Source organism: Paracoccus aerius, from assembly GCF_014656455.1.
In the GTDB taxonomy this organism is placed as follows: domain Bacteria; phylum Pseudomonadota; class Alphaproteobacteria; order Rhodobacterales; family Rhodobacteraceae; genus Paracoccus; species Paracoccus aerius.
The window spans coordinates 1-100,273 of sequence record NZ_BNCL01000014.1; the positions used below are offsets into that span (position 1 = coordinate 1).

The window sequence follows — 100,273 nt, forward strand, 5'->3', positions numbered from 1 at the left end:
CGCTTTGGGGAAAGGTTCACATGGCTCAATTCTCAGTGGAAATTACGCGCCTATCCGGCTCAGTTCTGGGTGGAAATCAACATGCGGAAACGCAGGAACCATGACGCGGGCCTCAAGGCGCGCGTGGCGCTTGAGGCTTTGAAGGGCGAGCGCAACCATGTCGACCGACAAGCAGACCAGCTGGGGACGGACTCAGGGCCGAAGGAACGTGGCTGGCGGCCAGGATCACGAGGTCCGCTACGAGGCCGAGAAGATGGATGTCTCTAAGGATGAGGTGCGAGACGCCGTGAAGTCAGAAGGCAACAGCCGCGAGAAGGTCGAGAGGAAGCTGGAGGCAAGAACTGAGCATGTCCGCTCCGAAGACGATCAGCCCTGTGTCCTTCAAGGAAACAATCAGCAGCTACCGCACCGTGAACACGGTAGACGCAATGGGCCGTGCGCTGATGGAGCAATGCGACCCGAACGACCCGGCCTACCGGAAGGCTGCTGCTTCCCTCATCGCTTTCCAGGAGGGCGATGCGGAGGCGGAGCAGGCGCGGGCCGACTCGTGGAAGCGCTGTCCAGGGCCGGTGTCTTCGTCCGGGAAGGCTGATCGTTTTGAGTCAGCCAGGCTGCAGGACCGGGCACCACCCTGCGGTCGCAACCTGGCTGACCCAGTTTTTATGACCGGATGCCGGGCCGCTTAGAAGCTGTCGTTTCGGGCACGTGCCGGATAAAAAGGCCGCACCAGGGTTCCTTTTCAGGGACACCCTGGTGCGCTAGCCGCAGATCGTTTCGCTTCGGGACAGTCAGCCGAGCGGGCAGAACTCGGAAACCACACACAAAAGCCGCTCGGCTGATATGTGCTTTATGTGCACGTTTAATACATTGGTAAACTTGTCGTTTTGGGCAATTCGTTCACGGTGCGCGGTCTCCAAACGGACAGGCAGACAGGCCTACTCTTCTGATCTTGCTGATCCCTCTCCTGGGGATTGAACCCGCGTGAGCGTATTCACCAAGACATTTCCGATCTTGTCGGCGTTGTTGCAGAAATCACCGTTGATGCAGGGTTACACATTACCCCGCTGACCTCATGCCACGCGCTTGATTTCGGCGGTGCCGAACTGTTCAACGCGCTCCGAGACATTTGCGGAATGTTCACGCCCGCTGAGTGCTGGAACTACTTTCAGGCAGCTGGCTATGTCGCAGGTTAATCCCGAAAAGCTTTAGTGGACCCTTTGCCGGAGACGACGCTCTTCGATCTTGGCGGCTTGCAGGAGGCGCTGGAAGAAGCACTTGGCGTTCGGGTTGATGTGAATACCCCGATGGACCTGCCTCCGCATATCCGTGCCGAAGTCCTTCGGCAGGCCGTCCCGGTTTGAAGCCTAGCTCTCCCCCTCCCCGGGCCGCCGTCTGACAACCGCGTCGAGCCCAGCCAAGGCCGCATCCAGGTTCTCCATGATGCGGTTCAGCCTGTCCTCGTCGAATTGCTCCTGGAGAGATCCGGATCGGCGCACAGCCTCGAGACTGACCGCGGCCTTCTCCTGTGGCGCGGCTCGCGGCATCTCGCGACGACTTGGCGCCGATGGCCTCATCTGCGATGCAAGCGAGGGCAAGGCCCAGAACCGCGCTGACCGCCTGACGGTTATGTTCATGAGGCAACTAGCTTCCACCAGCTCCTCGATCAGAACGAGCGACGTCCTGCGGCTGACTCCGATCTGTTCACAGACCATGGCCGAATTCACGACAGGTTGCTTCTTCAGAAGGGCGACTAGGTCGCCCATGCGGGAGCGGCCGCTGACATTCGCGGCCACCTTGTCCAGGCGCGCCAGCTCATGACGGAGCGTGCCGAGGTGGCCAAGGTCTTGGGAGAGAGCGCGGCACGAAGCATCGAGGAAGCCCTCGACATTGGACAAGGGCGACCAGATGCGCAGGCCGTTCCGCCCCAGTGCCATTGAGGGGGCAAGCACCCAGCTGGCCGAAGCCGGCATGAGGAGCGATGCCTGGGCATCACCATCCTCCTTCGGCGGCGCCGAAGGCACGGGTGAAAACCCGATCAGGTGCCGGGCCGCGCCTTCGACTGCCATGAAGACGACCCGCTCTGCCACCGGGCTTTCCCGCCGCGACCTGAAGGCGTAGACGGCCGCCGCACGCCATCCGGCAAGGATGGGGACGTGAGCCCACCGCCGCCCTTCCTCAACGATCAGGGACAACTCCTTGTCGTCGAGCCGGTCCGTCTCGTCCTTGGCGCGGCCGACCGGCATGGCGGCGGCCTCGATCCTGCGCATCGCCTCGACGGGCGCGTTGAAGATGTTGCCGGGCCGCTTGATTACGGACAGCAGCTTCAGAGCCATCTCCGTTGTCCGCGATTCCTCCTCGATCGCCAGGTTGCTGGTCAGGCGCATGACCATGCCGGTGGTGGAGATCCTTTCCCCCTCGAGGCCCACGGAGGCCGACGCTTCTTGGAGTGCCGTCTCGGTCCTCCAGAGCCGTGCAAGATCAGGATCGGCAAGGAGGATGCCGTCGATGCGTCCGGCCGCAACCTCGCAACGGAGAAGTAGGGCACCGGCATCCATCTGTATCTCCTTCGATATTTGCCCCGATGTTATGGTAAGGCGCTTCTAACGACACTTGTATACGTAAATCAATTGAGCAACGAGCTCCTTGTTCTTGGACTTGCTGACTTGAAGAGCGGCAGGGCGAGTCCAATGGAGGGTCCCGAACCCGCTTACACTTCCCTGCCCTTCTGGCACTGACAATTGGTGATCAGGCGAACTTAGACAGCATCCCAAGTAGGTTCCTGCAAACGACCGTTTCCTCATATGATTCATTTTTGTTTCCGTCTCGAAGACTTGCCCCACCGGCGGCTAAGAAGACAGAGGGAATGAGTTGAGGCCGCCCTACCCGTCGCCGTGGTCAGGTAAGCGGCTATTCCGGCAACTCAAGGCCGGACATGTCTTCAGGAGGCGCTGCCAGGGGGCGCCATTTCAGGTAGAGAACCAGGACCGCCGCGATCGCCTGCCACAAGTAGTGAAACAGTGGGAAACCAGAAACAGCGTGTAGATCAGGCGGAAGGTCAGTTTGAGCCCAAAGCCGCCTTTCGACCCTCCTTGATCCCGTAAGAGGGTCGGCGTATCTGCGGCAGTGTCCAACAGGAGATTGATGCACAGAGGCTTCGATTGAACTGCGCGTAGCGGCATCGTCCGGCACATCGAGTGCCGGCCCTTTTTGCGTGATTTCTATGGAGTTCTCATGGAGAACCAAGACGTGGTGATCCGTCCGTTTGACACGGCGACGGACACCGAAAAGCTGTCAGCCATCTGGCTTGAAGCATCCCTGAAGGCGCATCCGTTTATCGGTGAACTCAGGCTTCTGGAGCAGCGCCAGCTGATCGAAGGAGAATATCTTCCAAAAGCAGAAACATGGGTTGCATGTCATTCGGGTGAGGCTGTCGGCTTCATCAGCCTGCTGGGCAGCTTTGTCGGCGGGATATTCATCGCCCCAACGCACCAAGGCCGGGGTGTCGGCCGCACGCTGATCGCGCATGCTCTTGAACTGAAGGGCGAGCTTTCGCTGGAGGTCTATATCGAAAACGAACAGGCTGTCCGCTTCTATGCGTCGCTTGGCTTTAAGGAGTTGTCACGGCGCGATGTGGATGATTTCGGCTATCCCTACCAAAACGCAGCTCTGCATTTAAAATGCCTGAGCTGAAGACCGGGCGAGACCTGTCTTGTCCGGTCACACCCGCAGCTCCAATTTTCGGAACGAGCGGCTGCTTGGTCCGCGTCGCTGCTGTCCTGCGCCAAGGTGGCGGCGTCGTGGAGAGCCTTAAGCGGCCATTGCTTTTGTGACGTTTAGCGCCAGCTGGTCGGCCAACCGCCGCGCTGCATCCCAACGCCCACGCCAATCATCGGCAACTTCGCCGAGGTAAGCCCGCCGCGCATGTGCCAGCGTCAGGGCATTGTCTTTGGTGAGGCTCGGAATTGCCCACATCGCCGCTTCATCCTTGCTCACGAACGCGCCGCTGCTGGCGGTGCGCCACATCCTTGCAAGTGTCAGCAGGACATTCCGAGTGTCGTCCTGCAAACCATTCAACAAGGATGGGAGAAGCTCGCGCATGGCGGCCCGGACAGCTGTTTCAGAAACTTCTGGCAATAGAATATTCTTGTCAGGTCCGAACAGGGTTCGGGCCTCCTGTCGAGCCTGAGCAAGAACCAGTGTGAATTCCGGGTCCTCTGTTGGCATTGGCATCTCGCCTGCCTCAAAAGCGTCCCGCAACCACTCGCCATAGACGAACTCGGCCCGTGTGGGGAACTGGTGGCCGGCAAGGTCATGCCGTGTAAAAACCACCAACTCCAAACAGCACGGTGCACCAGGCACTGGCGGGTGGCAGCCGGAAAGTTGGAGCAGCGACGAAAGAAGTGCGGCTCGCTCGTTGCCGACAAGGCCGCGATCCACAACGGCCAGCAGATCGATATCACTCTGGGGCCGCAGCCCACCCGAAATCGCCGATCCGTGCAGATAGATCGCAAGAAGGCTGTCCCCGAGTATGTTGCACAGGTCTGCCAACCCCGCTGATACCTGTTCAATGTTTTCCGGCAGAGACTGCATCTCACCTCGCTTTCGGCAGGACGTCTATCATGTGACCGGCAGCTTCGTTCGCAAAACTGCGTTTTAGGGCCTAGGCTGCATCAACGCAGAGAGCTCAATGCGGACGCTGGAATTTTTTCCGGTGCATGTCACACCGGCCTTTCCCACTTCGTCATATGGGTGTCAGCTTCAAAAGGAGATAGCGATGACACCCCGCATGACTGATCACTTCAAACGCATTGGCGGTGCCTTTCAGGGGCTGGTGACCTTCGAGACCGAGTTGCTGAAGGGGCCGCTGGAGCATTCCTTGCTGCACCTGGTTAAGTTGCGGGCCAGCCAGATCAATGGTTGTGCCTTCTGCATCCAGATCCATGCCGCAGATGCCCTGAAGAATGGCGAAACCCATCTCCGTCTTCACATGGTTGCGGGCTGGCATGACAGCACGCTCTTCACGCCGCGCGAGCGCGCCGCACTGGCCTGGACCGAGGCGCTGACGCTTGTGGCCGAGACCCATGCCTCGGATGATGTCTGGGAGGAAGTCTCTACCGTCTTCGATAAGGATGAGGTAGCTTTCCTGACCTTCGCCATCGGTGCGATCAATTTGTGGAACCGGACCCAGATTGCTTTTCGGGCGATGCACAGCCTTGAGCTACCTGTCGAGCGGGCTCATGCTGCCTGATGACGCGACGGATATCTTCGAGATGCAGCGGCGCCTGTTGCTGCGTCTTGCCTATCGGATGCTTGGCTCTCACGCAGAAGCTGAGGACGCGGTGCAAGAGGCTTGGGTGCGCTGGCAGGGCATCGAGCACTCATCCATCAGGGAGCCTGCCGCATGGCTGAGGCAGGTCGTCACACGTCTTTGCCTCGACCATATGAAATCAGCGCGCAGCCGTCGCGAGATCTATCCTGGTCCCTGGTTGCCCGAGCCCCTCATTGAGGAGGAGAGCGATGACCTGCGCCCGGACAATCTCACACTCACGTTGATGATGGCCCTCGAGCGTCTGTCACCGCTGGAACGGGCAGCCTTCCTCTTGCATGACGTCTTTGGCCAGTCACTTGATGAAGTCGCCGAGGCGATCGACCGCTCTCCCGCAGCAGCACGGCAACTGGCGGTCCGCGCACGGGCGCATGTTCATGTCGATCGCCCGCGCTACGCGGTGCCGCGCGAGGCCGGCGAAAAGTTGGCCCAGGCTTTCTTCGACGCCTGCAAGACCGGGGATGCCACTGCTCTCTCCAGCCTACTGGCGGAAGGCGCGACGCTGCACTCCGATGGCGGGGGCAACATCTACAATGTGCTGAACATCATAGAGGGGGCTGCAAAGCTGATGCGGATGTTTCAAAGCCTGTCGCGCAAGAGGGGAGATGAAATGGAATATCTGCACTTCGCCATGATCGATGGCCTGCCGGGATTCGTCTGGCGCATCGGAGGCGAACTTCAAACTACTGCTCTGGACGTGGCCGCCGGGCAGATTACCAGCATCTACGTTACCCGGAATCCTGAAAAGCTGACCAGGGTGAGGTTGAACTAGCGAACGGCAGCTAGGTCCCGCAAAGCCGCCACTGGCACATCAGAAGTGATTGACAGACACTCCTCCAATAGAGAGGGCCCGCGTCCTGCGGGCCTTCTCTCAAACGAATGTGGCGCGATCAGATTTCGTCGCCAAGCTTGCCCTTAATGGTGCCAGAAACATCCTGGGCAGTGCCCTTGGCTTTCTGGGCTTCGCCTTCCGCTTCAAGGCGAGGATTGTTCGTAGCTTCGCCAATGCCGTCCTTGATGCTGCCTGCGATCTTGTTGCCTGCAGCTTTCGCCTTGTCGGTCAGTTCACCCATAGGGAGGTCCTTTCTTTTGACGTTCGAGAATTAACGCTTCCGCACAGGAGCAGTTTCGTCACGTGCCCGTCATCTCGCTGTATCAGCTTTGTGTTTCGCAAGCTGAGCGCTGCCCGGGACGAGACCTCCTTTCCCCAAGTTCGAACCACGGCCCACATCTGGCTGCCGCTGGTGCGCCGGCACCGGTCCGGAATGGCCTGGGACGACCTGACCCGGCATCTAGGCAGCCGCACCAGGCAGCCTTGGACGCTCGAGCGGATGAAGCGCGCCGCCCGTCGTCATGTCCGCGACGGGCTTTTGCTAACCACCGTGCTGGACCGCGCCCCGCGCCGCACGGCGGACGACCGGCTGCTGGCGATCATCGCCGGAATGCGCCATGCCGATCCCGACCTGACGCTGGAGGGTATTGCCCGGCAGCTGGAGGACATGGGCGAACGCACCCTGCGCGGCCGTGCGAGCTTTTATCCGTCGTCCGTGCAGTCGCTGCTGTTGCGAGCCGAGCGGCTAGGCCTGATCACTGCCTGAACCCCCTACTGGCTCAATCCGCCTGTTACGGGGGACGGGCTTGGGGCCTGCTCGATGAGTTTGCATCCCAGGAACCGGATCATCAGGATCGCGTTCGGGCGAGCGCTCTGGAGGATGAGGACGATGATGAAGATTGCCATTGTTGGCACGGGTCCTACTGGCATCTACTGCCTCCAGCAGCTTCTGGCCACCGGACGACAACTGGCGGTCACCCTGTTCGAGAAGGGCAAAAAGGCCGGCATCGGCATGCCCTATTCCCCTGAGCATGCGGGCAAGTTCATGTTGGCCAACATCGCCAGCATCGAGATCCCGCCGGTGGTGGAACCTTACCTGGACTGGCTGCAGGCCCAGCCCGAAGCGCGCCTGGTTTCCTTTGGACTGGAGCCCGAGGATCTCGACGATCGCCAGTTCACGCCCCGGCTTCTTCTGGGCGAGTATTATCGCGCTCAGCTCCTGGCGCTTGTGGAAAGGGCTCGGGAAGGGGGGCATCAGATCGACATCCAGGAAAGCACCGAGGTGCTGGACATCCTGCCGCACCAGGAGGTGCTTCAGGTGAAGACCGCCAAGGGGTGGCACGGTCCTTTTGATCGGGTGATCCTGGCCACGGGACATGATTTTCCGGACGAAGACGAGGCCACCCGCAGCTATTACCCCAGTCCCTGGTCGGGTCTGATCGAAGCCTCCATCCCCGCAGTGCCGGTCGGCATCATGGGCACCTCGCTCAGTTCGATCGACGCCGCCATAGCGGTGGCAAACCAGCATAGACGTTTCCGCCGAAGGGGTGACGACCTATGCTTCGACATCGCGCCTGACACCGGCCTGCACATCACCCTCATGTCACGCTCGGGCATCCTGCCGGAAGCAGACTTCTATTGTCCCATCCCCTACCATCCGCTGGCGGTCCTGACCGACGAGGCCGTGGCACGCTGTGCATCGGGATCCTGCCCGCTCGACACGGTCTTCGATCTTGTCCGAGCCGAGCTTCTTCATGCCGATCCGGCCTTCGCGCTGCGGATCGGCCTGGCGGGACTGGACGCCGACAGCTTCGCGCCCGCCTATTTCGCGACAAGGGAGGCCGCCGATCCTTTCCGGTGGGCGCGCAAGAACCTCGAGGAGGTAGAGCGGAACAAGGCGGACAAGGTCACTGTTCCCTGGCGCTACGCCCTGCTGCGGATGCACGAGAAGGTCGAAGCCATTGTCTCGGAACTTCCCGAGGCTGATCGCGAGCGGTTCGATGCGGGCCTCAAGAAGGTGTTTGTCGACAACTATGCCGCTGTGCCATCCGAATCCATCCGCCGGCTGCTGGCCCTTCGCGACGCCGGTGTCCTGTCAGTGCTGGCGCTTGGGGAGGATTACGACCTGAAGCGCGAACCCTCGCGGACCCGGATCAAGACGCAAACGGATGAGCATGTGTTCGAAGTCTTCATCGATGCACGTGGCCAGAAGGTGTTAACCAGCAACGACATGCCTTTCCCGTCTCTCCGCGAGGCGTTGCTGCAGGCAGGCCAAGAGGTTCCCGAGGTGGCCGAGGATTACAGCCTGATCGACGTGCCGGGCTATGCCGGGCGGTTGACCCTGGCCTCGATCCCCTATCTCATGCACGACCGGCCCTTCGTGCAGGGGATCACGGCCTGCCACGACATTGCCGCAGCGATTGCAGTGGGTGCGGCAAAAGGCAGGCGACGGCGGCTGGCGGCAGCGTGAAAGGCACTCGCCGGTCCCCAAGGCCTGGCATTGTTCTCAACCGCAGACCATTAGGCCAAACGGCCTTTGAGGTCCTACTTCTGCTGTTCAGCGCAGGCCTTCATGAACGCCAGAATATCAGTCGCCCGCGGCGGGTGGAGAGGTGCATCGTGGTCGGCCGCCCAGTCGAAGAGGGACGTCGTCTTCGAGGTGCCATAGCCCATCGACCATGTGGGAAAGCTGCGGGTTGCCACCTGCTGCCGGTCCAGGACCTCGACATCGCCGTGCCTGTTGTCTGACCGGATCCTGTCGAAGGCCTTTAGGACTTCAGCCTCCGGACCCTCCAGCCACTGGTAGTAGATGTCGCTTTCCCGATGCAGGAAGCCGGTCAAACCGGCTGCGCCATTCTTGGCCCGCGATGTAGCAAGAATAGCTCGCTCGGCAGCCCCTCCCTTCGGCGTAAGTGCCTCACTTCGATAAAGGATTGCCATGTATCTCATCCGCATGAGGTCACCGGCATTTTTGTGCAAGTCAAGTAACATGTGAATTGCCGGAACTCCGGCCAGTCCGCAGTCCTTTGGCTCATGAACAAAAAGGATCAGGCGAAATGGACCGGCACAGCCCTTATGCCCTTGTGGCAGACGATGACGCGCTCATCCGGATGGACGCCTGCGAGATCCTGAAGGAGGCAGGCTTTCGCTGCCACGACGCCGCAACCGCTGAGCAGGCTGTAGAGCTTCTCGGCAGGTTTGGTCAGAACATCCAACTGCTCTTCACGGACGTGAGCATGCCGCCCGGCACGATGACCGGCTTTGAGCTGGCGCGCCGCTGTGCACAGAACTGGCCGCATATCGGCATTCTTGTGGCCTCGGCCGGACCTCCGCGCGGTCCTGGGGACATGCCGGACGGTGCCCTCTTCATCAGCAAGCCCTTTACACCCGATGTCGTTCGGGAGCACCTGCTGAAGATCTTGCCCGAAGGACAGCGGCCGGAGCCGCTTGAGAACGGAGCGGACTAACCCCTGCCCGCTGAAGGAGCGCGTCGTGCGCCATATCGATCATGTCGTGGTTGCTGTCCGGGATCTGGACGGGGCCGCCGATCTTTACGCCCGGTTGGGCTTTCAGGTCGGGCCACGCAACCGCCATCCCTGGGGGACCGAGAACCGGATCATCCAGTTCCGGCAGTCATTCATCGAGCTGATCACGGCTCCCACGGATGCAGACATTCCGCCCCACGCCTCGGGCCACTTCAGCTTCGGCGCCTTTGTGGGTGATTACCTGCAGCGGCGCGAAGGACTGGCCATGCTGGTGCTGAGCAGCGCCGATGCCGCAGCCGATGCCGCGCGCGTCGCGCAAGAGGGCATCGGGGACTTCGCCCCTTTCCGGTTCGAGCGGACCGGCAGGCGCCCCGATGGCAGCGCCACGCATGTCGCCTTCAGCCTGGCCTTTGCCGTGGACACCCAGGCGCCCGACCTTGGCTTCTTCACCTGCCAGCAGCATTTCCCCGAGGCTTTCTGGAACGAGGCGTTGCAACGCCATCCGAACAGCGCAACCGCCATCACGGGCGTCACCATCGCCGCGCCGCATCCGCAAGATCACGCTGGCTTTCTTTCGGCCTTCACTGGATCGCCGACGACGGATCCGATGCAGGTTTCCCTGGCCGGGGGCGCAATCACCGTGCGCCCGGGCACAGCGCCGACCTTTGTCGGCTTCGACGTCCAGGTGCCGGACCTGGAAGCCGTGGCGCGAAGACTTCGCGCCTCAGGCATTGCGTTTACCCAGCAGGCAGAAGAAGTGGCTGTTGAAGCCAAGGTTCTTCATGGTGTCAGACTGTCTTTTGCCTGCCAGCCAACCTTCGCAAACGTGACCTCGACAAAGGATGCAGTCTGACCCTTTCGCGTAGCGTCGATGTCTCAGCCATCGGATGGTAAATCCGCACCAAAGCCCCCTCAGACGCGATCACACTCCATGGCCGGGGCTGAAAAGGAAAGCCCGGCGCAGGAACGCCGGGCATCAGAGAAGGGAGAGAAGAAGAAAATTGTGACCGCATCCGCCGGCCACTGGGCTTCGGAGTGATGAACGCGTGGCCGTGGTCGCGGTTCCGCTGCAAAACCCAGCGGCTCTGTCGGCACGCAGGATTGCCGCAGTGCGGCCAGCCTTCAGGTGCATGAGGTCGATCACCAGGATCCGGACCTTCTGTTCGCCTTGAGCCCGCGCCAGGAGCATTCATGCAAATACGACCTGCGGCTCGAAAAATAACTCTCCTTGGAAAAACAGAAATACCACTCCAGGCGCTTCAGGCACGGTACAATCATGAGTTGTAAAGATATGGTTGCCTTACCGCTAGGATATGGTTAGCCTTTATGTTGACCACGGCAAGAACCGAAGACCCGCTCTGCCAGGCGGGTCTTTCTTGTTTACAGGACGGCCCGCGCGACGCGGATCATCTGAAGCAGCTCATAGTTCCTGTCGTTCAGCCGCACGACCTGTCCGTTCACAACGGCATAGTTCTCATCGTCGCCAGCTGCGGCAGACGATAGACGCTGGCCAGTTCATCCTGGGTCAGGGCTGCTGTTGAGACGATCGGCCCTCTTGTCGCAAGTTCGGGCACCTGTGCCATCTGGTTCACCAAAAGCAGCGTGTCGTCATCCTTCTGGTCGAGCAGTGTCTTTTATGCCACCTGCGGCTTTATTAAAGGGGACGGCGTGATGCCCACGATCACGGGCGTGCGCTTCTTTTGTTCCGGATGACCCTCGGGTCTCAGACCTGGAATAAGCATCAAGAGCCATCACAACAGCTTCGTAAGCACCCATCAGTGTGGCGAGGCAGTCACGCTTAGGCAGACGTCATATTACCTTCGCCAAGATGGTGACGATCCGGCTGATGTCGATTGGCTTTTGCAGCGTGACAGTGCTTGCGAAACGCTCTGGTGTCGCAGTCTCATCATATCCGGTGGTGAACACGAACGGGACACCCTGCTCCATCAAAAGATCGGCGGCTGGAAATGCCGTTTCGCCACCCAGGTTAATGTCTAGGACCGCGGCGTCGATTGATGGCTCTGACCGGATCATCTCAAGGGCGTCACCCAGCCTGGCCACAGGTCCCAGCACAATTGCTCCCAGTTCCTGAAGCATCCTCTGCAGCACCATAGCCGGCAGATATTCATCTTCAACGACGAGGATACGGTGATTGCTCAATGTCTGCTCAGTCAAGTTCAGAGTTCTCTTTTTTTGTGGCCGAGACCGGCAGTGAGATCGTGCAATGCACTCCGTCCGGCGTGAAAGTGTAAGTGGTTTTGGCCCGAAGCTGATAAGGCAGGGCCTGCTCGATGAGCTCTCTTCCCTGTCCGGCCTTGAGTGATGGCGTGCCGGCTGAGGTCATATCGACGCCGCTCTCGCGCCAGTCGATATGCAGCCACGGCCTGCCCCCTGGCCCCTCTGGCTCAAGCGACCAACTAATGGAGAGCCGTCCATTCGGCCCCCCAAGGGCGCCGTACTTTACGGCATTTGTGGCGAGCTCGTGCAGCCCCATGGCAAGTGTCTGAACCGTCGTGGACCGCAACCGGATCCCAGTCGGCCCGTTCAGAGTGATGTAGTCCCCCCTGCCCCCCATAGCCGCCAGTTCCGTCTGGATCAGCTCGTCAAACGTGACGCGGTCCAGATCACTCAGCCGCGACAGCAAGCCTTGAACCCGGGCCAGTGCTTCAAGGCGGCTCTGGAACCGTGCCTTGAAGTGTTTGAGATCAGTGCTGCTGTTGGCGGTCATATCGCACAGTGACAGAATGACCGTCATCAGATTGCGGGTGCGATGATGTAGTTCACCGATCAGCATCTCCTGAAGTGTGGCAGACTGCCGCCACTCCGTGATGTCGGAAAACAATACAGCCACACGATTGCGCTGTCGGTCCAGGCTGAAGATGTTGAGGTCGAAAACGCGCTCCAGTGTTTCCTCTGTTTCCTCGACCCGCAGCGGCTCGCCGGTATCCAGAGCCTGGCCGTAAAGCTGCGTCCAGCGGGGATTGGGCGTGCTCAGCAACTCGGTTGAGGTCTTGCCCACCGGATAAGGCACCGATGTGTGCCGCATGAACGCCGGATTGACCTCGATGAAGCGAAAATCCGACCAGGTCCCGTCCGGACCCTTAAGCACCTCGACCACCGCATAGGCCTGGTCCATCGACTCAAACAAACCGCGATAGCGGCGCTCGCTGTCGCGCAGCGCATCATCAACCTCTTTGCGTTTGGTGATGTCGCGCCAGAATATCGCCACGCCGCCATCGGGGGTCGGATAAACCCGCAGGTCCAGCCATAAGGCTTTGCCACGAAACCCGGCATGCCGGTGCTCCAGCGAACTGGGTTTCCGCTCACCCATAACCTGCCTGAGCAACTCGCCGACAGGGTCCTGCTGCGTTTCCGGAAAGACCTCCCAATGCGATCGGCCCACCAACTCCCTTCTGTTGCGGCCGACAAGCCGAAGGGTCTCCCTGTTGACATCAAGAATGGTAAAGTCAGGCCCCAGGTGGACAAAACCCTCATTCATGGCATTCAGCACATTGCGCAGCCGCTCCTCGCTGTCGTGGAGGGCGCGTTCCATCTTTCGCCGCTCGGTCAGATCCGCCGTTACACCGAGAAGGCTTTGGGGTGCGCCATCCAGATCGCACAGAACGGTCAGGCTGCTGCTGCCCCAGACGACCGCACCGTCTGGCCGGCGGTAACGCTTGTCCAGAAACACAGGCTGCCTAGTCGCAATAGCCTTCGCCATGGCCTCAAAACTTCGCGCCACATCTTCCGGATGTGTCACCTCCTGCACAGTGGCCGCAAGCACCTCATCCTGAGAGCGGTCGAGAATGCGGCACAACTCGGTATTTGCACGCAGAAATCCCCCGTTCAGGTCAACTTCGGATAATCCTACCGGGGCACTAGAAAAGAGAGCCGCCAAACGCGCGTCGCTTTCCTGCAGGCGGGCCTCTGCTTCCCGGCTTTGCGTCACGTCCTGACCGATCTTCAGATAGCCTGTGACGCGGCCTTCCGCATCACGCAGGGCCCGCACCGAGCCATCGATGAAGACACGCGATCCATCCTTGCGCAGATGCCAGCGAACATCCGGAGCGAAGCCCTTGTCACGGGCCTCCTCGATCTCCCGAACATCCACTCCGGCCTCGCGATCCTCAGACGTGAACAGCATCGAGGCAGACTTCCCAATCGCCTCTGCCGCGCTCCAGCCGAAGATCTGGGCCGCACCCGGGAGCCAGTCGGTGATGCAGTTATCCCGGTCGGTGATAAAGATGGCGTAGTTGGACGCAGCCTCAACGGTGAGACGGAACTGCTCCCTGCTCGAGCGCAACTCGGAGAGATTGAGGATGCGATCCACAACGGGACCCAGGATGGTGGCAAAGGTGCGCAGGAACTCGACCTCATCCCCCTCAAAATCCCTTGGCTCGCTGGCATCGATCTGTAGAAGGCCGTATACCCGTCCGCCCGGCAGGAAGATCGGCACATGAGCAAAGGCCCGGATGCCTGCTTCCTTCATGAAGGCAGGAAGCTCAAACCGCTTGTCCTGGCTGACATCCGTGCGGATGACGGGAGTTCGTTCGCTAAGAGAAAAGCTTTCAGATGAGTGTTTTCCAAGAGCGATCCTAGTTCTGCCGACAATGTCGGGGCCCCACCCAAACCCGGCTCGAACCAGAAGCGTGTTGCCGGCCTTCTCGACCTCCAGCACCTTGGCCCGCCGGGTTTCCATTACATCCGCCACCAGCCTGCAGGCTTCGGCGAGAAACTCGTCCAGATCCTCAGACTGAAGAGCGAATTCACCGATATCCGCAAGGACTCTCTGCCGGCGCAGCAGCATGCTATCCTGCTTGCTCGTCATCGCGGCTTCCTCCCTTCGAGAAACAGAAGGCTCCCCAAAGGAATAATGCTGCCAGCAGGTGATGGTTCGCCAGCTTGAATGCACAGGACCCTCTCGCCTTCGGCTTGAGGTTTAAGCTCAACTGCCAGGCGCTGCCAGGCCGCTGGAGGACATGCGCGAAAGCATCCCCCGCGCCAGAACGAAATGGTATCCGCCTTCCGTGCGGTCGCTGATGCTGCGGGCCGAGCGGCTAGGCCTGATCACGGCTTAGCCGCCCTGCTGGGTGAAGCCGACCAATATGGCGCGGCAGGTTCTGGCCCATAGGGCTGTTGATTTCAAACAGGTCCAGAAGCTTGGTTGTTGCGCTCATCAGGGGTTCCTCCCGGTCCAGACTGCGCCAGCCATCGGCGGCGGATCAAGGCCCGGTGGACCCGGCCTGCCATTACCAAGTGCCCACATGTTTCGGTCCTTCCCCGCTCTTCCCGCAACCATCCTACTCGGTGCCCTGCCCTTCTCGGCAGGTGCCCAGACGGTATCCGACACGGCTCACTCTGTTGCTTCATGCCAGAAAGTCAGGGCACTTGCCTCCGTCAGGACTTCTAATGGGCGGAGAAACCGTGTCGGCCGTGTTAGTTGAATATCGCCGCCATGGCTTCCGATACGCATCTAATTTTCTGGCTATTCAAGCGCTATGACTGGCGTCTCACATCGGCTTTGTGTGTGTCCATGTACGCAATTTCATGAAAGGACGCAAAAAGGGATTGCCGGAATCGTGATCGCGTGGCACTCACTGTCTTAACGCTCTATTGGGCGTAACTGAGATCCTGACCGTTAATAGCCCTCAGAGACTGCAAGAGAGACGACAGTGAATAAACAGGCACCTGTAAAGGCGAAACGCACCCCTGTCGGTATCGGCAGTATAAGCAGGTATGCGGACGCCCTCGCAAGGTCTCTCGACGAAGAGATGCGCAAGGCCTATCAACCGACCGAACGAAAGTCCCTGAGGCGCTTCAACGTAAGTGAGGTGGCCGAGCTCACGGGCATCAGCCCGTCGAACTTCCGGGTTCGTCACAAGGATGGATCCTTTCCGGAAGTGGAACTCGACAAGCGAGGCCACCGCACCTACTCGGCGGAGGATATCGACCAAATCCGGAACATTATGTTCCGAACGGGAAAAAACCCGGACCTTTATCGCCCCGGTCGCAAGGAAGGGGACGAGATGCAGATCGTCAGCATCGTCAACTTCAAGGGCGGCAGTTCGAAGACCACGACGACGATCCATCTCGCCCAGCGATACGCCCTGCGCGGCTACCGAGTTTTAGCGCTAGACATGGATCCCCAGGGATCGCTTTCTACATTCTTCGGCTACCGTCCGGAACTGGACTTTGAGGACGAGGGCGCCCTCACGATCTACGACGCATTGCGTTATGAAGAACCTGGGGGATTGCGACGAGCGCCCCTGAAAGATGTCATCCGCAAGACCTACTTCAAGAACCTCGACATGTGCCCCGCCAGCCTAATGCTGTCGGAATATGAAACGGAAACGGCCAACGCCCTCAGCCGTGCCGCCAGCGGCAAGGGCAGTGACTCAATCTTCGCCGTTCGGCTCGCCGAGGCGCTCCAGGGCGTGAGGGACGACTACGACCTCGTTCTTATCGACTGTCCGCCGCAACTGGGCTTCACGACCCTGACGTCTCTCACTGCCTCTACGGGTCTCATCGTAACAGTTGTCCCCGGCATGCTGGATGTGGCCTCGATGAGTCAGTTCCTGAAGCTCGCTTCCGAGACGATGGACGTGATCGGCAAGGCGACGCACCAGGAACAGCAGTGGGACTTCGTCAAATTTCTTATTACCCGTTATGAGCCCTCTGACGGCCCTCAGACCCAGATGGCAAGCTTTCTGCGCCACATCCTAGGCAAGCAGGTGCTCATCAACCCAATGCTCAAGTCCACAGCGATCAGTGATGCAGGCATGACCCAGCAGACGATCTACGAAGTGGATCCGAAGCAGCTCGTAAAAGGAACCCTTGACCGGGCACTGAACAGCATGAATGCGGCCGCCGCCGAAATCGAGGCGGTCATCCAGGAAGCATGGGGACGAGAATGGCACGTAAACTCTTCGGAATGATTGAGGCCGGCGCTCGGGGCCTGGTAGATGAAGAGGAAGTCGCGGAGGAGCAGCCCGCGCCAAATGGAAACACCGCTCCCAACCGGATGCTCTCAACAACGCGGCTCTCCGATGGCTTGATGAGCCTTCAGGCGAACTCGATCCGCGATCTAGACCCGTCGGCCATTATCCAATCGGGCACGCGCGACCGCATCGACATCAAGGCTGATGGGATAAAGGAACTGGCGAAGTCCATCGTGGAACATGGGCAACATGTTCCGGTGCTAGTGAGGCCCCTCCCCGGCGAAATTGACCGTTACGAGATCGTCTACGGGCGCCGCCGTCTTGCCGCCATCCGCCTCATTGGAGGCGGCATGACCGTCAAGGCTATTGTCCGTAAGATGGGCGATGAGGAGGCGGTTGTTGCGCAGGGACACGAGAACAACCTGCGCCTTGACCCCTCTCATATCGAGAAAGCTCTGTTTGCTGCCGAGTTGCGCCAGAAGAAGTTCTCGAACGACGTCATCATGGAAGCACTCAATGTTGACCGCTTCGCGATTTCGAAGATGGTCAAGCTCATCGAGGACATCCCCGAGGAGCTCATCGAGCTCATTGGTCCTGCTCATGACATAGGCCGCCGGCCCTGGCGGGAGTTGGGAGACCTTGTGGCTTCTGGAAAAATTGACGCGGTTACCACAGCTCGACAGGCTTTGGAGAAAGGGAGCAAAGAAATCTCCAGTTCTGAGCGCTTCCGCCTCGTTTATGATGGACTGCGAAAAGAACTTTATGCCCCGTCGCAGACTAGTAATGCTGCGCTGCAGCAATTGGTCCATGGACCAACTCGGAGGATGGTGGGCGAAAGAGGGCCCGGCCCTGCCTTGGAGTTCAAGGCTGGCAGCCGAGCACTGTCCCTGAGCTTCAGGACTAAAGCCAATCCGGAATTCGGCAGCTGGTTGGAACGGAATATAGATAAGGTTGTATCCGATCTCCACGAGCGCTGGATGCGCGAGGGCAAAGAGTAATGACCTCCTAACCCTCATCCCGTCAACATCAAGAGCAAGGAGCACATCTGAAGAACGGATAAAAAAGAGCCCCCCGAAGTCATCCCCCGGAGAGCCCTGATTAGTGTGTTGCACCACTTATCTAACAGCTCCCCAGCATCGCGTCAATACCGGCCCACTGGGCTGACCAATACATTGTTGCTTGTTGCGAGTCTGTGACGAGGCAACGGGATGACCTTGCGTGGCTTCCGGCCTTCGCGTGAATTGGACATGAAGCAAGAAATGCAAGTACCCCGGGTGTTGGGCCGCGGGCCAAATGCGCTCGTCCTGCCGGCAGACATGAGCCGGCTGTGGATGGCTCATCGCTGTGTCTCGGATGCCAAAAAGCGCTATGGCCTCAGTAATGGCGCCATCTCGACACTCCGTGCTCTGATCAGCTTCCTTCGAGAGGGCGGCGAGATGATCGTGTATGCTGCCAATGCCACCATCTGCAAACGCGCTGACAACCAGTCTGAACGGAACCTCCGAAGGCACCTTGCCCAACTGGTAGAGGCGGGGCTGATTGTGAGACGGGACAGTCCGAACGGCAAGCGTTACGTGATCCAGCATCCAGATGGACCCGTGGAAGCCTTCGGCTTAGATCTCTCACCCCTTATGCGGCGGTCGAAGGAACTCGGTCAGGCTGCGGCCGAGGTCAACCGCGAGTCTGCTCTGGTGAAGTTCATGCGCAAGCGACTGTCGTCCCTCCTCTACCGTGCAGAGCAGGCCGGCCATGTTGACCTTGTCGACGAGTACCGCCCCGCACGGCGGCGGCGCTTGTCCTCAGAGGCTCTAAGTTCGATCTGTGACAAGCTGCAGGACGTCTTAGATACGGAGCTGGCCCGTTCTGAGTTTGTCAGACCCGACGCATCGGAGGGGATTCCGGCCGCCATTGACGGTCATTATGTCCGCCACAAGATCAATACTGAATATAAAGAAAAAGATCCTGATGCTGTGAGCAACGTCACATCTCAGACGCTCACGGAGGCGGAGCTGCTGCAGAAGATACAGGATAGATGCCCCGAGGCGCTTTCCTTTGCGGTTCGAAGACCATCGAGCTTGTGGGAAATCGAAGAGCATGCGCTCACCCTAGCAGCCTGGTGTGGGATCAGCAGTGAATTACTGAACGCCGCCATAGCCAAAGCAGGACGGTTCAAAGTCTCTGTGGCAGTCTTGGGCCTCTTCGGAAGGAGGAGCAGCATCAGGAACCTGCCAGCTTACTTCAACAGCCTCTTCATCGGCAAACGAGCATCCGGGTTTCAACCATTCACACTTCTTACATAAGAGTCGTTGACCAGAATATGGCCCGCGGACCAAGTCTAAATACCATGAGCATCCGGAGGATCATAAGCCGACCACCATGTCAGGCCGCATCCCTGAGTGGAGTACAACGTGATCTGCCTTAGCGTCCAAGCATTGCAAGTTGTTCAGATGTCACCTGGAATTTCACCACCGGGGAGTGCGCCGCGGTGATGAATTCATCGTTGTGGTACCGCAGGCATGGCATGGGGGTCATACGCAGAACGGCTGGCGATCGGACACAAGATTGTTGCATGAGAAACCGTTTGGAGTTTGAGGCTTTGGACGACCATATCTGATCATCCATGCGTTGAACGCGATGACGATGAGGGACTAGAGGACCTGACGGTGCCAAGAAGAACACCTACGCGTCCGGATGAACGTGGCCGACTAATCTGCGGGCTTGCTCAGGAAGAGGGGCACGGCGCGATTGTACCGATTAGCAGCAAATCGATGTCGCTATAGCCTGTAAGCGTTACTGCAGCCAACTTCATCGTCGGTCCTAGGGGGGCGGTTTAAAATGAGACTGGCGGGCGCACAATTGGTCCATGGACCAACTCTCCGGATCCACTTGTTGATAGTTTTGGCAAAATGAGCAGTCTAGCATCATCTTGGAGCAGCCTTTGTGATCAGAGCTACAAGGGTTGCCAAGCGCTAGCTGACTCCGGGCGCGCGTCGAGTCAATCGCTCAATTCCTTGGCCTAGGCGACGCTCTCTGCTGTGGTCCAAAGACCAGCTTTCCGTAGCGGCGTTCAAATCTCCCATGACTGATAAGTCCTACTTCATGTGAAAGTAATCTATATAATAGAACTTGTAGGTTGTTGCACGTGCCAAAAGCTTCGGATTCCATGGCTCGACGCGGCGCGCTATGGTTCAGTTTCCGGCGACGAGGTTGAACAGCAAACTAGATCCGCCGGATGACCCTACGTAGTCACACTGCTTGCAGTGAGCGAACTAACTGCTCGATCAAAAAACTTCACGCGCAACATGACCGCTGCAATGGGGCGTCGGGATGTCGGGTAATGCTCAAAAATTCGCACAGGTTGTGACTCCATAGGCCTACCACGCGGAGCACCGCCGTCAAATTTTGACGGTTAGTCCTCGCGTATATTAGGAACGAGTATCAAGCGTTAAAAGTGTGCTGTTGGTCCATGGACCAACTTCACCGCGCATTGCCAATATTCTTGGCCTCATGAGCGAAATACGAGTAGGTTTTTATGTGGAAACAGTCGTTTGAAGAGGTTTGTCGATGCGAGCGGGCTCTGGGGCTGCTGCTATCTTGCTGTCCTGTTCACGGCGAGGTCGGCTGCAGGACCGGTCTGAAGAAGAGCGCAGAGAGACATCCTCTCCAAGGCTGCCAGCGGGTTCAAAGCATAACAATGTAATCCGCACTTAGTATAGTGACCGCGGCTACACAGTAAACATGCGTTGTAATCTAAGATAACATTCGGTCGCAGATGGCTTGGGCGGTTTCCGCAACAAGGGCACGGGCCTTCTCTGCGGAGAGGTCTGCCACGTCGAACAGCACAATCATCGCTTCGGCCCCTGTTGCCATGCCAAGCGCTGCGGCGATGGAGCGCGCCTGTTCCGGGCTGATGCCCTTGTCGCCTTCCAGCGCGCGCATGAAGGCCTGGATGCGGCGGGCTCCTCGGCGCGGCATCCTGCCGTCCTGCGATTGCGCGACCGCCTGCAGGTTCAGGCCGAGATAGGTGCGGAACGCTGCCTCGTTCGCCACGGCCAGGTCAAAGAAGTAGAGGCTGATCGCCACCAGCTTGTCACGCAGGGTTGCGGCATCCCTTGTGATCTCCTCATAGGAGGCCGCCTTCAGATGCAGACCCGCTTCGGCCGCAAGCAGCGCGGGATCAGAAAAATAGCGATAGGCGGAAGCCTTCGAGATGCCTGCCTCGCGTGCCGCCGCCGTGACGGTCAGCACCTCGCCGCGCATCAGGATGGTGCGCGCGCCATCCAGCAGGGCCGCGCGTGTTCTGTTCCTTTGATCTTGCCGCTGCGTCATCGTTACCTCGTGAGACAAATGTCTTGCCGGAATCGTTGACCCTCTTATAAGACGGAAGTCTCATGAGTGACAATTATTGCAAGGAACATCGCATGACACAGGCGCGGACGTATGAAGCAATGGGGATCCTGTTCAGGTTCCACGCTTTCCCTGGCGACACGATGGGCAAGTTCTGCTTGGTCGAAGCGGTGGTGCCGCCGGGCCTGGGCGCGCCTCCCAACCACCATGCCGGAGAGACCGGGGCCTTTTACGTGCTGGACGGCGAGATCGCGTTCACCTTGGACGGAGAGACGCGGCATGTTCGGGCGGGGGGCTTTGTCTCGGTTCCCGATGGGGCGGTGCATTCCTTTCAGGCTGCCGGCGAGACGCCCGCGCGCATCCTGATCATCAACGCACCGGGCCACATGCACGAGGCGTTCTTTACCCGTACCGGCAGGCCGGTTGCCGACACGACCACGTCCCCGCAACCTCTGGATGGGCGGCCGGATGTGGCTCGCATCTTCGCTGTCGCGACCGACGTCGGCATGGTTCTTCTGCCGCCAGCGGATGCGGCACACTGAGGGGGCCGGCTGGAGAAGGGCAGCGGGGTGTGGGGCTGGGAAATCCGTCTTTCACAAGACGCGTCGTGATGACTGCCGGATTGGATGGCCGTAAGCTCCACGGAATGCCTTGCTCAGCGCCGAGGCATTGGCATAACCGCAGCGCAGCGCGATCTCGCGAAGGCTCAGGTCGGTGCTGATCGCCAGTTCCTGCGCCCGCGCCAGTCGCAGCATCTGGAAATAGCGTCCCGGCGGCATTCCTGCCTCGGCGCGGAACAATCGTTCAAGATTGCTAAGCGACAGCCCGGATCGCGCAGCGATGCGGGGAAGGGGCAGCGGCGTTTCGATCATCTCGACCATCAGGTCGATCACCTGGTGCAACCGCGCTGATCCCTTGCCGGCCAGCAGGAGCTTTCTGTCGGCACTCGCACCCGCCGTTCTGCCATCCCGCGAATGATCGGCATCGTGCAGGAACATGGATGAGACGATGAAGGCACTGGCCTTGCCAAACAGATCAGCGATCAAGGCCAGGGTCAGGTCCAGGGCCGCGGATGCGCCGCCGCAGGACCAGACCCGGCCCTGCATGACATGGGTGACGGGATCCACCTGCACATCAGGGAAGGCTTCGGCAAACTCCGGTATCAATGACCAGTGGATCGTGGCCCGATGTCCCCCAAGCAGACCTGCCGCAGCCAGCAGCCAGGACCCGGTGTCAGCACCCACGATGAGCCGACTTTGTCGCGCCAGCGTCAGAAGTCTGCGCAAACCGGGACTGCTGGCGTGATCGCGAAAGCCATAGCCCGCCACCACGATCAAGAGATCGAAGGGCCCGCTTGCGCCCTCGTCGGGTGCCACCAGAAGCCCGCTGGAGGAACGGAGCGGACGGTCATCCACGGTCAGAACGTGCCAGCTCACATCCGCCTGCCCTTGGTCGCGAACAGCGCGCCACGGTTCGAGAAGACAGGACAGGACCATGTTCGAGAACCCTTCGAACAGCAGGAAAGCAACGCGCATGGCAGAGTCTGACGCAATCGGACAATCAGGTGAATGAATAGGACAATCTGGCCTCGCGGTGAAGCTCTAGCCTTTGTCCCGCTGAATGTCTGGAGTCTGCGATGCCGCTTGCCATGAACAAGGACGTCTTCATCACCTGCGCGGTCACGGGATCGGGCGCCACCCAGGACCGCTCGCCCCATGTGCCGCGCAGCCCCCGCCAGATTGCCGAAAGCGCCATTGCGGCGGCCAAGGCCGGGGCGGCGGTGGTCCATTGCCATGTGCGCGATCCCGACACAGGCAAGCCGTCGCGCCGGCTTGATCTTTACCGCGAGGTCACGGACCGCATCCGCGATGCCGAGGTGGACGTGGTCCTGAACCTGACTGCCGGCATGGGGGGCGACATCATCTTCGGCAGTACCGAGGCGCCGTTTCCGGTAAACGCGGGAGGCACCGACATGGTCGGCGCGACCGAGCGCATGGCCCATGTCGCGGAATGCCTGCCCGAGATCTGCACCCTGGATTGCGGCACGATGAACTTTGCCGAGGCCGATTATGTCATGACCAACACACCCGGCATGTTGCGGGCCATGGGCGGCATGATGACTGCCTTGGGGGTGAAGCCTGAAATCGAAGCCTTTGACACCGGCCACCTGTGGTTTGCCAAGGAACTGGTCCGCGAAGGCACCTTGGCAAGCCCGGCACTTGTGCAGCTTTGCATGGGGGTGCCCTGGGGCGCGCCGAACGATCTCAACACCTTCATGGCCATGGTGAATGCGGTTCCCGACGACTGGTGCTGGTCGGCCTTTAGCCTGGGACGCGACCAGATGCCCTATGTCGCGGCGGCGATCCTTGCCGGGGGCAACGTCCGCGTCGGGCTGGAAGACAATCTGTGGCTGGGCAAGGGCCAGCTTGCCACCAACGCCCAGCTTGTCGAGCGGGCCGCCACGATCATCGAGAACATGGGCGCGCGCGTCATCGGCGCGCAAGCCGTGCGCGACAAACTGGGGCTGGTCAAGCGCGCGCCGAATGGGATGGTGGCATGAGCAAGGCGGCAATTATTGGCGGCGGTGTCATCGGCGGTGGCTGGGCTGCACGCTTTCTGCTCAATGGCTGGGATGTCGCGGTCTTCGACCCTGACCCCCAGGCCGAACGCAAGATCGGAGAGGTGCTGTCGAATGCCCGCCGGGCCCTTCCCGCGCTCTACGACCGGGCGCTGCCCCCTGAAGGCCGCCTGACTTTTCACGCCGACATGACCGAGGCTGTCGCCGGCGCCGATTGGATCCAGGAGAGCGTTCCCGAGACCCTCGCCCTGAAGCACCGCATCCTGCCCACGATCCAAGCCGCGGCCAGCCCGGATGCGGTCATCGGGTCCTCGACATCGGGGTTCAAGCCGTCGGAACTGAACGGACCCGGCACACGGGCCATCGTCGCCCATCCCTTCAATCCGGTCTATTTGTTGCCGCTGGTGGAGCTGGTGGGTGATCCGGCCACCTGCGCCCGCGCGGCCGAGATCCTGCGCGGCATCGGCATGTATCCCTTGATCGTCCGCAAGGAAATCGACGCTCATATTGCTGACCGCCTGCTGGAAGCCATCTGGCGAGAGGCATTGTGGCTGGTCAAGGACGGCATCGCCACAACCGAGGAGATCGACGAGTCGATCCGCATGGGCTTTGGTATCCGCTGGGCGCAGATGGGCCTGTTCGAGACCTATCGCATCGCCGGCGGCGAGGCGGGGATGGCGCATTTCATGGCGCAGTTCGGTCCTGCCTTGTCATGGCCCTGGACCAGGCTGATGGACGTTCCCGAATTCAACGACGAGCTGGTCGATCTGATTGCAGACCAGTCGGATGCGCAGTCCGGGCACCTGTCCATCCGTGAACTGGAGCGGTTGCGCGACGACAACGTGGTCGGCATGATCCGCGCCCTGAAACGTACCAGCAGCGGCGCAGGCGGTGTGGTATGCGCGCATGAGGAGCGCCTGGCTGCGCCGAGCGAGCGGGACGGCCTTCCGATCACTGCGATGCGCCAGGTTCCGGTCAGTTGGACCGACTACAATAGCCACATGAACGAAACCCATTACCTTGAAGCCGCGTCGCAGGCGACCGACAGGTTCATGGAGATGATTGGTGCGGACGCTGCCTATATTGCCTCGGGCCGCAGCTACTTCACGGTCGAGAACCACATCCGCTACCTGGATGAGGTTCATGCGGGCGACCGGCTGACCATCACCACGCAGGTTCTGGCAGGGCAAGGCAAGCGGCTGCATCTGTTCCACCGCCTGTGGCGTGGCGACGACACGCTGGCCGCCACGGTCGAGACGATGCTGCTGCATACGGACCTGTCCACCCGCCGGACCAGCGAACCGGATGCGGCAGTGTCGGAACGCTTGGCTGGCTGGGTAGCCTCCCATGCAGGACGGGCGGCTGATGGAGCCGGCCGTTTTGTCGGGCAGCCCGCCGGTATGTGAACCTAGCATGGTCGGGTTGCCAAAACGGTTGTCTGCGGAGTGGTGACGGAGTGGATCGTACCGGAACCATCTTCAGGCAGTCCAGCCAGCCCTTGGCGGTCACGATTCTGGTCCTGCCTGACGCCTCGCTGATGAGCATGGCAGCCACGCTTGACCCGATGCGGGCGGCGAACCGGATTTCAGGCCAGCTGCCCTATCGCTGGAAGGTCGTGTCGATGGACGGCCAGCCCGTCAGGACCAGCTGCGGACTTGCCTTGCAGGTGGATGACCGTTTCGATCAGCAGGCCGGCTGCGACATCCTGATCGTCGTCGCGGCTTTCAACGTCACGCGCCATGCGTCGTCGGGCGTGCTGGCCGCCGTGCGGCAGGCGGCGCGGCGCGCCCGCATGGTTGGCGGGGTCGAGGCGGGCAGCTGGGTGCTGGCAATGGCCGGGTTGCTGGACCATCGCAAGGCGACGACCCATTGGGAGGATCTGGAGGATTTCGCGGCCCGGTTCCCGCAGGTCCAGGTAATCCCCGATCGCTGGGTCGTGGACGGCCCCGCCTTCACCACGGGGGGCGCGGCGCCCGCGCTTGACTTCATGCTTGCGCTGATCCGCGCACGGCAAGGCATCAGTGCGGCGCTGAACGTGGCAAGCCTTTATGTCTATGACGAGGTGCACCTGCCCTCAGATGCACAACCACTCGTGTCACTAGGCCGCAGCAGCAGCCTTGACCAGCGTGTCGCGCAATCAATCCGGATCATGGAGCAGCACCTCGACAGCCCCTTGGCGATCCGCGACGTGGCGGCCCAGGTCCAATGCTCGACCCGAACGCTGGAGGTGCTGTTCCGCGATCTCGTCCAGTCCTCGCCTGCGGCCTATTACCTGTCGCTGCGGCTTCAGGCCGCGCGGCGGCTCGTGGCCGACACCGGCCTGCCCATGGCGGACATCGCCGTGCGGACAGGGTTTTCGTCCATTGCCTCGCTATCGCGCGCGTTCCGGCGGCGGTTCGGGCAGTCGCCCTCCGCCGCCCGACGGGGATCAAAGATCTAGTTCGGCCTTGACGGCATCCAGCCCCGGCTGGCCATCAACAGTTGTCACGTTCTGAAGCCAGCCATCCAGCACGGCAGTGTTTTCCTTTATCCAGCGAGTGGCCGCGTCGCGCGGATCCATTCCCTCGTCGAGGATATAGGACATCATCACATCCTCGGCCTCGACGGTGAAGGCCAGGTTCGCCAGGAAGGCACCAAGGTTCGGGCATTCGGCGGACAGTCCCTTGCGGGTGTTCGTCAGGACGGTCGCCGCACCGTCCTTGGGGCCGAACAGGTCGTTGCCATCGGTCAGGTATTCGATGTCATAGCGCACGTTCATCGGATGCGGACGCCAGCCGAAGAATAGGATATCGCTGTCCGATCCGATCGCACGTTCGACCTGCGCCAGCATTCCCTGCTCGCTGGACTCGACCAGCTCGAAATCGCCCAGGTCGAAGCTGTTGTCGCTGATCATCTTCAGGATCGTCGTGTTGGCGCTGCTGCCCGCCTCGATGCCGTAAATCTGGCCACCCAGCTGGTCCTTGAACCTGGCGATGTCGGCATAAGTCTTTAGCCCGGCTTCATAGGTCTTGGTTGGCACGGCGAACCCGATCAGCGCATCTTCCAAATTGGCGCGCACGACCTCGATGTCGCCCGCTTGGACCAGCGGCTTCTGGATCGGCTCCTGCAGGGGCATCCAGTTGCCCAGGAAGATGTCGGTGTCGCCCTGCTTGAGCGATTCAAAGGTCACTGCAACCGACAGGATCTGGACCTCGGGTTCGTATCCCAAGGCTTCCAGCACGATCGCCGTGGCCGAGGTTGTTGCGGTGATGTCGGTCCAGCCCACGTCCGAAAAGCTGGGGGCACGGCATTCGTCCGGTTCAGCGGCATGTGCCGGCGGCAGGATGGCAAAGGATGCGAGAAATGTGGCGGCGATCTTGCGCTTCATGGTTATCCCTCCGTTGCTGGTGCGGTCGAGAACAGAACTGCTTCCCGATTTGGCTGTGCAGAAAGGATAGGCTGTCGGAATATGGGCAGTTAGCAAAATGCGCAGGTTTCTTCTCAAATCGCGCAAGGCAACATCAAAGATGTGCCTTTGTCCAATCCCCTCAGGCGTCCGATTGCAGCCGAGGCTGTCATCTAATCGCATGTTCTGTGGCAAGGTCTTTCTTCGCCGCGGGACATCGTTTGCCGGGAGCAGTGTCATCTCCGCGGTCGGCAAGGGCCGTTGCATGGATCAAACTCCCTGAAAGATTGCTGCCGCTGGTGAGGATACCGGCCGACAGCATGGAGCCGATACTCCGCAAAGATCGACAATATTCAGACACTAGTTGACAACTGTTTAAACTAGAAGGATTGATGCGCTTGCGAGCAATGCTGGAGGAGCAACTCGCAAATGGGGGAATGCCTGACGACCATCGTGGTTGCCGCCTGCTATTTGGTTTGGCGGGCCCGCAGATCGTCATTCGTTCCGCGCAGGAGAGGGCAGGAGCATGCAAAGGTTCATCAACAATCCGGATGATATCGTCGACGAGACAGTTGCCGGGTTCGTCCGTGCACATCGCAACATGGTCCGCCTGTCTCCCGATAACCCCCGCGTCGTCATTTCGACTGCGGCACCGCAGCCGGGGCGGGTAGGCATCGTGACTGGCGGTGGTTCGGGCCACGAGCCTGCCTTCATCGGCTATACGGGCCATAGCCTGGTTGATGCCGTCGCGGTGGGTGAGCTTTTCTCCTCTCCGACAGCAAAGAGCTTTGCCGATGCGATCCGCGCGGCCGACGGCGGCGCGGGTGTCGCGGTGCTGTACGGTAATTATGCCGGGGACAACATGAATGTCCGTATGGCGAAAGAATTGGTGGCGCCGGACGGGATCGAGGTCGCCACGGTTGTGGCCAATGACGATGTCTGCTCGGCCCCCGCGTCCGAACGCGAAAAGCGGCGCGGCGTGGCGGGCGAGATATTCATGTGGAAGATCGGCGGAGCAAGAGCCGCACAGGGTGGGTCACTGTCCGAAGTCGTGGCGGCGGCGCAGAAGGCGGTCGATGCTTGCCGCTCAGTCGGGGTGGGGCTTGCGCCCTGCACGCTTCCGGCGGTCGGCCATGCCAACTTCGCCATCGAGGCGGGCATGATGGAGGTCGGGATCGGCCACCATGGTGAACCGGGCGTACGTGTGGAGCCGCTGAAGACCGCCGATGACGTCGCCGATGACATGCTGCAGATCGTGCTGGATGATCACGACCTGCCAGCGGGGGCCGAAGTGGCTGTCTTGCTGTCCGGCCTCGGTGCAACGCCGGTGAACGAGCTTTATGTCCTTTATGACCGCGTCGAAAGCCAGCTTGATGCCAAAGGGGTTCATGTCCACAAGGCATTCGTCGGCAACTATTTCACTTCGCTGGAAATGGTCGGCGCAACGCTGACCGTGATGGCGCTGGATGCCGAACTCAAGGCGCTTCTCGACCACCCTGCCGAGGCGCCGGGGATGACAACCGGCCATGTCGCGCCCCCAGCGAATGCGGGCGCAGCGCACAGCCGCCATGCAAAGGCCGACCACGGGCAGGAAAGCGTCGCCACGAAGAACGTCGCGATCGCTGGGCCGTCCGTTTCCGTCGCTGGGTCCGGCGCGATCGTGCGCGAACTGGCCGAAGTGATCGTTGCGAACAAGGCGCATCTGTCGGAAATCGACGGGCTGATCGGAGATGGCGACCATGGCATCAACATGGCCAAGGGCTTTGGCCGTGCGGCCCAGAGGATCGCGGAAAGAGACCTTTCGCTGGATCAGACATTGCGGATCCTTTCCGATGTCCTGATGGGTGAGATCGGAGGCTCGATGGGGCCGCTCTATGGCTTCATGTTCGCGGGTATGGCGCAAGAGGTTGCGGGCCGTCCCGCCATTGATGCGGCGGGTTTCTCGGCAATGATGAATGCGGCGCTGGCAGGTGTACGGCGCACCGGGTCAGCACAGGTCGGTGACAAGACCCTGATCGACTGCCTTGTCCCGGCGGTCGCGGCCTTCGATGCCGCCGCGCGTGATGCAGGCTTTGCCGCGGCGTTGGAGGAGATGAGCGAAGCGGCTTTGAAGGGCCGCGACAGCACCGTCGATCTGGTTGCTAAGGTTGGTCGCGCAAGCCGGCTAGGCGAACGCTCGCGCGGGGTGCCCGACGCAGGCGCGACCTCTTGCTGTCTAATCCTGACAACGCTTGCCGCATCGTTCCGGAAGCGACTGGCCTGACATGGACGGCCTGGACGCCCACCAATTGACAGCGTTGTTTCGCCTGATGTCGTTGCGGATCGACGAGGCGCGGCACATGCTCGGACAGCTGGATGGCGCGATCGGGGACGCCGACCATGGCAATTCAATGGCCGAGGGGTTTGCCGCCGTGGTCCGTGCGTCAGTCCAAGCTTCCTCTCGGGGTGCGGGAGCCGGCGACCTCTTTGCCATCGCCGCTGACAGCTTTCTGGAGGCCGTCGGGGCAACCACCGGGCCGCTTTACGCAAGTGCCTTTCTGTCCGCCGGCCAAAGGTATCGCGGCATGCAGAGCCTGCGCGCGGCTGACATACCCGGTCTGATCCCAGCCTTCGCCAGCGGCATTGCGGCGAGGGGCAAGGCAAGCGCGGGCGACAAGACCATGCTGGACGTCTGGGGCCCGGCGGCACGTGCCGTGGTCGATGCACAGGCGGCGGGTTCGGCTCCTTTGGCCGTACTCGATGTCGCTCTGGAGGCTGCGGAAGAGGGTCGCGAGGCCACCCGGGCTATGACTGCTACCGTTGGCCGCGCCTCCCGGCTCGGCCAGCGTAGCCTGGGCCATGTGGATCCGGGCGCCGCATCTGCTGTCATCATCATTGCTGCGCTGCGTGACGGACTTGCTGTGCATCTGGGGCAGGGGGCCGGCTGATGGCTACAAGGGGCGAGTCCGGTGTTCTTGCGGAAATGCCGATGCCGTTCGGTGATGACGCCCTTTTGTGGGCGGCATGGCTGTATTACGAGGACGGGCTGACCCAAGGCGAGATCGCCGGGAAAATGGGCCTGTCGCGTGCGTCGGTGAACGCTTGGCTGGCCGAGGCGCGTAGTCGTGGGATCGTCAACATCCAGATACAGCCCGAGCGCTTTCGGTCGGTTTCGATCGCGCGTGCGCTGAAGGATCAGTTCGGGCTTCAAGACTGTCTGGTAATTCCGTCCGAGGGGGAGGGCGGATCGCTAACCGATCGACTGGGCCGGGCAGCGGCGCAGGTATTGAAGCGGCTGGTCAGGTCGGGCGACACCCTGGCGGTGACATGGGGACGCACCGTGCTTGCGGCGGCTGAGGCGCTTGATCATCGCGGGCTTGCCGACATTCGCGTCGTGCAGGCGACCGGATCGACAACGGCTCGAATCCCCTGGACACCCGAAGCCTGCGCCTCGCGACTGGCATCCGCGCTTGGCGCGCGATGGATTCCGCTTTCTGTCCCCGCGATCGTGTCGTCCCCCAAGATGCGCGACCTGCTGTTGGGCGAACCGGTCCTGTCTGAACAGATCGAGGTGCTGCGCGAGGCGAACCGTATCGTCATGGGTATTTCGTCCATGCGACCGGAAAGCACGATCCACACATCCGGGTTCTTGGACGGGATCGATCGTCACGCCCATTACCAGGACGCGGCAGGCAGTCTAACGGGTCGCTTCATATCTGCGCGCGGCGCAGCGGTTGTCGGGCCGCTGGACCACTGCACCATCGGTCTTGATCTTAGCCAGTTGCTGACAATCCCGCAAAAGATCGCGGTGGCGGGTGGCATCGACAAGGTGGCGGCGATCCTTGCCGCCTTGCGCGGAGGCTATGTTGATGTCCTGGTCACAGATGCCGTGACCGCGCGCGGCGTATTGACGGCAGATGGCTGGCAGGAACAGCCGCGCCGTTTCGAAGCCCTGCCGGAGACTGGCGAAACTCTGCCGCGCAGCACCGGCAAGAAGTTGATGAATGCCGTAAAGGATCTGGTGGACGAATCTTTGGCCGGGGCACTGGTGGCGCACGAGGCGCTGATCGCTCCGGTCCCCGGCACGGGCCGCGCAGTCATGTCCCGTGCAGGCCCGCGTCCCGGCAAGGTCGGCATCGTGATAGGTGGAGGGGCGGGGCATGAGCCAGGCTTCTGGGGGTATGTCGGCAAGGGCCTGGCCGATGCCGCCGTTGTTGGCAATATCTTCGCGGCGCCGCCGCCCGGCCCCATCCTTGCCGCGAGCCGGGCGGTGAATGGTGGCGCAGGGCTGCTCTATATCTACGGCAATTTCTCCGGCGACCTTATGAACTTCAGTATGGCACGCGAGATGGTTGAGGCCGCGGGCATCCCGGTGCGCCAGATCGTGACCAACGACGACATTGCATCGTCGCCGCCCGACAACCGAGGCGCGCGCAGGGGCGTGGCGGGCAACGTGTTCGTCTTTCGCATCGCCGGGGCGGCGGCTGATCTGGGCGCGTCTCTGGACGCCTGCGAAGCCGTCACACGGCGTGCGGCGCAGCGAACCTACACAATGGGCCTGGCGCTGGAACCCGCGCGTCTTCCTGATACGCGGCGCCCCAGTTTCGATCTGGATGCAGACCAGATGGAGATTGGCGTGGGGGTACACGGAGAACCCGGTGTAGAACAAAGGCCGCTGGCTAGTGCGGACGATGCCGCCGATCTGCTGCTGGACCGTATCCTCGCCGAAATGGCGCCCGCGAGGGGCGACCGGGTTGCGGTGCTTGTGAACTCGCTTGGTGGCACGCCTGCGATGGAACTTTATATCCTGACCCGCCGTATCCGCCAGCGTCTCAAGGCGCACGGCATTGGCGTGCATCGCACATTGGTCGGCCCGTTCTATACGTCAATGGACATGCAAGGCGTGTCATTATCGATGATTCATCTGGATGACGAACTTGCCGCCCTTCTGGACCATCCCTGTCAGGCCCCGGCGCTGACGGTCACAGGACAGCCGACATGATGGGCATCGGAACAAAGTACGGCGCATGTCCATCCGGCCTGCTGTTGACTTTTGTCACACATAAGTGTCGAAATACAAAAAGAACGGCGACGGTAGTGGAAGCAGCGTCCCGAAAACCGTTCGAGGGGGAGAGACATGCCGCATATTGCTGATCGCCAGTCGGTGTTTCTGGCGCTGATCAACGTGATCGTGCTTGTCGCCGGCGCCTTGCTGGCAGGATCGAACTTCGTCGACAGCTATAACCTGCAGATCATGGCAGCGCAGGTGCCGGAGCTTGGCTTGCTGGCTCTTGGCGTGACGCTGGCGATGATCTCGGGGAATGGCGGCATCGACCTGTCAGGGATCGCCCTTGCCAATCTTGCGGGGATCACCGCCTTTCTGATCGCGCGCCAGATCCTGGTGCCGGCGGATGCACCGATGACCTTTGCATGGACCTTCGCGGCCCTTGCACTTTGCGTCGGGGTCATCGGCGGACTGCTGAACGGCTTGATGATCGCCTTTGCCGGATTGACGCCGTTGATCGCGACGCTTGGCACGCAGTTGCTGTTCACCGGGATTTCGGTCTGGCTGACGAACGGGTCCTCTGTCAGCCTCGGCTATATCCAGCCGCTGGACGATTTCGGCAACCTGCCTGTGCTGGGTGTGCCGTTGTGCTTTACGCTGTTCCTGCTGGTCGCGGGGCTGGTCGGCTATGTGCTGCGGTGCACGCCTTTCGGGGTCAAGCTGACGCTGCTGGGATCGAACGCGAAGGCAGCGCGCTATGGCGGCATTCCGGCACGTCGGATGATCGTCACCACCTACACGATCGCGGGCATTCTTGCTTCAATTGCAGGGATCGTGATCGCCTCGCGCAATGCCTCGGTCAAGTGGGACTACGGAAGCTCGTATGTCCTGATTGCCATCCTTATTGCAGTGCTGGGTGGCGTGAAGCCCGAGGGCGGTTATGGTCGCGTCCTGTCCGTGCTGCTGGCTGCGACGGCGCTGCAGATCCTGTCGAGCCTGTTCAACTTTCTCGGCATCTCAAACTTCTTCCGCGACCTGGCCTGGGGGGTGCTGCTGCTGGCGCTGCTGGCATCGGCGCGGATCGACCTGTCGCTCTGGCTCAGGCCGGCGCGATGACGGATGTGCCGTCTGTCGCGCAGGGCAGGCAGTGCGGCACCAAGTGACAACGCCCCTGAAAACGGGAGGAGGAACCCGATGAAGATATTTGCAAAACTGGCGGGAAGCGTCGTTCTTGCAGGGTCCATGGCCGCCACGGCAGTCATGGCACAGGACGATCAGTCCATTACCACAGTGGTGAAGATCACAGGCGAGGGCTGGTTCGTGCGCATGGACGAGGGCGTGAAGGCCTTTGATACCGAGCACGACGACGTCACCGCCGTTCAGGTCGGTCCGGCCCAGGCCGATGCCGCTCAGCAGGCCCGGATCATCGAGGATCTGGTGGCCAAGGGCGTGTCGGCGGTCGCGGTCGTGCCGATGGATCCTTCGGCGCTGGAAGGTGTGCTGCGTCGCGCGCAGCAGCGCGGCATCAAGGTCATCGCGCACGAGGGCGACTCCATCGTCAACGCCGATGCTGACATTGAGGCCTTTGACAACGCAGCCTTCGGCCGCAGGATCAACGACGGTCTGGCCGAATGCATGGGCGGCGAGGGCAAGTGGACCAGTTTCGTCGGTTCGCTGGGCAGCCTAACGCACAACATCTGGGCTGATGCCGGGGCCGAAAGCGCAGCCGCCAATCATCCGGGGATGGAACTGGTGGCCGCGAAGAACGAGTCCTTCAACGACGCCAACAAGGCCTATGAGAAAGCCAAGGAAATCCTGCGCGCACATCCCGACATCAAGGGGTTCCAAGGCTCCTCCGCCATCGACGTGATCGGCATCGGTCGCGCGGTCGAGGAAGCCGGCCTTGTCGGCAAGGTCTGCGTCTTCGGCCTTGGCCTGCCCAAGGACACCGGCCCCTACCTGGAATCGGGCGCGGTCAACCGGATTTACTTCTGGGATCCGAAGGATGCGGGCTATGTGATGAACGTCGTGTCGAAAAAGATCCTCGACGGCGAGGAAATCACCGATGGCATGGACCTCGGGGTGCCCGGCTACAACAGCGTCAAGGTCAGCCAGGGACCCGGCAAGGGGATCATCATCCAAGGCGAGGCCTGGGTCGATGTCGGCAAGGACGAATACAAGAACTATCCGTTCTGAGCCCCTGCTGTCTTGACACATCAAAGCAAGGGCGGGCCCCACAGCCTGCCTTTGCCGCCACCGAAGCTACAGGATTCGCATGATGCAGTTTCAGCCTGACGCGGCGGGCACCTGGTCCATGTCTGCGCCCTTTCTTGAGGTCCGCAATGTCCGCAAGTCCTTTGGCGGCGTGCAGGCCCTGAAGGATGTCAGCCTGACCCTGCAGGCGGGTCAGATCTATCACCTGATGGGCGAGAACGGTTGCGGGAAGTCCACCCTGATCAAGATCATCTCGGGGGCGCAGCCCGCGACCTCCGGCCAGATCCTGATCGATGGCGCGCCGACCGGTCCGCTGGCGGGCGATCTTGGTGCGATCGGCGCGCTGGAGGCAGGGATCGAGACGGTTTACCAGGACTTGTCGCTGCTGCCGAACCTGTCCGTCGCAGAAAATGTCGCGCTGACCGGACAGTTGGTCGAGGCTGGCGGCAAGCTGGCGCGGCCTCTGCGCCGGGCTGCGCTGCATGACACGGCCGCGAGGGCACTGGCGCAGGTTCACCTGCCGACCAGCCGTGCCTTTCTGGGGCGCCGCACCGATACGCTGCCGCTTGCCACACGCCAGTTGGTTGCCATCGCTCGTGCCATCGCAGCCGAGGCGCGGCTGGTCATCATGGACGAACCGACGACGTCATTGACCCGGCAAGAGGTCGAGAACCTGCTTGCGGTCGTGCGCCGCCTTCTGGATCAGGGCGTCACTGTCCTGTTCGTCACCCACAAGCTGGACGAAGTGAAGTCACTGGGCGGCCATGCCATCATCATGCGGGACGGCCAGAAGGTGGCCGAGCGCGAAGTCGCGACGACCCCGAAATCCGAGATCAGCCAGCTGATGACCGGGCGCGAGATCTCCGAGGCGCGCTATCGCACCGAGCCGAAGATCGGCGATGTGATGCTGGACATCCAGAACCTGACGCAGCCCGCGTCGTTTCATGACCTTTCCCTGACGCTGCGCAAGGGGGAAATCCTGGGCGTTACCGGCCTGCTGGATTCGGGTCGCAACGAACTGGCTTTGGCCCTGTCGGGCGTGGTCCCGGCGCATTCGGGCACCATGCAGCTTGAAGGCCGCATCATCGATCTGAAATCGCCAGCGGACGCGATCCGCGAGGGGATCGGCTATGTCCCCGAGGATCGCCTGACGGAAGGGCTGTTTCTGGAAAAGACAATCCAGGACAATGTCACGCTTCCTGTTCTGGACCGGCTGAGGAACGCATTTGGCATGATCAGCGGCAGGCGTGCGCGGGCCCTTGCGCGCGAACAGATCGCCGATCTGCAGGTCGTTGCACCGAATGTCCAGGCGCCCGTGCAGTCGCTGTCGGGTGGCAACCAGCAGCGGGTGTTGATCGGACGCTGGCTGACGATCAACCCTCGTCTGCTGATCCTGCACGGGCCCACTGTCGGCGTTGATGTTGGCTCGAAGGACACGATCTTCCGCATCATTCAGAGGCTTGCCGACGAGGGGATGGGGGTCATCATCATCTCGGACGATCTGCCCGAGCTTTTGCAGAATTGCGACCGGATCCTTGTCATGCGTCAGGGCGCCATCATCGCCACCCATGACGCCGCCACCGTATCCGAGGACGAGATCTACCAGACCATGGCGGGCGGCGCGGCCGTGCCAGCCACAGGCAAGGATGCAACCCCATGACCGAGACAACGATTGCACCGGAGGCCCGTGGCCCGGCAGGCCGGATTTGGGACCTGATGGGGCAGCGCCCCGAACTGTTCACGCTGGCGCTGATTGTCGTTACCGCAATTGCGGTTGCGATCGCAAATCCCGAATTTGTCGCGATGAACAACCTGTTCGACATCCTGAGGGCATCGGTTGTGCGAGGGATCTTCGCGATGGGCGTGCTGGTCGTGCTGGCTGCGGGGGGCATCGACGTGTCCTTCACCGCCATCGCGGCCTTCGTCATGTATGTGCTGACGATGCTTGTTCACAATGTGCTTCCCGGCATGCCCTTGTGGATCATCATGCCGCTTGCGGCGGCAGGTGGTGCGGCATTCGGGGTGCTGAACGGTCTCCTGATCCATGCCCTGCGTGCGCCCTCGCTGATCGTGACTATCGGTACGCAATACATCATCCGGTCGTTCCTGCTGACCTTCGTGGGCACCGCGCTGTTCATGAACCTGCCAGCCTCCATGGAGGCATTCGGCAAGGCATCGCTGTTCAGTTGGCAGGGCACGAACGGGGTTGTGTCCGCTCTTCCCGCGACGGTGCTTGTGCTGGTTGTCGTGGCCCTTGCCACATGGTTCATCCTGGAACGCACACTGCTTGGCCGGGCCATCTTCGCATCGGGCGGCAATCCAGGCATCGCCGAAAGGCTGGGCTTCAATCTGTTCCAGATCCGGCTCTTCGTCTTTGGCTGGGCCGGATTGCTGGCGGGGATCGCGGGCATCGTGCATGTCGCCTCGAACCGGCTTGCCAATCCCTTCGACCTTGCCGGGATGGAGCTGGAGATCATCGCGGCAGTCGTCCTTGGTGGCGCGCGCATCACGGGCGGATCGGGTACGGTCCTCGGCACGCTTCTGGGGGTGCTGCTGATCACGCTGGTCAGCAACGTGCTGGTCTTCGTCGGTATCCCCAGCACCCTGCAGCGGGCAATCGTCGGCATCTTCATCCTGATCGCCGGAACCATCTTCGCGCTACGCCAGCGCGCCTGACACATCCTTGGGAGAGGACAGCATGACCCACGACGTTTCCGTCATCGGTCTTTATATTCTTGACGTATTGGGCCGTCCTGTCGACGCGATCCCGCAAGGCGGCAATGTCGACTTCATCGATGAAATCCGACTGACTGTTGCGGGTACTGCGGGTGGCACGGTGGTGGACCTAGCCAAGCTGGGCCTGAACTGCCTTGCCGTCGGCGCCGTGGGCGACGATGAGAAGGCGGATTTTGTTCTCGCAACGCTGCAGCGGTTCGGCGTAGACACGGCACAGATGCAGCGGCTGGCGGGCGTGCCCACCTCGGCCACGATCCTGAATGTCCGTCGCAACGGAGACCGGCCTGCGCTGCATCAACGCGGCGCGTCAGACCACTTTGATGTTCTGCCCGAGACGTTGGACACCGTGCTTGCCCCCGCCATTATCCACTTGGGCGGCACCGGCTTGCTGGCAAAGCTGGACGGCGCCCCAAGCGCCCGGTTGCTGGCCGAGGCCAAGCGCCGGGGTCGCACGACCACCTTCGACCTGCTGGGTGCGAACGAAGGCACGATCGACCTGCTGTCACCGTTGTTTGCGCATATCGACTATTTCATGCCCTCCATAGACGAGGCGATGGTGATCTCGAAGACTGGCAGCGTTGAGGAAGCGGGGCGTTTCTTCCTGGATCGCGGGGTTCGGCAATGCGTCTTCACGCTAGGAGGAGACGGGGTCTGCTTCATGGATCGCAACGGCGAAACGGTCAGGCAGCCGGCATTTCAGATCGACGTCGTGGACACGACCGGTTGCGGGGATGCTTTCGATGCAGGGTTCATTACCGCACTGCATCACCGGATGGACCTGAAAACCGCGCTGAATTTCGCCCAGGCGGCCGCCGCGTTGGTGGCGACGGGCCTTGGCTCCGATGCGGGGATCCGCTCATTCCAGGACACGATTAATTTCATGAACACCGCCAAGGTCAAGGCCTAGCGGACGGGATCAATCCAGCAGCGCCGTCGCCGTGTCCATGTCGGTGACCAGATGGGTCGCATAGCCGCCCTTCAGTGCGGCGCGCAAAGCAGCGACCTTGGTCGGGCCGCCCGCAACGCAAAGGCGGCGCGGAATGGCGCGAAGTTCGTCCAGTTCGATTCCCATCATCTGCCAGTCCAGATCGCGCCGAACCTGTTCCCCCTCGGCGTTCAGGAAGCGGCAGATCAGGACAGCCTCGGCGCCGTCGTCGACATAGGCATCAATTTCCGCCTGGCTGGCGATGTTCGCAACCCGCATGGTGCTTTCCGGACCGAGGCCGCCGAGCCCGAAGACGATCGTCTGCGCATTGCGGATCAGGTCGAACTGGTGTTGCAGCGCCGGTTCGCGCTTCAGCGCCGCGCAGAGTGCGGCAGAGGAAAGAACCGCAGGCGCATGCAGGTTCATGCTGACCGCACCAAGGTTGCGCGCCATGATCGCGCTGCACAATTCAGCCGAAAATTCGGGCTTGCCCATAGCGGCGCCGGTGACCTGAACCACTGTAACGTCGTCCACCCGATGCGTGATGGCGTCGGCTACCGCCAGAACGGTCTTGCCCCAGGATACGCACAGCGTTTCGCCGGGGTTCACCAAGCGCTCAAGCTGGCGTGCGCCAGCCGCGCCCAGTGCCGTCAGGTGTTGCGTCGCGTCGGCATTCGGCGGCAGTGGCACAACCAGAGCCTCGGCCAAACCAAACTTCGTGGCGAGAGCGCGCGACAGGCTGGATCTGGCGACCACACCCGCATCCATCGTGATCAGCACCGCACCGCGTTCACGCGCTTCTTGCAGGTAGTTCACAACGCTCGCCCGCGAAACGCCAAGCATCGCGGCGATCTCGCTCTGGTTCAGCCGGTCCTCGTAATACAGCCAGGCGGCCCAAACCACGATGTCGTCAAACTCAGCCGGTACCTCGGCGCGACTCTTCTGGGGCTGAGCAGTTGATGGCATGGGTATCGGCCTCGCTGATAATGCTCTGCGTGATGTCGTGCTCATTGTCATGGACAGAAGTGACATCCAAGTCTCGCGAACAAGACCGATTGACTAATGACACATGTGCGTGTCATTTGACAACAACTTGAAGTTCCGGGAGGAGAGATCGGATGCAATCCCTTTGGTCAGACGCCGAGTACGAACGCACTGTAGAGGCGTATGTAGACGCGGGGGTAAACCGGGACGTTGCAATCCGTACCTGGACCACGCGCTTGCTGGGCCGGGTGCCGCAACTGGTGCTGCATGGGGGCGGCAATACCTCGGTCAAGACTACGCTGAATGACCATGACGGCACGTCGGTCGAGGTTCTGTGCGTCAAGGGATCCGGCTGGGATATGGGCCAGATCGAACCCGCTGGCCTGCCCGCCCTGCGCCTCGAGCCTCTGAGGGCCATGGTGAACTATGAAACCCTGTCCGATGATGACATGGTCATGCTCCAGCGCCGTCTGCTCCTCGACCCGGCCTCACCCAATCCCTCGGTCGAGGCAATCCTGCACGCCATCCTCCCCTTCCGCCATGTCGATCACACGCATGCGAACGCCGTGGTGGCGCTGACCAATCAGCCGCGCGGCGAGACTATCGTCCGCGAGTTGTTCCCGGAGTTCATCATCGTTCCCTATGTCATGCCGGGCTTCGATCTGTCGAAGGCGTGCCTGCGCGCCTATCAGGCGCGGCCCGATGCGCCGGGCATGATCCTGCTGAAGCACGGCATCTTTACTTGGTCGGACGATCCACGCACCTCCTACGAGGCGATGATCGAGGCCATCACCCGCGCCGAAAACCGCATCGCGCAGGGAAACCCGAAGCCGTTCGGCACGGCGACACCGCCGGATGGTCTTGCCACCGCAGCGCAGGTCGCGCCGATACTTCGCGGCGCCATCGCCCGGCCCGGCCGGGATGAAGGCAAGCCGCAGCGCCTTGTCCTCGAACACCGCACCGGCGGTGACATCCTCGATTTCTGCGCCGCACCCAATGTCGAAGACCTGGTCCGGCGCGGCAATGCGACGCCCGAGCATGTAATCCATATCAAGCGCTGTGGAGTGGCGCTGCCGGTGCCGAAGGCCGGCGATCTGGACGGCTGGGCCGCACTGGTGCGCGACAAGGTTTCCGCCTACGTCGCCGACTACGAGGCTTATTTCCAACGTAACAACGAACGCGTCGGTGGCGGCAAGACCATGCTGGACCCGATGCCACGCGTTTTCTACGTCGAAGGAGTTGGCGTCTTTGCGGCAGGACCTACTCGCAAGGCTTCGCTGGTCGCTGCGGATGTTGCAGAGGCGACGATCGAGGTCATTCGGGGCGCCGAAGGCATCGACCGCTTCGAAGCGCTGTCGGAGGAAGACCTGTTTGATATCGAATACTGGTCGCTGGAGCAGGCCAAGCTGAAGAAGGCCGCCGAAAAGCCGCTGACCCGGCAGGTCGCGGTCGTCACAGGCGGGGCAGGGGGTCTCGGGCTGGCGATTGCGCAAGCCCTGCATGCCGACGGTGCCGAGGTGGCGCTGATCGACATTGACGGTGATGCTGCCGTGGATCAGGCCAGCCGGCTCGGCGGCATTGGCATCGGCTGCGACCTCACAGATGCGGTGGCGGTGGACCGCGCGCTTGACCAAGTCGCGGCGACATTCGGTGGCATCGACATCCTGGTTTCGAACGCGGGTGCGGCATGGCAGGGGGCGCTGTTGGAGGTCTCGGAGAAGGACTTCCGCGCGGCATTCGAGTTGAACTTCTGGGCGCACCATCATGTCGCCCGCGCGGCGGTGCGGGTGATGAAGGCTCAGGGAACTGGTGGCGCGCTGCTGTTCAATGTTTCAAAGCAGGCAGTAAACCCTGGCCCGGACTTCGGCCCCTATGGCACGTCGAAGGCGGCATTGATGGCCCTGATGCGGCAATATGCTGTGGAGCATGCAGCGGACAGCATCACCTCGAACGCCGTCAACCCCGACCGGATCCGCACTGGGTTGATGACAGACCAAATGGTCGAGGAACGCGCCCGCGCCCGTGGCGTCTCGCCTGAAGTCTATATGCGCGGCAATCTGCTGCATCGTGAGGTCACCGCCGACGATGTGGCGCAGGCGGCGCTGGCGCTGATCAAGTCTCGCGCATCGACCGGTGCGGTTCTGACCGTCGACGGTGGCAACACTGCCGCAATGCTGCGATAAGGCGGGTGTTGCTAGGCTCCAGATGGGGTATTCGGAACATTGCAGGTTCTTCTCTGGTCATTCCATAAAACCCGTTAAGTTCACGGATGCAGATGGCGGCTGCAAGATTGACTGGATATTCAGGGATAGGAACTGACGGAAGGTTCGAGCTCGAAGCAACCTATCAAGAGCCTGCCGCCTTCGCGCATAGTGCGTATCTCTGCACATCCAGCCAAAAGCGCCGCTGCCATATCGGGCAGGGCAGCCTCTGGCAAAAAACGTTGCCTCAATACCCCAAGGCGCAACCGTCTTTGCGCTGGTCCGAGCCGCCCGTAAGCAGCCCCGACGACAGGTCGCGACGGATGGCTTGGGCACCACCGATGCCGACTGGCACGCGGGCAACCTGGTGACCACGCGCTGCCAGATCCCGCGCAGCGGCCTCGGGGACGCCATCCTCGATCTGCAGCACCCCAAGCGCGATGTCGGCAAAGCTGCGCGGCGTATCGATGGCCTGTTGCACATCCATGCCGTAGTCGACGATGTTGCTGACCACATGCCCGTGCCCTGCCGCTTGATAGGCGCCTCCCATTACGCCGAAGGGCATGGTGTATTGCCCCGGCAGTTCCAGGAAGCCAGGGATCAGGGTGTGCAGGGGACGCTTGCCACCGCGCAATTCGTTCAGATGGCCCGGCAGCAGCGAGAAGCCGGCACCCCGGTTCTGAAGGCTGATGCCGAAGCGCCGCGACGCCAAGCCTGATCCGAAGGGATAAAAGATCGAGTAAATCAACGAGACCGCCAGCCCTTTTTCGTCACTGACGCAGATATAGACGGTATCGCGGTGCAGTGCTTCGATCCTTGCCTCGATCCAAGTGCAGGCGTGTTTCATGTCGATCTCGTCGGCCAGACGATCGACGCTGGCGTCCGACAACATCGTGTTCAGGTCGATCTCGTCGCCATCGGGATCGCCGACAAAGCGGTTGCGCGCGGCATAGGCAAGGCGCGTCGCTTCGGCATGCAGGTGGATCCGGTCGGGGCCGACCGGGTCCAGCCTGGCCAGATCGAAGCGCGACAGGATCTTGGTCAGCAGCAGGGCAGTGGCGCCCTGCCCATTGGGCGGCAGTTCGATCAGATCATGGTCTCGATAACGGGTGCGCAGCGGATCGATGAATGTGGCCTCCGTCCGTGCAAAATCCTCCATTGTATGCAGGCCACCCGCCTTGCGCAGGGTGTCGACGATGTCCTGGGCGATGGCGCCCTGGTAGAAGGCATCCGCCCCCTCCGCCGCGATAAGGCGCAGCGCCTCCGCCTGCCCGGCAGAGGAAAAGACGTCCCCAGGACGATAATTCTGGCCGCCCCTTAGGAAATGGCGACGTCCTTCGCCCCAAAGGCGATGGCCGAAGCGCCCCCAGTCAAGGGCAGAGCGATGGCAGACCGGAACGCCGTTTTCGGCCGCTGCGATCGCCGGCGCCAGAACCGTTGCCAGATCGCGCGTGCCGAAGTGCCGCAGCAGCCGCTCGAAGGCGTCGACCGCGCCAGGAACCGCCACCGAATGGGCAGACTCCAGCGGAACGGCTTCATATCCTTGACCACGCAGCATCTCGGCATGTAGTGCAGCCGGCGCACGGCCTGATCCGTTCAGCCCGTGAATGCGACCGCTGCCCGGCTCGCGCACCATTGCGAACACGTCGCCGCCAAGGCCGGTCATCGCCGGCTCACAAAAGCCCAGCACCACCGCCCCGGCGACCGCAGCATCGACGGCATTGCCACCCTCGCGGATGATCGTCAACGCCGCCTGCGCCGCCAGCGGATGAGAGGTTGCGCACATGGCGTTCATGGCAAAAGCAGCCGAACGGCCGGTGCCCTGGTAGAAGCCCATCAAAACTCTCGCTTCATTATTGCCGGATTACCAAACCCGTTCTGGTGATTTCGTGGGAGGCAAGGCTAGGGCCAAAGCGTCATCTGGCTGTCCAGCCTGTCATTGCCTGGTTTTACAACGTCCTTCATGGGGCAGGCATCCATCGCCCTGGATGTCGCGATTGCTGCAGCCGGCCGTCCATGAGCCTGATCGAAATTTGGGTAAGGCCCGCATCTACCCCGTCTGATCGATGCGAGAGGCATCCAGGGGATAGGTAGACAGCCGGGCGGTACGGCTCGCAATGATCCCATCGAGCCAACCCACTGCCATATCTGGAACCGAAGCCAGCAGCTTGTCGGTATAAGGCTCATGCGGTAGTGAAAAGACCACCTCTTTCGCACCCCGATCGACAATCCGGCCATGCTGCATCACTACGACCTGATCGGCAATTGCACGCACGACTTCGATGTCATGCGTGATGAAAAGATATGAAACACCGAGCCGTTTCTGGAGGCTGATCAGCATTCGCAGCACCTCGGCCTGAACCACCTTGTCAAGAGCCGAGGTAATCTCGTCACAGACGATCAGCTCCGGCTCCGCCGCCAAGGCGCGGGCAATGGCAACCCGCTGCTTCTGGCCACCCGACAGCTGACCCGGCATGCGGTCGGCATGGGCCTCGTTCAACTCCACCATCTTCAGCAGCTCGATCAGCCGTTTCTCGCGGGCAGACCCACGAAGGCCGTGATAAAGACTTAGCGGGCGTCCGACGATCTTGCGCACGGTCTGACGCGGGTTCAGTGCAGTATCGGCGGACTGGTAGATGATTTGGATGCGGCGCAGCAGGTCGACCTTGCGATGGCGCAGCTTCTCGGGCAGCGGCGTGCCATCAAAGACAACCTTGCCCTTCGAGGGTTCTTTCAGCCCGGTAATCACCCTGCCCAGAGTAGATTTTCCTGAACCTGATTCCCCGACAAGTGCCACAGTCTCGCCGCGACCTACCGCGAGATTGATATCCTTCAGCACATCGAAATTGCCGTAACGGGCGGAAAGCCCTTCGATCGACAACAACGGCCTGACGCCTGTCTCATACCTGCCAGAGGCACTGACCGGCATCTCATGCACTGCCCAAAGGCTTTGCGTATAGGCATGCTGCGGGCTGTCCATGATCGCGGCGATGGACGCTTCTTCGACCACTTCCCCATAACGCAGTACGGCAACACGATGCGCAATTTGCGCCACTACTGCAAGATCATGGGTAATGTAGATGGCGGCTACGCCAAATTCCTCGATGACCTTGCGGATCGAAATCAGGACCTCAACCTGGGTGGTGACATCTAGAGCAGTTGTTGGCTCATCGAACACGATCAGCGCCGGATTGCAGATCATCGCCATCGCGACCATTGCGCGTTGCAATTGTCCACCCGAGACCTGATGCGGATAGCGTGCGCCAAAGTTCTGTGGGTCTGGTAATTGTAGGGCAGTGAAAAGGTCTATGGCGCGCCTTTCTGCCGCCTCACGGGAGAGGCCACCGCGATCCACTGCTACCATGGTGATCTGGTCCATCAGCCGGTGAGCCGGATTGAAGGCCGCCTGTGCGCTCTGAGCGACATAGGCGACCTGCGTGCCGCGCATCTTTCGGCGTTCCTCCTCCGGGATGGACAACAACTCAGTTCCAATAAGGCGAACCGAACCGCCATTCGTCCGGGCGCCGGGACGGAGATAACCAAGTGCCGCAAGGCCGACTGTTGATTTTCCCGCACCAGATTCGCCAACCAGCCCCAACACCTCACCTCGGCGGATGCTGAGGCTGATACCCCGCACAATCTGGGTCCAGCCTTCGTTAGATTTTGCCTCGATCTTGAGGTCGGTAATTTCTACCACCGGAATGGAGGCGTTCTGGATGCGGGTCACGGGTGTCAGCCCTCCTCATTCAGGCCGCTCACGCGATTCAGCAGCCAATCAACGACAAAATTCACCGCGATCGCGAGGAAGGCGATAGCTACAGCGGGGATCAACGGCGTGATATCTCCCATATTGATCAGTGCCGCATTGTCTCGAACCATCGACCCCCATTCCGCCATTGGCGGTTGGATGCCGACACCCAGGAACGAAAGCGCTGCGATTGAGAGAAAGATGAAACAAAATCGCATGCCCAACTCGGATAAGAGCAGGGGCAGGATATTCGGAAAGACCTCGTTCACCGAAATCCAGAGCAGATTTTCCCCGCGCCCCTTTGCAGCCTCGACAAAATCGAGGCTGGTGACGTTCAGGGCTGCAGCGCGCGAAATGCGAAAGAAGCGCGTCGAGGTCAGAACCGCGATGATCATGATCAGATTGGGAATGGACGAGCCGAAGATCGACAGGATCATCAAGATGAAGATGAGGTCGGGAACCGACATAAGCGCATCGACAAAGCGGGAAATGATCTGATCGATGATGCCGCCGACCAGTGCGGAGAAGACCCCCAGCAGACAGCCGATCCCAAAAGACAAGATAGTTGTCACCAACGCGATCGAAATCGAGTTGCGTGCGCCGAAAATCAGCCGTGACAGAAAATCCCTGCCCAGTTGGTCGGTGCCAAGAAGGTGCTGGGAGCTCCAGGCATCGAAGGGAATGCGGGAGACCACCTCGGCTTCGCCATAGGGTGCGATCCAGGGAGCGAAGATCGCGACGAAGGCATAAAGCGCCACGAACACCATGCCTAGTCTTGCCGTGAAAGGGGCTGAGCAAATCAGCCGATAAGTGCGCGCCAATGGGCCGGAGGGCGCAGGACGGGTGTCGATGCTTTGTTCCATGGGTTCCGTCTCAGCGTGGGTGCAGAAGGCGCGGGTTGCTGATGATCGAGATAACGTCCGCAATCAGATTGAAACCGATATAGGCGGCGGCGAAGATCAGTGCGCAGGCTTGGATTACGGGCACGTCGCGGTTTCTGACGGCGTCGATCATTGCTTGCCCCACTCCGGGATAAACAAAGACCACTTCGATCACCACGACCCCGGAGATCAGATAGGCGAGGTTCAGAGCCACGACGCTGGCAATTGGGCCAATAGCATTCGGTAGTGCCTGCCGCATCACCACACGGCCTTCGGATTCACCCTGCAGTCGCGCCATTTCGACGTAAGGGCTGGACATGACCGACAGGATTGCGGCGCGGGTATTCCTGACCATATGTGCGAGGATCACGAGAAGCAGGGTCAGGATTGGCAGCACCATGCGATAGAGTTGTTCGCCCAGATCCATGCTGCTCCGGATCCCTGCCATTGAGGGGAACCACTGAAGCTTTACTGCAAAGACCATCATCACGATATAGGCGACGAGAAACTCTGGCAGTGAGATGGAGGCCAGCGTTGAAGTCGACAGAAACTTGTCGATAAAACGGCCGCGGAACCGCGCGCAGACAATGCCAAGCACGATGGCCAATGGTACAGCGATCAGCGCCGTGATCGATGCGAGCGTGATCGTGTTCAAAAGCCGCGGCCCCAGAACCGTCATCACTGGCCGACCCGCAAAGGATGTTCCGAGGTCGCCGGTTGCAGCCGCCCCGAGCCATGCGAAGTAGCGCCAGATTGCCGGCTGGTTCAGCCCAAGCTTTTCCTCCATCGCGGCGACTGCCTCTGGCGTCGCATTCTGCCCAAGAATGGCCGAAGCATAGCTTCCTGGCAGCAGGCTTACAGAAAAGAAGATCACCAGAGAGACGATAAGAAGGCTGAGAAGCCCCAAACCGACCCGACTGACCGCCATGGACAATATCGGATGGGAGATTTTGTTCATACTCGACTGTTTCCGGTAAGGTATAGCTCAGTGGGCACCAGCTGAGAGACCGTCGGTGCGCCGCGCCTCATATATCGTTTCGCCACCAGCGCTCGGCGCAACGGTGATTGTCGGCGGGCATGATGCCCCCAGTCTCACCATGGCCGATGGCTCTGGTCATTGCTATCCGCCAAGACATGAAGGCAATTGTAATCACACCACCATCATCATGAAGGATTTGCTGCATCTCCGCATATTGTGCTGCCCGCTGAGCCTTGTCGGCTTCCACGCGCGCAAGAGCGTACAACTCATCGAAGCGCGCATTGCGAAAGCCCGAGTTGTTCCAAGGTGCATCTGAGGTGTAAGACGTCGAAAACATCCAGTCGAGCGTTACCCGCCCATACCAGTCTGTGGCGTTGAACGGCTTTACGAGCCAGACATTGTCCCAATATCCGTCGTCGGCTTCCTGGATGACATTGACTGTAATGCCAGCCTTTGCGGCATGCTCCCGGAACAGGACCGCCGCCTCGATTGCGCCAGGGAAAGCGGAGTCTGCAACGGAGAGATCGACCACCAGCCCTTCAATACCGGCCTCTGCCAGAAGCGCACGAGCGGCCTCCGGATCATACCGATGCTCCGGAGGCGTTTCTGTCCAGAAAGGCATGATTCTTGCCACCGGGTTGTCATTTCCGATCTCGGCCTCGCCAAGGAAGACTTTGGTGATGATGTCCTCGCGGTCGATGGCCAGCTTCAGCGCTTTGCGCACTGCTGGATTATCAAAGGGGGCAGTCTGGCAATTCATGTCGAAGGTCAAGTGCCGCAGACTGGGCGTACGATGGACGACCAGATCGGGATCGCGCTCAATCATGCTCACATTGCGGATATCGACGTCCTCGATCACATCGACTTCGCCAGTCAGCAGCGCATTCAGCCGAGCACTGCGGTCAGGGATCGAGATGAACTCGACTTCATCAAAGTGGGGCAGGCCAGGTTTGTGATAATCTGGATTGCGAAGAAGACGGACCGCAATACCAGGTTCAAAATTCTCCAATCGAAAAGCGCCGGTACCGATACCGCTTTCCCAATCGATACCGCCGCCTTCTTTGGCTGGAAAAACTGAGAGATGGTAATCTGACAGAAGGTATGGAAAATCGGCGTTTCCTTGCGAAAGGGTAACGATCAGCTTGTCGTCGCCGTCTGTGACAATATCGCTGATCTGCCTGACGATTGACAACGCGCCCGAGGTGCTGTTCTCGCCCATATGATGCAAAAGGGATTGGCGGGCATCTTCTGGCGTAAAAGGCCGACCATCATGAAATTTTACGCCTTTGCGCAGCATAAAGGTCCAGCGCGTCGCGCCCTCATCTGCTTTCCAGCTTTCTGCCAGATCGCCAACGAGTGTCCCATCCGGCAACAGCTCAACCAAGTTGTTGAAGAGCGCTCCGTTGAAAGCCGCACCGCACATCACCGTCGCCCAACTGCCTGGCTCCAATGTATCCTGCTGCGAACCGTCATTCATACCGTAGCGCAGCCGCCCTCCTCGTTTTGGGCCGTCTGCTGCCCTGATTGATGTGGGCAAGAAAATAGCACTTGCAAAAAGCGCTGCACCCCCGAGCAAAGCCCTCCGCGTTGGCGTGAAGCCACTCTTACGTTTTGTCTGCTCGAGTATTGGATATCCTAGATAGCGCATACCGTCTCCTCCCCCTAGATGGACAGTGGTTCAAGATGCTCAGTATGATCGTGCCCGGAAGTCGTGTTCTGGAAGGAGGGAGTAGGTTGCACGCCCTCCTTGTGCCGACCAAGCAATCCACATCAATCCTTGATCCACCAACGTTCGCACATGCGCATGTTGTCGAGCGGCATCAGTCCGCCCACCTCGCCAAAGCCCACCCGGTTAGCAACCGCATTGCGCCAGTCGACAAAGGCTACTGTGATGATGTTGCCATCGTCGCGCAGGATCTCCTGCATCTCGACATAGTAGGCAGTCCGCTTGGCTTCGTCGGTCTCGGCACGGGCAAGTTGGTGCAACTCATCGAAACGCGCATTTGACCAGCCAGAATTCCAAGGCGCGCCTGTCGTGTAGCTGGTCGAGAACAGCCAGTCGACCGTGGCACGACCGAAATAGTCGACAGCGCAGAAGGGCTTCTTGAGCCAGACATTTTCCCAGTACCCGTCCGCGGCCTCACGAACGATGTTGATGTTTATGCCCGCTCTTGCAGCATGTTCCTGATAGAGGGTCGCGGCATCGATCGCGCCGAAGAAAGCATTTTCGGCGACAGAAAGATCGACGTTGACCGAGTTCAGCCCTGCCTTCGCCAGATGCTCTTTAGCCTTATCGATGCTATGCTCCCGCGCCGGCATCTCGTGATAAAACTTCTGGATCGGGGCGACGGGATTGTCATTGCCCTGAGTTCCTTCGCCCAGGAAGACCTTGTCGATCACATCGCTCCGGTCCAACGCATATTTCAGCGCAAGACGCACATCGGGATTGTCGAATGGGGCAACGCGGGTATCCATATCAAACGTGAAGTGACGCAGGCTTGGGATGCGCTGCACCGCGAAATCGGCACTGCGCTCGACCATGGGGACGTTGCGGATGTCAAGATCCTGGATGAAGTCAACCTCGCCTGTCAGCAGAGCATTCAGGCGCGCGGACGAGTCGACGATGTTGATGAACTCCACCTCGTCAAGATAGGGCTTGTTGTTCTTGTGGTAGTTCGGGTTTCGCGTCAGGCGCGTGGCGATGCCGGGCTCGAAGCTCTCCAGTGTGAAGGAGCCAGTTCCGCTGGCGGACTCCATGTCGATACCGCCACCCTGAAGTGCTGGGTAGATGGACAGGTGATAATCCGACAGAAGGTAGGGCAGATCAGCATTCCCCTCCGTCAAAGTGATCACAACGGTATCGGCGCTTGGGGCATCGATTTTTTCAATTTGCTGGACGATAGCGCGGGCGCCCGAAGTGGAATCCGGCTTCATGTGATGTTCAAGGGATTGGCGAACATCCTCTGCATCGAGGTCCTTGCCATTGTGGAAGGTTACACCCGGGCGCAGCTTGAAATGCCAGACTTTAGCGCCAGGTTCGACCTCCCAGCTTTCGGCAAGATCGCCAGCGACCGAGCCATCGGGCATGATCTCAACAAGGTTGTTATAGACGCCCCCGTTGAAAGAGGCTCCGGTCCAACTGGTCGACCAGGTGCCCGGGTCGAGACTGTCGTTTTGCGAGGCGTTGTGAAGCCCGAGCCGAAGGAGCCCGCCCGACTTCGGCTCAAGAGCCTGGCCAGGAGCGGCGCCGGGGATGCCTGCGACTGCGCCTGCTGCGAGAAGCGCGGAACTGCGCGCAAGAAACTCGCGACGCGACAATTGTCCACGCCGTAGACGCGTAACCAGATCGTCTATCTGGCGGTGGTGTAATTTACTCATGTGAGACCCTGTCAGATTCGATTGTTGTCGGTACTTTGGCAGGTTCCTCGCTGTCTGGCGCAGCTTACGGACCCCGTTTAGGCGGCATGGATTTGACAATACCCCGAAACGAAAACCTGTCAACAAACTGATTGACCAATCAATCGGACAGTGGTCTTGATGCCCTATGAATCTCGAAGCATGCAGGGGCCTCGAAACATGAGCGATACCTGCCTTTGCTATCTCAGCGCCGCTGAACTTGTCCGGCTATACCGCAGCCGGAAAATATCGCCTGTTGAAGTAGTTACCGACTGCTTATCGCGGATTTCAGCCGGTGCGAACAGCCTGAATGCAGTCTGTTTCACATATGCCGACGAAGCACTGGAAGCTTCACGCGCCTCAGAGGCGAGATACATGTCGCCCGCACAGAATTTGGGCATCCTTGATGGCGTTCCCACAGCGCTCAAGGACGAGAATATGATGATGGGAAAGGTCACCACTTATGGCTCGCTGCTTTATGCCAACCATGTTGCGTCCAAGAACGCTCCAGTAGTGCAGCGACTGATGGATTCAGGAGCGATCATTCACGCAAAGACGACTACGCCAGAGTTTTCCTGCGCGCCTTTCTGCCACTCCAGGCAGTGGGGCGTGACGCGCAATCCCTGGAACCGGGACTACACGCCAGGGGGCTCTTCGGGAGGCGCGGGAGCCGCGCTCGCCGCCGGGCTAGCGCATCTTGCCACGGGATCTGATATCGGCGGCTCAATCCGGATCCCGGCATCCGCATCAGGTGTGGTTGGTTTCAAGCCACCTTACGGTCGCGTACCTTCGACGCCGCCGTTCAACCTTGACCATTATAACCATCCCGGCCCGATGGCACGAACGGTCGAAGACTGTCTCTTAATGCAGAATGTCTTGGCAGGACCGCATCCGGAGGATATCGCTTCGCTGAAGCCGAAACTGGAGTTGCGTGTTGACCGTACCGGCATCAAGAGCTGGAGAATCGCCTGCTCGCTGGATTTCGGGTTCATGGAGGTGGATCCTGCAGTACAGGCGAATACGTTGGCAGCGCTCGAAGTCTTCCGCTCGCTTGGAGCCGAAGTAACCGAAGTGGCACTCCCCTGGTCCTGGGAGGTCTATGATGCCGCCGCGACTCACCATAAGACCTTGTTCGGTGCTTGGCTCGCCGAGTATCTTGACGATCGCGAAAGCCAGATGACCTCCTATGCCGCGCACTTTGCCCGTGCATCTTTGGGCGTTACGACCCGCGATTATCTTGCCAGCCTCAATGTCGAAGGCCGGATTTGGTCGCATTTTGGCCCAATGATGGAAGGGTTCGACCTTTTCATTTGCCCCACCCTTGCCATCCCGGCTGTCCCGGCGGAGTTCGACATGCGGGACCCGTTGCAGATCAATGGTCGCGACATTGACCCCTATCTTGGCTGGACGATGGCCTGGCCCTTCAACATGCTTAGCCGATGCCCGGTGCTGTCGGTACCTTCGGGCCACGCGCCAAATGGAGTTCCCACCGGCATCCAACTCGTTGGCCGCAGCTTCGAGGACCAGTCGGTGTTCACCGCAGGTCTTGCCTATGAGGCGGCTGTTGGCGGTTGGTATGGCCGCCCTGAAACCCGTCCTTCCCTCTCGTTCTGAGGCCCTGCTGATGAAAACGATCTTCTCTGCCGAACACGTGCTGCAAGATGTCAAAAGCGAGTTCTATGGCGGCAAATGGGTTGATGCATTTGAAATACCTCGCCGCGCCGAATTGGTTCTGGCTGAGGTAAAGCGTGCAGGTCTTGGCCCAGTGATTGCTCAGGACAGCTTTGGCCTTGCTCCTGTTCTGGCCGTGCACGATGCTGCTTTTGTCCACTTTCTCGAGGGTGCATGGGAGGCCTGGAAGGCTGAGGCGGGCACGATCCCCGCCTATCCGAATATCTGGCCACCACGCAGGTCGCGCATGATCCCTACTGTACGGCCCGGTGCGGAACTTGGTCGTTATGTCGTGGATATGAGCAGTCCAATCCTCGAGGGCACCTGGAACGCCGTCCGCGCTGCAGTCGATTGTGCGCTGACCGGGGCGAAGCTAATTAATCAGGGAGAAACTGCGGCATTTGCGCTCTGCCGTCCGCCGGGCCATCACGCCGGACGGGACTATTTCGGCGGTTACTGTTTCCTCAACAACGCGGCCATTGCCGCGCAGTATTTCCGCGATCAAGGCGCATCGCGCGTTGCCGTGTTGGATATTGACTACCACCACGGCAATGGCACGCAGGATATCTTTTACGACCGGGGCGATGTTCTGACGGTGTCCATCCACGGTGATCCGGTGCAGGAGTATCCCTACTACATCGGCTTTGCGGATGAGATCGGCGAAGGTGCCGGGCAGAGGACCAACCTCAATCTGCCACTACCGTGGGGATCGGATTACTCTGTCTGGAACGCGGCACTGGATCAGGCGCTAGAGCGGATCCGCGCTTTCGCGCCCGATCGGCTGGTCGTCTCTCTGGGCGTCGATACGTTCAAGGATGATCCGATCTCGCATTTTCGGTTGAAGGAGCAGGACTATGCACAAATTGGCGCGCGGATCGCAACGGTCGGGGTGCCGGTGCTGTTCGTGATGGAAGGTGGCTATGCAATCGAGGCAATCGGAGTCAACGCGGTCAATGTACTGAGAGGTTTTGAAGCCGCGCCGACCCAAATAGCCTGGACCCCTTAGGACCAAGCTTTGTCAGAGTTTCTCAATGCGTCAGAAATCATCGGGAAAGAGTAGGCGCATATAGGCTAAACAAGCGTCGCGGCCGCGCTCTCGTCCGGCATCAACTGTGACTGGCAAAAGAAGGTTTTCGATCCAAAGACCGGAAATCATCGCATTAAGCGTGACTGCAATTTGTTCCGCCTGCACATCTTTCCCCCGCAATGCTGCAAGTTCGGCCACATCCGCCGTTAGTGCCGCGTTGTAGTGCACCCGGAGCGCGGCGCAACGTTTGCGAAAGCTCGGCACCCTCGAAGCCTCAGCCCAGAAGGCCAGCCAGAGCGCAATGGAATCCTGACCTGCTGCCTTGCGGCTGAAGTCGGTATCGATCATATGGCGGATCCGTTCAGCCGGACCGCGGTCTGACACGTTCAGCCGAGTCAGAAAAGCTTCATACTCGGCCGCAGAATAATCAAGCGCGGCGAAGATGATGCCTTCTTTCGATTGGAAGTGAAACGCCACCACGCCGTAGGAACATTCAGCCTCTGCAGCGATGGAATTCATGGTAACCCCGGTAAGCCCACGTTTCGAGATCACCTTAACCGCAGCTTTCAGCAGCGAACGGCGCCGGTCGACCACCTGATCTTCGCGGGACTTCGGAAGAGGGGCGGCGTTACTGCGCGGTGATCTTGGTTTCCGATCGGTCATTTAAACTCTGGTCACTTCACGGCAGGACAAGACAACCGGCATAAGGCGCGGAAGGGTAAAGTCAAGTTTCACCGGTTCCTAAACCGAGAAGCCGGGCGGCATTATCATGCAGCCAGAGACGACGTGTTGCCGCATCAAGGCCCAGGCTGTCGAGTTCATCCAGCGCAGTGTCCACCGGCATCATTGGAAAGGCCGATCCGAAGATGATTTTTTCCTTCAGAATAGTGCGGCCATACTGCAGCAGCGGCTCATAGCCGGAATGTGCCTTTGCAAGCAGCTTGGGCCGGACTGCCAGTACCCCCACATAAAGGTTTGGATGCCGCCAAGCGACGCCGATTAGTTCTTGCACCCAAGGCCAGCCAGGGGGCGAAGCGACGGCGCGGAGCTCTGGGTAGCGGACCATGACATTGTCCAGGTATTCAGGCCGCCCGATTGCCATCGGCGTATGGGTCGAAAAATTGATGCCACAGTGGATATTGACTGGCACGCCCAGCTCAAGGGCTTTTTCATAAAGCGGGAATAGACGCTCATCGTCAGGACGCAGTTTCAGCTCGAAACATTGCAGGTTGAGACCTCGAAGACCCAGATTGCGCACTGCATGATCGAACTGGTGGACTGCATCCTCCTGCCAGGGATCGACACCTGCAAAACCAATAAAGCGCGAACCATGAACACGGATGAAGTCCGCCACAGCTTCGTTGGGGACCTTGAAGCCGAACGTCGTGGTCATATCGCGTGCCTTCAGCACGACATGGCGTGCACCCAGACGGTCATAGGTTTGAAGCCAGTTCTGCAGCCCCTGTGCTGCGTCAGATGCCGCCGTCCGGCTTTCACTTGCCCTGTAGACGCGACGGTAATTCTGCAGATGCGGCGCAGTTGGTGAGAAATCCGCATGCGGCGGACGGCTGGAGAAATCGATCAGCATCGGTTCAGTTCCATCTCCGTCGGTCTTCAAGGATGACTTTCGCGGCATTGTGACCCGGAACGCCGGTCACACCACCACCCGGGTGCACCGACGCAGAGGCTTGGTAGAGTCCTTGGATCGGGCTGCGGTAATCGGCAAATTGCGGTGAGTGGCGGCGAAAGAACATCTGATCGGCACTGATCTCGCCATGATGGACATGACCGTTCGGCAGATCAAAGATGCGCTCCAGATCAAGCGGGGTCAGCACCTGGCGGTGCAGGATCATGTCTTCGATATTTGGAAATTGAGTCTTGAGAACCCGCAGGACCCGCTCCCACAGTTCTTCTCGGCGGGAGTCCCAATTGCCTTTGGCGAGGGTATAGGGCGCATGGCCGCCAAAGACATTCATGATGTGATGGCCTGCAGGCGCCAGCGTCGGATCGACCATCGATGGCACCTTCACGATCAGGAACGGTTCGTCCGCCATTTCGCCGCCCTGAGCCTGATGCCAGGCGCGCTCCATATAGGCAACAGTAGGCGCGATGGTCATCTGCGGCACAATACTGCCTTCAGGGTTGGTCTGACCGAAAACCGGCGCACTAGGTAGCGAGGAAAGCGCGAGATTGACCCGGAACACCGTGCTTTCACAGCGAATATTTCGGACGTCGCGGTTGAACTCTTCGGGGAGCATGGTGGTGTCGAGCAACTTCGTGAAGATCGTCCGCGCGGTCGCATTGCCGATTACGATCTTCGAGCGGATTTCTTCGCCACCCTCCAACCGTACGCCCGCGGCGCGGCCATTTTCAACGAGGATCTTCTCTACGGGGCAGGAGGTGCGCACTTCCATTCCATGCGCCTCTCCCGAGCGACGGATCGCCTCGGAAATCGAACCCATGCCGCCTTTCATGAAGCCGGCAGGCCCGGCCGCAGTTGATCCGTCGCGCACGATGCCGCGTGCCAACATATAGGCGGAACCCGGCGTTTTCAGGCTTGAATTGGCGCCGCCGCCGCCCGCGAAGAAACCCAGCACCAGTTTGATATCGTCAGACGAGAACCAGCGTGAGAGATAATCGTAAGCGCTCATCGTCAGAAGATTGTAGATGTCGTAGAACTGCGGTCCAATCTTGCGGAAGCGCCAGACAAACCCAGCAAGCCTTTTAAGATCACTGATCTTGCTGCTGGCCGGGTTGACGGGTATCTCCCATAGAAGCTGCTTCATATGGGGCGCGATCTTCAGCATATGCGCCCGATACTTCGCGTAGGCCTCGCCGTCGATGTTCGAGAACTTGGCGATCTCTGCGGCGAAACGGTCGGGGTCTTCCCACATGGTGAAAGTACGACCGCCTTCCAGCGCGAAGACTGTCGGCGCGGCTGGGATCACCTCAAAGCCATATTTCTGCAGTTCGAGATCGAGGATAACCTTGGGCTGCAACAGGCCTTGGTAGTAGGAAGCCAGCGAACTGCGATAGCCTGGCGCGATCTCGCCAGTGACGGCGGCACCGCCGATGATGTCGCGGCGTTCAACAACCAAGACTCTCACCCCGGCGCGCGCAAGATACGCGCCACAGGTCAGGCCGTTATGCCCGCCGCCGACAATGATGGCATCATAGCCGGGCCTCATGCCTTGGCTCCCTGGCCGGCGACGCAGATCCATTCGCCCGTGTTGCGGTCGAATGAACCGGCACGCAGGTCACCGACACCCGCAGTGATCTGTGGCTTGGCGATCTTCAGCGAGGCAGTGCGTGGGAAATCATCCACGAAGGCATAGAAGCGCGGCACCTTGAAGGGCGCGAGCCCGCTCTGGGCGGTGGCGATAATACCAAAAAGGATCGCAGAGCTGGCCTCAACCTGCTCTCTTAGCCGAATAAAGGCCTTGACCTCTTCGCCGCGCAGAGGGTCGGGCACCCCAACCACCGCGACTTCGGCCACCCCCGGGGCAGCGGCAAGAACCGTTTCTACTTCACGCGCAGCGATATTCTCAGCCGAGCGGCGGATCATGTCCTTCTTGCGCCCGACAATGTAATAGAACCCGTCTTCATCTTGACGAAAGAGGTCGCCAGACGAGAACCAGCCGTCTTTCAGCACTTCGGCGGTGGCTTCTGGATTGTTATAATAGCCGAGCATGATGCCCGGGCCACGGATCTGCAGTTCACCGATCTCACCCCGGGCAACCGGCTTTCCGTCCTCGCCCACGATCCGGCATTCGCGGAACGGGCAGGGCAATCCGCAGGAGCCGGTGCCGACCTTATCGGCGCGCTCGATCGGCGCGAACATGGCCGGGCCAACCTCGGTCATGCCGAAGGCCTCACGAGCATTCAGATCAAAGCGCTCTTCGATACCCTTGTGCAGATCACGGGGACAACCATAGATATTGGCGCGGATCACCTTGTTGTCGGCATCATGCGCCTGTGGAGCCATACCATGCAGCACCCAAGGCAGCAGGCAAAACTCAATGTCATGCGCCTGCAGCCATGAGCTGAAGCGGCTTGTCGATTGTTTTGCTGCCACGAAAAGCGTGCCGCGCTGATACATGGTCATCAGCAGAAGCCATTGCGGATCCATATAGAAGAATGGCGTCGATGCCAGGATTCGCCGATAAATTCTTCCGTCGCGAAACGCGTTAACCTTTCCCGCTGAAATCCAGTAGCGCTGGCTAAGCATGCAGCCCTTGGGAAAGCCACTGGTCCCGGAGGTGAACTGGATATTGAGTAGCTCATCATGCCCGACCGGCGATGGTGGCGTAAAGCTGTCGCGCGGCTCGGAGGCAAGTGCTCTCCACTCGTGGGTATCGCCATTTGACTCCCCAACCACGATCAGCCGGTTTGCTGGCAGGCTGACCAGCCTTTCTGCATGGGCCTGATCCAGCACTGCGCGAGTGGTCTCATGCGTCACCACCCATTCGGCGTTCGCGATGTTCAACACATGGGCGATCTCGCGCGGTGTATAGCCGGGGTTGATCGGCAGCATCACGGCCCCGATCCGCCCCAGAGCCAACCAGGTCAACGGGAAGGCCGGGATGTTAGGTAGCATCACGCCGACATGCGTGCCCTTGGTGATGCCAAGCGCCACCAGCTTTGTCGCAAGCCCGTTCACTACACGGCGCATCTGCGTATAGGTAATGGTCTCGCCGGACTCAAAGAAATTCCACAACAGCTGATCTCCCGCTGCATCCGCAGCCTCGTCAATCAGCGCCCCGATGTTCTCCGGCAGTGGTTCTTCCTCAATCCGGCGGCGGCGTTCCTCGTAAGGAACAACAGGGTACGTGAGGATGTCGTCCTTCCACATCGGCGAGCTCCAGTCTGCGGAATGTCTCTGAGCGAAAAAAGCGCATCGCCCGAAGAGGGTAGGCGATGCGTCGGCGCCGGTCAGTGAGCGAACCAGACCGCTTTCAGGTCGGTGTACTTGTCTATGGCATGGAGCGACTTGTCACGGCCGAAGCCCGACTGTTTGAACCCGCCAAAAGGCACGGCGAGTGAACCACGATCGAAGCAATTGACCCAGACCACACCAGCGCGCATCGCCTTGGCGGCACGATGAGCGTTCTTCACCGAGCCGGTCCAGACCGCACCTGCCAGCCCATAGACCGTGTCATTCGCCACCGTCATTGCCTCGTCGAAGTCTTTGACAGTGATGGCGGACAGAACCGGACCAAAGATCTCTTCCTGGGCAATCTTCATGTCGTTACGCACGCCCTCGAAGATTGTCGGCTCGATATAGAACCCTCCAGTGTCTGCCTTTACACGGGTGCCGCCGATCAGCGTATTGGCGCCATCCGCGCGGCCTGCATCGATATAACCGAGGACGCGATCCATCTGCTCTTCGCTGACCATCGAACCCATGCGCGTGGTTGTGCTGAGCGGGTCACCGGGAGCAAAGGCCTTCGCCTGCGCTGCGATCTTATCCAGCAACTCGTCGCGCACGCGTTCATCCACAATGAGACGCGAGCCCGCATTACAAACCTGCCCGGTATTGGCGAAGATCCCAGCCGCGATCCCGGCCGCTGCCGCGTCAAGATCATCACAGTCCGCCAAAACCACCTGGGGCGACTTGCCTCCGAGTTCGAGCCCGATACGTTTGATATTCGATTGCCCCGAGTACTGCATGAAGTACTTGCCGACCTCGGTCGAGCCGGTAAAGCCGACACAATCGACATCCATGTGCATGCCAAGCGCCTTTCCGGCGATGTGGCCAAGTCCAGGAACGACGTTCAGTACGCCAGCCGGAATACCAGCCTCGATCGCGAGCTCGCCGAATTTCAGCGCGGTGAACGGAGATTGCTCGGCAGGCTTCAAGATGACCGAGTTGCCGGTCGCAAGGGCAGGCCCAAGCTTCCAGGCCGCCATCGACATCGGGTAGTTCCAAGGCACCACGGCTGCAACGACGCCCAGAGGCTCTCGCACCACAAGGGTGGTCATGTCATGGGCAGTGGCAGCGACCTCACCATAGACCTTGTCGATCGCTTCGGCGTACCAGGCAATGCAGGCGGCTGCGCTGACCACATCCCCGTTATAGGCATTGGCGATGGGCTTGCCGACATTGAGCGTTTCCAGCAGGGCCAACTCTTCGCGGTTTGCTAGGATAAGTTCGGAAAAGCGCAACAGGATGCGGCGGCGATCTGCAGGTGCCATTCGTGACCAGACCCCCGAGTCAAAGGCCTTGCGCGCCGAACGAACTGCCGCATCGACGTCAGCATCGCTGCAAGATGCCACTTGGGTCAGCAGCCTCCCGTCACCGGGATAGATGCAAGGAAATGTCTCGTTGGAAAGGCTATCAACGTACGCCCCCTCGATGAATGGGCGGTTCGGAAGGGCTACGGCTTTGGCGCGAGCGTGCCAGTCGATTTCTTGCAGCATATAAGTCCTGTCAGATTGGAGGTTTTGTTCAGACCGCTTCAAACGGCGGCCGGTTCTTTTGCTTTCAGTCCGTAGGCTGCGCCGGTTTCTGAAATTGCTTGGCGCATGATGGCCACCATGTCGTCAATCTGGGCGCGGTTGATGATGAGCGGTGGTGAGATCACGCAAAGATCACCAAGCGGGCGGACAATCAGGCCAAGTTCAAAGCAGCGTTCATCGATCTTGAGCGTGAAAGCTTTGTCTTCCGGATTTCCATCCGCTCTTGTCGGGTCCAGGAGACATTGCACGCATCCCACAAGCCCTACCGAACGGGTTTCGGCAACGCCCGGCAGGTCCCTGAGCGAAGCGAGTGCAGTGGCGAAATAGTCCGCCATGTCGCGCACCTGCTCAAGAATGCCCTCGCGCTCTATCACATCGATATTGGCAAGCGCTGCTGCACAGGCCACGGGCTGGTTGCTGTAGGTGTAACCATTGGTGAACCAACTGCCCTTGGCCTTGTCGCCCGAGATCCGCGCAAGCACCTTTTCGGATATTGCCAGCCCACCAAGAGGCACATAGCCCGAGGTCACGCCCTTTGCGAAGGTGATGATGTCGGGAACGACGCCGAATACCTTTTCGGACGCGAACCATTCGCCACAACGCCCGAAACCTGTAACTACCTCATCCGAAATATAAAGAATGTCGTGCTTCTCACAGACCGCCTTGAAGCGTGCGTGATAACCCTTCGGCGGAATTATAACGCCACCCGAGGCAAGGATCGGCTCAGCAAGGAAAGCCGCGATCGTATCGGCTCCAAGCTCTTCAATCCGGTCCTCAAATTCCTTCACCAGATCATCCAGGAAGTCTTCCTGACTGCGGTTACCGGCATGGCGGGGGTTTGGGCTCGAAAGGAATGAAATCCGGTCCTGCTGAATGTCGAAGTTTGGCCAGTTTCCGGTTCTGCCGGTACACGCGGCCGTCAGGGCCGTTGAGCCGTGATAGCCATCATAGCGCACGATAATGCGTTTCTTGTCCGGTCGGCCCAGCACGTTGTTGTAGAACTCAGAAAAGCGCAGGGCGCTGTCCACGGCGGTTGAGCCGCCTGTCGTGAAGAAGATCCGGTTCAGATCGCCTGGCGTCAGCGAGGCGATCTTTTCTGCCAGTCGCGCGGCAGGACTCGTGGCCATGTACCAGGGTGAGGCATACGGCAGCATCATTGCCTGGTGCGCCATCGCATCGACGATTTCGCGGCGACCATAGCCAACTTGGGCGCACCACATACCCGCAGGCCCGTCAATCAGGCGACGCCCGTCTTCGGCGTAGACATAAATGCCCTCGGCATGAGTCAGCACCGGCTGAGAGGCCTTGCCGAGTTTCGCCATCTCCTGTGCGGGAAGGAGAACATGGTCGCGCATCGCTGCCCCGACTACCCCTAACGCCTTATCTGCCATTGCTGACCTCCCATACATTCCGCATGCCCGGTGCCCCAGGCTGCCTCAGTCGCAAGTAGTGCAGAAGTGAAATCGACAAGTCAAGAATTCTGATTGCCTAATCAATCAGAATGTTGCGGAAGATGGTTTGTCATGCTTATGCTGGTTGCAAGCCTTGCCGCGTGAGAGGGCGCTGCCAACAGTCAAGCGCTATGCCTGGCGACAAAGGTCTAGGACAAAGGATCTTGGTATTACTGAAATCAATGCGCGCTCATGGGCAGGGCTTGAATGCTACTGCATCGCACTCCTTGTGGCCGATGATGCGGTGCGCTTGTGCAACTTCGCGCCGGGATAGTCCCGGCGACGGCCGTCATTGTCGGTCCAGACTGACATCCTTATTCTGATCATCGAAGGAGTTAGAGCCGATGAACACCCCCCTGATCACTCGACAGGACCACAACGGCGTTGCTCTCGTCACCATCGATAACCCGCCAGTAAACGCACTTGGTCAGACAGCTCGCCAACAGTTGTGCGCCATGATCGCCAGGCTGGATCAGGATGATAACATCCGCGCAGTCGTCCTGACCGGGCAGGGTAAGGTCTTCGTCGGTGGTGCGGATATCAGCGAATTCGATCGTCCACCTGAAGCACCACATCTCCCGGATGCCATCTCTGCTATCGAGGCTTCGCGCAAGCCTTGGGTGGCCGCGATCAACGGTGCGGCGCTCGGCGGCGGCGCCGAACTGGCGCTTGGCTGTCATTACCGCATCCTTGCGAATAGCGCGCGCATCGCACTGCCAGAAACAAAGCTCGGCATCATCCCCGGCGCGGGCGGCACACAACGTCTGCCCCGATTGATCGGCAATGCTCTTGCCACCGATGTCATTACTAATGGGCGGGAAATCGCTGCGGCTGAGTCATTGGATATTGGCTTTGCCGATCGAGCCGCGGCCGGCGATTTAATCGAAGAGGCACTGGACTTCGCGCAGCAGATTGCCTCAAAGCCGCTACCGGTGCCTGCAGCCGAAAGACCCCTTGCCGATCCAGGAGCGCACTTCTGGAACACGGCTCTTAAACGGATCACCAAAGCGGCACGCGGAAATCCCGCGCCTGCCGCTGCTTTGTCCGCCATTCGAACAGGCACAACCTCCGGCTTTGCCGCTGGAATGGCACAAGAACGTGAGACGTTTCTGTCGCTGCGCGGCTCCGAAGAAGCTGCAGCGCTGCGCTATCTCTTTTTCGCGGAGCGGGCTGCCCTGCGGCCTTCCAGCCTGCGCGGAGAAACATCCTCGTCCTTGAGACATATCGGCGTGGTAGGCGGTGGTACCATGGGCAGCGGCATTGCCGCAGCCCTCGCCAGCGCGGGTCTGCACGTGGAGCTTGCCGAAACAAGCCGCGACGCACTCCAAGCCGGCATGGCGCGGGTCGAAGGGATCTTCGCTGCTCAGGTAAAGCGTGGCTTATGTGATGAGGTGGAGGCCGCCGATCGCCTCGTCCGGGTCAGGGGAAGGGTTGGCTGTCAAGCCATGGCCCGCTGTGACATGGTGATCGAGGCAGTGTTCGAGGACCGCGGCATCAAACGCGCTGTGTTTGAAGAACTGGTCGGTATCTGCTCTCCCGATATGATAATCGCGACAAACACGTCATACCTTGATCCCGACACCCTCGTGAGGGACTTACCAGGACAGGATCGCTTCATCGCACTGCACTTTTTCAGCCCGGCCCACGTGATGAAACTCCTGGAGATCGTGCCTTTGAAAGGCAGCTCCACGCGTACTCTTGCCACCTGCTTTGCGCTGGCAGGTCGTCTGGGCAAGATCCCCGTTCAGGCTGGCAATTGCGAAGGCTTTATCGGGAACCGCATTGTGAAACGCCTCCGCGCCGGTGCCGAGGCCATGCTGCGCGACGGCCTTGGCCCGGAACAAATAGACAGAGCGATGCGAGATTATGGCTTCGGGATGGGCCCCTTCGAGACACAAGACATGGCCGGCCTCGACATCGCCTTTCGGGCCCGCGAGGCCGCACGTGCCTGCGGTGAAAATGTGCCGGAAATGCTTGGGGATATCCTCGTGCGGGCAGGACGCCTCGGCCAGAAAACCCGCGCAGGCTGGTATGATTACGCAGATGACGATCGTACTCCTCAGCCATCGGCAGAAGTGGCTAGGCTGCTCAAGCCGCTGACCGGAGTACCCCGGCCGCAAAGCAGCGCTGAAATCGCAACTCGACTCATTGCCATTATGGCCGACGAGGGACAGAAAATTTTAGATGAGGGCATTGCCAGGAACCCGGAGGATATAGACCTTGTAAAGGTGCATGGCTACGGCTTTCCACGCCACAAAGGTGGGCCAATGTTCCACACTGCCCGGCGGGCTGTTCCGCCGCTGCATGTGGATGGCGAGGCGGCCCACGTGATCGTCCCCGAGGTGTGACATGACCGAAGCCTATATCTGCGACTATATCCGCACACCCATCGGCCGCTTTGGCGGCGCGCTGTCCTCAGTGCGCGCCGACGATCTGGGCGCGATCCCGCTCAGGGCGCTGATGGCGCGTAATGGCAGCGTGGACTGGGCGGCCGTCGACGAGGTAATCTTCGGATGCGCCAACCAGGCGGGCGAGGACAACCGCAACGTTGCGCGCATGTCGTCACTGCTGGCGGGCCTGCCGGTCGAGGTACCGGGCACCACGATCAATCGGCTTTGTGGCTCGGGCATGGACGCGGTCCTCACCGCCGCCCGCGCCATCAAGGCGGGCGAGGCTGAGCTGATGATCGCAGGCGGTGTCGAGAGCATGTCGCGCGCGCCCTTCGTGATGCCCAAGGCGGAAAGCGCCTTCTCGCGCAACAACGCGGTCTATGACACCACCATCGGCTGGCGCTTCGTCAACCCGGCCATGGAGGCGCAGTACGGCGTCGACAGCATGCCGCAGACCGGGCAGAACGTGGCTGATGATTTCGGCATCAGCCGCGAGGCGCAGGACGCCATGGCATTGGCCAGTCAGACCAAGGCTGCTGCCGCGCGGGACCGTCTGGCCATCGAGATCACCCCGGTCAGCGTACCGCAGCGCAAGGGGGATCCTGTAATCGTGGCACAGGACGAACATCCTCGTGCGACGACTGCTGACGCGCTCGCTAAATTGAAGCCCTTGTTTCCCAATGGGTCGGTCACAGCCGGCAATGCCTCGGGCGTGAACGACGGGGCGGCGGCGCTGATCATCGCCTCGGAAGCCGCAGCGAAGCGTTACGGGCTGACCCCGATTGCCCGTGTTTTGGGCGGGGCCACAGCCGGTGTTCCGCCGCGCATCATGGGCTTCGGTCCGGCACCTGCCTCCAAGAAACTTCTGGCACAGCTTGGGCTGGCGCAGACCGACTTCGACGTGATCGAACTGAACGAGGCTTTCGCCAGCCAAGGCCTTGCCACACTGCGCGACCTGGGGATCGCTGATGACGACCCGCGCGTGAACCCGAACGGCGGGGCCATCGCGCTTGGCCATCCGCTCGGCATGTCAGGCGCACGGATAACCGGAACGGCGGCGCTGGAACTGCTCCGCAGCGGCGGCAAGCGATCGCTCTCGACCATGTGCATCGGCGTGGGACAGGGCATCGCCGTAGCGCTGGAACGGGTTTGATTGCTTGAAATAGACGAAAGAAAATATGGCCGCCTCTACCGGAGGCGGTCCTTGGCACATTTTGAGCGCCTGAAGGTAGAGGGTTACTCCACCGAACTCTCCCCGCTTATAGCCCACCAGTTTGAGACGTTTGCAATTTGTGCTAAGGGATGCATGTGTCCTTCAGCAGGGTGCTGACTGCGGTTGAAGCCGCCCGTCGGGCGATCTCCTCTTGGAGTTCCATAACACCCGTTAGGCGCCGGAGCCCATGTAGGTGGGCACATTCCATTCTGGAATGCATCACTCGATAGTTTCCTGAAGCTATTCAGGAGGATGTGATGAGGCGCCCTTTCACCAACCTGACGCTGGACGAACGCCGCGTGATTGCGCGTTTGTTGCAGGCCAAGGTGCCGAAGACGAAGATTGCGCAGATGCTCGGCCGCAGTCGCTCGACCATCACCCGCGAGGTCAAAAGGAACTGGTGGCATGACAAGGATGTCCCGCAGGCTGATGGCTACTGGCATGTGACGGCTCAGTCCCAGGCCGACCGCAGGCGTTCCCGCCGGCGCAAGCTCGAGCGTCTTCCGGACTTACGCGCCGAAGTGATCCACTGCCTTCAGGAAGGCTGGTCTCCCGAACAGATTGCAGGTCGGCTCAGGATCGAACCCGGTGCCCCGCACCGGCTCTGCCATGAGACAATCTACCAGTATGTCTATTCTGCCGAAGGCCAGTCAGCGCAATTGGCGCGCCTCCTGCCTGAGCGGCGCCGAAAGCGGAAGCCGCGCTATGCCCGCACGCCCCGCAACCGGGTTTTTCCTGCGGAAACAAGCATCCATAACCGGCCGTCCGAGATCAACGATCGCAGCCAGTTTGGGAATTGGGAATGAGCGGCGACCGTGGCCCCAGTGGGGCCGCGTAAGCGCCGCGAATGACTTGATGATCTTTGAGCGAACTCAAGGCGATGCCAATGTGGCGACGCTGGTCGAACGCAAGACCCGCTACACCGTTCTGCTGCGCAACAATGACCGGAAGTCTCGGCCCCTCATGAACCGTCTGATTCATGAGATGTCACCCCTGCCCGCCGAGGCGCGGCGCTCGATCACCTTTGACCGCGGCCTGGAGTTCGTGGCCTGGCGCGAGCTGGAGAGTGGCATGGGCACGAAGGCGTGGTTCTGCGATCCGCAGGCGCCTTGGCAAAAAGGCTCGGTCGAGAACATGAACAGGCGGCTCCGTCGCTACCTGCCCCGAGACACCGCTGTGTTGCAGCTGACGCCTCGTTCGATGAGAATGATGTGTCAGCGCCTGAACGCCACTCCCCGGAAGTGCCTGGGCTACCGGACACCCATCGAAGCGTTTCGAGATGAACTGATAAGACTGGAGGCACCATGACAAACCCTGCCCCGCAGGACTGGTGCATTCAGAATGGAGCCTGCAGCGCAGAGTAGAATTGTCGCGAACTGGCAAAGTTGATTTGTCGCCCTTGCCCTGCTGCCGGAGCCTTGCGCGCAGGATGTGACACAAGGGCATCGGCATGGGACTTCTCCTGATGAGCGAACGTGAGCTTCAGCGGATCGAGGTTTTGGCGCAGGTTTTGGACGGCAGCTTGCGCTCAGCGACAGCTGCCAGTCTGCTTGGCCTCAGTCAGCGGCAGGTGCAACGCTTGCTCGGCAAGGTGCGGGACGAAGGCGCCATGGCGGTACGCCACAAGCTGCGCGGCCGACCCTCGAACAACCGCATCGGCGCTCTCAAGCGCGACTACATCCTGTCCCTGATCCGCAGCGACTATCCCGACTTCGGGCCGACGCTGGCGGCCGAGAAGCTGGCCGAGCGGCATGGCATCCGCATCTCGTCGGAGAGCCTGCGGCAATGGATGATGGCGGGCGGGCTTTGGCACAGCCGTGCGCAGCGGCGCCGTGTTCACCAGCCCCGGCTGCGCCGGCAAGCTCTTGGCGAGTTGATCCAGATCAAGGGCTCGGATCATCGCTGGTTTGAGGATCGCGGCCCGGCCTGCACGCTGCTGGTGTTCATCGATGATGCCACCGGCAAGCTGATGCAGATGCGCTTTGTCCCGTCGGAGACCACCGAAGCTTACTTCGCGGCTTTGGAGGGCTACCTGGCGGAGCACGGCCGCCCGGTTGCCTTCTACTCCGACAAGCACAGCATCTTTCGCATCAACCGTCCCGAGGTCCGCAACGGGCATGCCATGACGCAGTTCGGCCGCGCTCTGGCGGAACTGAACATCGAGATCCTGTGTGCCAATTCCTCGCAGGCCAAGGGCCGCGTCGAACGAGCCAACCGCACCCTGCAGGATCGTCTGGTCAAGGAACTGCGCCTTGCGGGCATCTCTGACATGGAAGCCGCCAACGCCTTCCTTCCCGGCTTCATGGCACGCCACAATGAGCGTTTTGCCTATACTCCTGCCCACTCGGATGACCAGCACCGGCCGCTGAATGTGCCGGCATCGCGGCTCCGCGAGATCCTCTGCATCCGCGATCAGCGCCGGCTCAGCGGCAACCTGGTGATCCATTACGAGCGCAGGAAGTTCATTCTGAATGACAGCGAGCACGCCCGCAGCGCCATCGGCCAGTATGTCGAGACCTACGCCTATCCAGACCGGCCGCTCGAGATCCGCTGGAAGGGCTTTTTGCTGCCCTACCGGGTGTTTGACCCTAGCCAGCAGCGGGTGACCCACGCCAGCATCACCGAGAACAAGCGATTGGCTGAGGTGCTGTCCTACATCATGATCCAGCAACAGACCAACCCGCCGCAGGTCGGACCCGTGGGCAAGCAGCGAGATTACTACACCCCGACCGGCAAGCGCGGTCGTGGTCGAAAGAGCTGGCTCGACAAACGCGCCGAACGACGCGCGGCAGAAGCTCAGGCTGCGCAGGTCTTGCAACGACCTGTACAATGACGACGGGCCCACATGCCCTCAGCCACGATAGCCGAAGCCTGCAAACGGCGCGCTGTCGCCGGCCCCGTCCCTACGGCCCTTGTGCTGGAGAGCGGGCCGGGGCCGGATTATCGCTCTAAGCCCCAGGCGACATTTCTAAATGGCTCACAAGGCGATATTTTTACTTGGTGACAACAGCCCATGGAAGATTGGCAGAGGGCGGGGCAGGGCGTGACAGGGGGATGTTTTAGTTCTTAGCAAACCCCCTCTACATTCGTAAGGGTACGTTCGTTTTGAGACCGAAATGGCTTTCACTCAAAGGACGCGTGGAATCCACATGCTGCGCAATAGCAGAAGCAGAAGCAGAAGCAGAAGCAGGGTTCTGACAAATCCACCTCAGGCAAGTGTGAGTTTTTTACGCGCGCCGATCTAAAGCGACAGTTGTAGGGTGCTGGCTCCAAACTGAAGAGCCATCATGAAATCCATCATTACCGTCGACGACTTGCGGCACCGAGCCAAGAAGCATTTGCCGAGAATTTTGTTCGACTGGATCGAGGGGGGCGCCGGTGACGAAGCTGCTTTGAGGGACAACGAGGATGCTATTTCGCGCGTGCGTTTCCTGCCGCGCTACATGATCGATGTTACACAGCGCAGCCAGAGCAAGACTCTGTTTGGCCGAACCTATGACAGTCCTTTCGGGATTGCCCCCACGGGTTACGCGGGCGTGTTTCGACCCCGAGCCGATACAATCCTTGCGGGAGCAGCCAAGCGGGCCAATCTTCCCTTCATCCTGTCCGGAACAAGTGTCGACTCAATCGAGACGGTCATGGAGGCGGCTCCAGAACATGCCTGGTACCAACTCTATGGCGCGGCCGACCCGCAGATTACGACAGACATGATCCGTCGCGCCGATCGCGCCGGATGTGCAGCGCTGGTCATTACCATCGATATCCCAGTGGCAGCGCGGCGTGAGCGGGACCTTCGGAACGGCTTTGCAATTCCGTTGGCACTGACGCCAAGGCTTCTGCTCGATGGCATGATGCATCCCGCATGGGCAGTACGCTACCTTGCCAATGGTGGGATGCCCGTCATGGAGAACTGGAGGCCATACGCTCCTTCAGGCGCGAATGCCATGCAGGTTGCACAGTTTGCCAATACGCATTCCTATTGCGTCCAGACGTGGGACCATCTGAAGCTGTTTCGTGACCTGTGGCCGCGCAAGCTGGTGGTAAAGGGCGTATCCCATCCTGAAGATGCGGCCATTGCCGTAGAATTGGGTGCGGACGGCATCATCGCTTCGAACCATGGCGGTAGGCAAAGTGACCGACTTGCTGCAATTCCAGACCTGATCCCGCTTTTGCGTGATGCGGTGGGTGCAAAGTTTCCGCTGATGATCGATGGCGGCATTCGCCGTGGCACGGATGTACTGGCAGCCCTGTGTCTTGGCGCGGATTTCGTCTTCGCGGGACGAGCCCCTCTCTACGGTGCAGTGGCCGGCGGCGAAAAAGGAGCAGACCGAGCACTGGAGATCCTTCGGGACGAGCTCGACGCGATCATGGGCCAGATCGGCTGCCTTTCACTAGAGAGCACCGATTTGCAGCGCTTTGTCCTTGCCCGGTAGGCGTCATGTGATGTGGCGACTTGCTTTCAGATGACGTGTCGTATCGCTGTCCAAGGCTGCGTCTTCTGCCTGACGCATCGCGATGAACCAATCTCGGACCGCCTTCGCTCTCGGAGAAAGATCGCGCTCGCTCCGATGCACGACCCAGAAGTGCTCCCCTGAATCCACCGCCACATCCAGGGCGCGCACAAGCGACCCGGATTTTATCAACTCATCGGTCGAATGCTGCCAGCCGAGCGCAATACCTGCTCCAGTCAGAGCCGCCTGCATGACCAGGATATAGTTGTTGTAGGTCACGCCCGTCTGCCCTGAGCCAGGCTCGACGCCGAAAAAGCCCAAGAAATCATTCCAGACGATGCCTTCGTGATAGTTCGCGTCGAGGTGAAGAAGCGGATGGCCCAGCAAATCCTGGGCCAAGCGAATGGGACCATGCTTCTCGAGATAGGAGGGACTGCAGACAGGGGTGATGATCTCTCGGGCAAACTTGCGCGTTTCGTGACCGGACCAGTCCACGCGCCCATTAGTGATGGCAAACGACGCCCCATCAGCGGGCAACTGGAGATTGCGATCGGAATTATAGAGCTGCATCTCGATCCGGGTCGTCTCGTCCGGATACTGGTTCAAGCGCGGCAGGAACCAGTAACTTCCGGCGGCGATCGGCGCATAGACCTTGATGACAGTCGAGGTCAAAGAGGCGCGCAACTCCTCGACCGTGTCCTCGACATGGTTCAAGCCAGAGGTGATGCTGTCGCGGAGCTTCAAGCCCTCGGAATTCAGGATCAACTGACGGTGCCGGCGATGAAACAGCGGCAGGCCCAGACCTTGCTCCAACTGCCTGATGGCGTGGCTCACGGCGGCAGGCGTGACGTTGAGTTCCTCGGCCGCCTTGGTGAAGCTCTCAAGACGCGCTGCCGCGTCAAAGACGTAAAGCAGGTTACCCGAGGGGATGTAGCGGCGCAGCTTACGCATGAGCCAGTTTTGTCGTAATACAAGATTTTTTAGCGTTCATAGGCGCAAAAGCTACAGATAGTCTGCCCTCAAGGGAAACCTAAATTATAACAGGAATGACAGGGAATGAGCTTGAGCTCCGACGCGGTCGCGTCGCCTGAAGCGCTGCATGTCGAAGGCATCCGCAAGTCCTTCGGATCACACGAAGTCCTCAAGGGGATCGATCTTACAGCACTTCAAGGGGATGTCGTCGCGATCATTGGCGGCAGCGGATCAGGAAAATCCACCTTCTTGCGCTGTCTCAACTTTCTGGAACATCCGTCAGCGGGCACTGTCCGTATCAATGGTGAAGATATTTCCTTGAAGCCGGATGGGCACGGCAATCTCGCCCCGAGTTCGGGCGCGCAAATCCGGCGTATCCGTAGTCGGCTGGCAATGGTGTTCCAAAGCTTCAACCTTTGGACCCATATGACATTGCTGGAGAATGTCATCGAGGCGCCGGTCCGTGTTCTGGGCTTAGAGCGCAAGGAGGCAGTCTTGCAGGCCGAGGATCTGCTGAACCGCGTCGGCCTCGGTCACAAGATCCACGAGTATCCTTCCTTCCTGTCAGGCGGGCAGCAGCAGCGCGCCGCCATAGCGCGGGCGTTGGCTGTGAATCCCTATGCAATGTTGTTCGACGAACCGACTTCTGCGCTCGATCCGGAACTTGTGGGCGAAGTGTTGAAGGTGATCACAGCGCTTGCAGAAGAGGGGCGCACCATGGTGCTGGTGACCCACGAGATGGCTTTCGCGCGCGAGGTCGCCAGCAAGGTCGTGTTCCTGCACAACGGCAGGATTGAGGAGCAAGGGGCGCCTGCCGAGCTTTTTGGCAACCCCCAATCTGAACGGCTGGCACGGTTCCTCGGCAATTTCCAATAATAGCAACCATAAGGGAGTGAAGAATGAAAACGATGATTGCTGCGCTGTCGCTGGCGGCAACGCTGTTTGGCGCAAATGCCCAGGCTGAAACGCTAAAGGTCGGCTTCTCGCCCGAAGCCTATCCGCCCTTCTGGGTACCCTCGCCCGGCGGCGAATGGACGGGATGGGAGCCTGAGTTCATCGATGCCTTGTGCGCGGAGGCAAAATACGACTGCGAACTGGTTCCAGTCGCCTGGGAGGGCATCATTCCAGCGCTGCTCGGCGGAAAGATCGATGTGATCCTGAACTCGCTGAGGATCAACGACGAACGGCGCAAGGTCATCGACTTTTCGGACAAGTATTATGAGGTTGTGACTGAAGTCGTCGCTGCCAAGGAGGCTGATCTGGGTATCGAGCCTTCCGATATGGCCGGCAAGATCATCGGCGTCCAGGTTTCCACCGGATATCAGACTTATGCGCAGAAGAACTATGCTTCGGACGCTGCCGAGATCCGCGGCTATGCTTCGCAGGACGAGGCCTACCAGGACCTTGCGGCCGGCCGCATCGACGTGGTTCTGGATGGCAGCATCGCCATGAACGAGTTCCTCAAGACCTCGGCGGGCGCCTGCTGCGAGTCCAAGGGCGTGCTGCCTCGTGATGTCGAGACGCTGGGAGAGGGTTACGGCGCAGGACTTCGCAAAGATGAAACCGAAGTCAAGGAACGCCTGAACTCAGCGATTGCGGCTCTGCGCGAGAATGGCACTTACGACACGATCACGGCGAAATACTTCGACCATGACATCTATGGCGATGCGCAGTGAGGTAAGCTGTCCACGATGTCTTCCCTGAACATCCTGGGCCTGAATCTGGAGCTTCTCCTCAACGAGGGTTGGGGAGAGGCGCTGCTGATCGGGCTGTATCGTTCCCTGACCATTGCCTTCGGCGCTTTTGCCCTGGGGCTGGTAATCGGCATCTTTGCCAGTGTCGGCAAGCTCTACGGCAACGCCATCGTCAAACAGCTGCTCGAACTTTACACGACCATCGTGCGCTCCGTGCCCGAGCTTGTGCTGATCTTGATTGTCTACTTCGTCGGTGCCGATCTGGTGAATGCGGTCGCTGGACTGCTGGGCTACTCCTACGTCGAGATCAACGGCGCTGCTGCAGGTGTTTTCGTCCTCGGATTTGTTCAGGGTGCCTATTCAACCGAAGTGATCCGCGGAGCGATCCTGTCCGTTCCCGTGGGCCAGATCGAGGCAGGGCGTGCCTTTGGCATGACAGGCGCTGCAGTGCTGCGGCGCATTACGCTGCCTGCCATGCTGCCTGCTGCGTTGCCGGGACTTTCCAACCTTTGGCTGATCGCCATGAAGGATACCGCACTTCTGGCCGTGCTGGGCTTTGGCGAACTGACCCAGGTAACGCGACAGGCGGCAGGATCGACCAAGGAATACTTCACGTTCTTCCTGGCCGCGGGCTGCCTTTATCTGATCGCGTCGCTGATTTCCAATGTCGTCTCGCGCCGGCTTGAGGTCTGGGCGCGGCGCGGATTGCCACAGGATATTCGCGCATGACCGACGCCGCAAAACCGGCCCTGCAACCTGTTTCCGTTCTCGCGCCAACCAAGGCGCCGGCACTGGGCCGCTGGGGCTGGATTATCCTCGGAGCCTTTGCAGTTTATGCTGCGACGACGATGCGGTGGGATTGGCTGCTTGATTATTATCCCAAGCTGCTCTGGGGCCTGCTTGCAACACTACTGCTGCTGGTCGTGACGACGGCGCTAGGGCTGGCTGCTGCAATCCCCCTGGGTTTTGTCCAGGTGGTCGGTCCGCGTTGGTTGAGCGTTCCGGCCCGGACATTCTGCAGCATCATCCGCGGCACGCCGCTGCTGTTGCAGCTCTGGTTGCTTTACTATGGCCTGGGCTCTGTCTTTGCCGCAAATCCTGAAATCAGGGACTCGGCGCTTTGGCCGCTGTTGCGGCAGGCATGGCCCTATGCTGTGATTGCCCTGACGGTATCCTATGCCGCTTACGAGGGTGAGGTTTTTCGAGGGGCCTTCGCAGGGGTGGCCAAAGGCCAGCTGGAAGCCGCCCAGTCCTTCGGCATGTCCCGCTGGCATATCTTTCGCCGTATCTGGTTGCCGCAAGCCTTCAACCGGGCGCTGCCGACGCTGGTTGGCGAAACGATCCTGCAACTGAAGGCGACGCCTCTGGTTGCGACGATCACCGTCATGGATGTGTATTCGGTCGCAGCACAGGTGCGGCAAGCGACCTACCTGACCTATGAACCGCTGATCCTCATTTCGGTTATCTATGTGCTGTTTGCCTTGCTGATCCAACGGGCTTTTGCAGCATTCTCCACCACTCGTTACATGAGGAGCCCGCGTTGAGCGTCGAGCCGTTCCTTTCCACGAACAAGAGCCTTTCCCTGGCAATGATGCTGCGAGCGCGCCTGCTTCGCCAGGAGGTCATAGCCGGCGCCTGGTGCACGGTTCCCCACCCCAGCGTGATCGAGCTAATGGCCCGCCTGGACTTCGGCTTCCTGCTGCTGGACAGCGAACATTCATCCATGGACACAACCGATCTTTGCACATTGCTGCCGGCCACCGAACTGCATGATGCACCCACAATCTTCCGCCCTCGGTCGCATTCCGCGGGCGAGATGAAGGCTGCGCTGGATGCAGGTGTGTCGGGGATCATGGTTCCGATGATTGACACCGCCGAGGCAGCGCAAGCGGTGATAGATGTTTGCCGATACGCCCCGCTTGGATGCCGTGGTATCGGGCCATGGCGGGCATCGGGCTATTACGACGATTTCCTAGACTATACGGCGAAGGCAAACGACGCGACAACGCTGATCTTGCAGATTGAAAGCGCAACGGGGCTGGAGAATGTCGAGCGCATTGCTGCCGTCCCAGGATTCGAAGCGCTCTATGTCGGCCCGGCCGACCTTGCCAGTTCGCTCCGATTGCCGATCGGAGAGCGAGGCGAAGAGATGCGTTCTGCCTTGTGTCGGGTGGCAAAGGCTGCACGCGATCAAGGCAAGGTGGCAGGGATCGACGTGAACTCACCTTCCGACTTGCCCGAACTGGTCGCAATGGGTTTTACGCTGTTCACCATCGGATCGGACGCGGGATTCATCCAGACCAGTGGACGCGATTTGACTCGCGAACTGTCGACGCACCTGAGCCCGGTGATGGCATGAATGCACTGACATCGCTGGCAGATATCGTCGGCTCCCGGCACCTGATTGAGGCCGAAGCCCTGCGCGAGCGTCCGCAGGACTTCTGGAACAACGTTCCCACACGCGCGCTGGCTCTGGTCCGGCCGGCGTCGGTAGAAGAAGTCTCGGCCGTTCTGGCGTGGTGCAACCGCAATGGTTCTCCCGTCGTGCCCGAGGGCGGGCGCACCAACCTGATACAAGGAACAGCCGCTTCACCTGAAGCGGTCCTTCTTTCGACCGAACGCCTGAACCAGTTCGATGCCCCCGATCTTGGCGCGATGACGGTGCAGGCGGGTTCCGGCGTGGTCTTGCAGGCGTTGCAGGAAAGCTGTCACGCCGCAGGCTTGCGCTTCGGGCTGGACTTTGGGGCACGCGGCAGTGCAACGCTCGGCGGTGCGCTTTCAACCAACGCGGGCGGCTTTCAGGCGCTGCGTTATGGCGTGGCACGCGATCAGGTGCGAGGACTTGAGGTGGTGCTCGCTGACGGCACCGTGCTGTCGCACCTGACGCCCTACGCCAAGGACAATACGGGTTACGACCTTAAGCATCTCTTTATCGGCTCAGAGGGCACGTTGGGCGTGATCACCCGCGCCATCTTGCGTCTGCATCCCGCGCCGGTCACGGCGAATACGGCGCTGTTGTCTTTCACGGACTTCGACGCGGTGACCCGCACCTTATCGCGACTGCGGCGCGATCTGCAGGGCACGCTCTCAAGCTTCGAGATCATGTGGCGGGAGTTCTTCGAGTTCAACGTTGACGCACTCTGCGGTGGGCGCAGCCCTCTCTCGGAAAGCTGCCCGTTCTATGTCCTGTGCGAGGCGGAGGGTTTCGCTCCCGATATGGACGATGCTCGCTTCGAAGCAGTGATCATGCAGGCCCTGGACGCTGGCGACGTCAAGGATGCGGTGATCGCCCAGTCCGCACGACAGCGAGATGAACTCTGGCGCATCCGCGAAGACTTCGAAGCGGAACAGGAACTGTTCAGGGTCATGATCGACTTTGACATATCGCTCCCCCTGTCCGCGATGGACGCCTTCTCCCGCGAAGTGGATGAAGCCTTGAACACGCATATCCCAGAGTTCCTGGGCCTGCATATCCTTGGCCATCTGGGCGACGGGAACCTGCACGTCACAACGGGATTGCCTACGCCGGAACGCTCGGATGATCTCAAGGCCTTGGTCTACGGGTTGATCGCGAAGCACGGCGGCTCGATCTCGGCCGAACATGGGATCGGCCTCAACAAGCGCGATTACCTCGGCTATTCCCGTTCTCCTGAGGAAATCGCAACCATGCGGCTGTTGAAGAAGGCGCTAGATCCAAAAAATACCCTGAACCCCGGGAAAATCCTCCAATGAGCCATCTCGTTCAGCCCGCGGCCAGTCTTTATATCGGCGGCCGTCCGGTCGAGGGGCAGGGCGCAATGCTGGCGGTGCATTACCCTTATACCGGTGAGGTGATCGCCACTCTGCATGAGGCCAGCCTTGAGCAGGTGGCCATTGCGACTGCCACTGCTGCCAGTGCGCAGCCTGCATGGGCCGCGTTGCGCCCGGTAGAACGAGGGCGCATCCTGCTGCGTGCGGCCATGATCATCCGCGATCGTGGTGAGGAGTTGGCGCGTCTGGAGACGTTGGACACGGGCAAGCCCATTCAGGAGACGCGGGTGGCTGATTGGCCGTCAGGCGCGGATGCACTGGAATACTTCGCGGGTCTTGCGGCGACGATCACCGGCCAGACGATCCCTCTGGGAGGCGATTTCGTTTATACGATCCGCGAAGCCCTTGGCGTCTGCGCGGGCATCGGCGCGTGGAACTATCCCAGTCAGATCGCCTGCTGGAAGGCGGCACCCGCATTGATCATGGGCAATGCCATGGTCTTCAAACCCAGCGAGGAAACGCCGCTGGGTGCACTGAAGTTGGCCGAGATATTCACCGAGGCCGGACTTCCGGCCGGCATCTTCAACGTCGTGCAGGGCCGTGGCGCGGTAGGAGCAGCGCTGGTCACCGATCCGCGTGTGGCCAAGGTGTCGCTGACGGGATCGGTTGCGACGGGGCAAAAGGTCTATGCTGCAGCCGCCGAGGGCATGCGGCACGTCACCATGGAACTGGGCGGCAAGTCGCCATTGATTATCTTTGACGATGCCAGGCTTGAGGATGCCGTTGGCGCTGCAATCCTCGGAAATTTCTATTCCTCGGGGCAGGTCTGCTCCAATGGCACTCGGGTCTTTGTCCAGCAGGGCATTCTGCCTCGTTTCCTCGAGCGGCTTTCCGCACGACTAACGCACGTCAAAATGGGCGACCCACTCGACGAAGCGACGCAGCATGGTCCCATTGTCAGCCCGGCGCAGGTCAGCAAGATCCGTGCCGCTATTGAACGGGGTCAAGCAGAAGGCGCGCAGCTCGTCTGCGGCGGCGTGGGCGAAGGGTCGTTCGTGCCGCCGACGGTCTTTGCTGATGCCACAGACGATATGTTTATTGCACGCGAGGAAATCTTCGGGCCGGTGATGACAGTGCTGTCCTTTACTGCCGAGGACGAGGTTTTGGCTCGTGCCAATGCTACCCCTTACGGTTTGGCGGCAGGGGTCTTTACCGCTGATCTCGCCCGAGCCCATCGAGTCGTGGCGGCTTTGCAGGTGGGTACGACCTGGATCAACGCCTATAACCAGACGCCTGTCGAAGCACCTTTCGGCGGCAGCAAGCTATCGGGAGTAGGGCGGGAGAACTCCGCAGCCGCGATCGATCATTATTCTCAATTGAAGTCAGTCTATGTTGGCATGGGGAGCGTTGATGCACCTTATTGAGGTGCGGAGAGCAATAGCACATTCTTGACGACGAGGGTGCTTGCGACGCGTTCTATGCGGAAGCAAGGATGCACATGGATACCCTTGCTCTTGCGCCTCGGCGACATTGAGGCGACGAGAAGAAGTTGGGGTTCCGGGTGATGAGCGCTCCCTGCAGGTGGGATCAGCAGTAGCCAATCGATAACATGATGGATTGAGATGCCCGTCCATCTTTCTGATGTTTGATCAGATCGGCTCGCTCAAAGCCATTGCCATGCCCGCGCCCTGCAAAGCCTTGCTTCCGTTTGAAGGTTAGTCGCGCTACTGATCTCAAAACAGCAGAGAACCCGTTTATGAATCATTTATTTACTGCAATCGTCCGGTGACTTCGGCCCCCACCCAGGATGGGCGGTCGAATTCAGTTTCCTCCGCCGGAAGTTCGATCTCGGCGATGACCACGCCGGACAGGATGCCGGAGTAGACGTCCACTTCCCAGACAAGATCGCCACAAGGGGCAAAGAACCGAGTCTTTTCCAGAACGGCTCCGGCGCAATGCCGATCGAGAAGAGCAACAGCATCCTCAAAAGGGATCTCGTACTCGTATTCTTCACGGGATAGTCCGGTGCGGGCACCCTTGATGGCCAGTGTGGCCTTGTCGTCGGTGATGCGCACACGCACCTTGCCTCGGTCTGAAGAGGCAATCAGCCCGTCTCGGAGCCGGACGGACCGAACAGCACCCGCTTGCCAGTCGCCAGACGCCACGAGGAACTTGCGCTCAATCTCAACGGCCATGCAGCCCCGCTTCAACGTCAACACGGGCGCGACTAGCGGGGCAGGGGAGCCAAAGCAATAACAAACACGGGGAGAGGGCTTTTCTCACTTCCCTAGGGGCAGCTTCGCGCCGAGGACCATGTCCGGTCTCTTTTAAAGCAATTGCTGCGAGCAAAGGCAGCGGGCCATGATCATCAAGCACTTGCCACAACCGCCAGCATGATGGCGGGGGAGAGGCAGGGACCGCCTGTTTTTGCATCACTGCGTAAGCTCCAACGGCAAGATGCCGTCACCTCGGTGTCATGCAGCTGCAGCCCAAAGCAGGCGAACTGGGCGTCCAGCATGCATTTGCTGCATAGCAGCAATCTGCAATCGTTGATTGTGCAGGCGCAGCAATAGAGCCATCTTGGAGTTGTCCGAAACGCGACCCCCTCCGGACGGGCGCAGACGGACACGGAACATAGCCGCCCCATTTGCGGCACCTTGATACGACGGACCTCTCCTCCTCCCAATGGTTCGGACGTTGGCGGCAACGGCCTCTCCTCCTCCCATGGCCTTGCCGCACCTTTACGCGGCCCTCCCTCCTCCCTGGGCCAGCGTTATGCGGCGGCGCCCCTCCTCCTCCCTGGGCGCCGCCGCCTTCATTTCAGCCGAGAGAAGAGCCTGTTTGACGTCAGGATTTATCCACAATCTCTGCGGATCGTTATGCCGCCGGATCAAGATCCATCTGTGCTTGCGCCTGAGCGAGACCGCACTTCCTTCGATGCCAAGCAGATCAACACAAGAAAAAACCCCCTCTGCATCCGCATTGGGGGTTCGTTCGTCTTAACCGGGATAGCTTGGCTCAGAGGCCGCGAGCAATCCGCTCGATGTCACCGCGGCACAGACCGATATCGTTGAGCTCGCGATCCGACAGGCGGTTCAGTTCGCGACGGGTCACGCGGGCATCGTTCCACGCCGAAAGCATCGAGAAGACGTTCGCGACGACATTGCCAACACCACCAACAGCAACACTGCGGTTCATTTCCATCGTCGACATGACATCACCTAGTTTCAAAAGCGCCCGACCATCGGGCAATCGCTTCCTGATCAAGGATATAGATTGTGCACTTGCGGAAATGTAGGCGCCGGATCGGCAAGGCCGATATGCAGAGGATGCAAGTAACAGACTGTGGCTATGCCCTGTCCATCAAGCAGCGGAAGGGAACAAGGTTTCATAACGCCCGTTAGGGGCGGAGCGATAGCGAAAGCATTGATCGGGGCGGCGTCACGCCATTGACAGCGACCATGCCCGTTGCCATGGTCCGGCCCACATCAACGGGGATGCTCCATTCATGGGGCTGAGATGCGCGAGCTCGCGCGAACCCTTTCAGCTGATCCGGGTAATGCCGGCGGAGCGAGGAAAGCATGTTCATTGGCGCCCAAGTGTCGCTTTATCCCATGACATCCGATTTCGTGGACGTCATCATGTCCAGCCTCGGAGCGCTCGATCCCTATCGCGACACGTTGCGGATCGAGACGGATGACATCTCGACCCTGATGGTGGGGGCACCAGAACCGCTGTTCGATGCCGTGCGCGATCTGTTCACCCGCGCCGCACGCCAGCCGAACCATGTGACGATGCATGTCACCTTTTCCCGGGGTGCCCCGGAGAGCCGGATGATCCGACCTGTCGTTGCGAGACGCTGACGCGCGCGCAAGGCTTGTCCCTGTCAGAACGTCAGGCCAAGGCGCAGGAGGCTGTTCGGACTGCGCCGACCCTGGGCGTCGCTATCGATGTGCAGTTTTCGCTTTATGTGCTGGGCCAAGACCGTCACATGGACGAGATCTATGGCTGCATTGACTTCCTCAAGAACTCTGGCACCTTCCTGCGCTCCAAGAACTTCTGCACCCGGCTGCGAGGCGATGCAGGAGCGGTCTTCGAGACGCTGCGCCAAGCCTTCCTGCGCTTTGGCCCGGCCGAGGGGCATGTGACCATCGACATGACAGCCTCGGCGAACAGCCCAAGTACGCGCTGATCCCCGGGGGCACGGCCATGCTGCCGCGTATTCTGCCGCCCCTGCTTCTGGCCGCCAGCCTTCTGGCGGGTTGGGAGATTTATTGCCGTCTGGCAGATGTAGCGCCGCTGATCCTTCCGGCGCCCTCTGGTGTGCTGCAGGCGTTGGTTTCGAATCGGGCCGACATCGGCGCACATGCGCTGTCCACCATAGCGGTGGTGGCCTTGGGCTTCTCGCTTTCGGTCGGCTTCGCCTTTCTCGTCTCTATCATGTTGCATTTCCTGCCTTGGGCCAAAAAGGGTCTGATGCCACTGTTTGTGGCAAGCCAGACCGTGCCGCTGGTTGCGCTGGCGCCGCTGATGATCCTCTGGTTCGGCTTCGGCCTGTTGCCAAAGGTGCTGCTGGTTATCCTTGTCACCTTCTTTCCGATGCTGCTGAGCCTGCTGTCCGGTTACCAGCAGACGCCCACCGACTTCACGGATCTTCTTGCATCAATGGGCGCGAGACGGTTTTCCGTTTTCCGCCACGCGGTCCTGCCCTCGGCTCGGCCCAGCTTCTTCGCCGGTCTGCGGATCTCGGCCACCTATGCGATCGTCGCCACGATCTTTGCCGAATACGCCGGGGCACGGCGCGGCTTGGGTATCTACATTCTTGCAGCCAAGAACAACTTTCACGCCGATCTTGTGCTGGCGGCGGTGGTGGTGTCTGCCGGGCTGACGCTGGCCCTGCTGGGCGCTATCCGGCTTCTGGACCGCCTGACCGCCCGCGGACCCAAGGCGCGCTATGCTTGACCTGCACGGCCTGACCATTGGTGCAGATGGGACAACGCTGGTTCGTGACCTGTCGCTGTCTGTGCCAGCCACGGGGATCACCGCCCTGATAGGTCCCTCTGGCTGCGGCAAGAGCTCGGTCCTGAAATGGCTGGCGGGCATCCTGCCGAAGGGACTGCAGGCCGAAGGGCAGGTGATGCTGGATGGTCAGGCCATTGCCCGCCCCTGTCCCGCGATCAGCTACCAGCCGCAAAGCGACGCGCTGTTCCCATGGCTAACGGTGGCCCAAAATGCCGCCTTGGGCCTGCAGATCAGGGGTCTGTCTCGCGCCGAAGCGCTGAAGCGCGTTGCCCCGCTGTTCCGCAGCTTCGGACTGGAGGGAACGGAAGGCCAGTTTCCCGACCAGCTTTCCGGTGGGATGCGCCAGCGTGCCGCCTTTCTGCGCACGGTCGTACATGACAGCCGCTATGTCCTGCTGGACGAACCCTTCTCGGCCCTGGATGCCGTAACGCGTCTGCGCATGCAGGACTGGCTGGTTGCCCGGCTTGCCGACCGACCGCGCGGCGTCCTGATGGTCACCCATGACCTTCACGAGGCAACCGGGCTTGCGAACCGTATCCTGGTCATGGCGGGCTCGCCTGGCCGGATCGTGGCTGAAATCCCGATGCCCCTTTCCCACACGCTACGCAGCGAGGCCGCTCTTGCGCTCCTGCGTGACAAATTGAAGTCCCTGCTGCTGGAGAACGCCCCATGACGATCCGCTCGCTTGCGCTTGGCCTTTGCCTTGCAACCCCCATGCCCGGTTGGGCCGACACCAGCGTCAGTGTTGCGCTCGACTGGATGCTGAACACCAATCATGTCGGCCTGGTCGTCGCCCGCGACCAAGGGTTCTATGCCGCCGAAGGGCTGGAGGTCGAACTGCTTCCCTATTCCGACACCAATTCGGCGGCGCTGCTGGCGGGGGGTGCCGCGGATTTCGCCTATATGACCTCGCTTGGGTTCATGTCGGCGCGGGCCGGTGGGACCGAGCTGGTGGCACTGTGCGCCACGATGCAGCATGATCCGGGGCGGCTGGTCTTTAACAGCGATAATGCGGAAATTGCCCGGCCCGCCGATCTGTCGGGCAAACCTATGCCGGCTTCGGCAGCGCGTGGGAGGAGGCGCTGATCGGCACGATGATCCGCAACGACGGGGGCGAGCCGGTTTGGAACACCGTGACGCTGGGCACCGGCGCCTACGAGGCGCTGGCCTCGGGGGCAGTGGACTTCACGCTGGAGGTCTCGACCTGGGAGGGCGTGAACAGTACGCTTCAGGGCCGAAAGCAGTCCTCATTAACCTATGCCGACTACGGCATTCCGGACCAGCAGACAGGCTATATCGGCACGCGCGCGGACACCCTGGTCGAAGACCCGGATCTGGTCAGGCGCTTCATGCGCGCGACCTTGGCGGGCTACGAATGGGCCGCCGACCATCCGGATGAAGCTGCGCAGGTCCTGATCGCCGCCGGAGACTTTCCGAACCTCGAACTTGTCCACGGCTCGATGAAGGCGATCACCGAGGGCGGTTATCTCCGCCACGGCGACACGCCCGTGGGCAGCATCGACCCGGAGCGCTTTTCAGCCATGGCGCGTTTCCTGTTCGAAAGTGGCGTCCTCAAGGACTCTGGCGGCAAGGCGCTGGAATGGCCGGGGAATGTCTCGGGCTGGTTCGACCAGGGCTGGAGAGAGCAGGAATCGTGACGAGTTTTATAGTTATTTATCGCACCAAACAATTGTTCAACTAGCAGAAAAGCTATGTAAGCTGACCTAGGATAATTGCCGGTAGGCCCTCACAACGGCCTTTCGATCACCCTTACAGTTTGGTAGGGGGAGCTGAGCCCAAATAAAAACTACAATGCAAAGAAACGTAACTTTTCGGGTCAAAAATTGGAGAAACAGTCCTTTTAGTTGAGCAGAACTGATTGCATGAAGATTAGCTTAGGCTATTTTCGCAGCCAATCGCGAAAAACTTGAAGTTGACGCTTTTGGGCCTTTCGCTCGGCATTAACCATCCAGATTGCCTCGCCCGATCGGACAGGGCCTCCAAAAGGCAGATGAAGCAAACCATCGTCAAGCTCGGCTGTTAAGTAATGTCTTGGAATGACTGCTAGACCCATTCCTTGTATGGCCGCCCGCAAGAGCAAGGCGCTATGCGAAAATCGATTGCCTTGGATTGTTCCGCTATACGGAATTCCAGACACCCGTAACCATGTCAGCCATAGACTTGGCCGACTAGCATTCTGTAGGGAAGGAATTTGCGTAAAGTCGAGAAAGCTTAAAGTTTCTCCAATAGGCAACAATTCTGGACTTGCAACAACCGCTAATTCCTCCTCAAAGAGTTTGATAGCGCGACCATGCCATTGTCCAGCGCCCCGCATGATTGCTACATCTACCGGACTTGTTTCTAGATCGATCGTATCGGCGACAGTCATTAGCTCAAAAGGAATATCTGGAAAGCGTCGCTCAAACTCACGCATCCGAGGAATAAGCCAAGCAGACGCCAGCGTCGGAGTACTGCCGATAATCAACGCGTCACCAGCTCGGCGGCCACGAACAGCATCGATAGAAGCTTCCTCAAGACGCGCAAGAATCTGCACCACGTCCTCGTAATACGATGAGCCAATCTCGGACAGCACGAGATTGGAACCTATACGCTCGAAAAGTCGCATTCCAAGAAACTGCTCAAGGCCTTGCACATGGCGGCTCACACCCCCTTGCGTCATGCCGAGTTCGTCAGCGGCCTTCGTGAAATTCAGTAGGCGTGCAGCAGCTTCAAAAGCCTGCAAGGCAGGAAGGGAGGGCAAGAAACGTTTCATGCTATGATTAAAACTCATGATGCAATAAGGAATCAAGGGGTTGCTTCCATTCTGATGCTAATAAATATGGGGCTATACAGAAGCTGCTTCTCTGCATCCAATCTTGTCTACTCAAGTGCTATGAGTAGTTTTCAGTGTTCAGAGTCGGCAGCTAAGTGATGATAAGGCTTGAAAACAGGCCGGAACGCTCGCCAACAGGAGTACAAAATGATCTCACGTCGTAGTTTTACTGCCTTTCTTGCTGGCAGTGTCGCCCTTGCTGCATTGCCTGCTGCAGCCCAAGCACAAAGCTCGCTGGAGCGTATCAAGACATCAGGCGTTCTTCGCATCGGGGCGGTCGCCGATGGCGCGCCTTACTATCAGAAGAGTGTGGCTGATGGTTCCTGGCGTGGCTTCTACATCGACATTTGCAAGAAGCTGGCAGGGGATCTTGGTGTTGATCTCGAGATCACTGAAACCACTTGGGGAAACTCGGTTCTGGAGCTGCAGGCGGACAAGCTGGACGTTTTTTTCGGACTTAATCCCACGCCGGAACGTGAGAAGGTGATCGACTTTTCGGGACCCTGCTTCCGAAACGCCTTTTCGCTGGTAGTTGACGAGGACGAACAACGGGCAGCCTGGGAGGATTTCAACAATCCAGAAACGAGGATTGCTGTCGATGCAGGCTCGTCGCATGACTCGGCTGTCACGCGCCATTGTCCTGATGCCCAAATTGTCCGCCTCAAGTCGCAGAGCGATGCCACGGCTTCGGTCCAAGCGGGGCGCGCTGATGCTCAATGTCTGGTCCTGATCCTTGCACTGACGCTGGTGTCCAAAAACAAGAATATCGGCAAGGTCGTGATTCCCTCACCTGGTGATGCCACCACGTCAAATGCAGGCTTCCGCCGAGAGGAAGATCCGGCTTGGAAAGACTTTGTGACAGGTTGGATCGAGGAGCAGCGACAAAGCGGCTTCGTTCGCAAGGCTATCATTGACAACATGGCTCTGCTGGGAGTGACCGAAGAAGACTTCCCTGAAGGTTTCGACATTTGACCTGAACGCGGACCGGCGCTGCGCCGGTCCAGAAGGGAGATCTTCATGTACGAATGGGATTTCAGCGTCCTTTGGACATACCGCTGGCTGTTTCTTGACGGCATCATCATGACCGTGTCGTTGACGGTTGCGGTCGTGCTGGGGGGACTAGCTGTCGGGCTAATTACTGCCATGGGCATGTTGTCAGGCAGTCGCATCCTGAAAGCTGTGGCGCTGAGTTTTATCGAACTGTTTCGCTGCACGCCGATCCTCGTGCAGTTGATCTGGTGCTATTACGCGCTGCCGATCCTGACAGGAATTGAACTGTCACCAATTGCAGCGTCGATCATTGCACTGTCGTGCTATGGTGGTTCGTTCTATTCCGAGATCATACGCGGCGGCATCGTCTCGATCGAAACCGGGCAGCGCGAGGCAGGGTTGGCACTGGGCATGACACCCACGTTGGCCATGCGGCGGATCGTACTCCCGCAGGCTCTGCGTCGGATGGTGCCAGCTTTGATGAACCAGTCAATCCTGCAATTCAAGAATACCTCGCTGGTGTCGGTGCTGGCGGTTCCCGACCTGGTCTACCAAGGACAAATCGCCGCTCATGACAGTTTCCGCCCGCTGGAAACCTATACGGCAGTTGCAGTCGCCTACCTTGTTATTCTTCTCCCAGTGACACTGTTCGTGCGCCATCGTGATGCAAGGTTTGGAGGAGCAAGATGAACCGCCCGATGATCGAGATCCGAGGATTGCGCAAGAGCTTCGGCACGCATGAGGTGTTGCGCAACATCAACTTCACGGTGGATCCCAGCGGCGTGGTCGCCCTGATCGGCCCGTCGGGGTCGGGAAAATCCACCCTGCTGCGCTGCATTAACCTGCTGGTCAGGCCCGACGATGGAGCTATCCGGGTCGGAGATGCCCAGTTCACCTTTGATCATGCAGCGCGGCCGCCCAAGGCGAGGGCTCTTGCGGCTTTTCGGGCACGCACGGGGATGGTGTTCCAGAATTTCAACCTGTTCGGCCACATGAGCGTTCTGGAAAATGTAATGGAGGCACCTATCCAGGTGCGCAAGCTGCCCAAAGGGGCCGCGCGCGACCTAGCAATGACACAGCTTGCCAAGGTGGGGCTTGCCGACCGCGCGGACCAAATGCCGCAAACATTATCCGGAGGGCAGAAACAGCGTGTCGCCATTGCCCGTGCCTTGGCCATGGAGCCGGAGGTCATGTTGTTCGACGAGGCGACATCGGCACTGGACCCGGAGTTGGTCGGTGAAGTGCTGGCGACCATGCGCGCGCTTGCGCAAGCCGGAATGACAATGGTCATCGTCACGCACGAAATTGCCTTCGCCCGCGAAGTTGCTGACCGCGTTGTCTTCATGCGCGACGGCGTGGTTGTCGAGGATGGGCCCGCCCGTCAGGTGATCGACAATCCGACTCAGGAAGCAACACGCAGTTTCCTGTCCCATTTCCACGCAAGCCCGGCTTAATAATGGATAGCTTAATCCGCACTGAAACAGATCAAATAGCCGCAATCCGCATCCTGCTGGTGGAAAGTCCGATCAAGATGGCCCGCCAGCAGGGCGTGGGCCACATTAAAGGAACCGTCAAGCGCGTCCTGCTGCAGTTGACGAGTCGTGACGGCATCACCGGCTGGGGGGAGGCGGCTCCGTGGGAGGTCTTTACTGGCACACCCGAAGCTGCTTTTGCAGCCCTTGATGTGTACCTGCGCTCAGTGGTAATCGGCTGGCCCTTGTCCAATATCCGCGGACTGACCCAGGCTATGGACCGTGTGCTCGTGGGCCATCACGAGGCAAAGCTTGCCGTCGAAATGGCAATGTTCGACATCTTGGGAAAGCGCAGCGGCCTATCGGTGGCGGAACTTCTGGGCGGGCGAGTGCGCGACAGGATCCCCCTGTCCTTTTCGATCGCAGATCCCGATTTCGCGGCGGATTTAGACCGGATGCACCAGATGGTTCCGCAGGGAAACCGCATCTTCAAGGTCAAGACCGGGGTCAAGCCGCATGCCGAGGATATGGCTCACCTGGAGGCAATGCGTGGCGCTTTCGGCGACGGGATCGATCTACGTTTGGACTATAATCAGGCACTGCAGCCATTTGGCGCCCTCCGGGTGCTGCGCGACGTCGAACGGTTTGCGCCCACCTTCATCGAGCAGCCTGTCCCGCGCGATGCCCTAGCAGTGATGGTGGATTTCCGACGGGCATTGGACACACCAATTCTTGCGGATGAAAGCTGCTTTGAGATCGGTGATTTGCAAGAAGTTATCCGCTTGGGTGCGGCCGACGCAATCTCAGTCAAGCTGATGAAGGTGGGTGGCATGTTGAAGGGGCAGGGGCTTATGGCGCTGGCTGATGCCGCACGCATTCCCGGCTATGGCGGTACACTGTGGGAAGGGGGCATTGCCTTAGCCGCGGGCACGCAGTTCATCGCGGCAACGCCCGGCATCTCTTTAGGCTGCGAATTCTACATGCCGCACCATGTCCTAACCGAGGATGTCTTGGAGCAGCGGATCGAGAACTGTGATGGCCATGTCATCGTGCCCACCGGCCCCGGCTTAGGCATCACCATAACCGAACACTCGCTGAAGGATGGCGCGCGCCAACTGGCCGAGGCCTGACAATACCAAACATTGCATGAGGACACGGCCGCAGGCAGCGCCTGGCGGTTGACGGGAAAGGATTGCCGAAATGACCGCTCAGACCGAAAAACGACGCCGCGTCGCGGTGATCGGGGCCGGTATCGTCGGGGCCTGCACGGCGCTCGAAATGGCGCGCGCCGGATTTAATGTCACCGTCATCGACGCCTCCCAGCCGGGAGGCGAGCAGGCTGCAAGCTACGGCAATGGTGCCTTTATTTCGCCTGCATCGATCATCCCGATGTCTGTTCCAGGATTGTGGCGCAAAGTGCCCGCCTATCTGCTGGACAAGGCTGGGCCATTGACAATCAACTGGACCAGTCTGCCGCGTTTGGCACCGTGGCTCGTGCGCTTTCTTCGGGCCGGCTGGACCGAGGAGCGTCTCCGGCGGACAGTGTCCTCTCTTGACAGCTTGCTGCATGACGGACCCGATCGGCACCTGGCCTTGGCCCAAACTGTTGGCGCGCCATCGCTGATCCAGCGAAATGGTATCTTGTATGCTTATCCCAACCGCGCTGCCTACCTGAGCGAGGCGCCGTTCTGGGCGCTCAGACGGCAGGCCGGGCTGCAATGGCGCGAACTTGACGCAGAAGCCCTACACGCCGAGGAACCTGCGCTGGCCCCTTGTTACAGCTTTGGTGTTCTTGTTGAAAGCGGCGCGCAATGCCTTGATCCGGGCGCTTATGTCCGCGCGATCCTGGCTGCGTCAGGGGCGACAATGAAGCAGGCTCGGGTTACCGGTCTTGCGCACGAAGCCCGAAGTGTCATCGCGGTTGAAACCGAGTTCGGTCCTGTTCCCACCGACATTGCCGTTCTGACTGCCGGCATGGGATCGGCAAAAATTGCCAGAACGATTGGCGACAACATCCCGCTCGAGGCAGAGCGGGGCTACCATGTCGAACTGCCCGACCCGCCGATCCGCCTGCGGCGCCCTGTCATGCCCAGTGATGGCAAGATGGCCAACACCATGACTGCCGGTGGCCTGCGTGCCGCCGGCCAAGTCGAACTGTCAAGCGCCGACGCGGCGCCAGACTGGCGCAGGGCGGACATCTTGCTTCAGCACCTGACCCGTACCTATCCGGCCCTAGCCTCGGTGGACCAAGGAAAAGCCCGGCGCTGGCAGGGCAATCGCCCATCGACCCCGGATGGGCTGCCGGTCATCGGCGCTGCATCGCTGTCGGGGCTTTGGTACGGCTTCGGCCATGGGCATCTTGGCTTGAACGCCGCGCCCCACACAGCCGCGCTTTTGGCCGATCTTGTCCTGGGCCGTCCGACTGGCATCGATATTGCGCCGTTTTCGCACAAGCGCTTTGCACGGGCAGGGTGACAGCCCGATGCCCTAATTAGGACACAAAGCGGTACCACACGAACAAACCAACAGGAGAAGTTGAGCATGAAGGGCGCAGACATTCTTGTCGAAATGCTGATCGGTTACGGCGTCGAGACGATCTTCGGTGTGCCGGGGGATACTAACGTCCCCTTTTATGAGGCCTTGCAAGGCCGCGAAGACAAGATACAGCATGTCATGGCGCGGGACGAACGCTCTGCCGGATATATGGCTGACGCCTACGGTCGTTTCACCAACAAGCCGGGGGTCTTTGAGTGCCCGTCGGGCGCAGGTGCGATGTACTCACTGCCGCCCGTCGCGGAGTCCAACGGCTCGTCGGTTCCGGTCATCCTCCTCACGATCGACATACCCTTGCCGGGAGAGGGACGTGGCGTCCTGACTGAGCTGGACTGCGCCAAGCTGTTCGAACCGGTGACGAAGATGTCGGTTCAGGTGAAGTCGGCGCAGAAACTGCCCGAAATCATTCGCCGAGCCTTTCGCACGGCCTGCTCAGGCAAGCCGGGCGCCGTTCATCTGCAGATCCCGGAAGACATGCTGCTGGCTGATGTCGACCCGACGACAGTCTCCCTGCATGTCGAAGAGGAATGTAAGACGTTTCCGGCCTTCCCGACGCGTCCGGTCGCAGACAAGCTTGAAACGCTGATGGACCTGATCCGGCAATCCGAACGTCCGCTGATCGTGGCCGGGGGCGGGGTTAGCAGGGCAGGGGCAGGCGACGTGATTACGCGCTTTGCCGAGGCCTGCAACATTCCCATCTGCACTACGATGACAGGCCAGGGAACCATTGATGACGATCATCGGCTGGCAATTGGGGTGATTGGCGACAACGGCTATCATCCCCATGCCAACTGGGCTCTGGAGCATTCCGATCTTGCAATCTTTGTCGGCTCGCGCATCGGCTCGGTGGTGACAATCGGCTGGACCTTTCCAAAGATTACTCTGAACCGGCGCTTGGTGCAGATCGACATCGACCCCGACATCATGGCAAACAATTATCAGAACCTGCTGTCGGTCGTTGGCGATGCTGTTCTCACCTTCAACGATCTGCTGGCCATGAACGTGCAGGTGGATGGCGCCCGCTATGAACCTTGGGTCCAGGAACTGAATGAACATCGCGCAGCCTTCTGGGAGCATGCCGAACCAAAGCTGTCGGCCGATACGCTGCCCATGCGGCCCGAACGCGTGGTGCGCGCCTTCAATACTGCGCTGGAGGCTTCCGGAAAGCCTGCCCTCATCTATTCGGATGCCGGCACGCCCACTCCCTACATGACCCGCTACTTGAAGATCAACGATCGGCACACGCGGTTCAGCATTCCCCGTGCCTTCGGGGGGCTGGGCTCGGCTCTTCCCGCAACAGTTGGTGCATGGCGCGCAGACGGGTCCAAACGGCCCATCGGGCTGTTCGGGGATGGTTCGTTTGGAATGACTGTGGGTGAGCTTGAAACCCTCGTGCGGCTGCAGGTGCCTGCCATCTTGATCCTGTTCAACAATGGCACCTTCGGCTGGATCAAGGGCCTGCACAGGCTTAAGGGCCACAACCAGTGCTTCGGGGTGGACTTCATGCCCCCGAAGGGTGAGGCGATCGCTGCGGCCTTTGGCATGCAAGCCTGGACGGCGAAAACGCCGGAACAGCTTGACACTGCTTTGGCCGGAGCTTTTGCGCACACGTCCGGACCTTGCTTTATCGATGTCCATGTTGAGTCTCTCGCCGACCGTGTTCCACCTGTCTATTCGTGGCTGACCAAGCGGGGCGAAGATCCAATGGCATTGGAGGCCGCCGACCAAAGCTACTTCTGAGGGGGCAATCTAGCGTAATCCGCCCGTTGGTCCCGTTACCCAAGTCTGAAAGGCAATGGGTAACGGGTCCGAAACGCGTTCGGCTGGAATGACAGCATAGTAGACCACGCTTTCACCTGCGGGCTGGGATGATCTGCAAAAAGACCTTGCCGGAAATCCCGCTCGATCAGGTAACTGGGAATGCCGGCTATGCCCAGGTTAGCCGTCGCGACTACTACCTGAACGGAAAAGCTGGCCGAACCGATGGCATTGGAACCGCATCCGACGCCCTGTCCACAGCCGAGGCCATTCAGGCCCCTGCAAGGACCTAACCTCTTGCTTGATACTGGTGTTGCTTTTCAGCCTGCAGCGCGGAAAACAGGATAAAAACGGATTTCTGGACCATGCGCGCCTCCCAGAGCCATTTCGCAGACCAGAAGCCGATGGATGACAGGATCCGATCTCTAGAGGAAACGGGCTGGAACCGAGCAAGCGGATGTTCATTCACATGGATACTTCGTCGGCTTCACACGCATAATGCTTCAAAACCAGAACGGTTTTCATCGTTGAAACCTTGTAGACAGGATGACGGATGATTGGGTCCGTGCAACACCATCAAGCTCGCCGATGGCATCAATCGTTCGATCCAGGTCCTGGATGGTCGGAGCGGCGACCTCTACGATCAGATCAACGCTTCCGCTGACCGAATGAACTGCGATGACTTCGGAAAAGATTTGAAGAGCGCGGACAACCTGCCCCAGGGCTTTCTCTGTCAGAACAATCATGACATGGGCGCGTGCCAAGCTGTTTTGATAGTCATCTGACAAGCGGACAGAGTACCCTGAGATGATACCGACCTCCACCAGGCGATCAAGACGCGCCTGTACGGTTGCCCGCGCGACACCCATTCGCCGAGCAAGCGTAGCAATGGGCATGCGCGCGTCCTCAGAAAGGATCATCAGCAATTGGCGATCTTTCTCAGTCATGGTCACTTCGCCAATATCCTCCTGCAATTTGTCAAAAAAGTGGTGAAAATCTACGAGGTTTGCCGCTGCACAACAATATTGGCGGCTGTCATACCTTGAGACGGCGACACATACGACAGGAAGACAATATGCAAAAGATAGCGGTACTCGGCCTCGGAAAGGTTGGAACTCTCGCCGCGGAGTTACTGGCTCAGGGTGGCTTTTCCGTCATTGGCCTTGATCAAGCCGCAGCTGTAAGAAAGTATCCGTTTCCAGTCAGTATGATTGATGTCGCTGATGCCGAGGCGCTGCGAAAGGAGCTTTTACAGGTTGATAGCGTCTTATCTTGTCTGCCTTACCACCTGAACACCGGCGTTGCGAAGGTGGCACATGCTGCCGGGATCCACTACTTTGACCTTACCGAAGACGTCTCAACAACGAAGGCAGTCACTGAGCTTTCCAAGACATCCAGCGGTTTGATGGCTCCCCAGTGTGGTCTCGCGCCGGGTTTTGTCGGGATTGTCGGTGCCGACCTGATCTCCAAGTTTGATGATTGTCGTTCGTGCAAGATGCGGGTGGGTGCACTACCGCAACATCCAACCGGTTTGATGGGCTACTCCTTCAACTGGTCTCCGGCTGGGGTTGTGAATGAATATCTCAATGACTGTGAGGTGCTGGAAGAAGGCACCATCAAGTGGGTCTCAGCCATGGAGTGGGTCGAAAAGCTTTTCATTGGCGGGACCGAACTTGAAGCGTTCACCACGTCCGGCGGCCTTGGCACGATGTGCGAGACCTACAAAGACGCTGTTCCAAACATGGATTACAAGACCATGCGGTATCCAGGCCATGTAAAGCTGATGAACTTCTTCTTCCATGAGTTGCTGATGCGTGAGCGAAGGACAGAGGCCGAACAGATCCTCGTCAACGCCAAGCCGCCGGTGAGTGATGACGTCGTCTATGTCCATGTGGCAGCGGAGGGCATGATCGATGGAAAACTTGCACGCGAAGAATTCGTGCGAGCCTACTATCCATTGGAGTTGGCTGGACGTCAGCGTTCCGCAATTGCTTGGACTACCGCGAGCTCGGTTGTTGCTGTGATCGAGATGGTGCGCGACGGCAAGCTGCCGCAGAAGGGATTCCTCAAGCAGGAAGATATCCCGCTGGGGACTCTTTTGGAAACGACAACCGGAACACCTTTTAAAGGGGGCCGCATCTAACTGGCGTATGGGTTATCGGAGTTTTGGCTTGATGGCACTGAGGTCTGCCAACCAAAGCTGTTTCTGAGGTCGCGATCTTACTTCACCCGCTGATTTGTCCCGTTACCCATCCTTGGAACGCTAGAGGTAACGGGTCCGAAACACGTTCGTCAGGAATGACGACGTAGTAGGCTGCATCTGTCACCAGCGGCGGACCGGAGATGATCTGCAAAAGACCTTGGCGGACCTCTCTCTCGATCAGGTAGCTGGGAAGAAGGGCAATGCCCATGCCAGCCGTGGCAGCCTCGATCAGCAGGGAGAACTGGTCAAACCGATGGCCCTGAAAGCCGCGGCCAATGTCCTGCCCGTTGGCCGATAGCCATTCGGGCCATTGCAAGGGCCGTGGCTCCATGTGTAGCAGGGGCGCGTCGGGAAGAAACGCGCCATCCGTATCGATCAGCGTAGGTGCCGCGACCGGCAGGACGGTTTCCGCGCAAAGATAGCGGCAGGTCGCGCCAGGCCACGCGGGCTTGCCATAGTGGATGGCCACGTCGACACCCGCTTGGCCCAGATCGAAATGCCCGGTGCGCGACAGGAGCGAAACCTGCACGCCCGGATGCTGTGCCAGAAACTGGGGCAAGCGCGGCATCAGCCAGCGGCTGCCAAAGGTAGGCAAGGTCGACACAGCAAGATGGCCCGTCACATCTCGGCTGCTGGCGGCCCGCAAGGTCAGGTGCTCGAGCCCGGCCAGCAGGCTTTCAATCTCGGGCCGCAGCCGCTCGCCCGCACTGGACAGCACAATCCGCTGGCGAACGCGTTCAAAAAGCGCGATGCCAAGCTGGCCTTCAAGATCCTTGATCTGGCGGCTGACCGCGCTTTGCGTCAGGTTCAGCTCGACCGCCGCGCGGGTGAAGCTGCCATGCCGTGCCGCGGCTTCGAACGCTTGCAATGCCGACAGGTCTGGCATCTGGCTGCGGCTCAACTTCATTCCGTCCTCGCATCAAGTCAGTCGCATTCAGCGCGTTTCATGGGTCTGTTGATCCTGTATCCATGTAACTGAACCTTCTGGCAAGCATGGGATCTCCGCAATGACCAAGACCGGACCTGTATCACCGGATCGCATCCGCGCTGCGTTTTCCGCAGCAATGTCGGCCATGTATCGCGAGGAGGTGCCAGCCTATGGCACGCTGATGTCGCTTGTGGCGGACGTGAACCAAGAAACGCTGCAAAGGGATCCGATCCTGGAGGGACGTCTGCGATGGACGGGAGAATTGTCCCGCGTATCCGAGGAACGCCACGGCGCGATCCGGCTGGGCACGCCGGCGGAGTTGTCCACCATGCGCCGCCTGTTTGCGGTGATGGGCATGGAGCCGGTCGGCTATTACGACCTGACCGAGGCGGGCGTTCCGGTTCATTCCACCGCCTTCCGCCCGGTCAGTGAGGATGCACTGCGCCGCAATCCATTCCGGGTCTTCACGTCCCTGCTGCGTCTTGATCTGATCGACGATCCCGATCTTCGCCAAGAGGCCGAGGGGCTGCTGAAGGCACGCCGGATCTTCACCGATCGCTGTATTGCCCTGATCGAGCATGCCGAGGCTCGCGGAGGCTTGACCGAGGAAGAAGCGGCCGAGTTTGTTACCGAGGCCCTGGAAACCTTCCGCTGGCATTCCGACGCTCTGGTTGGCCCCGACCTCTACCAACGGCTGCATGACGCGCATCGTCTGGTCGCGGACGTGGTGTCCTTCCGCGGCCCCCACATCAACCACCTGACCCCACGCACCTTGGACATCGACGCTGTGCAGGACCAGATGCCCCGACGCGGCATCAGCCCTAAGGCCGTGGTCGAGGGGCCGCCACGGCGGAAATGCCCGATCCTGCTGCGCCAGACCTCTTTCAAGGCGCTTGACGAGGCGGTCAGCTTCGATGGACACAAGGGTCAGCACACCGCGCGCTTCGGAGAGATCGAGGCCCGCGGTCAGGCGCTGACGCCGAAGGGCAGGGCACTCTACGACCGGCTGCTGACGCAGGCGCGCGACCGGGTCCGGCCGAAGCCCGACGGAAGCAATGCGGCCGACTATGTCGCTGCGCTGCAGGAAAGTTTTGCGGCCTTCCCCGATGATCACGAACAGCTCCGGCAGCAGGGTCTGGGATATGTCGAGTTCTCACTGACAGAGAAGGCAAAGAGCTTGGGCAGTAGCGTGATTGACATGGATGTCGAGGCGCTGATTGCCGCCGGTTATCTGCGAGCCGATCCGATCACCTATGAGGATTTCCTGCCGGTCAGCGCAGCAGGGATTTTCCAGTCCAATCTCGGCGACGAAGCGGCACAGGATTTCCAGGCCAGTCCCAACCGCGACCGCTTCGAGGCCGATCTGGGCGCAAAGGTGCAGGACGAGTTCGAGCTGTATCAGTCTCTGCAGGATGACTCACTGTCACGTTGCCTGTCCACCTTGGGCAAATCCGACATCGCGGCGCAGTAGGTCGCCTCCTCAAGCAAGGAAGATAATCATGAAAGATGCGATTGAGATGGATCTGAAGGCAGAAGTTCGGTCAATTCTGGGAGGGCTCGGCGTCGAGGCGTCAGTCCTGGATGCCGGTGACATGGCCAGCTTCAGCCCGGTCACGGGACAGCAGATCGCCAGCCTTGCGCAGGATGATGCCGAGGCAACCAGGACCGCCATCGGTCGTGCCGCGGATGCGTTCCGCATCTGGCGCAATGTTCCCGCCCCCCGCCGGGGTGAGCTGGTGCGCCTGCTGGGCGAAGAACTGCGGGCAGCCAAAGGCGATCTGGGCCGCCTTGTCTCGATCGAGGCAGGCAAGAGCCCGTCCGAAGGGGCGGGCGAGGTGCAGGAGATGATCGACATCTGCGACTTCGCCGTCGGCCTGTCCCGCCAGCTCTACGGATTGACCATCGCGACCGAACGGCCGGGCCACCGGATGATGGAAACCTGGCATCCGCTGGGCGTCGTCGGGGTGATTTCCGCCTTCAACTTCCCCGTGGCGGTCTGGTGCTGGAACACGGCACTGGCGCTGGTGTGCGGCAATCCGGTCGTCTGGAAGCCTTCGGAAAAGACACCTTTGACGGCGCTGGCCTGCCAAGCCATCGTGAAACGTGCTCTGGCCCGCTTTGGCGATGCTCCTGACGGTCTGAGTCAGGTCGTCATCGGCGGCCGGGAAACAGGCGAAGCGCTTGTCGACGATCCGCGCGTGGCGCTGGTGTCGGCCACCGGCTCGACCCGGATGGGCCGGCAGGTCGGACCCAAGGTCGCGGCGCGCTTTGGCCGGTCGATCCTGGAACTGGGCGGCAACAATGCCGGCATCGTTTGCCCCTCGGCCGATCTGGACATGGCACTGCGGGCCATTGCCTTCGGTGCCATGGGAACCGCCGGTCAGCGCTGCACCACCATGCGGCGTCTGTTCGTGCATGACAGCATCTATGACCAGTTGGTGCCAGGGCTGATCAAGGCCTATGGTTCAGTGTCGGTCGGCAATCCGCTGACGACGCAGGCGCTGGTAGGTCCGCTGGTAGACAGGCAGGCGTTCGAGGGAATGCAGGCGGCGATCGAGGCCGCGAAAGCAGAAGGCGGCATTGTCCATGGCGGCACTCAGGTGACCGATGCTGCGCCCGAGGCAGCCTATTACGTCAAGCCCGCTCTGATCGAAATGCCGGCGCAGGCTGGACCGGTTCTGGAGGAAACTTTCGCCCCCATCCTCTACGTCATGCGCTATAGCAACTTTGATGATGTGATCGAACAGCACAATGCCGTCGGCGCGGGGCTGTCCTCGTCGATCTTCACGACCGACCTGCGGGAAAGCGAACGGTTTCTGTCGGCGGCGGGGTCCGATTGCGGGATCGCCAATGTCAACATTGGCACCTCGGGCGCCGAGATCGGCGGAGCCTTCGGGGGCGAGAAGGAAACGGGCGGCGGGCGCGAAAGCGGATCGGACGCGTGGAAGGCCTATATGCGCCGGGCGACCAACACCATCAACTATTCCCGCGCGCTGCCCCTGGCGCAGGGCGTCGTCTTCGACATCTGAGGGCCGTCATGGATATCAGCAGCAAGTCGTTCCGCCCGGCGGAGCGGATCGCGGATCTCGGCGTGTCCGAGATCCTGGCGATCACCGCGCGCGCCGCGGCACTGAAGCGTGAAGGCCGACCGGTCATCATCCTGGGTGCGGGCGAGCCGGATTTCGACACGCCCGATCACATCAAGGAGGCCGCAATTGCGGCCATCCGAGAGGGTCAAACCAAGTACACGGTTCTTGATGGCAGCCCCGCGATGAAGCGGGCTATCCGTGACAAGTTCCGGCGTGAAAACGGGCTGGAATTCAGGGTCGACGAGGTGACGGCTGCCGCCGGGGCCAAGCAGATCCTCTACAACGCGATGATGGCCAGCCTGAACGAGGGGGACGAGGTCATCATTCCGACGCCCTGCTGGACCAGCTACTTCGACATCGTGCGGATCGCTGGTGGCGTGCCGGTGGCCGTGCCCTGCGATGACAGCACCGGCTTTCGGCTAACGGCCGATGCTCTGGACGCGGCGATCACACCGCGAACCCGTTGGCTTCTGCTCAACTCGCCCTCCAATCCGACAGGCAGCGCCTATGGCGAGAACGACTATCGCCCGCTGATCGAGGTCTTGAACCGCAACCCGCATGTGTGGCTGATGGTCGACGACATGTACGAACATATCCTTTACGACGGCTTCCGCTTCGTGACGCCAGCCGCGCTCGATACCGGATTGCGGAACCGTTGCCTGACCGTCAACGGGGTCTCCAAAGCCTATGCGATGACGGGCTGGAGACTGGGTTATGCCGGCGGCCCTGCACCGCTGATCGCGGGCATGGCGGTTGTTCAAAGCCAATCGACCTCCTGTCCTTCCTCAGTCACGCAGGCGGCCGCCATTGCCGCGCTGGACGGGCCGCAGGATTTTCTGGCCGAGCGCACCGCCAGTTTTGCGGCCCGGCGCGATCTGGTGGTGGACGCCCTGAATGCCATCGACGGTATCACCTGCCGCAAGCCGGAAGGCGCCTTTTATGCCTTTGCAAGCTGCGAAGGGCTGATCGGCCGCGCCACATCGCAGGGCAGGCGCCTGGACAGTGATCGCGATTTCTGCGCCTGGCTGCTGGAGGCAGCAGACGTGGCAGTGGTGCCAGGCGCCTGCTTCGGACTGTCAGGCTATTTCCGGATCAGCTATGCCACCTCGGAACAGGAACTGCGCGAGGCTCTTGCGCGCACTGCCAAGGCTTGCGCAGCGCTGATGCACCAGACCGAGAACGCCTGATTACTTGGTCACAGGAGAGCAAAGGACACGGCAGATAAGTGCTGCCGTGTCCTGACCCGCAGGGATGGGCAACAGGAAGTCTTCTCATGTTCGACACCCAAGCCGATCGTTTCGCGGCATTGTCCCACGCTCTTGTTTCGGCAGGATTTGCGGGCGTTATCGAGGATGACAGCGCAACCCGCGCGGCCATGTCCACCGACAATTCCGTCTACCAGATCACGCCTGATCTGATCGTTGCGCCCAGGACTGCCGATGATCTGGTGGTGCTGCTGCGCGTCCTTGAAGAGCCGCAGTTTGCCGACATTGCAATCACCGCACGTGGTGGCGGCACTGGCACCAACGGCCAAAGCCTGAACAACGGCGTCATTGTCGACATGCGCCGCTTCATGAACCGCCTTCTTTGCCTGAACGAACAGGAAGGCTGGGCCGATGTCGAGCCTGGCATCGTGCTGGATGATCTGAACGCCCGCATTCGGCATTCCGGCTGGTTCTTCGCGCCGGAAACCTCGACTTCGACCCGCTGCACGATCGGGGGCATGGTCAGCACCGACGCGTCCGGCAAGGGATCGCGCATCTACGGCAAGACCTCGGACAACATTCTTGGGCTTGAAATCGCGCACCCGCGCGGGCTGCTGAACAGCATCTCCGCAGCGCCCGACTGGGCACGCCCCATGTTGGATCAGGCCGAAGCCGCGGCCCGGCAGGGCAGGCAAGCCTTCATCGACAACACGCCACGCCTGAACCGCCGCTTCACAGGTTATGACCTTGAGCGCGCCTGTCCCGCCCAGGGCGGCTTCGAATGGTGGCGTCTGTTCCTTGGCGCCGAGGGCACGCTTGGCCTTCTCAGCCGCATCCGCGTCAAGCTGCGCCGGATCGAGAAGGGAAAGCGCCTTGTTGTGGCCGCCTTCTCTTCTTTTCGCAGCGCGCTTGCTGCCGCGACACCGTTGCTGGGGGCCGATCCGACCGCTGTGGAGGTCATGGACGAGACGGTCCAAGACCTTGCCGACAGGGCAGGTCTTCTGCATCGCCTTCCTTTGGTTCTGCGCGCCGGGAAGGATCAACGCATAGCCTATGTCTTCATTGAGATGAATGGTGACGATGCCGTGCAGCTTGACCGGCGCGTTGATCGCTGCCGCCAAATCTTGGCCGGCCTGCCGGAGATCAAGGCGCATTATCTTTCCGCTGATCTAAGCGAGATCCGCGAACTTTGGGCGGTCCGTTCCGCAGGAGTAGGGCTGCTGGGCAAGGTCGAAGGGCCGGCGCGTCCGATCGCCTTTGTCGAGGATACCGTCGTTCCGCCAGAAAATCTCCCTGCGTTTCTCGATGATTTCCTGGCCGTGCTGTCAAGCCAGGGGCTCGGCTTCGGGATCTATGGCCATGTGGATGTCGGATGTCTGCATATCCGGCCGGCGCTCAACATTGACGATGGTGCGGACAGGGAACGGCTGGTTGCGGTGTCCGATGCCGTCTTCGACCTGGCACGCAAGCACGGTGGCATTTTCTGGGGCGAGCATGGCAAGGGCGTGCGTGGCGCCTATCTGCAGGAATGGATCGGCACTGATGCCTATCGCGCCCTGCAAAGTGTCAAGCGGGCCTTCGATCCGACGGAGCGCTTCAATCCGGGCAAGCTCGTCTCGAACGACGTGCCGGTCATGGGCATTGGCACGACGCCGTTTCGGGCCTTCAATGCCCCGGACGGGGATGCGCTGGCCAACGCGTTTCGCTGCAACGGCAACGCGCAATGCCTCAGCTATGCCGCGACAACGCCGATGTGCCCCAGCTTCAAGGCCACCGCGGATGTTCGCCAAAGCCCGAAGGGCAGGGCCGATGCGCTGCGGGCGTGGCATCAGGCCCGGACGACTGGCGCAGACCTGACGCAGCGAGAAGAGGACCTTCTGGCGGCACTGGACACCTGTCTGGGCTGCAAGGCTTGCTCAACCAGCTGTCCGGTCCAGGTCGATATTCCCTCCATGCGCTCGGCTTTCCTCGCGGACTACTTTTTGCGCCACAAGCGCCCGCTTGCGGATCGCCTAATTTTGTGGGCCGAACGGTTCAGCCCGGTGACGCAGCGCCTCGCACCCGTGCTTGCGCCCGTCTGGCCGGCAGTATCCCGCATTAGTGGCCGGTTGACCGGAACGGTCGATCTGCCGCGCCAACTGGCACGGATGCCGCGCAACCTGTGGCTTGAAGAACGTGATTTGCCGCGGCCGCTGCCTGCTGATACCGTCATCCTCGTTCAGGACTGGTTCACGGCGCTGTTCGACCAGGAGGTGCAACGCGACGTCGTCGCGGGTCTTGCCGCGCTTGGCTATCGCCCCAGGTTGTTGCGCATGCGGCCGGCCGGCAAGGCGGCACATGCCGGCGGTGATCTGTCCGGCTTCCGAAAAATGGCCGAGAGGCTGGCCGTCCTCCTACACCGCGCCGAGGCCACCAAGGCGCCGCTGGTGGCGTTTGAACCTGCGTTTGGCATGATGCTGCGGCAGGAGTATTCCAAAGCCGAGATTGCCGTGCCAAGGGTGCGGATGGTCCAGGAGTTTCTGATTGACGACTTCGCCAAACGCACTGTCTCGCAGGTGCGGACGGCTAAGGACGTGACGCTGTTGTCGCATTGCACCGAAGTCACTGCGTCACCACAATCCGCTGTTCTTTGGCGGCGTGTGTTCGAAACCATCGGAATCGCTGTCGAGACACCGGCAACCGGCTGCTGCGGCATGGCAGGGCTCTTCGGGCACCAGAAGCGTCACCAGCAGATGTCACGAACCCTGTTCGATCTTTCGTGGCGGCAGCAACTCGAGGCAGGAGTACAGGTCGCTGCAACAGGCTTTTCCTGCCGTTGTCAGAGTGAGCGCTTCAGCACGCTTTGCATTCGACATCCGCTTGGCATAATCGCGGATTGCCTGACGTCGAACGGGTAAAGATTGGGGGCTGATCCGGCGCAGGTTTGGCATCAGCGGTCATACGATGATCGTCGCTGATCGGCTTTCCGGGTCAGCGGCGGGCATCCACCAGATGATAGGCCTGCGCGCCTGCTTCGAAGAACGCGCCCCGTACCATTCGGAAGGATGCAGCCTGAGGCGCTGTCGGCTGTAGGGGAAGCGTAACCGCCCGGTTGCCACCGCCTGCCTGAGCGTGGGGTGTTCGGCTAAGACACGTGCATAGCGACGTCGTTAACGACGTATCTTATGCGGGGCTTTCGATGCGTGGTGACATTCTGGGTCTGG

General features: G+C 60.3%; 80 protein-coding genes, 3 pseudogenes and 1 riboswitch. Of the genes and pseudogenes, 55 read left to right on the forward strand and 28 right to left on the reverse strand.

The window, feature by feature from the left end:
• Window positions 1-157: 157 nt before the first annotated feature.
• Together IE224_RS21350 and IE224_RS21080 are read left to right on the forward strand one after the other, a co-directional pair.
• Window positions 158-322, forward strand: a pseudogene (locus IE224_RS21350) (DUF3606 domain-containing protein); the annotation flags it as partial.
• Window positions 323-347: 25 nt separating this feature from the next.
• Complete coding sequence (locus tag IE224_RS21080) at window positions 348-686, forward strand: hypothetical protein (RefSeq protein ID WP_229849399.1); 339 nt, start codon at window positions 348-350, stop codon at window positions 684-686.
• Window positions 687-1,364: 678 nt separating this feature from the next.
• Here IE224_RS21080 and IE224_RS14945 read toward each other — a convergent pair.
• Window positions 1,365-2,555 (reverse strand): Fic family protein, encoded by a 1,191-nt coding sequence (locus IE224_RS14945; RefSeq protein ID WP_191311489.1) that lies wholly within the window; start codon window positions 2,553-2,555, stop codon window positions 1,365-1,367.
• A gap of 676 nt (window positions 2,556-3,231) precedes the next feature.
• Between IE224_RS14945 and IE224_RS14950 the strand changes: the two genes are divergently transcribed.
• Complete coding sequence (locus tag IE224_RS14950; protein ID WP_191311491.1) at window positions 3,232-3,690, forward strand: GNAT family N-acetyltransferase; 459 nt, start codon at window positions 3,232-3,234, stop codon at window positions 3,688-3,690.
• A gap of 117 nt (window positions 3,691-3,807) precedes the next feature.
• Here the strand turns inward: IE224_RS14950 and IE224_RS14955 are convergent, their stop codons facing one another.
• The gene (locus tag IE224_RS14955; RefSeq protein ID WP_191311493.1) at window positions 3,808-4,590 is read right to left on the reverse strand and encodes an aminoglycoside adenylyltransferase domain-containing protein; all 783 of its coding nucleotides are present in this window, start codon (window positions 4,588-4,590) and stop codon (window positions 3,808-3,810) included.
• Between the two features lie 184 nt (window positions 4,591-4,774).
• Here IE224_RS14955 and IE224_RS14960 point away from each other — a divergent pair, with 184 nt between their 5' ends.
• Together IE224_RS14960 and IE224_RS14965 are read left to right on the forward strand one after the other, a co-directional pair.
• Window positions 4,775-5,248 (forward strand): carboxymuconolactone decarboxylase family protein, encoded by a 474-nt coding sequence (locus tag IE224_RS14960; protein ID WP_191311495.1) that lies wholly within the window; start codon window positions 4,775-4,777, stop codon window positions 5,246-5,248.
• Window positions 5,214-6,098: a sigma-70 family RNA polymerase sigma factor gene (locus tag IE224_RS14965; RefSeq protein WP_229849400.1), complete on the forward strand. Its 885-nt coding sequence runs from the start codon at window positions 5,214-5,216 to the stop codon at window positions 6,096-6,098. Before IE224_RS14960 ends, IE224_RS14965 begins: the two co-directional genes overlap by 35 nt.
• 118 nt (window positions 6,099-6,216) lie before the next feature.
• Here the strand turns inward: IE224_RS14965 and IE224_RS14970 are convergent, their stop codons facing one another.
• Entirely contained in the window at window positions 6,217-6,399 is a 183-nt protein-coding gene (locus IE224_RS14970) for a CsbD family protein (RefSeq protein WP_188716067.1), read from the reverse strand.
• Window positions 6,400-6,591: 192 nt separating this feature from the next.
• On the opposite strand from IE224_RS14970, the gene IE224_RS14975 reads away from it, so the two are divergent.
• The gene (locus IE224_RS14975; RefSeq protein WP_191311497.1) at window positions 6,592-6,924 is read left to right on the forward strand and encodes a hypothetical protein; all 333 of its coding nucleotides are present in this window, start codon (window positions 6,592-6,594) and stop codon (window positions 6,922-6,924) included.
• 123 nt (window positions 6,925-7,047) lie between these two features.
• Window positions 7,048-8,628: an FAD/NAD(P)-binding protein gene (locus tag IE224_RS14980; RefSeq protein WP_191311499.1), complete on the forward strand. Its 1,581-nt coding sequence runs from the start codon at window positions 7,048-7,050 to the stop codon at window positions 8,626-8,628.
• Window positions 8,629-8,702: 74 nt separating this feature from the next.
• Here IE224_RS14980 and IE224_RS14985 read toward each other — a convergent pair whose 3' ends face one another.
• Entirely contained in the window at window positions 8,703-9,098 is a 396-nt protein-coding gene (locus IE224_RS14985) for a BLUF domain-containing protein (RefSeq protein ID WP_191311501.1), read from the reverse strand.
• 116 nt (window positions 9,099-9,214) lie between these two features.
• Here IE224_RS14985 and IE224_RS14990 point away from each other — a divergent pair, with 116 nt between their 5' ends.
• Window positions 9,215-9,625, forward strand: a complete 411-nt coding sequence (locus IE224_RS14990) for a response regulator (RefSeq protein WP_191311503.1) — start codon at window positions 9,215-9,217, stop codon at window positions 9,623-9,625.
• A gap of 25 nt (window positions 9,626-9,650) precedes the next feature.
• Entirely contained in the window at window positions 9,651-10,496 is an 846-nt protein-coding gene (locus tag IE224_RS14995; protein ID WP_191311505.1) for a VOC family protein, read from the forward strand.
• A gap of 956 nt (window positions 10,497-11,452) precedes the next feature.
• Here the strand turns inward: IE224_RS14995 and IE224_RS15000 are convergent.
• Both IE224_RS15000 and IE224_RS15005 read right to left on the reverse strand, forming a co-directional pair.
• A complete protein-coding gene (locus IE224_RS15000; RefSeq protein WP_191311506.1) occupies window positions 11,453-11,818 on the reverse strand; it encodes a response regulator in 366 nt (121 codons plus the stop codon).
• A complete protein-coding gene (locus IE224_RS15005) occupies window positions 11,811-14,471 on the reverse strand; it encodes a PAS domain S-box protein (RefSeq protein ID WP_191311508.1) in 2,661 nt (886 codons plus the stop codon). The genes IE224_RS15000 and IE224_RS15005 overlap by 8 nt, the downstream gene beginning before the upstream one ends.
• 889 nt (window positions 14,472-15,360) lie before the next feature.
• On the opposite strand from IE224_RS15005, the gene repA reads away from it, so the two are divergent.
• The 3 genes from repA to repC all read left to right on the forward strand — a co-directional run bounded on the left by repA (window position 15,361) and on the right by repC (window position 18,881).
• Window positions 15,361-16,578: a plasmid partitioning protein RepA gene (repA, locus tag IE224_RS15010; protein ID WP_268246557.1), complete on the forward strand. Its 1,218-nt coding sequence runs from the start codon at window positions 15,361-15,363 to the stop codon at window positions 16,576-16,578.
• Window positions 16,554-17,579: a plasmid partitioning protein RepB gene (repB, locus tag IE224_RS15015; RefSeq protein ID WP_191311512.1), complete on the forward strand. Its 1,026-nt coding sequence runs from the start codon at window positions 16,554-16,556 to the stop codon at window positions 17,577-17,579. The genes repA and repB overlap by 25 nt, the downstream gene beginning before the upstream one ends.
• A gap of 249 nt (window positions 17,580-17,828) precedes the next feature.
• Window positions 17,829-18,881, forward strand: a complete 1,053-nt coding sequence (gene repC / locus IE224_RS15020) for a plasmid replication protein RepC (protein WP_191311514.1) — start codon at window positions 17,829-17,831, stop codon at window positions 18,879-18,881.
• 1,450 nt (window positions 18,882-20,331) lie between these two features.
• On the opposite strand, the gene IE224_RS15025 is transcribed toward repC, so the two are convergent.
• Entirely contained in the window at window positions 20,332-20,910 is a 579-nt protein-coding gene (locus IE224_RS15025) for a TetR/AcrR family transcriptional regulator (RefSeq protein WP_191311516.1), read from the reverse strand.
• 62 nt (window positions 20,911-20,972) lie between these two features.
• On the opposite strand from IE224_RS15025, the gene IE224_RS15030 reads away from it, so the two are divergent.
• Entirely contained in the window at window positions 20,973-21,470 is a 498-nt protein-coding gene (locus IE224_RS15030; RefSeq protein WP_191311517.1) for a cupin domain-containing protein, read from the forward strand.
• A gap of 51 nt (window positions 21,471-21,521) precedes the next feature.
• Here IE224_RS15030 and IE224_RS15035 read toward each other — a convergent pair whose 3' ends face one another.
• Window positions 21,522-22,463: a GlxA family transcriptional regulator gene (locus tag IE224_RS15035; protein WP_191311520.1), complete on the reverse strand. Its 942-nt coding sequence runs from the start codon at window positions 22,461-22,463 to the stop codon at window positions 21,522-21,524.
• A 101-nt stretch (window positions 22,464-22,564) separates the two neighbouring features.
• Here IE224_RS15035 and bcoG point away from each other — a divergent pair, with 101 nt between their 5' ends.
• Genes bcoG through IE224_RS15050 form a run of 3 tightly spaced genes read left to right on the forward strand, consistent with a single transcriptional unit; the run spans window position 22,565 to window position 25,946 of the window.
• Window positions 22,565-23,488, forward strand: coding sequence for a 3-dehydrocarnitine:acetyl-CoA trimethylamine transferase BcoG (gene bcoG, locus IE224_RS15040; RefSeq protein WP_191311522.1), 924 nt, complete (start codon window positions 22,565-22,567; stop codon window positions 23,486-23,488).
• On the forward strand, window positions 23,485-24,912 hold the full coding sequence (locus IE224_RS15045) for a carnitine 3-dehydrogenase (RefSeq protein ID WP_191311524.1): 1,428 nt from the start codon (window positions 23,485-23,487) through the stop codon (window positions 24,910-24,912). The genes bcoG and IE224_RS15045 overlap by 4 nt, the downstream gene beginning before the upstream one ends.
• Before the next feature lie 50 nt (window positions 24,913-24,962).
• Window positions 24,963-25,946 (forward strand): GlxA family transcriptional regulator, encoded by a 984-nt coding sequence (locus IE224_RS15050; RefSeq protein ID WP_229849401.1) that lies wholly within the window; start codon window positions 24,963-24,965, stop codon window positions 25,944-25,946.
• Here IE224_RS15050 and choX read toward each other — a convergent pair.
• Window positions 25,935-26,873 carry a choline ABC transporter substrate-binding protein gene (gene choX, locus IE224_RS15055; RefSeq protein ID WP_191311526.1) on the reverse strand — a complete coding sequence of 313 codons (939 nt, stop codon included), beginning with the start codon at window positions 26,871-26,873 and terminating at the stop codon, window positions 25,935-25,937. The two genes, IE224_RS15050 and choX, sit on opposite strands and share 12 nt — an antisense overlap.
• A gap of 544 nt (window positions 26,874-27,417) precedes the next feature.
• Here choX and dhaL (IE224_RS15060) point away from each other — a divergent pair.
• The 8 genes from dhaL (IE224_RS15060) (at window position 27,418) to IE224_RS15095 (ending at window position 37,732) form a co-directional block, all read left to right on the forward strand.
• A complete protein-coding gene (dhaL, locus tag IE224_RS15060; RefSeq protein ID WP_191311528.1) occupies window positions 27,418-29,154 on the forward strand; it encodes a dihydroxyacetone kinase subunit DhaL in 1,737 nt (578 codons plus the stop codon).
• 1 nt (window position 29,155) lies between these two features.
• Window positions 29,156-29,818, forward strand: coding sequence for a dihydroxyacetone kinase subunit DhaL (gene dhaL, locus IE224_RS15065; protein WP_191311530.1), 663 nt, complete (start codon window positions 29,156-29,158; stop codon window positions 29,816-29,818).
• Window positions 29,819-29,859: 41 nt separating this feature from the next.
• The gene (locus IE224_RS15070) at window positions 29,860-31,872 is read left to right on the forward strand and encodes a bifunctional sugar-binding transcriptional regulator/dihydroxyacetone kinase subunit DhaK (protein ID WP_229849402.1); all 2,013 of its coding nucleotides are present in this window, start codon (window positions 29,860-29,862) and stop codon (window positions 31,870-31,872) included.
• Between the two features lie 135 nt (window positions 31,873-32,007).
• Window positions 32,008-32,991: an ABC transporter permease gene (locus IE224_RS15075; protein WP_191311532.1), complete on the forward strand. Its 984-nt coding sequence runs from the start codon at window positions 32,008-32,010 to the stop codon at window positions 32,989-32,991.
• Window positions 32,992-33,069: 78 nt separating this feature from the next.
• Window positions 33,070-34,071, forward strand: coding sequence for a substrate-binding domain-containing protein (locus tag IE224_RS15080; protein ID WP_191311534.1), 1,002 nt, complete (start codon window positions 33,070-33,072; stop codon window positions 34,069-34,071).
• A 79-nt stretch (window positions 34,072-34,150) separates the two neighbouring features.
• On the forward strand, window positions 34,151-35,749 hold the full coding sequence (locus tag IE224_RS15085; protein WP_191311536.1) for a sugar ABC transporter ATP-binding protein: 1,599 nt from the start codon (window positions 34,151-34,153) through the stop codon (window positions 35,747-35,749).
• Window positions 35,746-36,765 carry an ABC transporter permease gene (locus tag IE224_RS15090; RefSeq protein WP_191311538.1) on the forward strand — a complete coding sequence of 340 codons (1,020 nt, stop codon included), beginning with the start codon at window positions 35,746-35,748 and terminating at the stop codon, window positions 36,763-36,765. The genes IE224_RS15085 and IE224_RS15090 overlap by 4 nt, the downstream gene beginning before the upstream one ends.
• Before the next feature lie 22 nt (window positions 36,766-36,787).
• Window positions 36,788-37,732, forward strand: a complete 945-nt coding sequence (locus IE224_RS15095) for a carbohydrate kinase family protein (protein WP_191311541.1) — start codon at window positions 36,788-36,790, stop codon at window positions 37,730-37,732.
• 9 nt (window positions 37,733-37,741) lie between these two features.
• Here IE224_RS15095 and IE224_RS15100 read toward each other — a convergent pair whose 3' ends face one another.
• Window positions 37,742-38,782: a sugar-binding transcriptional regulator gene (locus IE224_RS15100; protein WP_229849403.1), complete on the reverse strand. Its 1,041-nt coding sequence runs from the start codon at window positions 38,780-38,782 to the stop codon at window positions 37,742-37,744.
• An 86-nt stretch (window positions 38,783-38,868) separates the two neighbouring features.
• On the opposite strand from IE224_RS15100, the gene IE224_RS15105 reads away from it, so the two are divergent.
• Window positions 38,869-40,917 carry a bifunctional aldolase/short-chain dehydrogenase gene (locus IE224_RS15105; protein WP_191311543.1) on the forward strand — a complete coding sequence of 683 codons (2,049 nt, stop codon included), beginning with the start codon at window positions 38,869-38,871 and terminating at the stop codon, window positions 40,915-40,917.
• A 265-nt stretch (window positions 40,918-41,182) separates the two neighbouring features.
• On the opposite strand, the gene IE224_RS15110 is transcribed toward IE224_RS15105, so the two are convergent.
• The 6 genes from IE224_RS15110 to IE224_RS15135 all read right to left on the reverse strand — a co-directional run bounded on the left by IE224_RS15110 (window position 41,183) and on the right by IE224_RS15135 (window position 49,921).
• Window positions 41,183-42,772 (reverse strand): gamma-glutamyltransferase family protein, encoded by a 1,590-nt coding sequence (locus tag IE224_RS15110; protein ID WP_191311545.1) that lies wholly within the window; start codon window positions 42,770-42,772, stop codon window positions 41,183-41,185.
• A gap of 213 nt (window positions 42,773-42,985) precedes the next feature.
• Window positions 42,986-44,662 carry an ABC transporter ATP-binding protein gene (locus tag IE224_RS15115; RefSeq protein ID WP_373305569.1) on the reverse strand — a complete coding sequence of 559 codons (1,677 nt, stop codon included), beginning with the start codon at window positions 44,660-44,662 and terminating at the stop codon, window positions 42,986-42,988.
• A 5-nt stretch (window positions 44,663-44,667) separates the two neighbouring features.
• A complete protein-coding gene (locus tag IE224_RS15120) occupies window positions 44,668-45,546 on the reverse strand; it encodes an ABC transporter permease (protein ID WP_191311547.1) in 879 nt (292 codons plus the stop codon).
• A 10-nt stretch (window positions 45,547-45,556) separates the two neighbouring features.
• Window positions 45,557-46,522: an ABC transporter permease gene (locus IE224_RS15125; RefSeq protein WP_191311549.1), complete on the reverse strand. Its 966-nt coding sequence runs from the start codon at window positions 46,520-46,522 to the stop codon at window positions 45,557-45,559.
• A gap of 67 nt (window positions 46,523-46,589) precedes the next feature.
• The gene (locus IE224_RS15130; RefSeq protein ID WP_191311551.1) at window positions 46,590-48,191 is read right to left on the reverse strand and encodes an ABC transporter substrate-binding protein; all 1,602 of its coding nucleotides are present in this window, start codon (window positions 48,189-48,191) and stop codon (window positions 46,590-46,592) included.
• A gap of 122 nt (window positions 48,192-48,313) precedes the next feature.
• Complete coding sequence (locus IE224_RS15135) at window positions 48,314-49,921, reverse strand: ABC transporter substrate-binding protein (protein ID WP_191311552.1); 1,608 nt, start codon at window positions 49,919-49,921, stop codon at window positions 48,314-48,316.
• Between the two features lie 198 nt (window positions 49,922-50,119).
• Between IE224_RS15135 and IE224_RS15140 the strand changes: the two genes are divergently transcribed.
• Both IE224_RS15140 and IE224_RS15145 read left to right on the forward strand, forming a co-directional pair.
• On the forward strand, window positions 50,120-51,553 hold the full coding sequence (locus tag IE224_RS15140; protein ID WP_191311554.1) for an amidase: 1,434 nt from the start codon (window positions 50,120-50,122) through the stop codon (window positions 51,551-51,553).
• A 10-nt stretch (window positions 51,554-51,563) separates the two neighbouring features.
• Window positions 51,564-52,616, forward strand: coding sequence for a histone deacetylase family protein (locus IE224_RS15145; RefSeq protein WP_191311556.1), 1,053 nt, complete (start codon window positions 51,564-51,566; stop codon window positions 52,614-52,616).
• A gap of 30 nt (window positions 52,617-52,646) precedes the next feature.
• On the opposite strand, the gene IE224_RS15150 is transcribed toward IE224_RS15145, so the two are convergent.
• The 6 genes from IE224_RS15150 to IE224_RS15175 form a co-directional block, all read right to left on the reverse strand.
• Window positions 52,647-53,300 carry a TetR family transcriptional regulator C-terminal domain-containing protein gene (locus tag IE224_RS15150; RefSeq protein ID WP_191311558.1) on the reverse strand — a complete coding sequence of 218 codons (654 nt, stop codon included), beginning with the start codon at window positions 53,298-53,300 and terminating at the stop codon, window positions 52,647-52,649.
• 61 nt (window positions 53,301-53,361) lie between these two features.
• Entirely contained in the window at window positions 53,362-54,225 is an 864-nt protein-coding gene (locus IE224_RS15155; RefSeq protein WP_191311560.1) for an amidohydrolase family protein, read from the reverse strand.
• Between the two features lie 4 nt (window positions 54,226-54,229).
• Window positions 54,230-55,825: a phytoene desaturase family protein gene (locus tag IE224_RS15160; RefSeq protein WP_191311561.1), complete on the reverse strand. Its 1,596-nt coding sequence runs from the start codon at window positions 55,823-55,825 to the stop codon at window positions 54,230-54,232.
• Complete coding sequence (locus tag IE224_RS15165) at window positions 55,822-57,489, reverse strand: class I adenylate-forming enzyme family protein (RefSeq protein WP_191311563.1); 1,668 nt, start codon at window positions 57,487-57,489, stop codon at window positions 55,822-55,824. The genes IE224_RS15160 and IE224_RS15165 overlap by 4 nt, the downstream gene beginning before the upstream one ends.
• A gap of 80 nt (window positions 57,490-57,569) precedes the next feature.
• Window positions 57,570-59,057, reverse strand: a complete 1,488-nt coding sequence (locus IE224_RS15170; RefSeq protein ID WP_191311565.1) for an aldehyde dehydrogenase — start codon at window positions 59,055-59,057, stop codon at window positions 57,570-57,572.
• 38 nt (window positions 59,058-59,095) lie between these two features.
• Window positions 59,096-60,487: an aminotransferase gene (locus IE224_RS15175; RefSeq protein ID WP_191311567.1), complete on the reverse strand. Its 1,392-nt coding sequence runs from the start codon at window positions 60,485-60,487 to the stop codon at window positions 59,096-59,098.
• A gap of 404 nt (window positions 60,488-60,891) precedes the next feature.
• Here IE224_RS15175 and IE224_RS15180 point away from each other — a divergent pair, with 404 nt between their 5' ends.
• From IE224_RS15180 to IE224_RS15200, 5 genes and pseudogenes are all read left to right on the forward strand, one after another.
• Window positions 60,892-62,895, forward strand: a complete 2,004-nt coding sequence (locus IE224_RS15180) for a 3-hydroxyacyl-CoA dehydrogenase NAD-binding domain-containing protein (RefSeq protein WP_191311569.1) — start codon at window positions 60,892-60,894, stop codon at window positions 62,893-62,895.
• 1 nt (window position 62,896) lies between these two features.
• A complete protein-coding gene (gene pcaF, locus IE224_RS15185; protein ID WP_191311571.1) occupies window positions 62,897-64,090 on the forward strand; it encodes a 3-oxoadipyl-CoA thiolase in 1,194 nt (397 codons plus the stop codon).
• Between the two features lie 317 nt (window positions 64,091-64,407).
• Window positions 64,408-65,458 (forward strand): annotated as a pseudogene (locus IE224_RS15190) (IS30 family transposase).
• 142 nt (window positions 65,459-65,600) lie between these two features.
• Entirely contained in the window at window positions 65,601-66,983 is a 1,383-nt protein-coding gene (locus IE224_RS15195; RefSeq protein ID WP_191311572.1) for an ISNCY family transposase, read from the forward strand.
• Between the two features lie 454 nt (window positions 66,984-67,437).
• Window positions 67,438-68,583, forward strand: coding sequence for an alpha-hydroxy acid oxidase (locus IE224_RS15200; RefSeq protein WP_191311574.1), 1,146 nt, complete (start codon window positions 67,438-67,440; stop codon window positions 68,581-68,583).
• A 3-nt stretch (window positions 68,584-68,586) separates the two neighbouring features.
• Here IE224_RS15200 and IE224_RS15205 read toward each other — a convergent pair whose 3' ends face one another.
• Entirely contained in the window at window positions 68,587-69,552 is a 966-nt protein-coding gene (locus IE224_RS15205) for a LysR substrate-binding domain-containing protein (RefSeq protein WP_191311576.1), read from the reverse strand.
• 105 nt (window positions 69,553-69,657) lie between these two features.
• On the opposite strand from IE224_RS15205, the gene IE224_RS15210 reads away from it, so the two are divergent.
• Genes IE224_RS15210 through betB form a run of 7 tightly spaced genes read left to right on the forward strand, consistent with a single transcriptional unit; the run spans window position 69,658 to window position 76,441 of the window.
• On the forward strand, window positions 69,658-70,449 hold the full coding sequence (locus IE224_RS15210; protein ID WP_191311578.1) for an ABC transporter ATP-binding protein: 792 nt from the start codon (window positions 69,658-69,660) through the stop codon (window positions 70,447-70,449).
• A 23-nt stretch (window positions 70,450-70,472) separates the two neighbouring features.
• Window positions 70,473-71,249: a transporter substrate-binding domain-containing protein gene (locus IE224_RS15215; protein ID WP_191311580.1), complete on the forward strand. Its 777-nt coding sequence runs from the start codon at window positions 70,473-70,475 to the stop codon at window positions 71,247-71,249.
• A gap of 15 nt (window positions 71,250-71,264) precedes the next feature.
• Window positions 71,265-71,996 (forward strand): ABC transporter permease, encoded by a 732-nt coding sequence (locus tag IE224_RS15220; protein WP_191311582.1) that lies wholly within the window; start codon window positions 71,265-71,267, stop codon window positions 71,994-71,996.
• Window positions 71,993-72,811 (forward strand): ABC transporter permease subunit, encoded by an 819-nt coding sequence (locus IE224_RS15225; RefSeq protein WP_191311584.1) that lies wholly within the window; start codon window positions 71,993-71,995, stop codon window positions 72,809-72,811. Before IE224_RS15220 ends, IE224_RS15225 begins: the two co-directional genes overlap by 4 nt.
• Window positions 72,808-73,626, forward strand: a complete 819-nt coding sequence (locus IE224_RS15230) for an HpcH/HpaI aldolase family protein (protein ID WP_191311586.1) — start codon at window positions 72,808-72,810, stop codon at window positions 73,624-73,626. Before IE224_RS15225 ends, IE224_RS15230 begins: the two co-directional genes overlap by 4 nt.
• Entirely contained in the window at window positions 73,623-74,999 is a 1,377-nt protein-coding gene (locus IE224_RS15235; RefSeq protein ID WP_191311588.1) for an FAD-binding oxidoreductase, read from the forward strand. The genes IE224_RS15230 and IE224_RS15235 overlap by 4 nt, the downstream gene beginning before the upstream one ends.
• Window positions 74,996-76,441: a betaine-aldehyde dehydrogenase gene (gene betB, locus IE224_RS15240; protein WP_191311590.1), complete on the forward strand. Its 1,446-nt coding sequence runs from the start codon at window positions 74,996-74,998 to the stop codon at window positions 76,439-76,441. Before IE224_RS15235 ends, betB begins: the two co-directional genes overlap by 4 nt.
• Before the next feature lie 345 nt (window positions 76,442-76,786).
• Here the strand turns inward: betB and IE224_RS15245 are convergent, their stop codons facing one another.
• Together IE224_RS15245 and IE224_RS15250 are read right to left on the reverse strand one after the other, a co-directional pair.
• Window positions 76,787-77,212 (reverse strand): CYTH domain-containing protein, encoded by a 426-nt coding sequence (locus IE224_RS15245; protein WP_191311592.1) that lies wholly within the window; start codon window positions 77,210-77,212, stop codon window positions 76,787-76,789.
• 823 nt (window positions 77,213-78,035) lie between these two features.
• Window positions 78,036-78,230 carry a DUF1127 domain-containing protein gene (locus tag IE224_RS15250; protein ID WP_191311594.1) on the reverse strand — a complete coding sequence of 65 codons (195 nt, stop codon included), beginning with the start codon at window positions 78,228-78,230 and terminating at the stop codon, window positions 78,036-78,038.
• Between the two features lie 270 nt (window positions 78,231-78,500).
• A riboswitch (TPP riboswitch) is annotated at window positions 78,501-78,608 on the forward strand.
• On the opposite strand from IE224_RS15250, the gene IE224_RS21090 reads away from it, so the two are divergent.
• The 5 genes and pseudogenes from IE224_RS21090 to IE224_RS15270 all read left to right on the forward strand — a co-directional run bounded on the left by IE224_RS21090 (window position 78,599) and on the right by IE224_RS15270 (window position 81,697).
• Entirely contained in the window at window positions 78,599-78,880 is a 282-nt protein-coding gene (locus IE224_RS21090; RefSeq protein ID WP_229849404.1) for a YkoF family thiamine/hydroxymethylpyrimidine-binding protein, read from the forward strand. (Overlaps the previous riboswitch by 10 nt.)
• Window positions 78,881-79,008: 128 nt before the next feature.
• Window positions 79,009-79,209 (forward strand): YkoF family thiamine/hydroxymethylpyrimidine-binding protein, encoded by a 201-nt coding sequence (locus IE224_RS21095; RefSeq protein WP_229849405.1) that lies wholly within the window; start codon window positions 79,009-79,011, stop codon window positions 79,207-79,209.
• Between the two features lie 17 nt (window positions 79,210-79,226).
• On the forward strand, window positions 79,227-79,979 hold the full coding sequence (locus IE224_RS15260; protein ID WP_191311596.1) for an ABC transporter permease: 753 nt from the start codon (window positions 79,227-79,229) through the stop codon (window positions 79,977-79,979).
• The gene (locus IE224_RS15265; protein ID WP_191311598.1) at window positions 79,972-80,712 is read left to right on the forward strand and encodes an ABC transporter ATP-binding protein; all 741 of its coding nucleotides are present in this window, start codon (window positions 79,972-79,974) and stop codon (window positions 80,710-80,712) included. The genes IE224_RS15260 and IE224_RS15265 overlap by 8 nt, the downstream gene beginning before the upstream one ends.
• A gap of 86 nt (window positions 80,713-80,798) precedes the next feature.
• Window positions 80,799-81,697: pseudogene (locus IE224_RS15270) on the forward strand (ABC transporter substrate-binding protein).
• A gap of 242 nt (window positions 81,698-81,939) precedes the next feature.
• On the opposite strand, the gene IE224_RS15275 reads toward IE224_RS15270, so the two are convergent.
• On the reverse strand, window positions 81,940-82,812 hold the full coding sequence (locus tag IE224_RS15275) for a LysR substrate-binding domain-containing protein (protein ID WP_191311600.1): 873 nt from the start codon (window positions 82,810-82,812) through the stop codon (window positions 81,940-81,942).
• A gap of 207 nt (window positions 82,813-83,019) precedes the next feature.
• Between IE224_RS15275 and IE224_RS15280 the strand changes: the two genes are divergently transcribed.
• The 6 genes from IE224_RS15280 to IE224_RS15305 all read left to right on the forward strand — a co-directional run bounded on the left by IE224_RS15280 (window position 83,020) and on the right by IE224_RS15305 (window position 89,627).
• The gene (locus IE224_RS15280) at window positions 83,020-83,844 is read left to right on the forward strand and encodes a transporter substrate-binding domain-containing protein (RefSeq protein ID WP_191311602.1); all 825 of its coding nucleotides are present in this window, start codon (window positions 83,020-83,022) and stop codon (window positions 83,842-83,844) included.
• A 45-nt stretch (window positions 83,845-83,889) separates the two neighbouring features.
• Window positions 83,890-84,552 (forward strand): amino acid ABC transporter permease, encoded by a 663-nt coding sequence (locus IE224_RS15285; RefSeq protein WP_191311604.1) that lies wholly within the window; start codon window positions 83,890-83,892, stop codon window positions 84,550-84,552.
• Entirely contained in the window at window positions 84,549-85,316 is a 768-nt protein-coding gene (locus tag IE224_RS15290; RefSeq protein WP_276529578.1) for an amino acid ABC transporter ATP-binding protein, read from the forward strand. Before IE224_RS15285 ends, IE224_RS15290 begins: the two co-directional genes overlap by 4 nt.
• 2 nt (window positions 85,317-85,318) lie before the next feature.
• A complete protein-coding gene (locus IE224_RS15295; protein ID WP_191311606.1) occupies window positions 85,319-86,464 on the forward strand; it encodes an enolase C-terminal domain-like protein in 1,146 nt (381 codons plus the stop codon).
• A 70-nt stretch (window positions 86,465-86,534) separates the two neighbouring features.
• Window positions 86,535-87,809, forward strand: coding sequence for an NAD(P)/FAD-dependent oxidoreductase (locus IE224_RS15300; protein ID WP_191311607.1), 1,275 nt, complete (start codon window positions 86,535-86,537; stop codon window positions 87,807-87,809).
• Window positions 87,810-87,875: 66 nt separating this feature from the next.
• Window positions 87,876-89,627 (forward strand): thiamine pyrophosphate-binding protein, encoded by a 1,752-nt coding sequence (locus tag IE224_RS15305; RefSeq protein WP_191311609.1) that lies wholly within the window; start codon window positions 87,876-87,878, stop codon window positions 89,625-89,627.
• Window positions 89,628-90,166: 539 nt separating this feature from the next.
• On the opposite strand, the gene IE224_RS15310 is transcribed toward IE224_RS15305, so the two are convergent.
• Entirely contained in the window at window positions 90,167-90,592 is a 426-nt protein-coding gene (locus tag IE224_RS15310) for an Lrp/AsnC family transcriptional regulator (protein ID WP_202380193.1), read from the reverse strand.
• Between the two features lie 128 nt (window positions 90,593-90,720).
• On the opposite strand from IE224_RS15310, the gene IE224_RS15315 reads away from it, so the two are divergent.
• Entirely contained in the window at window positions 90,721-91,788 is a 1,068-nt protein-coding gene (locus IE224_RS15315) for a saccharopine dehydrogenase family protein (RefSeq protein WP_191311612.1), read from the forward strand.
• Between the two features lie 82 nt (window positions 91,789-91,870).
• Here the strand turns inward: IE224_RS15315 and IE224_RS15320 are convergent, their stop codons facing one another.
• On the reverse strand, window positions 91,871-92,755 hold the full coding sequence (locus IE224_RS15320; RefSeq protein ID WP_191311614.1) for a LysR substrate-binding domain-containing protein: 885 nt from the start codon (window positions 92,753-92,755) through the stop codon (window positions 91,871-91,873).
• Window positions 92,756-92,855: 100 nt separating this feature from the next.
• Here IE224_RS15320 and hglS point away from each other — a divergent pair, with 100 nt between their 5' ends.
• The 4 genes from hglS (at window position 92,856) to IE224_RS15340 (ending at window position 99,967) form a co-directional block, all read left to right on the forward strand.
• Window positions 92,856-94,247 (forward strand): 2-oxoadipate dioxygenase/decarboxylase HglS, encoded by a 1,392-nt coding sequence (gene hglS / locus IE224_RS15325; protein WP_191311615.1) that lies wholly within the window; start codon window positions 92,856-92,858, stop codon window positions 94,245-94,247.
• 28 nt (window positions 94,248-94,275) lie between these two features.
• Window positions 94,276-95,805, forward strand: a complete 1,530-nt coding sequence (gene amaB, locus IE224_RS15330; RefSeq protein ID WP_191311617.1) for an L-piperidine-6-carboxylate dehydrogenase — start codon at window positions 94,276-94,278, stop codon at window positions 95,803-95,805.
• An 8-nt stretch (window positions 95,806-95,813) separates the two neighbouring features.
• The gene (locus IE224_RS15335; RefSeq protein WP_191311619.1) at window positions 95,814-97,052 is read left to right on the forward strand and encodes a pyridoxal phosphate-dependent aminotransferase; all 1,239 of its coding nucleotides are present in this window, start codon (window positions 95,814-95,816) and stop codon (window positions 97,050-97,052) included.
• Window positions 97,053-97,138: 86 nt separating this feature from the next.
• Window positions 97,139-99,967: an FAD-binding and (Fe-S)-binding domain-containing protein gene (locus IE224_RS15340; protein WP_191311621.1), complete on the forward strand. Its 2,829-nt coding sequence runs from the start codon at window positions 97,139-97,141 to the stop codon at window positions 99,965-99,967.
• The last annotated feature ends 306 nt before the right edge of the window (window positions 99,968-100,273 follow it).

Bases quoted from the DNA above. Each gene is read 5' to 3' on its own strand.
- IE224_RS21080 (WP_229849399.1), top strand. From the start codon at position 348: ATGTCCGCTCCGAAGACGATCAGCCCTGTGTCCTTCAAGGAAACAATC.
- IE224_RS14945 (WP_191311489.1), bottom strand. From the start codon at position 2,555: ATGGATGCCGGTGCCCTACTTCTCCGTTGCGAGGTTGCGGCCGGACGC.
- IE224_RS14950 (WP_191311491.1), top strand. From the start codon at position 3,232: ATGGAGAACCAAGACGTGGTGATCCGTCCGTTTGACACGGCGACGGAC.
- IE224_RS14955 (WP_191311493.1), bottom strand. From the start codon at position 4,590: ATGCAGTCTCTGCCGGAAAACATTGAACAGGTATCAGCGGGGTTGGCA.
- IE224_RS14960 (WP_191311495.1), top strand. From the start codon at position 4,775: ATGACACCCCGCATGACTGATCACTTCAAACGCATTGGCGGTGCCTTT.
- IE224_RS14970 (WP_188716067.1), bottom strand. From the start codon at position 6,399: ATGGGTGAACTGACCGACAAGGCGAAAGCTGCAGGCAACAAGATCGCA.
- IE224_RS14975 (WP_191311497.1), top strand. From the start codon at position 6,592: ATGGCCTGGGACGACCTGACCCGGCATCTAGGCAGCCGCACCAGGCAG.
- IE224_RS14980 (WP_191311499.1), top strand. From the start codon at position 7,048: ATGATGAAGATTGCCATTGTTGGCACGGGTCCTACTGGCATCTACTGC.
- IE224_RS14985 (WP_191311501.1), bottom strand. From the start codon at position 9,098: ATGGCAATCCTTTATCGAAGTGAGGCACTTACGCCGAAGGGAGGGGCT.
- IE224_RS14990 (WP_191311503.1), top strand. From the start codon at position 9,215: ATGGACCGGCACAGCCCTTATGCCCTTGTGGCAGACGATGACGCGCTC.
- IE224_RS15005 (WP_191311508.1), bottom strand. From the start codon at position 14,471: ATGACGAGCAAGCAGGATAGCATGCTGCTGCGCCGGCAGAGAGTCCTT.
- repB (WP_191311512.1), top strand. From the start codon at position 16,554: ATGGCACGTAAACTCTTCGGAATGATTGAGGCCGGCGCTCGGGGCCTG.
- repC (WP_191311514.1), top strand. From the start codon at position 17,829: ATGAAGCAAGAAATGCAAGTACCCCGGGTGTTGGGCCGCGGGCCAAAT.
- IE224_RS15025 (WP_191311516.1), bottom strand. From the start codon at position 20,910: ATGACGCAGCGGCAAGATCAAAGGAACAGAACACGCGCGGCCCTGCTG.
- IE224_RS15030 (WP_191311517.1), top strand. From the start codon at position 20,973: ATGAGTGACAATTATTGCAAGGAACATCGCATGACACAGGCGCGGACG.
- IE224_RS15035 (WP_191311520.1), bottom strand. From the start codon at position 22,463: ATGCGCGTTGCTTTCCTGCTGTTCGAAGGGTTCTCGAACATGGTCCTG.
- bcoG (WP_191311522.1), top strand. From the start codon at position 22,565: ATGCCGCTTGCCATGAACAAGGACGTCTTCATCACCTGCGCGGTCACG.
- IE224_RS15045 (WP_191311524.1), top strand. From the start codon at position 23,485: ATGAGCAAGGCGGCAATTATTGGCGGCGGTGTCATCGGCGGTGGCTGG.
- choX (WP_191311526.1), bottom strand. From the start codon at position 26,873: ATGAAGCGCAAGATCGCCGCCACATTTCTCGCATCCTTTGCCATCCTG.
- dhaL (WP_191311528.1), top strand. From the start codon at position 27,418: ATGCAAAGGTTCATCAACAATCCGGATGATATCGTCGACGAGACAGTT.
- dhaL (WP_191311530.1), top strand. From the start codon at position 29,156: ATGGACGGCCTGGACGCCCACCAATTGACAGCGTTGTTTCGCCTGATG.
- IE224_RS15070 (WP_229849402.1), top strand. From the start codon at position 29,860: ATGCCGTTCGGTGATGACGCCCTTTTGTGGGCGGCATGGCTGTATTAC.
- IE224_RS15075 (WP_191311532.1), top strand. From the start codon at position 32,008: ATGCCGCATATTGCTGATCGCCAGTCGGTGTTTCTGGCGCTGATCAAC.
- IE224_RS15080 (WP_191311534.1), top strand. From the start codon at position 33,070: ATGAAGATATTTGCAAAACTGGCGGGAAGCGTCGTTCTTGCAGGGTCC.
- IE224_RS15085 (WP_191311536.1), top strand. From the start codon at position 34,151: ATGATGCAGTTTCAGCCTGACGCGGCGGGCACCTGGTCCATGTCTGCG.
- IE224_RS15090 (WP_191311538.1), top strand. From the start codon at position 35,746: ATGACCGAGACAACGATTGCACCGGAGGCCCGTGGCCCGGCAGGCCGG.
- IE224_RS15095 (WP_191311541.1), top strand. From the start codon at position 36,788: ATGACCCACGACGTTTCCGTCATCGGTCTTTATATTCTTGACGTATTG.
- IE224_RS15100 (WP_229849403.1), bottom strand. From the start codon at position 38,782: ATGTCACTTCTGTCCATGACAATGAGCACGACATCACGCAGAGCATTA.
- IE224_RS15105 (WP_191311543.1), top strand. From the start codon at position 38,869: ATGCAATCCCTTTGGTCAGACGCCGAGTACGAACGCACTGTAGAGGCG.
- IE224_RS15110 (WP_191311545.1), bottom strand. From the start codon at position 42,772: ATGGGCTTCTACCAGGGCACCGGCCGTTCGGCTGCTTTTGCCATGAAC.
- IE224_RS15120 (WP_191311547.1), bottom strand. From the start codon at position 45,546: ATGGAACAAAGCATCGACACCCGTCCTGCGCCCTCCGGCCCATTGGCG.
- IE224_RS15125 (WP_191311549.1), bottom strand. From the start codon at position 46,522: ATGAACAAAATCTCCCATCCGATATTGTCCATGGCGGTCAGTCGGGTC.
- IE224_RS15130 (WP_191311551.1), bottom strand. From the start codon at position 48,191: ATGCGCTATCTAGGATATCCAATACTCGAGCAGACAAAACGTAAGAGT.
- IE224_RS15135 (WP_191311552.1), bottom strand. From the start codon at position 49,921: ATGAGTAAATTACACCACCGCCAGATAGACGATCTGGTTACGCGTCTA.
- IE224_RS15140 (WP_191311554.1), top strand. From the start codon at position 50,120: ATGAGCGATACCTGCCTTTGCTATCTCAGCGCCGCTGAACTTGTCCGG.
- IE224_RS15145 (WP_191311556.1), top strand. From the start codon at position 51,564: ATGAAAACGATCTTCTCTGCCGAACACGTGCTGCAAGATGTCAAAAGC.
- IE224_RS15150 (WP_191311558.1), bottom strand. From the start codon at position 53,300: ATGACCGATCGGAAACCAAGATCACCGCGCAGTAACGCCGCCCCTCTT.
- IE224_RS15155 (WP_191311560.1), bottom strand. From the start codon at position 54,225: ATGCTGATCGATTTCTCCAGCCGTCCGCCGCATGCGGATTTCTCACCA.
- IE224_RS15160 (WP_191311561.1), bottom strand. From the start codon at position 55,825: ATGAGGCCCGGCTATGATGCCATCATTGTCGGCGGCGGGCATAACGGC.
- IE224_RS15165 (WP_191311563.1), bottom strand. From the start codon at position 57,489: ATGTGGAAGGACGACATCCTCACGTACCCTGTTGTTCCTTACGAGGAA.
- IE224_RS15170 (WP_191311565.1), bottom strand. From the start codon at position 59,057: ATGCTGCAAGAAATCGACTGGCACGCTCGCGCCAAAGCCGTAGCCCTT.
- IE224_RS15175 (WP_191311567.1), bottom strand. From the start codon at position 60,487: ATGGCAGATAAGGCGTTAGGGGTAGTCGGGGCAGCGATGCGCGACCAT.
- IE224_RS15180 (WP_191311569.1), top strand. From the start codon at position 60,892: ATGAACACCCCCCTGATCACTCGACAGGACCACAACGGCGTTGCTCTC.
- pcaF (WP_191311571.1), top strand. From the start codon at position 62,897: ATGACCGAAGCCTATATCTGCGACTATATCCGCACACCCATCGGCCGC.
- IE224_RS15195 (WP_191311572.1), top strand. From the start codon at position 65,601: ATGGGACTTCTCCTGATGAGCGAACGTGAGCTTCAGCGGATCGAGGTT.
- IE224_RS15200 (WP_191311574.1), top strand. From the start codon at position 67,438: ATGAAATCCATCATTACCGTCGACGACTTGCGGCACCGAGCCAAGAAG.
- IE224_RS15205 (WP_191311576.1), bottom strand. From the start codon at position 69,552: ATGCGTAAGCTGCGCCGCTACATCCCCTCGGGTAACCTGCTTTACGTC.
- IE224_RS15210 (WP_191311578.1), top strand. From the start codon at position 69,658: ATGAGCTTGAGCTCCGACGCGGTCGCGTCGCCTGAAGCGCTGCATGTC.
- IE224_RS15215 (WP_191311580.1), top strand. From the start codon at position 70,473: ATGAAAACGATGATTGCTGCGCTGTCGCTGGCGGCAACGCTGTTTGGC.
- IE224_RS15220 (WP_191311582.1), top strand. From the start codon at position 71,265: ATGTCTTCCCTGAACATCCTGGGCCTGAATCTGGAGCTTCTCCTCAAC.
- IE224_RS15225 (WP_191311584.1), top strand. From the start codon at position 71,993: ATGACCGACGCCGCAAAACCGGCCCTGCAACCTGTTTCCGTTCTCGCG.
- IE224_RS15235 (WP_191311588.1), top strand. From the start codon at position 73,623: ATGAATGCACTGACATCGCTGGCAGATATCGTCGGCTCCCGGCACCTG.
- betB (WP_191311590.1), top strand. From the start codon at position 74,996: ATGAGCCATCTCGTTCAGCCCGCGGCCAGTCTTTATATCGGCGGCCGT.
- IE224_RS15245 (WP_191311592.1), bottom strand. From the start codon at position 77,212: ATGGCCGTTGAGATTGAGCGCAAGTTCCTCGTGGCGTCTGGCGACTGG.
- IE224_RS15250 (WP_191311594.1), bottom strand. From the start codon at position 78,230: ATGTCGACGATGGAAATGAACCGCAGTGTTGCTGTTGGTGGTGTTGGC.
- IE224_RS21090 (WP_229849404.1), top strand. From the start codon at position 78,599: ATGTTCATTGGCGCCCAAGTGTCGCTTTATCCCATGACATCCGATTTC.
- IE224_RS21095 (WP_229849405.1), top strand. From the start codon at position 79,009: ATGGACGAGATCTATGGCTGCATTGACTTCCTCAAGAACTCTGGCACC.
- IE224_RS15260 (WP_191311596.1), top strand. From the start codon at position 79,227: ATGCTGCCGCGTATTCTGCCGCCCCTGCTTCTGGCCGCCAGCCTTCTG.
- IE224_RS15265 (WP_191311598.1), top strand. From the start codon at position 79,972: ATGCTTGACCTGCACGGCCTGACCATTGGTGCAGATGGGACAACGCTG.
- IE224_RS15275 (WP_191311600.1), bottom strand. From the start codon at position 82,812: ATGAAACGTTTCTTGCCCTCCCTTCCTGCCTTGCAGGCTTTTGAAGCT.
- IE224_RS15280 (WP_191311602.1), top strand. From the start codon at position 83,020: ATGATCTCACGTCGTAGTTTTACTGCCTTTCTTGCTGGCAGTGTCGCC.
- IE224_RS15285 (WP_191311604.1), top strand. From the start codon at position 83,890: ATGTACGAATGGGATTTCAGCGTCCTTTGGACATACCGCTGGCTGTTT.
- IE224_RS15290 (WP_276529578.1), top strand. From the start codon at position 84,549: ATGAACCGCCCGATGATCGAGATCCGAGGATTGCGCAAGAGCTTCGGC.
- IE224_RS15295 (WP_191311606.1), top strand. From the start codon at position 85,319: ATGGATAGCTTAATCCGCACTGAAACAGATCAAATAGCCGCAATCCGC.
- IE224_RS15300 (WP_191311607.1), top strand. From the start codon at position 86,535: ATGACCGCTCAGACCGAAAAACGACGCCGCGTCGCGGTGATCGGGGCC.
- IE224_RS15305 (WP_191311609.1), top strand. From the start codon at position 87,876: ATGAAGGGCGCAGACATTCTTGTCGAAATGCTGATCGGTTACGGCGTC.
- IE224_RS15310 (WP_202380193.1), bottom strand. From the start codon at position 90,592: ATGACTGAGAAAGATCGCCAATTGCTGATGATCCTTTCTGAGGACGCG.
- IE224_RS15315 (WP_191311612.1), top strand. From the start codon at position 90,721: ATGCAAAAGATAGCGGTACTCGGCCTCGGAAAGGTTGGAACTCTCGCC.
- IE224_RS15320 (WP_191311614.1), bottom strand. From the start codon at position 92,755: ATGAAGTTGAGCCGCAGCCAGATGCCAGACCTGTCGGCATTGCAAGCG.
- hglS (WP_191311615.1), top strand. From the start codon at position 92,856: ATGACCAAGACCGGACCTGTATCACCGGATCGCATCCGCGCTGCGTTT.
- amaB (WP_191311617.1), top strand. From the start codon at position 94,276: ATGAAAGATGCGATTGAGATGGATCTGAAGGCAGAAGTTCGGTCAATT.
- IE224_RS15335 (WP_191311619.1), top strand. From the start codon at position 95,814: ATGGATATCAGCAGCAAGTCGTTCCGCCCGGCGGAGCGGATCGCGGAT.
- IE224_RS15340 (WP_191311621.1), top strand. From the start codon at position 97,139: ATGTTCGACACCCAAGCCGATCGTTTCGCGGCATTGTCCCACGCTCTT.